Annotated in this window: 84 protein-coding genes, 1 tRNA gene, 1 pseudogene and 1 riboswitch; of the genes and pseudogenes, 43 read left to right on the top strand and 43 right to left on the bottom strand. The window is 59.6% G+C overall.

From position 1 onward, the window contains the following. Nucleotides 1-54: 54 nt before the first annotated feature. From QZ196_RS05575 to QZ196_RS05555, 5 genes and pseudogenes are all read right to left on the bottom strand, one after another. Nucleotides 55-159: pseudogene (locus tag QZ196_RS05575) on the bottom strand (IS5/IS1182 family transposase); the annotation flags it as partial. 94 nt (nt 160-253) lie between these two features. Then, nucleotides 254-832, bottom strand: coding sequence for a hypothetical protein (locus QZ196_RS05570; RefSeq protein ID WP_296424757.1), 579 nt, complete (start codon nt 830-832; stop codon nt 254-256). 71 nt (nt 833-903) lie between these two features. After that, nucleotides 904-1,959 (bottom strand): YeeE/YedE family protein, encoded by a 1,056-nt coding sequence (locus tag QZ196_RS05565; protein WP_296424756.1) that lies wholly within the window; start codon nt 1,957-1,959, stop codon nt 904-906. Nucleotides 1,960-2,014: 55 nt separating this feature from the next. Further along, on the bottom strand, nt 2,015-2,350 hold the full coding sequence (locus tag QZ196_RS05560) for a metalloregulator ArsR/SmtB family transcription factor (RefSeq protein ID WP_296424755.1): 336 nt from the start codon (nt 2,348-2,350) through the stop codon (nt 2,015-2,017). A 121-nt stretch (nt 2,351-2,471) separates the two neighbouring features. Beyond that, a complete protein-coding gene (locus tag QZ196_RS05555) occupies nt 2,472-2,879 on the bottom strand; it encodes a hypothetical protein (protein WP_296424754.1) in 408 nt (135 codons plus the stop codon). 46 nt (nt 2,880-2,925) lie between these two features. Between QZ196_RS05555 and QZ196_RS05550 the strand changes: the two genes are divergently transcribed. From QZ196_RS05550 to hemA (QZ196_RS05495), 12 genes are all read left to right on the top strand, one after another. Then, nucleotides 2,926-3,663 carry a cytochrome c biogenesis protein CcdA gene (locus QZ196_RS05550; RefSeq protein ID WP_296424752.1) on the top strand — a complete coding sequence of 246 codons (738 nt, stop codon included), beginning with the start codon at nt 2,926-2,928 and terminating at the stop codon, nt 3,661-3,663. 21 nt (nt 3,664-3,684) lie between these two features. Continuing rightward, complete coding sequence (locus QZ196_RS05545) at nt 3,685-4,251, top strand: thioredoxin family protein (protein WP_296424750.1); 567 nt, start codon at nt 3,685-3,687, stop codon at nt 4,249-4,251. A 106-nt stretch (nt 4,252-4,357) separates the two neighbouring features. After that, the gene (gene soxX / locus QZ196_RS05540) at nt 4,358-4,828 is read left to right on the top strand and encodes a sulfur oxidation c-type cytochrome SoxX (protein WP_296424747.1); all 471 of its coding nucleotides are present in this window, start codon (nt 4,358-4,360) and stop codon (nt 4,826-4,828) included. Nucleotides 4,829-4,858: 30 nt separating this feature from the next. After that, entirely contained in the window at nt 4,859-5,275 is a 417-nt protein-coding gene (soxY, locus tag QZ196_RS05535) for a thiosulfate oxidation carrier protein SoxY (protein WP_296424746.1), read from the top strand. Between the two features lie 16 nt (nt 5,276-5,291). Continuing rightward, nucleotides 5,292-5,621 carry a thiosulfate oxidation carrier complex protein SoxZ gene (soxZ, locus tag QZ196_RS05530; protein WP_296424744.1) on the top strand — a complete coding sequence of 110 codons (330 nt, stop codon included), beginning with the start codon at nt 5,292-5,294 and terminating at the stop codon, nt 5,619-5,621. A 77-nt stretch (nt 5,622-5,698) separates the two neighbouring features. After that, nucleotides 5,699-6,502 carry a sulfur oxidation c-type cytochrome SoxA gene (soxA, locus tag QZ196_RS05525; protein WP_296424759.1) on the top strand — a complete coding sequence of 268 codons (804 nt, stop codon included), beginning with the start codon at nt 5,699-5,701 and terminating at the stop codon, nt 6,500-6,502. A 100-nt stretch (nt 6,503-6,602) separates the two neighbouring features. Then, a complete protein-coding gene (gene soxB, locus QZ196_RS05520) occupies nt 6,603-8,306 on the top strand; it encodes a thiosulfohydrolase SoxB (protein ID WP_296424742.1) in 1,704 nt (567 codons plus the stop codon). A 22-nt stretch (nt 8,307-8,328) separates the two neighbouring features. Further along, on the top strand, nt 8,329-9,594 hold the full coding sequence (soxC, locus tag QZ196_RS05515) for a sulfite dehydrogenase (protein ID WP_296424739.1): 1,266 nt from the start codon (nt 8,329-8,331) through the stop codon (nt 9,592-9,594). After that, nucleotides 9,578-10,591, top strand: a complete 1,014-nt coding sequence (locus QZ196_RS05510) for a c-type cytochrome (RefSeq protein WP_296424737.1) — start codon at nt 9,578-9,580, stop codon at nt 10,589-10,591. Before soxC ends, QZ196_RS05510 begins: the two co-directional genes overlap by 17 nt. Nucleotides 10,592-10,622: 31 nt before the next feature. Beyond that, entirely contained in the window at nt 10,623-11,072 is a 450-nt protein-coding gene (locus QZ196_RS05505; RefSeq protein ID WP_296424736.1) for a hypothetical protein, read from the top strand. Nucleotides 11,073-11,133: 61 nt separating this feature from the next. Further along, nucleotides 11,134-11,562, top strand: a complete 429-nt coding sequence (locus tag QZ196_RS05500) for a DUF302 domain-containing protein (RefSeq protein ID WP_296424734.1) — start codon at nt 11,134-11,136, stop codon at nt 11,560-11,562. Nucleotides 11,563-11,570: 8 nt separating this feature from the next. Further along, on the top strand, nt 11,571-12,794 hold the full coding sequence (hemA, locus tag QZ196_RS05495; RefSeq protein WP_296424732.1) for a 5-aminolevulinate synthase: 1,224 nt from the start codon (nt 11,571-11,573) through the stop codon (nt 12,792-12,794). 6 nt (nt 12,795-12,800) lie between these two features. Here the strand turns inward: hemA (QZ196_RS05495) and QZ196_RS05490 are convergent, their stop codons facing one another. Then, entirely contained in the window at nt 12,801-13,718 is a 918-nt protein-coding gene (locus tag QZ196_RS05490; RefSeq protein ID WP_296424730.1) for an MBL fold metallo-hydrolase, read from the bottom strand. Between the two features lie 171 nt (nt 13,719-13,889). Here QZ196_RS05490 and QZ196_RS05485 point away from each other — a divergent pair, with 171 nt between their 5' ends. Genes QZ196_RS05485 through QZ196_RS05465 form a run of 5 tightly spaced genes read left to right on the top strand, consistent with a single transcriptional unit; the run spans nt 13,890 to nt 19,813 of the window. Next, the gene (locus tag QZ196_RS05485; RefSeq protein WP_296424728.1) at nt 13,890-14,918 is read left to right on the top strand and encodes a BMP family ABC transporter substrate-binding protein; all 1,029 of its coding nucleotides are present in this window, start codon (nt 13,890-13,892) and stop codon (nt 14,916-14,918) included. Nucleotides 14,919-14,939: 21 nt separating this feature from the next. Further along, nucleotides 14,940-16,445 (top strand): ABC transporter ATP-binding protein, encoded by a 1,506-nt coding sequence (locus QZ196_RS05480; protein WP_296424726.1) that lies wholly within the window; start codon nt 14,940-14,942, stop codon nt 16,443-16,445. Beyond that, entirely contained in the window at nt 16,442-17,563 is a 1,122-nt protein-coding gene (locus QZ196_RS05475; protein WP_296424723.1) for an ABC transporter permease, read from the top strand. Before QZ196_RS05480 ends, QZ196_RS05475 begins: the two co-directional genes overlap by 4 nt. Further along, nucleotides 17,560-18,813 (top strand): ABC transporter permease, encoded by a 1,254-nt coding sequence (locus tag QZ196_RS05470; protein ID WP_296424721.1) that lies wholly within the window; start codon nt 17,560-17,562, stop codon nt 18,811-18,813. Before QZ196_RS05475 ends, QZ196_RS05470 begins: the two co-directional genes overlap by 4 nt. Continuing rightward, a complete protein-coding gene (locus QZ196_RS05465) occupies nt 18,800-19,813 on the top strand; it encodes a hypothetical protein (RefSeq protein WP_296424718.1) in 1,014 nt (337 codons plus the stop codon). Before QZ196_RS05470 ends, QZ196_RS05465 begins: the two co-directional genes overlap by 14 nt. Before the next feature lie 9 nt (nt 19,814-19,822). Here the strand turns inward: QZ196_RS05465 and prs are convergent, their stop codons facing one another. Together prs and QZ196_RS05455 are read right to left on the bottom strand one after the other, a co-directional pair. Next, on the bottom strand, nt 19,823-20,764 hold the full coding sequence (prs, locus tag QZ196_RS05460) for a ribose-phosphate diphosphokinase (protein WP_296424716.1): 942 nt from the start codon (nt 20,762-20,764) through the stop codon (nt 19,823-19,825). After that, nucleotides 20,764-21,441: a phosphoribosyltransferase family protein gene (locus QZ196_RS05455; protein ID WP_296424714.1), complete on the bottom strand. Its 678-nt coding sequence runs from the start codon at nt 21,439-21,441 to the stop codon at nt 20,764-20,766. Before QZ196_RS05455 ends, prs begins: the two co-directional genes overlap by 1 nt. Before the next feature lie 118 nt (nt 21,442-21,559). On the opposite strand from QZ196_RS05455, the gene QZ196_RS05450 reads away from it, so the two are divergent. Continuing rightward, entirely contained in the window at nt 21,560-22,507 is a 948-nt protein-coding gene (locus QZ196_RS05450) for a 1-phosphofructokinase family hexose kinase (RefSeq protein ID WP_296424712.1), read from the top strand. 70 nt (nt 22,508-22,577) lie between these two features. Here the strand turns inward: QZ196_RS05450 and QZ196_RS05445 are convergent, their stop codons facing one another. The 3 genes from QZ196_RS05445 to QZ196_RS05435 all read right to left on the bottom strand — a co-directional run bounded on the left by QZ196_RS05445 (nt 22,578) and on the right by QZ196_RS05435 (nt 26,188). After that, nucleotides 22,578-23,549 (bottom strand): hypothetical protein, encoded by a 972-nt coding sequence (locus QZ196_RS05445; RefSeq protein ID WP_296424710.1) that lies wholly within the window; start codon nt 23,547-23,549, stop codon nt 22,578-22,580. Nucleotides 23,550-23,677: 128 nt separating this feature from the next. Next, nucleotides 23,678-25,213 (bottom strand): phosphate ABC transporter substrate-binding/OmpA family protein, encoded by a 1,536-nt coding sequence (locus QZ196_RS05440; RefSeq protein ID WP_296424708.1) that lies wholly within the window; start codon nt 25,211-25,213, stop codon nt 23,678-23,680. Nucleotides 25,214-26,112: 899 nt separating this feature from the next. Further along, a tRNA-Lys gene (locus QZ196_RS05435) sits at nt 26,113-26,188 on the bottom strand. 95 nt (nt 26,189-26,283) lie between these two features. On the opposite strand from QZ196_RS05435, the gene dapF reads away from it, so the two are divergent. Genes dapF through QZ196_RS05415 form a run of 4 tightly spaced genes read left to right on the top strand, consistent with a single transcriptional unit; the run spans nt 26,284 to nt 29,658 of the window. Next, nucleotides 26,284-27,099: a diaminopimelate epimerase gene (gene dapF, locus QZ196_RS05430; RefSeq protein ID WP_296424706.1), complete on the top strand. Its 816-nt coding sequence runs from the start codon at nt 26,284-26,286 to the stop codon at nt 27,097-27,099. Beyond that, nucleotides 27,099-28,358 carry a tRNA (N(6)-L-threonylcarbamoyladenosine(37)-C(2))-methylthiotransferase MtaB gene (gene mtaB / locus QZ196_RS05425; RefSeq protein WP_296424705.1) on the top strand — a complete coding sequence of 420 codons (1,260 nt, stop codon included), beginning with the start codon at nt 27,099-27,101 and terminating at the stop codon, nt 28,356-28,358. Before dapF ends, mtaB begins: the two co-directional genes overlap by 1 nt. Before the next feature lie 44 nt (nt 28,359-28,402). Next, a complete protein-coding gene (locus QZ196_RS05420; protein WP_296424703.1) occupies nt 28,403-29,047 on the top strand; it encodes a glutathione S-transferase in 645 nt (214 codons plus the stop codon). 11 nt (nt 29,048-29,058) lie between these two features. Further along, nucleotides 29,059-29,658 (top strand): glutathione S-transferase, encoded by a 600-nt coding sequence (locus QZ196_RS05415; RefSeq protein ID WP_296424701.1) that lies wholly within the window; start codon nt 29,059-29,061, stop codon nt 29,656-29,658. Between the two features lie 3 nt (nt 29,659-29,661). On the opposite strand, the gene QZ196_RS05410 is transcribed toward QZ196_RS05415, so the two are convergent. Next, nucleotides 29,662-30,309 carry an outer membrane beta-barrel protein gene (locus QZ196_RS05410; RefSeq protein WP_296424699.1) on the bottom strand — a complete coding sequence of 216 codons (648 nt, stop codon included), beginning with the start codon at nt 30,307-30,309 and terminating at the stop codon, nt 29,662-29,664. Nucleotides 30,310-30,738: 429 nt separating this feature from the next. Here QZ196_RS05410 and petA point away from each other — a divergent pair, with 429 nt between their 5' ends. From petA to QZ196_RS05395, 3 genes are read left to right on the top strand one after another with little or no spacing between them, the layout of a single operon-like run. Further along, complete coding sequence (petA, locus tag QZ196_RS05405) at nt 30,739-31,299, top strand: ubiquinol-cytochrome c reductase iron-sulfur subunit (RefSeq protein WP_296424697.1); 561 nt, start codon at nt 30,739-30,741, stop codon at nt 31,297-31,299. A 12-nt stretch (nt 31,300-31,311) separates the two neighbouring features. Further along, nucleotides 31,312-32,652, top strand: a complete 1,341-nt coding sequence (locus QZ196_RS05400; protein ID WP_296424695.1) for a cytochrome b N-terminal domain-containing protein — start codon at nt 31,312-31,314, stop codon at nt 32,650-32,652. A gap of 14 nt (nt 32,653-32,666) precedes the next feature. Further along, on the top strand, nt 32,667-33,524 hold the full coding sequence (locus QZ196_RS05395) for a cytochrome c1 (protein WP_296424693.1): 858 nt from the start codon (nt 32,667-32,669) through the stop codon (nt 33,522-33,524). Between the two features lie 67 nt (nt 33,525-33,591). Here the strand turns inward: QZ196_RS05395 and QZ196_RS05390 are convergent, their stop codons facing one another. From QZ196_RS05390 to thiB, 3 genes are read right to left on the bottom strand one after another with little or no spacing between them, the layout of a single operon-like run. Continuing rightward, a complete protein-coding gene (locus QZ196_RS05390; protein ID WP_296424691.1) occupies nt 33,592-34,296 on the bottom strand; it encodes an ATP-binding cassette domain-containing protein in 705 nt (234 codons plus the stop codon). Next, nucleotides 34,283-35,812, bottom strand: a complete 1,530-nt coding sequence (locus QZ196_RS05385) for a thiamine/thiamine pyrophosphate ABC transporter permease ThiP (protein WP_296424690.1) — start codon at nt 35,810-35,812, stop codon at nt 34,283-34,285. Before QZ196_RS05385 ends, QZ196_RS05390 begins: the two co-directional genes overlap by 14 nt. Next, complete coding sequence (gene thiB / locus QZ196_RS05380) at nt 35,788-36,777, bottom strand: thiamine ABC transporter substrate binding subunit (protein WP_296424688.1); 990 nt, start codon at nt 36,775-36,777, stop codon at nt 35,788-35,790. The genes QZ196_RS05385 and thiB overlap by 25 nt, the downstream gene beginning before the upstream one ends. A gap of 37 nt (nt 36,778-36,814) precedes the next feature. Continuing rightward, a riboswitch (TPP riboswitch) is annotated at nt 36,815-36,913 on the bottom strand. Nucleotides 36,914-37,002: 89 nt separating this feature from the next. Between thiB and aroC the strand changes: the two genes are divergently transcribed. After that, a complete protein-coding gene (gene aroC / locus QZ196_RS05375) occupies nt 37,003-38,106 on the top strand; it encodes a chorismate synthase (RefSeq protein ID WP_296424686.1) in 1,104 nt (367 codons plus the stop codon). A gap of 18 nt (nt 38,107-38,124) precedes the next feature. Here the strand turns inward: aroC and QZ196_RS05370 are convergent, their stop codons facing one another. The 7 genes from QZ196_RS05370 to QZ196_RS05340 all read right to left on the bottom strand — a co-directional run bounded on the left by QZ196_RS05370 (nt 38,125) and on the right by QZ196_RS05340 (nt 45,877). Then, complete coding sequence (locus tag QZ196_RS05370) at nt 38,125-38,985, bottom strand: DMT family transporter (protein ID WP_296424684.1); 861 nt, start codon at nt 38,983-38,985, stop codon at nt 38,125-38,127. A 76-nt stretch (nt 38,986-39,061) separates the two neighbouring features. Then, nucleotides 39,062-39,352 (bottom strand): HU family DNA-binding protein, encoded by a 291-nt coding sequence (locus tag QZ196_RS05365; protein ID WP_296424682.1) that lies wholly within the window; start codon nt 39,350-39,352, stop codon nt 39,062-39,064. A gap of 133 nt (nt 39,353-39,485) precedes the next feature. Beyond that, nucleotides 39,486-40,967: an AMP nucleosidase gene (locus QZ196_RS05360; RefSeq protein WP_296424680.1), complete on the bottom strand. Its 1,482-nt coding sequence runs from the start codon at nt 40,965-40,967 to the stop codon at nt 39,486-39,488. After that, a complete protein-coding gene (locus QZ196_RS05355; protein ID WP_296424678.1) occupies nt 40,964-42,763 on the bottom strand; it encodes an adenine deaminase in 1,800 nt (599 codons plus the stop codon). The genes QZ196_RS05360 and QZ196_RS05355 overlap by 4 nt, the downstream gene beginning before the upstream one ends. A 39-nt stretch (nt 42,764-42,802) precedes the next feature. Beyond that, the gene (locus tag QZ196_RS05350; RefSeq protein WP_296424676.1) at nt 42,803-43,282 is read right to left on the bottom strand and encodes a TspO/MBR family protein; all 480 of its coding nucleotides are present in this window, start codon (nt 43,280-43,282) and stop codon (nt 42,803-42,805) included. 31 nt (nt 43,283-43,313) lie between these two features. Further along, the gene (gene crtB, locus QZ196_RS05345; RefSeq protein ID WP_296424674.1) at nt 43,314-44,336 is read right to left on the bottom strand and encodes a 15-cis-phytoene synthase; all 1,023 of its coding nucleotides are present in this window, start codon (nt 44,334-44,336) and stop codon (nt 43,314-43,316) included. Next, nucleotides 44,333-45,877: a phytoene desaturase gene (locus tag QZ196_RS05340; RefSeq protein WP_296424672.1), complete on the bottom strand. Its 1,545-nt coding sequence runs from the start codon at nt 45,875-45,877 to the stop codon at nt 44,333-44,335. The genes crtB and QZ196_RS05340 overlap by 4 nt, the downstream gene beginning before the upstream one ends. 129 nt (nt 45,878-46,006) lie before the next feature. Here QZ196_RS05340 and crtA point away from each other — a divergent pair, with 129 nt between their 5' ends. The 4 genes from crtA to bchO are packed head-to-tail and all read left to right on the top strand — an operon-like array spanning nt 46,007 to nt 50,191. After that, nucleotides 46,007-46,708, top strand: a complete 702-nt coding sequence (gene crtA / locus QZ196_RS05335) for a spheroidene monooxygenase (protein WP_296424670.1) — start codon at nt 46,007-46,009, stop codon at nt 46,706-46,708. Next, on the top strand, nt 46,705-47,706 hold the full coding sequence (gene bchI, locus QZ196_RS05330; RefSeq protein WP_296424668.1) for a magnesium chelatase ATPase subunit I: 1,002 nt from the start codon (nt 46,705-46,707) through the stop codon (nt 47,704-47,706). Before crtA ends, bchI begins: the two co-directional genes overlap by 4 nt. Further along, nucleotides 47,699-49,342 carry a magnesium chelatase subunit D gene (locus QZ196_RS05325; RefSeq protein WP_296424666.1) on the top strand — a complete coding sequence of 548 codons (1,644 nt, stop codon included), beginning with the start codon at nt 47,699-47,701 and terminating at the stop codon, nt 49,340-49,342. The genes bchI and QZ196_RS05325 overlap by 8 nt, the downstream gene beginning before the upstream one ends. A gap of 3 nt (nt 49,343-49,345) precedes the next feature. Further along, nucleotides 49,346-50,191, top strand: coding sequence for an alpha/beta fold hydrolase BchO (bchO, locus tag QZ196_RS05320; RefSeq protein ID WP_296424664.1), 846 nt, complete (start codon nt 49,346-49,348; stop codon nt 50,189-50,191). A 53-nt stretch (nt 50,192-50,244) separates the two neighbouring features. On the opposite strand, the gene QZ196_RS05315 is transcribed toward bchO, so the two are convergent. From QZ196_RS05315 to bchF, 15 genes are all read right to left on the bottom strand, one after another. Beyond that, the gene (locus QZ196_RS05315) at nt 50,245-50,691 is read right to left on the bottom strand and encodes a c-type cytochrome (RefSeq protein WP_296424662.1); all 447 of its coding nucleotides are present in this window, start codon (nt 50,689-50,691) and stop codon (nt 50,245-50,247) included. A gap of 114 nt (nt 50,692-50,805) precedes the next feature. After that, nucleotides 50,806-52,020, bottom strand: coding sequence for a 5-aminolevulinate synthase (gene hemA / locus QZ196_RS05310; RefSeq protein WP_296424660.1), 1,215 nt, complete (start codon nt 52,018-52,020; stop codon nt 50,806-50,808). 3 nt (nt 52,021-52,023) lie between these two features. Then, nucleotides 52,024-52,809 carry a putative photosynthetic complex assembly protein PuhE gene (puhE, locus tag QZ196_RS05305; protein WP_296424658.1) on the bottom strand — a complete coding sequence of 262 codons (786 nt, stop codon included), beginning with the start codon at nt 52,807-52,809 and terminating at the stop codon, nt 52,024-52,026. Then, a complete protein-coding gene (gene acsF, locus QZ196_RS05300) occupies nt 52,809-53,927 on the bottom strand; it encodes a magnesium-protoporphyrin IX monomethyl ester (oxidative) cyclase (RefSeq protein WP_296424656.1) in 1,119 nt (372 codons plus the stop codon). Before acsF ends, puhE begins: the two co-directional genes overlap by 1 nt. Next, nucleotides 53,924-54,220 (bottom strand): hypothetical protein, encoded by a 297-nt coding sequence (locus QZ196_RS05295; protein WP_296424655.1) that lies wholly within the window; start codon nt 54,218-54,220, stop codon nt 53,924-53,926. The genes acsF and QZ196_RS05295 overlap by 4 nt, the downstream gene beginning before the upstream one ends. Before the next feature lie 51 nt (nt 54,221-54,271). Continuing rightward, nucleotides 54,272-54,730 carry a photosynthetic complex assembly protein PuhC gene (gene puhC, locus QZ196_RS05290; protein WP_296424652.1) on the bottom strand — a complete coding sequence of 153 codons (459 nt, stop codon included), beginning with the start codon at nt 54,728-54,730 and terminating at the stop codon, nt 54,272-54,274. Between the two features lie 5 nt (nt 54,731-54,735). Further along, the gene (gene puhB / locus QZ196_RS05285) at nt 54,736-55,374 is read right to left on the bottom strand and encodes a photosynthetic complex putative assembly protein PuhB (protein ID WP_296424650.1); all 639 of its coding nucleotides are present in this window, start codon (nt 55,372-55,374) and stop codon (nt 54,736-54,738) included. Nucleotides 55,375-55,428: 54 nt separating this feature from the next. Continuing rightward, nucleotides 55,429-56,196, bottom strand: coding sequence for a photosynthetic reaction center subunit H (gene puhA, locus QZ196_RS05280; protein ID WP_296424648.1), 768 nt, complete (start codon nt 56,194-56,196; stop codon nt 55,429-55,431). Nucleotides 56,197-56,215: 19 nt separating this feature from the next. Further along, nucleotides 56,216-57,646 (bottom strand): PucC family protein, encoded by a 1,431-nt coding sequence (locus tag QZ196_RS05275; RefSeq protein WP_296424646.1) that lies wholly within the window; start codon nt 57,644-57,646, stop codon nt 56,216-56,218. Further along, entirely contained in the window at nt 57,643-58,335 is a 693-nt protein-coding gene (gene bchM, locus QZ196_RS05270) for a magnesium protoporphyrin IX methyltransferase (RefSeq protein ID WP_296424644.1), read from the bottom strand. The genes QZ196_RS05275 and bchM overlap by 4 nt, the downstream gene beginning before the upstream one ends. A gap of 67 nt (nt 58,336-58,402) precedes the next feature. Further along, nucleotides 58,403-59,299, bottom strand: coding sequence for a ferredoxin:protochlorophyllide reductase (ATP-dependent) iron-sulfur ATP-binding protein (bchL, locus tag QZ196_RS05265; protein WP_296424641.1), 897 nt, complete (start codon nt 59,297-59,299; stop codon nt 58,403-58,405). A 37-nt stretch (nt 59,300-59,336) separates the two neighbouring features. Then, nucleotides 59,337-62,882 carry a magnesium chelatase subunit H gene (locus QZ196_RS05260; RefSeq protein ID WP_296424638.1) on the bottom strand — a complete coding sequence of 1,182 codons (3,546 nt, stop codon included), beginning with the start codon at nt 62,880-62,882 and terminating at the stop codon, nt 59,337-59,339. Continuing rightward, a complete protein-coding gene (bchB, locus tag QZ196_RS05255) occupies nt 62,872-64,422 on the bottom strand; it encodes a ferredoxin:protochlorophyllide reductase (ATP-dependent) subunit B (RefSeq protein WP_296424636.1) in 1,551 nt (516 codons plus the stop codon). The genes QZ196_RS05260 and bchB overlap by 11 nt, the downstream gene beginning before the upstream one ends. After that, a complete protein-coding gene (locus tag QZ196_RS05250; protein ID WP_296424634.1) occupies nt 64,419-65,702 on the bottom strand; it encodes a ferredoxin:protochlorophyllide reductase (ATP-dependent) subunit N in 1,284 nt (427 codons plus the stop codon). The genes bchB and QZ196_RS05250 overlap by 4 nt, the downstream gene beginning before the upstream one ends. Then, nucleotides 65,699-66,211, bottom strand: a complete 513-nt coding sequence (gene bchF, locus QZ196_RS05245; RefSeq protein ID WP_296424633.1) for a 2-vinyl bacteriochlorophyllide hydratase — start codon at nt 66,209-66,211, stop codon at nt 65,699-65,701. The genes QZ196_RS05250 and bchF overlap by 4 nt, the downstream gene beginning before the upstream one ends. Before the next feature lie 276 nt (nt 66,212-66,487). On the opposite strand from bchF, the gene QZ196_RS05240 reads away from it, so the two are divergent. The 3 genes from QZ196_RS05240 to QZ196_RS05230 all read left to right on the top strand — a co-directional run bounded on the left by QZ196_RS05240 (nt 66,488) and on the right by QZ196_RS05230 (nt 70,187). Then, nucleotides 66,488-67,285 carry a B12-binding domain-containing protein gene (locus QZ196_RS05240; protein WP_296424631.1) on the top strand — a complete coding sequence of 266 codons (798 nt, stop codon included), beginning with the start codon at nt 66,488-66,490 and terminating at the stop codon, nt 67,283-67,285. Between the two features lie 35 nt (nt 67,286-67,320). Continuing rightward, nucleotides 67,321-68,748 carry a transcriptional regulator PpsR gene (ppsR, locus tag QZ196_RS05235; RefSeq protein WP_296424629.1) on the top strand — a complete coding sequence of 476 codons (1,428 nt, stop codon included), beginning with the start codon at nt 67,321-67,323 and terminating at the stop codon, nt 68,746-68,748. Nucleotides 68,749-68,864: 116 nt separating this feature from the next. Further along, complete coding sequence (locus tag QZ196_RS05230) at nt 68,865-70,187, top strand: UDP-glucose/GDP-mannose dehydrogenase family protein (RefSeq protein WP_296424627.1); 1,323 nt, start codon at nt 68,865-68,867, stop codon at nt 70,185-70,187. A 72-nt stretch (nt 70,188-70,259) separates the two neighbouring features. On the opposite strand, the gene QZ196_RS05225 is transcribed toward QZ196_RS05230, so the two are convergent. Genes QZ196_RS05225 through QZ196_RS05205 form a run of 5 tightly spaced genes read right to left on the bottom strand, consistent with a single transcriptional unit; the run spans nt 70,260 to nt 75,661 of the window. After that, nucleotides 70,260-71,960 (bottom strand): thiamine pyrophosphate-requiring protein, encoded by a 1,701-nt coding sequence (locus QZ196_RS05225; protein WP_296424625.1) that lies wholly within the window; start codon nt 71,958-71,960, stop codon nt 70,260-70,262. Nucleotides 71,961-71,965: 5 nt separating this feature from the next. Then, on the bottom strand, nt 71,966-73,321 hold the full coding sequence (locus QZ196_RS05220; RefSeq protein WP_296424622.1) for a TRAP transporter large permease: 1,356 nt from the start codon (nt 73,319-73,321) through the stop codon (nt 71,966-71,968). Between the two features lies 1 nt (nt 73,322). Further along, entirely contained in the window at nt 73,323-73,835 is a 513-nt protein-coding gene (locus QZ196_RS05215) for a TRAP transporter small permease subunit (protein WP_296424620.1), read from the bottom strand. Next, nucleotides 73,836-74,879 (bottom strand): TRAP transporter substrate-binding protein, encoded by a 1,044-nt coding sequence (locus tag QZ196_RS05210; RefSeq protein ID WP_296424618.1) that lies wholly within the window; start codon nt 74,877-74,879, stop codon nt 73,836-73,838. It lies immediately after the preceding gene. A gap of 17 nt (nt 74,880-74,896) precedes the next feature. Continuing rightward, nucleotides 74,897-75,661, bottom strand: coding sequence for a GntR family transcriptional regulator (locus QZ196_RS05205; RefSeq protein ID WP_296424616.1), 765 nt, complete (start codon nt 75,659-75,661; stop codon nt 74,897-74,899). Nucleotides 75,662-75,858: 197 nt separating this feature from the next. Between QZ196_RS05205 and QZ196_RS05200 the strand changes: the two genes are divergently transcribed. Then, complete coding sequence (locus QZ196_RS05200; protein ID WP_296424614.1) at nt 75,859-77,043, top strand: cytochrome P450; 1,185 nt, start codon at nt 75,859-75,861, stop codon at nt 77,041-77,043. A 1-nt stretch (nt 77,044) separates the two neighbouring features. Here the strand turns inward: QZ196_RS05200 and QZ196_RS05195 are convergent, their stop codons facing one another. After that, nucleotides 77,045-77,941 carry an AraC family transcriptional regulator gene (locus QZ196_RS05195; protein ID WP_296424612.1) on the bottom strand — a complete coding sequence of 299 codons (897 nt, stop codon included), beginning with the start codon at nt 77,939-77,941 and terminating at the stop codon, nt 77,045-77,047. A gap of 142 nt (nt 77,942-78,083) precedes the next feature. On the opposite strand from QZ196_RS05195, the gene QZ196_RS05190 reads away from it, so the two are divergent. From QZ196_RS05190 to QZ196_RS05150, 9 genes are all read left to right on the top strand, one after another. Further along, nucleotides 78,084-79,520: an aldehyde dehydrogenase family protein gene (locus QZ196_RS05190; protein ID WP_296424610.1), complete on the top strand. Its 1,437-nt coding sequence runs from the start codon at nt 78,084-78,086 to the stop codon at nt 79,518-79,520. A gap of 36 nt (nt 79,521-79,556) precedes the next feature. Beyond that, nucleotides 79,557-80,771 (top strand): amino acid ABC transporter substrate-binding protein, encoded by a 1,215-nt coding sequence (locus QZ196_RS05185; RefSeq protein WP_296424607.1) that lies wholly within the window; start codon nt 79,557-79,559, stop codon nt 80,769-80,771. Nucleotides 80,772-80,844: 73 nt separating this feature from the next. After that, complete coding sequence (locus QZ196_RS05180) at nt 80,845-81,711, top strand: branched-chain amino acid ABC transporter permease (protein WP_296424605.1); 867 nt, start codon at nt 80,845-80,847, stop codon at nt 81,709-81,711. Further along, nucleotides 81,708-82,640 (top strand): branched-chain amino acid ABC transporter permease, encoded by a 933-nt coding sequence (locus QZ196_RS05175; RefSeq protein ID WP_296424602.1) that lies wholly within the window; start codon nt 81,708-81,710, stop codon nt 82,638-82,640. Before QZ196_RS05180 ends, QZ196_RS05175 begins: the two co-directional genes overlap by 4 nt. After that, nucleotides 82,640-83,374 (top strand): ABC transporter ATP-binding protein, encoded by a 735-nt coding sequence (locus QZ196_RS05170; protein ID WP_296424600.1) that lies wholly within the window; start codon nt 82,640-82,642, stop codon nt 83,372-83,374. The genes QZ196_RS05175 and QZ196_RS05170 overlap by 1 nt, the downstream gene beginning before the upstream one ends. Further along, nucleotides 83,358-84,362: an ABC transporter ATP-binding protein gene (locus tag QZ196_RS05165; RefSeq protein WP_296424598.1), complete on the top strand. Its 1,005-nt coding sequence runs from the start codon at nt 83,358-83,360 to the stop codon at nt 84,360-84,362. The genes QZ196_RS05170 and QZ196_RS05165 overlap by 17 nt, the downstream gene beginning before the upstream one ends. Nucleotides 84,363-84,379: 17 nt before the next feature. Continuing rightward, entirely contained in the window at nt 84,380-85,855 is a 1,476-nt protein-coding gene (locus tag QZ196_RS05160) for an aldehyde dehydrogenase family protein (protein WP_296424596.1), read from the top strand. 60 nt (nt 85,856-85,915) lie between these two features. Then, nucleotides 85,916-87,421 carry a flotillin domain-containing protein gene (locus tag QZ196_RS05155; protein WP_296424593.1) on the top strand — a complete coding sequence of 502 codons (1,506 nt, stop codon included), beginning with the start codon at nt 85,916-85,918 and terminating at the stop codon, nt 87,419-87,421. Nucleotides 87,422-87,566: 145 nt separating this feature from the next. Further along, complete coding sequence (locus QZ196_RS05150; RefSeq protein ID WP_296424591.1) at nt 87,567-90,992, top strand: PAS domain-containing protein; 3,426 nt, start codon at nt 87,567-87,569, stop codon at nt 90,990-90,992. The last annotated feature ends 188 nt before the right edge of the window (nt 90,993-91,180 follow it).

Here is a 91,180-nt window from a genome sequence, read left to right as displayed (position 1 = left end):
GTTGCGCGGAAAATCCACTTATCCCAGCTGTTCAGATTTGCGCAGCCACCTCTCCATCTCAGGATCAAACCAAATCGACAGCGATCCCCGCTGCTTCAGTGAATGATTGTACTTTGCCCAGTTCCGGGTCTTGTACGTCGTCGGTGTCCAGCTGTTCATAGCAGCCCGATATCAAACTGGATTCACCCAATGAATCCCTTCAGGATGCGATTTGTGCAACAAAGCCACTTTGGAATGGGATCGGTGCGGGTGGTTATTCGCTCCAGCCATGCACGTGGACGTGGCGGCCCGAGTGACCTTGCATGATTTTGACGGCAAGCGCCTCTTTTTCCTTGGTCGATGTGCGGACCCACATCAGGATACCTCCGTGTTTGAGTTGGTTTGTATAATAGTCTTTGTGCTGTTTGCCGACGCGCCGGGCCAGCAGCGCGCCGATGACCGCAGCCGGACCGCCCCCGATGGCGATAGCGGCAATAGAGGCGGCCAATGTGCTGACGGGTGTCAGCATGGCGGCCATCGCGATGTAGGACCCCAGAAAGAAGAAACCGCCCGCGATCGCGCCTTCGAGTTCGCCGATGGCTTCTTCTGAGACGAAGGACGCGCGGGGGGCGTGCGGATCATCTTCGAGCGCGTCGGAGCGCCAATAGGCCTTGCCAAGCTTTTCTTTCAGGACTTCCTCGCGGGCGAGCAAGCTGATGTCATGGCGGCTAAAGCCGACCATGCGCAAATCGTAATAGGCGGCTTGCAGGGCGTCGAACGTGTCGAAAACACCAACGGCTTCGGGGATTTCGATGACAATCGTTTTCTGTGGGGGAGTGTCGGTGTCGGGCATTGCGGTCTCCGTAGTGGCGGGGTTGGGGACACTATGCGACCGATATGGATGTCTGAATTGAGCGTGATCAACTATTCAGCAGGCAGAAAGCCTTCGATCAGTTGCCGCAGCCCCAGTGCCGCCCCGGCAAAGATTGCCGCGAAGGTCAGGGGTGCGCTGAAGGCGAGCAGTGAAAATGCAGAAAGGCCTTGGCCGATGCTGCAGCCAATTGCGACAACGGCGCCGACCCCCATCAGGGCCGCACCAAGGATTTGACGCCGCAGTTCGCGCGGGTCTTCGCAGGCTTCCCAGCGAAAATGGCCCTTGATCAGGCTGCCCAGAAACGCGCCTATCCACACCCCGGCGACAGAGCCAATGCCAAACGACAAATGCTGCCCGGTCGCGGTCATGCCATAAAGAATGGTTTCCCCGACAGGTGCCGCAAAGGTGTGCGATACGACGGCAAGGCCGCCAAAGCCGTTTTGATCGACGTAGTAGGTGCCAGCCCACGAGCTGACCACAGCGAGACCGACGACGATGCCCCACCCGATGGCCCGCCGATCCTGACGCAGGGTGCCGCCTACAAGGGAAAGCGTGATCACGGTCAGGCCGATCACGATGCCGATGGCCGCGACGGAAAGGCCGAAGGTGTCGCCGATAAGGTGGGCCAGACCTGCGGGCGTCGAACCTGCGGATGCGGGCGGAAAGATGACGATGCGTAGCCATGCCAGCGGACCGGAAATGGTTGCGTAGGCCGCCAGCCCCATGACAACGACGATGACGAATGATCGCAGGTCGCCGCCGCCCAGACGGGCCAATGCGCCGTAGCCGCAGTTGCCGGCCATCGCCATGCCGTAGCCAAACATCAGCCCGCCTGCGATGCTGGCGGCCGGTGACCATGCGACAAACAGATAGAAGGAGCGGGCCGGATCGAACAGGCCGACGGCCATCAACCCAAAGCTGCCCAAGATTGCGACGCCGATGGCCAGGGCCCACATGCGCAGCCGCGTATCGCTGCCGCCGTAAAGCCAGTCTTCGATTGCGCCCAATGTGCAAAAACGGCCCAGCCGTGCGGCGAGGCCAAGCAGCAAGCCGCCAAACAGGCCGATTACGGCCATGACGTTTGTTTCACCTAATGTGTCCAGCACGTCATGCTCTCCCCCCGTCAGTTTGCGCGGCGCGCTGCCGTCTTCGTCGGTCTGACTAGTCCTGTTTGCAAAAAAGCTGGTAGACCAATCCGATGATCTGCCGCGACCGATCATCGGCCAGACTGTAATAGATCGTTTTGCCGTCGCGGCGCGGATGCACCAGCCCTTCAAGGCGTAGCCGCCCCAATTGCTGGGACACGGCGGCCTGCCGGGCGGACAGCAGCTCCTCAAGCTCGGTCACGGATTTTTCACCACTAGCGAGATGACATAGAATCATCAGCCGCCCTTCGTGGCTGACGGCCTTGAGGTAGTTGGTCGCCTTTGTCGCGCTGTCCATCATGCGGTCCATCTCGGTATCGCTGAGAGACCTTTCAATTACGGGCAAAGACATGCGGGGACACCTATTTGATACAGATCAGTTTGTGACTGTATGTTTAGTGCTATTGGCGCCGGGGTCAAAGCACTGTCGCGTGTCTGTTTATCAGATCCCGTCGTCATGTTGTATGCAAACGTCACAATTGCGGCTCCGGTGTCGCTATTTTCAGTTCAAATGGGATGTCGTGTTGTTTGAGCATGGTTCCCAGCAGGCCCCAAAAGAAGTCCTGGCCCGGATAACCTTCGATGCGGCTGAGTTCTTGGCCATCTTGGAGCAGGATGAATGTCGGGGTGAAATTGACGGCGCGGACCAATGTGACATCGGCTGGGGTGGGCTGTGTGACATTCATTCGGCGGAGTGGCACCGCAGCCCCTTCGCCGGTTCTACCGTAGATTGGCGCGACTTCGGCGTTCCAGCGTGCGCACCAGATGCATCCGGGTTCTTCGGCCATCAGCAGGGCCGGTTGCGCGGTCACGGTAGCGCCCGCCACCAGCACGAATGCAGCGACGATGGATCGAATTGCTGTAGCCAAACCGAAATACATTCACGTATCATAATATGAATGAGTCGCCGGATCAAGGAAATGGTGTATGCTGGATATCAGTTATCTTGGTGCCGCGCTTGCCGGGTTATTGTCGTTCTTTACACCGTGCGTGCTGCCGATGGTGCCGTTTTACCTTTGCTATATGGCCGGGATTTCGATGAATGAATTGCGCGGTGAGGATTCGATCCCGCCCGGTGTGGTGCGCAAGCTGGTCATATCTGCGGTTTTTTTCGCGCTGGGCGTCACCACGATTTTCGTGATGCTGGGGATGGGTGCCACGGCGGTTGGCCAGACGTTTGGCCATTGGCGTCAAACGCTTAGCTATGTTGCGGCGGGTATCTTGTTTTTGTTCGGGCTGCATTTTCTGGGTATTTTGCGGATCCCGCTATTGTACCGCGAGGCCCGCGTCGAAAGCAAAGCAGAGCCGTCGACAGTGTTTGGCGCCTATCTGATGGGGCTGGCGTTTGGGTTTGGCTGGACGCCTTGCGTGGGTCCGGCGCTTGCGTCCATTCTGATGATCGCCAGCGGAATGGGTGATATCTGGCGCGGCGGTCTGTTGCTGTTCGTTTACGGGATGGCGATGACGTTTCCGTTTATCGTCGCGGCCATTTTCGCCAAGCCGTTTCTTGGCTGGATGCAGCGCAACCGCAAATATCTTGGTTATGTCGAAAAGGTCATGGGGGTGATGCTGATCATCTTCGCCCTGCTGATCGCCACGAATTCCGTCAATTATATCGCCCAGTGGATGATTGAGACGTTCCCCGCGTTCAGTTCATTTGGGTAGTCACGAAAGGAGCCGTTCAAAATGCTACGCCAACTGATTATCGCCGCCGCCCTGACGCTGGCCATGCCGGCCATGGCCGTCACCATGGGCGACGACGGCCTGCACAAAACCGACTGGATGCGCGATACCTTCAAGGATTTGCGCGAAGATCTGGAAGAGGCCAACGCCGAAGGCAAGCGCCTGCTGGTCATCATCGAGCAGCGCGGCTGCATCTATTGCACCAAGATGCACGAAGAGGTGTTCCCGGTTCCCGAAATAGACGCCACCCTGCGCGATGATTATTTCGTCGTACAAATCAACATGTTTGGCGACATCGATGTGACCGATTTTGACGGCACGACGCTGCCCGAAAAAGACATGGTGCGCCGCTGGAATGCGTTGTTCACCCCGACGATGATGTTTTTCCCCCAGGAAGTCCCCGAAGGCGTCACCGCAACGCAGGCCGCCGTGGCCGTGATGCCGGGTGCATTTGGCAAGTGGACGACGCTGAATCTGCTGAACTGGATTCTGGAAAAAGGGTATCTGACCGACGAGACATTTCAGAAATACCATGCGCGTATCCTGCAAGAGCAGGGAATTTTAGAGTAAAATCAACCATTTAATTCAAGTATTCACATAGTTGATTTTGTAGTTGCGAGAATCCGTTTGGGTGCGCTACGGTATACATAAGTGATTTGTGATCCAGGGAGGGACCATGAAACGTATAATGACGTTGGCTTGCATAGCCACAATGGCAAGCGCCGCTTTTGCCGAGACCGCACCCGACGACGTTGCGTTCACGCAGTACGGTGAGCTTGAACAATCTCTGTCAGGGCAACCCGGTGACCCGGAGGCTGGCAAGGCAATCATGGTCGCGCGTGGCAAGGGCAATTGTATCGCCTGCCATCAGGTCACCGCGCTTGAGGAGTTCCCGTTTCACGGCAATGTCGGGCCATCCCTGGATGGGATAGGCAGTCGCCGTAGTGCCGCAGAACTGCGCGGCATCATCGTGAACGCAAAGATGACGTTCGAAGGTACGATCATGCCGGCCTTCTACCGCGTCAGTGACTTTACCCGTCCGGGCGACGCATTTACCGGAAAAGCGGCCGATGGCCCGCTTTCGCCGCTTTTGACCGCCCAGGAAATCGAAGATGTCGTCGCCTACCTGCAGACCCTTCAGGACTGATAGGCGACCGAAACTATGACAGGAGACGTTATGAATTTCACGCGCAGAGATACGCTTTTTATGGCGATCGGATCTGCGGTTGCGGCTGCGCTGCCATTGCGCGCATTCGCCGCCGTCGAAGATGACATTGCCGCTTTCACGGGTGGTGCCGCTGTCGGCACCGAGGGGATCACGCTGATCGCCCCGGAAATCGCCGAAAACGGAAACACCGTACCCATCGAGGTGAGTGCGCCGGGGGCAGTGGCCATTATGGTACTGGCCGCAGGCAACCCGACACCGGCTGTCGCCACGTTTACCTTTGGTCCGCTTGCCGCTGCGCAATCCGCAGCAACGCGCATTCGGCTGGCGGGTACGCAGGATGTGATTGCCATCGCGAAAATGCCCGACGGCAGCTTCGTTCGGGCCTCGCAAGAGGTCAAAGTAACAATCGGCGGCTGCGGCGGCTGATCAGGAGAATACGACTATGGCAGAAAATGTAAAACCACGCGTCCGCGTTCCACGCGACGCAACCGCAGGTGAGGTCATCATCATCAAAACGCTGATCAGCCACCCGATGGAATCTGGCCAGCGCAAAGATGGCGACGGCAACCTGATACCGCGGTCGATCATTAACCGTTTCACATGCGAGTTTAATGGCGAAACCGTGATTGATATCACTCTGGAGCCTGCAATTTCCACCAACCCATATTTTGAATTTCAGGCAACTGTGCCCGAAACGGGTGCGTTTGAATTCACGTGGTACGATGATGATGGTGACGTCTACACCGACACCAAGGAAATCACCGTCAGCTAAGGCGTGTTCATAGCCAGGGAGGGCCAATGATGAAGAAAATGCTACTAACAGGCAGCGCTGTTGGGATCGCTTTGGCGATGATGACAGCGCCGGTGTTCGCAGATGAAGACGCGGATCTTTTGATCAACGGGGAAATCGAGATTACCGTGCGCACAGACGCGCCGCCACATATGGAAAACGTCGATACGATCTATTCGGGTTGGGTTTTCCGGTCCACCGAAACGCAGGCCCTTGAGATGGATGATTTTGAAAATCCGGGCATGATCTTTGTCGATGATGCGATCGAGGCCTGGGAGACCGTCGAGGGCACCGAAGGCAAGTCATGCGCTGATTGCCACGGTGATCCGGACGGCATGGCGGGGGTCCGCGCGACCTATCCCAAGTGGAACGAAGACGCCGAAGAGGTCCGCACGATCGCCATGCAGGTCAACGGATGCCGGACCGAACAGATGGGCGCCGAGGCGTGGAAATACGACGGCGGCGACATGTTGAACATGGAGGCGCTGCTTGCGTCTGTGTCGCGCGGTATTCCTGTGAACGTGGCAATCGACGGTCCTGCGCAGTCGATGTGGGAGAAGGGCAAAGAGATCTATTACACCCGCTTTGGTCAGCTTGACCTAAGCTGCGCGAATTGCCACGAAGACAACTATGGCAACTACATCCGTGCGGATCACCTAAGTCAGGGGCAGATCAACGCCTTTCCAACATACCGTTTGAAGAACGCGCAGCTGAATGGCGTCCAGTCGCGGTTCAAGGGGTGTATCCGTGATACGCGGGGTGAAACCTTTGCTGTCGGCAGCGAAGAGTTCATCGCGCTGGAACTTTACGTTGCATCACGCGGTAACGGTCTTTCCGTCGAAGGCCCGTCCGTCAGAAACTGATCCAACACTGCCCGCGGTCGAATTATCGGGCGCGGGCTTTCTCGCTCATAATACATTCATATTTTCGCATACGTTAGCTGAATATAGACAGGATAAAGCAATGATTTCTCGTCGGGACTTTCTTCAGGCCAGCATGGCTGCTTCTGCGATTGTCGGCGCGTCGGGTTTTGGCAACTGGGGCCGTTTGGCGGCGCAGCAACTGCTGACGCAAGATGATCTGATGCAGTTTGACACGTTCGGGAATGTGTCGCTGATCCATGTCACCGACATTCACGCGCAGCTAAAGCCGATCTGGTTCCGCGAGCCGGAAATCAACATCGGTGTGGGCGGCAACAAGGGTGAGGTGCCCCATGTCACCGGCGCCGATTTTCGCAGGCTTTACGGAATCGAAGACGGCAGCGCGTCGCACTATGCGCTGACCCATGATGATTTTGTCGCCCTTGGGCGGACATACGGCCAGATGGGCGGATTGGACCGGGTCGCGACAGTGATCAACAATATCCGCGCCGCGCGCCCCGATGCGTTGCTGCTGGATGGCGGCGACACGTGGCACGGGTCCTATACCTGTCTGAAAACCCAAGGTCAGGACATGGTGAACGTCATGAACCTGCTGAAACCTGATGCGATGACGTTCCACTGGGAATTTACGCTGGGGTCTGACCGGGTGCGCGAAATTGTGGGCGATCTGCCATTTGCGGCGATGGGCCAGAATATTTATGACGCGGAATGGGATGAGCCGGCGGAAGATTTCCTGCCGTACAAGTTCTATGAAACGGGCGGCGTCAAGGTTGCCGTGATCGGGCAGGCCTTTCCCTATATGCCGATTGCGAACCCCGGCTGGATGTTCCCAGAGTATTCCTTTGGTATCCGCGACCAGCACATGCAGGAAATGGTGGATGAAGTGCGCGGGCTGGGTGCCGAATTGGTGGTTTGCCTGTCGCATAACGGCTTTGACGTGGACAAGAAGATGGCGAGCCGTGTGACCGGGATCGACGTGATCCTGTCGGGCCATACCCATGATGCGCTGCCTGAACCTGTGTTGGTGGGCGATACGATCATTGTCGCATCCGGGTCGAATGGCAAGTTCGTCAGCCGCATTGATCTGAATGTGCGCGACGGTCAGATGATGGGCTTCCGTCATAAGCTGATCCCGATCTTTTCGGATGTGATCACCCCCGATCCAGAGGTGGCCGCCGCCATTGATGCGGAACGTGCGCCGTTCCTTTCCGAATTGACCGAGGTGATCGGCAAGACGGCCGATGACACCCTGCTTTATCGGCGCGGCAATTTTAACGGCTCTTGGGATGATCTGATCTGTGAGGCCCTGATCGAAGAGCGCGAGGCGGATATCGCCATGTCGCCCGGTGTGCGCTGGGGGCCGTCGATCATGCCCGGTCAGGATATCACCCGCGAGGATATCTATAATGTGACATCCATGACCTATGGCAAGGCGTACCGGACCGAAATGACGGGTGAATTCATTCACACCATCATGGAAGACGTGGGCGACAACCTGTTCAACCCCGATCCCTATTATCAGCAGGGCGGCGACATGGTGCGCGTGGGCGGCATGGGATACCGGATTGATATCAATCAACCGATTGGCAGCCGGATATCCGATCTTACGCTTCTCAAGACTGGTGAGGCGATTGACCCGGCCAAGACTTATGTCGTGGCGGGGTGGGCTTCGGTGAACGAAAACACGGAAGGCCCGCAGATTTGGGATGTGGTGGAAAGCCACATCAGGAAAAAGGGCACCGTTGCAGTCGCGCCCAACACATCCGTGCAGGTCATTGGTGCCTGATTCAAGAAAAGAAGGAAGATAGATGAGCAAGATCTTCAAAGGTACAAAGCCTTCGCGCCGCAGCTTTTTGCGCGGTGCATTGGCTGGTGGTGGCGCGTTGGCTGGTGGTGCAGCCTGGGCCGATGCCGATCCCGCAATCGTGGAAAAGCAACCGTGGAACCAGTACCTAGGTGATGGCGTTGATGCCCGCCCTTATGGGGTGCCGTCCAAGTTCGAAGAACATGTGCGCCGTCAGGATGTACCGTGGCTGACCGCCGATCCGATCAGTTCGGTGAACTTTACGCCGCTGCACGAATTGGACGGGATTATCACGCCCAATGGTCTGTGCTTCGAACGGCACCATGCCGGTATCGCCGAGGTGGACCCGGCACAGCATCGGCTGATGATCAACGGTCTGGTCGATCGCCCGTTGGTCTTTACCATGCAGGACCTGATGCGGTTTCCGCGCGAAAACCACGTTTATTTTCTGGAATGTGCCGCCAATTCGGGCATGGAGTGGGCGGGCGCGCAGTTAAATGGCTGCCAGTTTACCCACGGTATGATCCATAACGTCATGTACACCGGCGTGCCGCTGCGCCTGTTGCTGGCCGAGGCCGGGGTCAAGACCGAGGGCAAGTGGATCATGGTCGAAGGTGCGGATGCATCTGGCATGAACCGATCCATTCCGATGGAAAAGGCGCTGGACGACTGCATGATCGCGTTCAAGATGAACGGCGAGGCGCTGCGCCCCGAGCAAGGGTATCCTGTCCGTCTTGTCGTGCCGGGTTGGGAAGGCAACATGTGGGTCAAATGGATCCGCCGGATCGAAGTCGGCGATAAGCCGTGGCATGCCCGCGAAGAGACATCGAAATACACTGACTTGCTGCCCGACGGACAGGCGCGCCGCTTTACCTGGGAGATGGATGCGAAATCTGTGATCACCAATCCCAGCCCGCAAGCGCCGATCACCCATGGCCCCGGCCACACGGTTCTGACCGGGGTGGCGTGGTCGGGGCGCGGCACGATCCCGCGTGTGGATGTGACGTTGGACGGGGGCATCAATTGGCAGCCCGCCCGCATGTCCGGCCCATCGTTTGATAAATCAATGCACCGTTTCTATTTTGACTTCGACTGGGACGGCAAACCGCTGTTGTTGCAAAGCCGGGCGCATGACAGCACCGGATATGTGCAACCGACCAAGGATCAGCTGCGCGCGATCCGTGGCGAAAACAGCATTTACCACAACAATGGCATTCAGACTTGGGCCGTGAACGAACAAGGGGTGGCTGAAAATGTCGAGATTTCTTAGGGTTTCAGTGATCGCCGCGATCGGTTTTGGTCAGGGGGCCGTGGCGCAAGACACGCTTGGGCTTGGCCGCGACGCGCTGCCCGAAGAGGTTGCTGCGTGGGATATTGATGTGCGGCCCGATGGGCTTGGCCTGCCTGTGGGCAGTGGCGATGTTTATACCGGCGAGGAAGTGTTTGTCGCGAAATGCGCATCTTGCCACGGTGATTTCGGCGAGGCCGTGGGCCGCTGGCCGGTTCTGGCGGGCGGGCAAGGCAGCCTGCAAAACCGCGATCCGGTCAAGACCATCGGATCGTATTGGCCGTATCTGTCGACCGTCTATGACTATGTGAACCGCGCGATGCCATTTGGCGAATCGCAGTCGCTGGAGCCAGATGAGATTTACGCGATCACCGCCTATCTTTTGTATCTCAACGACATGGTCGATGAAGATTTCACGTTGGACAACGAAAACTTCACCGAGATCGAAATGCCGAACGCCGGGAATTTCTTTATGGATGACCGGGCCGAGGTCGAAATGCCGATCTTTTCGGCAGAGGCCTGCATGGCCAACTGCAAGGACAGCGTTGAGATCACGATGCATGCCAGCGTTCTGGATGTGACGCCGCAGACCCAAGACGATGACGCCGCCCCCGCCGCAGAACCGACCCCGGTCGAAGAAGCCGTTGCGACCGTTGATCCTGCGTTGATTGCTGCCGGCGAAAGCGTTTTCCGCCAGTGCAAAGCCTGCCATCAGGTCGGCGATGGCGCGACAAACCGCACCGGGCCACAGTTGAACGATCTGGTTGGTCGGACGATTGGCGGCATTGACGGCTTCCGGTATTCGCGCGGATTTGCCGATGCGGCAGAAGCGGGCGACGTTTGGAACGACGAAAATCTGGCCGCTTTTCTGGCCAACCCGCGCGATGCGATGCCGGGCACCAAAATGTCATTCCGTGGCTTGGGGGACGCAGAGGATATCGCGGCCGTGCTTGCCTATATCAGCCAGTTTTCAGAGTAAAACCGCAAGAACCACGTCACAGGAGGCCAATATGCTACGCACGATCCGCACATTTGTACTGGGGGCGCTTGTCCTTCTTGGCTCTGTCGTCGGGGTGGCCGCGCAGGATGATGGCGTGCATCATCTTGCCTTGCAGATCAGCGACAATGATCCGCAAAAGATGAACGCGTTGCTGAATGTGGCGGCGAATGTGGCGACATATTATTCGGGCATCGGCGAAGAGGTAGAGATCCGCATCGTCGCCTTTAATGCCGGGTTGCATATGCTGCGCGGTGATACGTCGCCCGTGCTGGACCGCTTGAACGCGTTTGGTCAGTCGATGCCGAATGTCAGTTTTGCCGCCTGCGGCAACACGATTGACGCGATGGCCAAGCGTGAGGGGATTGAAATTCCCATTGTCGCGAATGCCGCGCGGGTGCCTGCCGGTGTGGTCGAGTTGATGACTCTGGACGAAGCGGGATGGACGATCATCCGGCCTTGATCCGGATCAAGTTGCAGGTCCCGAAACAAGTTAAGGTAGACCGATGAAAAGGGAGATGACCATGAACAAGTTACTGACCTTGGCGGCGTTTATGATTGCCGGAACTGCCGCTGCACAGGACGCTGTCACCGTCCCGTTTGATGGCAGTTTCGATGACGCAACGTTTGCTGTCGAAAACGCGATTATCGGGCGTGGTCTGGTGATTGACTATGTCAGCCATGTCGGTGAGATGCTGAACCGGACTGGCGCCGATGTGGGCAGTGATGTGACCCTGTTTGAGGCGGCGGATGTTTTCTTGTTTTGCTCGGCCCAAGTGTCGCGCGCCGTGATGGAGGCCGATCCGATGAATATCGCGCATTGTCCCTACGGAATTTTCGTCGCTGAACGGGAGGGCGTTGTGCAAATCGGGCATCGCATCTATCCGGACGGCCCCATGCAACAGGTGCAAACACTGCTGGACGATATCGTTCAGGACGCCATCGGCAACTAAGGGCGACCATGAATTATAACGATTTCTTTGAGGCCGCGTTGTCGCAATTGCAAGGCGACGGCAACTATCGTGTGTTTGCTGATCTGGAGCGGCATCGCGGCGCGTTTCCGCAAGCCACCAATCGGATGGACGGTCAGGCGCGTGAAGTGACGATCTGGTGTTCGAATGATTATCTTGGCATGGGTCAGAACGCTGATGTGATCGCTGCGATGCATGCGGCGCTTGATCAGGTTGGTGCCGGTGCTGGCGGGACGCGCAACATTTCCGGCACGACGCATCACCATGTGATGTTAGAGGCGGAATTGGCCGATCTGCATGGCAAGGAGGCGGCGTTGCTGTTCACGTCCGGCTATGTCTCGAATTGGGCTGCGCTGGGCACATTGGCCGCGAAAATCCCCAATTGCCTTGTGCTGTCGGACGCGCTGAACCATGCCAGCATGATCGAAGGCATCCGCCATTCAAAGGCCGAACGCCAGATTTGGCGCCATAATGATCTGGTCCATCTGGAAGCATTGCTTGCCGCGCAACCGCTGGAGCGGCCCAAGCTGATTGCCTTTGAAAGCGTCTATTCGATGGATGGCGATATCGCCCCGATTGCCGAAATTTGCGATCTGGCCGAGCGGTATAATGCGATGACGTATCTGGACGAAGTGCATGGCGTCGGTCTTTATGGTCCCCGTGGTGGTGGCATTGCGGAACGCGAAGGGTTGATGCACCGCCTGACCGTGATCGAGGGGACGTTGGGCAAGGCGTTTGGCGTTGTCGGCGGCTATATCGCGGCCAGTGTCGCGCTGTGCGATTTCGTGCGGTCCTTTGCCAGTGGTTTTATCTTTACGACGGCGCTGCCGCCTGCGGTTGCCGCGGGGGCGACTGCGTCGATCCGGCACCTCAAGGCGAGCCGTGCCGAGCGTGAATTGCAAAAGCAAAAGGTGGCCGAGGTCCGTGCGCGGCTTGACGCGATCGGGATTCCACACATCGACAATGACAGCCACATCATTCCGGTCATGGTAGGCGATCCGGTAAAGTGCAAATACCTGTCGGATATTCTGATGGCGGACTACGGCATCTACATCCAGCCGATCAATTATCCAACGGTCCCGAAAGGAACAGAGCGGCTGCGGATCACGCCGTCGCCCGTTCATTCCGCCGGTGATATTGATCGTCTGATTGGCGCGCTTGAGACCCTGTGGGCGCAATGTCAGTTGGCGCGGCTGCCGATGGCGGCGCAATAGCGCGGCCTAGTCGGGCGCGAATACATAGCCGTCATCGCGCTTTTCAGCGCGGCCAATGCCGGGATACGGCAGGTGGAAGCCGATGATATGCATCTGCGCCGATGCGACCTGATCCAGCAGGCTTGTCCGGGCCGCCGCGCCCATGTCACCATCCTGATCCGATCCTGAATGCCATGCGGGGCGTTCAAACGCGACGTGGTGGTTGGCGATGCAGTCGCCAAGGATCATCATCTCTTGGCTGCCTTGCGCGAGGTGCAGCGCCATGTGCCCCGGTGTGTGGCCAAAGCACGCGCGAGCGGCGATGCCGGGCAGTATTTCCGCGCCATCGCCAAAGAAGGTCATGTTGTCGGCGATGACATCCAAGCGGCGTTTTGCGCCGACCGCAAAGGCGATGCGCCCGGGGTCAATTGTATCGACCGTGTTGGAGTTCGTCCAATAGTCCCATTCGGTTTGGCCCATCATGTAGGTCGCATTGGGAAACGTCAGATCGTCGAAATCGTCCAGCACGCCCCACAGGTGATCAGGGTGGGCATGAGTAAACACCACATGGGTCACGTCTGCGGGGTCAACATCAACGGCGGACAGCGCATCAAGCAGCTTGCCCGCAGTTGGCATGAATTCGGACCCTGCGCCGGCATCCATCAGCATCACGCGATCACCAGCGCGGATCAGCGTGACGTTGCAGTCAGGCATGAACTGATCACCGCCCACATTGTACTTTTCCAGGATTGTCGCCAATTCCGCCGCAGGCAGATCATCGGGCAGGGTCATGCTGCGCGGCAGGACCAGATGACCGTCGCTTAGCGTGTCGATGGTCATGTTGCCCATCGTGACAGAAGTGTTCGCCCAGACCATGCGCGGTGCAAGCGCACCTGCAATCAAGGCGGTGGTGGCATTGGTAATAAGGCGGCGGCGCGTGATCATGATCGTCCTCCCTGACATTCGACATTTTGAATATGAGGCGTTTCGAGCGATCCTGCAAGACCTGTCGGGGCACAAGGCGCTCTGGCCCACGCTGAATTGATCTTGCTCAATCGGCAGATACGGCGAGTGATTAGCCTTGGCAAGACCGCTGGGCGGTAATTGGGGGGAACCATGTCATATTTCACAGCACAGATCAGACACATTGGCGCCATGGCTGCCGTTCTTCTGGCGACAACCAGCATGGCGTCGGCCTTTACCGCCTGTCAGGTGACAGATACCGGCGGCATTGATGACAACAGCTTTAACCAGACCGCCTGGAAGGGTGTCGAGGATGCGATGGCTGACTTTGGCATCGAAGGCCGATATCTGGAATCGCAGGCCGAGACGGATTACGAGGCCAATATAAACGCACTGATCGACGGTGATTGCGGTGTGATCATCACGGTGGGGTTTCTTTTGGGCGACGCGACCAAAACGGCGGCAGAGGCAAACCCGGACCAGAAGTTTTCCATCGTCGATTTCGCCTATGATCCGACGATCCCGAATATCCTGGGGCAGGTCTATGCGACGGACGAGGCGGCATTTCTGGCCGGTTATCTGGCCGCTGGCGTGTCGCAGACCAAAATCCTGGGCGTGTTCGGTGGGATCAACATCCCGCCTGTGACCATCTTTATGGACGGATTTTCACGCGGTGTGGATTATTACAATGCGGCCAAGGGCGCATCGGTCGTTGTATTGGGTTGGGACCCGGACACCCGCGAGGGGCTGTTTACCAACAACTTTGAATCGCTTGATGATGGGCGGGCCTATGCGCAAAATCTGTATGACGAGGGCGCGGATATCGTGCTGCCGGTTGCGGGGCCTGTCGGATTAGGCTCGGCTGCATTGGCGGACGAACTGGGCCCGGACCGACTGAAGATCATCGGCGTTGATGCCGATCTGTATCTTACGGACCCCGAAAAGGGGCATGTCTATCTGACGTCGATCACCAAACGCATGGATGCGACGGTACGCGGCGTGATCGAGATGGCGATGAATGACCAGTTTGAAGGCGGGGTTCTTGTGGGTTCGCTGAAAAATGGCGGCGTCGATCTGGCACCGTTTCATGACATGGAAGATATCGTGCCAGACGACCTGAAAGCAGAGCTGGATGCCCTTCGCGCGGGCATCATTGATGGCTCGATCAGCGTCAGACCCTGAAGCGATCAGGGGACAGAACCGATGGAAATTACGCTGCGCGGCATCACCAAACGCTTTGGCCCGGTCATCGCAAACGAAGATGTGAACCTGACGATCCGCGCGGGCGAGGTGCTGGGCCTGCTGGGTGAAAACGGGGCCGGGAAATCCACGCTGATGAATGTGCTTTGCGGGCTGTATAGTCCGACTGCCGGTGAAATCGCGATTGACGGACGCCCGGTGACATTCAGCGGCCCCGGTGATGCGATCCGCGCGGGGATCGGCATGGTGCATCAGCATTTCATGCTGGTCCCTGTCTTTACGGTGACTGAAAATGTGGTCTTGGGGGTCGAGCCAACGGGCCGATTCGATCATCTTGATCTGCCGACCGCCCGTGCGCAGGTCCGCGACATCAACGATAAATATGGGCTGCGCGTGGACCCCGATGCGTTGATCGAAACGCTGCCCGTGGGGGTGCAGCAACGGGTCGAGATCATCAAGGTCCTGTTCCGCTCTGCCGATGTTCTGATTTTGGACGAGCCGACGGCCGTTCTGACCCCGCAAGAGGTCGATGAGTTCTTCGAGATCGTCAAATCGCTGCGCGACGCGGGCAAGGCGCTGGTTTTCATCACGCATAAGCTGAACGAAATTCTGGAAATCGCCGACCGGATCAGCGTTATTCGCAGTGGCCGCATTGTCGGGGGCGGTCTGCCCAAGGATCTGACCCGGCCTGCGTTGGCCGAAATGATGGTCGGCAGACCGATCAGCTTTGATGTGATCAAACAGCCGTTTGCGCCGGGGCCGGTATTGCTTGAAACCTGCGACCTGACGGTGCTGCGTGACACCGATGAGGTGGCGCTGGATCACCTGAACCTCAAGGTGCGCAGCGGTGAAATTGTGGGGATCGCCGGTGTGCAGGGCAACGGCCAATCCGCGCTGATCGAGGCGCTGATGGGGTTGCGGCACGTCGCCCATGGGCGGGTGATGTTCGCGGGGCGTGATATCACCGGAACCTCGGTCCGGAAGCGGCATCGTTTGGGCATCGCCCACATCCCGGAGGATCGCCAGACCGCGGGTTTGATCAAGAATTTCACCGTCGCGGAAAACATGGTGCTGGACACCTATTATGATGCGCGTTTTTCGCGTGGCGTGCTGGTCGATTGGGCCGCGGTCAACAAAACGGCGGCAAAGCTGGTGCGCGATTTCGATATCCGCACGCCATCCGTGTTTGAAGCAGCCGGTCATCTGTCCGGCGGCAATCAGCAAAAGCTTGTCGTGGCGCGCGAGCTGTCGCGCGAGACGATGCTGGTGATCGCAGGTCAGCCGACCCGTGGTCTTGATGTGGGATCAATCGAGTACATCCACAAACGTCTGATCGCGGCGCGCGACGAAGGCGATGGGGTGCTGATCGTGTCGTCCGAACTGGATGAGATCATGGCCTTGTCCGACCGGATTTTGGTGATGTTCAAAGGTCAGATCGTGGCCGAATACGAAGCTGGCTCCGTTGACAAGGCGGTGATCGGTTTGGCAATGGCGGGGGCTGCGGCATGACCGATACGACCATGACCGATCTGATGAAGGCCAAAGTGATTGGTCGCACCGAGATCGAAGATCTGGTGGTGGTGCCGCTTTTTGCGGTGATCATGGCGTTGCTGCTGGGTGCGCTGACCATGCTGGCGACGAATGTCGATCTGGCGACGATCGGGGCGTCCTATGTGGCGTTGCTGAAGGGGTCAGTCGGGTCGCTGAACGCGGTGTCCGAGACACTGACGGCGGCGGCGCCATTGGTGCTGGCCGGTCTTGGTCTGGCGCTGGGCTTTCGTGCGGGGTTGTTCAACATAGGGGCCGAAGGGCAGGTGCTGATGGGCGGCATGGCTGCGGTTGTCACCGGCTTTAGCTTTGCGTCCCTGCCTGCCGTCATCTTGTTGCCGATGTCGCTGTTGGCGGGGGCATTGGCAGGTGCGCTTTATGCGTCAATCGCCGGGTGGCTGCGGGCGGCGACGGGCGCACACGAAGTGATTTCCACGATCATGCTGAACCTGATTTCCTATCGCCTGCTGGATTACATGCTGCGGTTGCCGTTCATTCAAAAGGAAGGTCGCGCCGATCCGATTTCGAAATCCGTGCCCGATGCGGCAGAACTGCCCCGCTTGCTCGGCTTTCTGGACCCCAACCTGCGGGTGCATGCCGGTATATTTCTGGTGCTGATCGCGGTGGTCGTCGTCTACTGGGTTCTGTTCCGGTCCAAGCTGGGGTTCGAGTTTCGCGCAAGTGGCGAAAACGCCGAGGCGGCACGGTTCGCGGGTATCCATTCCGGTGTCATTATCGTGGCGGCGATGGCGACGGCAGGTGCATTGGCCGGGCTTGCCGGGGCCAATCAGGTGCTGGGCGTGCTGGGGCGCGCGACGCCGGGGTTTTCGGCGGGCATTGGTTTTGATGCGATTGCGGTTGCTTTGCTGGGACGGTCGCACCCGGTGGGCGTGCTGTTTGCCGGGCTTTTGTTCGGCGCGCTAAAGGCGGGCGGGCGTCAGATGCAGGTTGACGCGGGCGTGTCCATTGATCTGATCGGGATTATCCAAGCGCTGATCATTGTGTTTATCGCGGCCCCACTTTTGGTGCGCGCTCTCTTTCCGTGGGGCTTTCGCCATGCCAAGGGCGGACCGTCATGACAGTGATGACAACGCCAAGGATTGACAGCGGCAAGCGGCGTCATGCGCGTGTGACGGGCGCCATTCTTTTGGGGTTGGCGGTCTTGACGGCGGTTGTGTTTGGGCCGGATGCGTCGGGCAATGCGACCTTTCGTTTGTCGCGGCCAACTGACGTCTGGCCGGTGCCGGATCTTGTCGTGTCGGGCGGGCCGTTTATCTATGTCGCCGCGACGGTGCTTGCGTTTCTGGGCGTGCGGCAGTTCTTGCACGGCGGCGCGAAATGGACGTCGCTGTCGCTGGGCGTCGGGCTGGCGATTGCTGTGCTGGCGTTTCTGGTCTGGGCGACGACCGGCAAGGCGTTTTCGCTGACGGGCATGTTGCAGGCCACGATGGTGCGCGCGGTGCCCATTGCGCTGGGCGGTCTGGCGGGCGTGCTGTCGGAACGGGTTGCTGTCGTGAATATCGCGATCGAGGGGATGCTATTAGCAGGCGCGTTTACCGGGGCGCTGGTTGGGTCGCTTGTGGGTGGTGTCGGCGGGCTGGCGGCGGCCGTCGCGGTGGGGGGCGTTTTCGGTTTCATCCTTGCCGCGCTTGTTGTGACCTATCGGATGGATCAAATTATTGCCGGCGTGGTGATCAACCTGTTCGTGCTGGGCCTTACGTCTTATGTCAGTTCGCAGGTGTTTCAGCAGTATCGGTTCCTGAATAATGCCCCCGTTTTCCGCGCGGTCAAAATCCCGATATTGGGGGATATTCCGGTGATTGGCCCGATGGTTTTTCACCAGAATATCTTTGTTTATGGCGCACTGATCATGGTCGGGGCGGCAACGTACTATCTGTTTCACACCCGCCTTGGGCTGCGTGCGCGTGCCGTGGGTGAACACCCGAGGGCGGCGGATACACTGGGGATCAATGTATATCGCACGCGGTATGTCAACGTTACTTTGGCGGGTATGGTCGCGGGTTTTGGCGGCGCGTGGTTTACGCTTGGGTCCGTCGGGCGCTTTGATGAAGGGATGACCGGCGGGCGCGGGTTTATCGGCCTTGCCGCCATGATATTCGGGCGGTGGCACCCTGTGGGTGCGTTGGCCGCCGCATTGGTGTTTGGCTTTGCGGATTCGCTGCAGCAAAAGCTGGCCCTGCTGCAAACCCCGATCCCGTCAGAGTTTCTGGCAATGGCGCCCTATGTCGCGACGATCATCGTGGTGGCCGGGCTGGTGGGGCGCGCCCGCCCTCCTGCCGCCGATGGAAAGCCCTATGTCAAAGAGTGAGGCCGACACGATGCACACACGCATTGCCACCGTGTTGCAGCGGCAATGCGGCGGCGCGCCGATCATGATGATGGAGACCAGCAAATCCTGGATATTTTTGACACCAGATGAGGTGTACAAGCTCAAGAAATCTGTGCGCGATGAGTTGCAGGACCTGACGCCCCTGCGTGCCCGACATGACAATACCCTGACCGAGATTGACCTGAATCGCCGCCTTGCGCCGCAGGTCTATCTGGGCGCGGTCCGTGTTGTTGAAGGGCTGGATGGTGCGTTGGCCATTGGCCAGTCGGGCACGACCGTGGACTGGTTGCTGCATATGCGGCGCCTGCCCGCCAGCCGGATGCTGGACGTCATGATAGATGATCATCTGGCGACGCCAGAGATTTTGCACCCGTTGGTTGATAAGCTGGTGGATTTCCTTGTGCCGTTCTATCGCAATGCCCCGCAAACCAACCTGACCGCACAAGAGTTGCTGACGATCTTTTATGACCAACAAGTGATGAACCGCGGGATTATGCTCAATCCCGCGTTCGCGCAGTATCAGCCGCGCCTAAAAGCGGTTTTGCACGGCTTTGATCAATCGCTGGGGGCGTTCTTTACGCTGTTTTCGCGCCGGGTTGCGGCCGGTTGGATCAGGGAATGTCACGGTGATTTGCGCCCCGAACATATTTGCGCCGTGGACCCGCCAATCGTGTTTGACTGTCTGGAATTCAACCGCAACCTACGGATTGTCGATCCGCTCAGCGAGATCGCGTTTCTGGGCCTTGAGTGCGAGATTCAGGGTGCGACATGGATCAAACAACGGCTGATCCAAGGGGTGACAAAAGGGCTGTTGGATCGCGCGGACCCGGAATTGTTGCGGTATTACACCGTGATCCACGCGTTGTTGCGCATCCGGCTTTGCCTTGCGCATCTGCTGGTCCCGCAGCCGCGCAAGCCTGCAAAGTGGATACCGCTTAGCCTGCGATATCTGGAAATTGCCGAAGGCCTGATGGCCTAAGGCCGGGCGTTACGACATGCTGTCTCTGATCGTGTCGGCAAACAGTGCCGCCGTGCCGATGATTTCAAGGCGATCCGTTGCGCGTCCGTCGGGCAGGCGGAAGGGCGCGATGCTGTCGGTGACAAGCACCCTGTCGATCAGATCGCCGGCAAACAGCCGCTGTGGCTGGCCGGTGAACAACCCATGTGCCGCCAGCGCAAAGACCTTTGCGGCACCCGCGTCGCGGCAGGCCTGTGCGGCACCAAGCATGGTACTGCCAGAGGCAATGATATCGTCCACAATCACGACCGACCGACCGGCAAAATCCCCGGCAAGCGCACCCACGCTCATTACACCGCCGCTGCGCCTTTTTTCCATGAAGCCAAAGCCGATGGCTTGTCCCAGCCGTTCCTCCAGTGTTTCGCGAAAGAGCTGAGCGCGCTTTACGCCGCCGGGGTCGGGCGACAAAACCACCAGCGGGGCACCATCCGCACGCCATGCCACGGCATCCTGAAACGCCGCACCGACCTCAAGATGGGTGGTCTGGCAGCGAAACGCGTTTTGGAAGGCGGCAAGGTTGTGCACTTCGAACGTGATAATGTGGTCACAGCCTGCGGTTTCAAGCAGCTGTGCGACATAGCGCGTGGTGATCGGGTCCTGGGGTTTGGTGCGGCGGTCCTTGCGGGCATAGCAAAGATACGGAACCACCACGGTGATCCATGCAGCGCCGTGATCGCGCAGTGTCGCAATCAGGAACAGAAGGCGGCACAGTTTGTCATGCGCGCTCAGCCGGGGGCCGCTATGCAGGCTTTGGACGATGCACAGGTCATGTCCCTGCACCGGGGCGAGCGGGCGGATCTTGCCTTCGCCGTCTTCAAAGGTGCGCTGTTCCAGTTCCGACAGGGCCAGCCCCAGCTCATCGGCGATGCCGACAGCCAGATCGCGGCTTTCGTCCAGTGCAACGATCTGCATCACGGCTCTCCTGGGTTTGTTGTCCATTTGGCGCAGCGGCCCAAGGCCGCGACCACCTCGGCGTCCGTGGTTTGCGGGAAGTCGCGGTATGCGGCACCGACGGCGGTAAAGTATGGCGGCTGTTCAAGGCACACGGTCTGATCGGCAAGGCATGTCAGCGACGGCAGAACATCAGGGGGGGCGGTCGGCAGGGCCAGAATGACCTTTGCAACCCCACGCGACCGCAGCGCCAGCAGGCTGGCCCGCATTGTGGCCCCCGTCGCCACGCCGTCATCCACGACAACGGCGGTTTTTCCGCGAACGTCGGGTCGTTTGATAGCGCTCAGATATAGCTGCCTGCGTCTGTCGATTTCGGGCAGCAGGGCGCGGCCCATGGCGGACACTTCGGTTTCTGACAGTCCGGTTGCATGCATGATCCGGTGATTGATGGTGACATGTGGTTTGTCGCCATCCACGATCGCGCCCACGGCAAGTTCGGGCTGGCCCGGCACGCCGATCTTGCGCACAAAGACAAGATCAAGCGGCAGATGACGCGCTTTGCAGATCTGTTCCGCGACGGGAACACCCCCGCGCGGCAGGGCCAGCACGACGGTTTCGTGCGGGTCAAGCGGGGGCAAGGCGTGGGCCAAAAGGCGCCCGGCTTCCGCGCGGTCGGTAAATGTATATTGCGTGTTCATGTCTGCACCTCACTTGCCGATCAGGCTATCGGCTGGGTGGCGGGGCAAATTGATCCCCCTCAATCGCGGCGACCTGTGGTACTCTCGGGGGGTTGGTGATTAGGCCAAAGGGAACGTTATGCCTGCGATTTTGACGATCACGCTGAACCCCAGCATTGATTTTGCCACATCGGTGGCGCAGGTGAAGGCAGGGCCGAAACTGCGCTGCGCGGAGCCACGCATTGACCCGGGTGGTGGTGGCGTGAATGTTGCACGCGCAATCGCCCAGCTGGACGGGCAGAGCACCGCGTTGGTCGCGGTGGGTGGGCCGAATGGAACGGCGTTGCTGGCGTTGCTGGCGGCCGAAGGGATACCCACGCACCCTGTCCCGATCAAGGCGGAGACCCGGCAAAGCTTTGCCGTGACGGACACCGGCAATAATAAGCAATACCGCTTTGTCCTGCCTGGTCCGACGCTAAGCCCAGAGGAAACCAGCAGTATTCTTGACCATGCGTTCGCGGCGGTTAACCCCGGCGATTATGTCGTGCTAAGCGGCAGCCAACCGGGCGGTGTGCCCATTGATTTCCCCGCGCAGCTGTGTCGCCGCCTGACGCCCAAGACCGACCGGGTAATTCTGGATACGTCGGGTCCGGTGCTGGCCCATGTTATCGCACATCCGGCATCCGGGCTGCATGTCTTGCGAATAGACCAGAACGAGGCGCGCGACGCGGCGGGTAATCCGCTGTCGACGGCGCACGATTCGGTAGTGTTTGCGCGCGGGTTGGTGGCGCGGGGCGTCGCGCAGATTATCGTCACCGGGCGTGGCGCCGAAGGGTCGATCATGGTCTCGGAAGACCAGCATATATTCTGTCATGCGCCCAAAGTGCCCGTTGTCAGCAAGATTGGCGCGGGCGATGCGTTTGTCGGCGCACTGACGCTGCATATGGCGCGAGGCTGTTCGCCTGAACATGCCCTGCGATGGGCGGTTGCGGCCGCCAGTGCCACGATCACCACGGAAGGTACGGCGCTTTGCACCTTGTCGGACGTCAGGCGGTTGCTGCCCGAATGTGTGACGACGGTGGCGTAATCCGTGCCCATAGGGCGTGTGATTTTCCGTGTCTTTCACATTCGCGCAGACAATGCCGTGGCGCGGCGTCTTAGAACGCGCCAGCGATGATACCCGCCAGGCACGACGACCGGATCAGGTCCGGGTTGGACGGCGCGCGGCCTCTGACCACATCTTGAAGGGCGGTGACAGCCCGGTCCGATGTGATGTAGGTTTCGGTCGAAATAGCGGTTTCGGCCGGTGAGCGGACCGACATCAGCGTTTCGTAGCCACCGATGATTTCGAAGGTCTGGATCATGCACTGATAGTCGACGTCGCTTTCTGGACAGGCGCCGCACATGCGGTCGACAACGGCCATCCGTGGGTCCACTCTGGCGACTTCCGAAAGGTTGGAATTCAACGTGATCAAATCCGACGTGGGGGGCAGTTGTTTGCCTTTCCCAAGCATGACCGTCACGAATTCATTGACATCGACGGAAAAGTTCGCGCTCAGCGAAAGCACACGCTCCAGTCGCTTTAGGGCCAGCAGGCCCGCCACCTTTTGGGGGTGGTCGTCGGCCAGAAACTTGCTGATGCTGATTGCCTTGTTGGGATCCGAAAAATAACCCCTGAGCCACACCAGAAAACCCGCGTCCGACAATCCGTAATCTTCCGAAGGCATCGACTGAACAAGGTCAAAGTGGCCGATGTTGATCGTGTGCCACAGCATGAATTCCGCCATCGCCGTTTCGGACTGCATTTGCAGGTTTAACGCGCTGTCGATCGGGTCCAGGTTCGCTTTGTACCAGAATAATGCCTCGCCCAGTGCCGCCAGATCGGGGTCGGACATGACCAGAAGCCAATTGTCCGTCGTTCCGTCAGGGTTTTTTGCACGCAATAACTCGGCCCGCTCGGCCCGCGTCATGCTAAGAAGATAGTCGGAAAATCCCCCCGGCAACGTGTCGCGGTCAACCTGACCCAGAACCAACTGTGCCGAGGTGTCACCGTTGACAGCGTCTTGTGCCAGTGTTTGGAGACTTGTTTCGTCGTTGCCCGTCAGCCAAAGGTTGATGGCGTCGGACATGGCAGCATCCTGGCTGTTGGCTGGACTTGCAAGCGCAAGGCAAGCAGCTGCCACTGTTGTTTTCATTTTCATTTTAAGAAATATCTCCGCGTTCTTCATTTCAATTTAATCCGAATGTCGGCGTAAGATTATGGTGAAACAGTGACAATATCGCGGAACCAGACTTCGACGCGCCGGTTGATGCGACGGCCATTGGCGGTCTCGTTACAGCTCAAAGGAGAGATTTCTCCGAAGCCCAATGCGCGGATCGGCACGCCATCGAGGCTGCTTGCTGGTGCGGCGGCAACCAACGCCTGACGGACTTCGTCAGCGCGCTGCTGGCTCAACCCGATATTGGAGGCGCCGGCACCGACGGAATCAGTGAAGCCGATCAACAGCATCTCTTTGTTCTTGATGTCGCCCGTCGTCACCAGATTGGCCAGCCGCACGATATCGTCCTGCGCACGGGCATCAAGGGTGGCCGATCCCAATGCAAAGCGGAACGTGATTGATGTGCGATCCGATGCAATCAGCGCTTCGGACATCTGTTGAAGTTGCGCCAAGTCTACTTCGACGTCGGTTGGCATCACGGACGAAATGAACCGCAGCCCCTGTTCGTTATTGTTCTGATACGAAATGCCCAGATCAACGAAGCCAGCGTTCGACACGACGTCTTGTGCTTTGGCCGTGTCAAGAAACTTGATGAAGCGGCCCAATTGCGCAGGCACGTCATTGTTGCCGTTATAGGCATAAATCCGGCGGCTGAGCGGGTATTCTTCGGTCTTGATTGTGAACGGTGTTGCGGGAACCTGAATGCCGCAAACGCCACGGATCGCCAGAACCTTGGCGGCACCCGCGTCTGCCAGCCCGGTGATCCCAATGCCAAGAGGGTCCGCTGCAACAGCAGAGGCGACCGCAGCGTCTGTTTCAACGAACCGCGCGCCGGATGACAATGCAGCCCCGGCAGGCACCATCACAAGATCATTGAAAACGGCGGCGGTGCCGCTGTCCGGTGTGCGGAAATACAGGTTGATTGCCGCCGACGGCCCGCCGATCTCACTCCAGTTTGTGATCTTGCCGGCAAAGATACTAGCCAGGTTTTCTTCGGAAATTGCGCGTATGGGGTTTGTCTGTGATGTAATCGCGACCAGACCGTCCAACGCAAAGATTTTTTCCTGCAAGGCGGATGTTGGATCGCCAAGGCCCGCGCCAGCAAAAAGCGCCACTTCGTCGGCGGTGACAGACCGCGTCGCGACCGCAAGTTTCGCATCGCCCGCAACGACACTGGCAATCCCCAGTTTCGACCCGACGGGATCAAGGGTGATCTGGGCCAGATCGCGCTCGGCCTCATCCTGAATCTGGATTGTGGGGCGGCGTGCATCACCCGCCAAAGTCGCGGCACCGCCGCCAATGTCAGAGCTGAATTCAAATATCAGGTCCGAGAACACCCTGCCGACCAGCTTGGACGAACCGGCGATTGTGAATGCCTCTGATGCGACGTCGATCGTCGGGCAGGCAGCGCCTGAACAGGTCACCTGAAATCCGTCAACCTGGAATTCGCCGACCAATGTGCGGATGGTGTAGGTTGCGCCATCATAAGAAACGAAATCACCCTTGAGGGTGTTTGAGCCATCAAGGCTTCGCAAGGTCACCTCTTCTGCAAAAGATGGGGCTGCCAGCGTCATGCCCAGGGAAAGTGCAAGTAGTCCCGCGCGAAAGCCCAACGTTCTCGTAATCATAATTAGTCGTCCCAATACTGTCAAACTCTCCTTTGGATTGTGATATTGCGATATCATTTCAACAATTTTAAAGGAGGGTTGCTACCTGTTACATTCGGGGTTCACGCAAACTGTCTGCCACCCCGTTTTTTCGTTCTTCGATAACCTTGATTTGATAGACCTTAAATCGCGCATTGCGCTCGGACAAGATTTATTTTACCATTGAAACAACGTTTTCGTGTAATACAACCCCTTATTTTCAAGGTCATCTCGGATCCCGTGACGATTTTTACGGGGCTGATATTGAAAATGGCTCAATTGGTAAGAAAGTCTAACCTGATTGGCTGTTCGCGGCTGATGTATGGGCTCGCTATTATCAGGCTTCCCCGGTTTTTGGCCGGTCAGTTTATTGCCTTGATTTCGACACGGCGTTTGGCGCAATTCGCATTCATAATGACGACCTATTGTTTCAATCCCACCAATTGACTCATTTTGGCTAAACAATAGTGTTGCAGATATGGCCACGCCTTTCGTATGGGGCAGTCACGATCAACGCCGCTGCCATCTCGGCGATTCCCGTGATGCCTGCAATGACGCGCGCCGCCTCAATACACGCGATCCGACTACATCCGCAAAAACTGGGCGTCTGAGCATGGATCAACGGCCTTTGTTTGTATTTCAAGCCCGGCACGCGACCCACGAGAGAGACTCTGGATTTTTCGCATGGGGCATCCCGATGCACCTGAATCGGCTACGCATTGCAAAGCAGCTACCCCGGAAGCGTCCTCACAGAGCTTCACGCAATCCATGCTACGCAATTTTGCACCACCACAAAGCGCTGCATATCTTGATATAAAACGTAAAAGTGGTGAGCCGGTCGGGATCCGAACCCGAGACCTACTGATTAAAAGTCAGTTGCTCTACCAACTGAGCTACCGGCCCACGTGATGGGCTACTTAGAAAGACACGAGCATAGGGTCAACCCCCAAATGCGGTCATCACTGGATAAGTCGCAATGCATTGTCTATATCGCCGCTATGGATGCACAAAAACACAGAATTCTGCCGTTCATGAAGATGCACGGGCTGGGCAATGACTTTGTTGTCGTTGACGAACGAGGTGTGATGCCGCGCGTCGAATCTGCTGTGGCGGTCGCCATCGCGGATCGGCATAGGGGTGTCGGCTTTGACCAGCTTGCCGTGATGTCCGACGCAACTGACGCCGATGTGCATCTGACCTTCTGGAACAGCGATGGCTCTCTCTCGGCGGCGTGCGGCAACGCGACCCGCTGCATTGCACGGTATGTTATGGATGAAACCGGGAAAACGGCGCTGACGATCACCACCGATCGCGGGACCCTATACGCGCAGGATGCGGGCAATCGCCTGACGGCTGTCAACATGGGCCAACCGCAGCTGCGGTGGGACGAAGTACCGCTATCGCACGAAATGGACACGCTGCACCTGCCGATTGCGGGCGCACCGACGGCCACTGGCATGGGCAACCCCCATTGCACATTCTTTGTGGATGACGCCACAACCGTCGATCTGGCCGCACGTGGCGCCGCGATGGAACATCATCCGCTTTACCCACAGCGCACCAACGTACAATTCGCCAGCCTGATCGGGCCGGACCATCTGCGGATGCGGGTCTGGGAGCGGGGGGTCGGCGTCACCCTCGCCTCGGGGTCGTCGTCCTGCGCCACAGCGGTGGCGGCCGCGCGGCGTGGCCTGACGGGCCGCGATGTGACGGTTGAACTGGACGGCGGAACGCTGCAAATCGCGTGGCGCGACGACGGTGTCTGGATGACGGGCCCGACAGCGCATGTATTCGACGGGCAGTGGCGGCTGTAATGGATCGCAAATCGCCGATATTCTCAAATCACGGCTGCCGCCTGAACGCCTATGAAACCGAGGCGATGAAGGAACTTGCCACCGCGTCGGGCGTCGAAAACGCGGTGATAGTGAATACCTGCGCCGTCACCGCCGAAGCAGTGCGCAAGGCCCGCCAAGACATCCGCAAACTGCGCCGCGACAACCCCACTGCAACGCTGATCGTCACCGGTTGTGCCGCCCAGACCGAACCTGATACCTTCGCCAACATGGCCGAGGTTGACGTGGTGCTTGGCAATACCGAAAAGATGAACCGGGCCACATGGGCGGGCATGGCCCCTGACCTGATCGGCAAGACCGAACCTGTGCAGGTCGATGACATCATGTCCGTCACCGAAACCGCCGGGCACCTGATCGACGGGTTTGGCACCCGCAGCCGCGCCTATGTTCAGGTCCAGAACGGTTGCGACCATCGGTGTACCTTCTGCATTATCCCGTTTGGGCGTGGCAATTCCCGCTCGGTCCCCGCAGGCGTTGTCGTCGACCAGATCAAGCGGCTTGTCGATACCGGCTATAACGAGGTGGTGCTGACAGGCGTCGACCTGACCAGTTGGGGCGCTGATCTGCCCGGCGCACCCAAGCTGGGCGATCTGGTGATGCGCATCCTGAAACTGGTGCCCGATCTGCCGCGCCTGCGGATCAGCTCAATTGATAGTATCGAGGTCGACGAAAACCTGCTCGCCGCCATCGCGACCGAGCCCCGCTTGATGCCCCACCTCCACCTGTCGCTGCAACATGGCGACGATATGATCCTGAAGCGGATGAAACGGCGGCACCTGCGCGACGACGCAATCCGCTTTACCCAAGAAGCCAGCAAACTACGGCCCGACATGACTTTCGGGGCCGACATCATCGCCGGGTTCCCAACCGAAACCGACGCGATGTTCGCCAATTCGCTGGCCCTTGTGCGTGATTGCAACCTGACCTGGCTGCACGTCTTTCCGTACTCGCCCCGGCCCGGAACGCCCGCGTCCCGGATGCCGCCGGTGCATGGCAAACTGATCAAATCCCGCGCGGCACAGCTGCGTGCCGCCGGTCAGGCTCAGGTCACCGCGCACCTCAAGGCGCAAATCGGCAAGACGCACGATATCCTGATGGAAAACCCGCGCATGGGCCGAACCGAGCAATTCACCGAAGTCACCTTTGCCAGCGATCAGCCCGAAAGCCAGATTGTCCGGGCTCGGATCACAGGCTTTGCAGATCAGACGCTCACCGCGTAAAGTTCTTCCGAGCTTAAATATCCCCGCCGGAGGCATCCAAACCCATGCCAACTCTTCCGATCTTGTGGTCCTTCAGGCGCTGCCCCTACGCGATGCGCGCGCGGCTGGCCATCCGTGCCAGCGGCCTGGCCGTGGAACTGCGCGAAATCCTGTTGCGCGACAAACCGGACATGTTTCTTGCCACATCACCCAAAGGCACCGTGCCCGTCTTGCACAGCGGCGACCGGATCATCGCCGAAAGCCGGGACATCATGCTTTGGGCCTTGCGCCAATGCGACCCCGAAGGCTGGCTTGATATGGCGCCCGAAGGGCACGCGCTGATTGACAGCTGTGACGGTCCGTTCAAGCGGGCGCTGGATCACACGAAATATGCTGTCCGCTATCCCCATCTGGACGTCGCGGCAGAGCGCGCAAAGGCGATGGAATTCCTGCAACACCTCGATGATCGTCTGACAGGTGCCCCGTTTCTGATGGGACCAACCCGTAGCCTTGCCGATATGGCGATCTTGCCCTTTGTGCGGCAGTTTGCGAATATCGACAGGGCGTGGTTTAATGCCCAACAGATGTCGCCCCTGACCCGCTGGCTCGATGCCTTTTTGGCGTCCGACCCGTTCGCGGCGGTCATGGTGAAATATGCACCTTGGCACGCCGACCAAGATCGGGTCTTGTTTCCGCAAACGACCCCATAAGGACCCCGGCCATGAGACTGCTTATCTCTCCCGCATCACCCTTTGTGCGCAAAGTACGCGTGTTGCTGCGTGAAACCGGCCTTTTGGACCAGGTCGAAGAGGTGAACGTGACCACGACGCCCCTTGCGTCCGATCCAACCGTTCTGGCGGTGAACCCCATCGGCAAGATACCCGCTTTGATGCGCGATGATGGCCCCGCACTTTACGACAGCCGGGTGATCACCCGGTTCCTGAACGAGGTCGCCGGTGCCGCGCTCTACCCGGAAGGTCAAATCTGGGATGTTCTGACGCTGGAAGCCACGGCAGATGGCATCATGGAAGCCGCCGTGCTGATGACCTACGAACTTCGCTTTCGCCCCGAGGCCCAGCAATCCGCCGCATGGACCGAAGCACAATGGGCCAAGGCCAGCCGCGCGGTCGCCGCGATCAATGACCGCTGGATGGGCCATCTGGCCGGACCGGTGAACATAGGGCAAATTTCCGTCGGCTGCGCGCTGTCTTACCTTGATCTGCGGCATGACCTGCGCAACTGGCGCGCAGGCAACGCGGATCTGGCAGCCTGGCACGCTGCATGGGTGCTGCGCGACAGCATGGTCGCGACGGCCACCTAGTTTTCAGAAATTAAAGCTGACGCCCAGATTGACGGCATTGGTGAAAACGTCGGTTTCAAGCGTGCCGCCGGTGTCAAGATCTGCGGTATTGGCAGAGTAAGTGCCTTTATATTCGCCAAAAACGGACCACCGATCATTGATCGGATATGTCGCGCCCGCGATCCACGTCGCCGCTGGCCCGGTCAGTTGATAGCCGAACGTTTCAGATGTGCCATTGGTCACCTCGACATGCGGTATCGCAATGCCCAGCCCGCCACCCACATAGGGTGTCATTTCCCCAAACGCCCCATCCCAGCGGCGGTAGGCGTTGATGGTCAACGTGTTCAGGCCATCGGTGAATTCCAGCACATCGTAACCCACAGGCAGCTCGCCATCCTTGGGGTAAATCTTGTTGTGTGAAAAATCGATCCCGTAGCCAAAGCTTTCGGTGCGCCAATTCGTGGCCCGGATGCCATAATATGGCGGCGCATCGAACGACCGGCCTTCCCAGTCCATCGAAAAATTATCATCGGAGATCTCGCTGTCACCGCGAATCGCCACGTCCGACGACGCCGCCGACTGAATGCCCCCATAAAAGCTAAGCTCTACTTCCGCCGTGGCAAAAGTAGGTACAGCAACAAGCATCGTGCAAACGGCGGCAGCGCGTATCATCAGAAATTGTCCCGAGTTCTGAGTGGTCAGGCCTTTTTGATAAAACACCGACGCTAACATAACAATAAAACACAACGTGAAGTTCAATCAATCGCACCTTTCTGTGTCACCGCTGTCACAAACATCGCTTGTGTGACCGGTCTTTGGGCCGAATTTGGCGGGCCATGACAAAGAATTGATTTTGTCCTTGCCCGTGATTTTGCCAAATCCACCGACGAATCGCCTGCCGCATGGCCCTGTTGCGCCCCTGCGGCGTTCACGATGTCTTCGTTGTTTTCTGCGATCAGCACCGTCAATAACCCCCTGCGCCCGAATGTCCGCTGGACGTCTCAGCATTTGATGGCTAAACACCGCCCGGATAGACGGGTGGCAACATCGGTCTCATTGTTCGTGCGGGCAAAGGCCCACAAAATTTCGGAGATGCACCCCGTGTCACATGCAGACGATCACCAGGGCACACGCCGCGACTTTCTTTATTACGCAACCGCCGGTGCCGGCGCTGTCGTAACGGGCGCGGCTGTCTGGCCCTTGGTTAACCAAATGAACCCATCCGCTGACGTTCTGGCGCTTTCGTCAATTCGCGTCGATATCAGTGCGGTTGAACCCGGAACCCAGCTTACCGTGCTGTGGCAGGGCAAGCCCGTTTTCATCCGCTCGCGTACCGAAGAAGAAATCGCGGCAGCGCGCGCCGTTGATGTCGAAACGCTTCCCGATCCGATGGCGGAAAACGCAAATCTGGTCGGTGAAGCTGCCGCCACCGATGAAAACCGGTCCTTGTCGGAAGACGGCACGTGGTTGGTTCAGATGGGTGTCTGTACGCACCTTGGTTGCGTGCCTCTGGGTGAACAGGGCGATTTCGGCGGCTGGTTCTGCCCCTGCCACGGGTCGCACTACGACACCGCTGGCCGGATCCGCAAAGGGCCCGCGCCGCGCAATCTTCCTATTCCTGTTGCGTCCTTCGTGGACGAAACAACAATTCAACTCGGTTAAGGAGAGAGCGCCATGGCTGGTATCCCCCACGACCATTACGAACCCAAATCAAACGGTGAAAAGTGGCTGAACGCACGTTTGCCCATCGTTGGTTTGCTTTATGACACGCTGATGCTACCCACGCCAAAGAACCTGAACTGGATGTGGATCTGGGGTATCGTTCTGACATTCACGCTGGTGTTGCAGATTGCCACCGGCGTTGTGCTGGTCATGCACTACACACCGCATGTCGACATGGCGTTCAATTCGGTCGAACACATCATGCGCGACGTGAACGGTGGCCATATGATCCGTTATTTCCATACGAATGGTGCGTCACTGTTCTTTGTGGCGGTCTATGCGCACATGTTCCGTTCGCTTTACTATGGGTCCTACAAAGCCCCGCGCGAAGTGACGTGGATCATCGGCATGCTGATGTATCTGATGATGATGGGCACCGCCTTTATGGGTTACGTGCTGCCTTGGGGCCAGATGTCGTTCCACGGCACGGCCGTGATTACCGGCCTGTTCGGCGCCATTCCGTTTATCGGCGAATCGATCCAAACGTGGTTGCTGGGTGCCTCTGCCGTTGGCCAGCCTGCGCTGAACCGCTTCTTCTCGCTGCATTATCTGCTGCCATTTGTCTTGCTTGGCCTGACGATCGTGCACATCTGGGCGTTCCACACGACCGGCAACAACAACCCGACCGGTGTCGAAGTGCGGCGGACATCCAAAGAAGACGCAGCCAAGGACACATTGCCGTTCTGGCCGTACTTCGTGATCAAGGACCTGTTCGCGCTGGCCGTTATTCTGGCCATATTCATGGCGGTTGTCGGCTTTATGCCAAACTACCTGGGCCACCCGGACAACTACATCCCGGCCAACCCTTTGGCGACGCCATCGCACATTGTGCCTGAATGGTACTTCCTGCCATTCTACGCGATCTTGCGGGCCTTTACCGCAGATGTGTGGGTCGTTCAGCTTGTGAACTTCATCAGCTTCGGCATCATCGACGCCAAATTCTTTGGTGTATTGGCGATGTTCGGCGCGATTGCCGTCATGGCGCTGGCGCCTTGGCTGGACACGTCTTCTGTCCGCTCTGCCCGGTATCGTCCGATGCTCAAGTGGTGGTTTGCGCTGCTGGTTGTCGATTTCATCGTGTTGATGTGGGTTGGTGCCATGCCGACGACAGGGATTTACCCGTACATTTCGCTGATCGCGGCAACCTATTGGTTCGGCTACTTCTTGGTGATCCTGCCGCTGTTGGGTGTGATCGAAAAGCCGCTGACACCACCGGCGACCATCGAAGATGATTTCAACGCGCACTACGCGCCGACGGCTGACGGCAAAGCTGCCGCCGCCCCGGCCGAGTGAGAAAGGACAAAGCCATGTTCCGCAAACTCACATTCACCGCCGCCGCAGTGCTTGCCATGACCGCTGTGCAGGTATCGGCGGCCGAAATTGAAACAGAGATCGAGGATTTTGCATTCTCATTCGAAGGGCCGTTCGGCAGCTTCGACCAGATGCAGCTTCAGCGTGGCCTGCAAGTCTACACCGAGATTTGCGCGTCATGTCACGGGCTGGAATTGGTCGCATTCCGCACCCTGCATCAAGAAGGCGGCCCCGCGTTGCCCGAAGATCAGATGCGTGCCTACGCTGAATTTTACGAAGTGTTCGACCAAAGCCTGCTTGGTGGCGAGGGTGACTTCCGCACGGCCACGCCGGCTGATAAATTCCCCGGCTCTGCATTGTCCAACGCGCCTGACCTGTCGCTGATGGCCAAGGCGCGCGCTGGCTTTCACGGGCCTGCCGGTACGGGGATCAGCCAATTCGTGAACGGCATGGGCGGCGCGGAATACATCGCGTCCCTGCTTGCCGGCTACGCCGAAGAACCCGAATGCGCGCTCGAGGGCGAGCCGATGGACGGCTATTATAACGTGGCCTTCGCGCCGGGGGGCTTTCCCGAAAGCTGCATTGATGAACACGGTCACCGCATGGTACCCGGCAGCTGGATCGGCATGCCGCAGCCGCTGTATGGCGACGACGTTGAATATGCCGATGGCCATTCAACAGAGCTGGACCATGTCTCACAGGATGTTTCAGCCTTCCTGATGTGGACTGCAGAACCCAAGATGATGGCCCGCAAGCAGGCTGGCCTGACGGGTGTCATCTTCCTGACGCTCTTGTCCGTGCTGCTGTATCTGACCAACAAACGGATCTGGGCGCCCCATAAGAAAAAGCACTGATCCGCTTTGCAAGATAACACAAAGGCCCGCCCGTTTGGCGGGCCTTTTGCGTGGCGTAAGGTGGGTTTCAACCCACCCTCTTGCCCAGATAATCGGCCAGTGCCTGCGGTGGATGATCAAACAGTGCGGCGGTCGCCACAGGCGCGGCTGCATGCCCATCCGCCACGACCACGACGTCATCCGCGATTCGCTTTGCGTCATCTGGATCATGCGTCACCATCACGACAAGCCGCTCGGGTCCTGCAAGCTTGAGACGCACCAGATCCAGCATCTCGGCCTTCAGGCCCGGCCCCAGCGCAGCAAAGGGTTCATCCAAAAGAACCACGGGCCGATCACCAAGCAGCACACGCGCCAGCGCAGCCCGGCTTTGCTGACCCCCTGACAGGGCACCGGGTTTGCGCCCGCCAAGCCCGGTCAAACCGACGGCATCCAATACCGCAGCAACCTGCGCCTTCTCGGTGTTGGACAGGCGCAATGTGGGCCGCAACGCAAGGCCGACGTTCTGGGCAACCGTCAAATGGGGAAAAAGGTTATTGTCCTGAAACAAGATACTGATCGGGCGCGCACCGGGTGACAGGTCCGTCAAATCTACGCCATCCCATGCGATGTGACCAGCAACGGGGGCCAGAAACCCCGCAAGCGCGGACAAGAGAGTTGATTTGCCAGCACCAGATGGACCAATCAGGGCCGTCACGCGCCCCTTGGGCAACCGAAGATCAGCGCGCAGCGCAAAATCATCCTGCGCCAGTCGCAGCCCATCACATGTCAGCATCGACCCGCCCCCCTCTGTCGCAAATCCAGAACATCAACAGGCTGAGTGCCAGCAAAAGCAACCCCGCCGCCGCCGCGCTTTCCATCCGGTAGGCGCCCATCAGGCGGTACATGGCCAGCGGCAGCGTTTCCTGCGCATCACCGGCAAACAGCGCAATCACGCCCAGATCGCCCATGGATAACGCGGCGGCCAAACCCGCGCCAAATCCCAACGGTCGTGCGATCCGTGGCAAGACCGCAATGCGCAACCATGCCCAGCCGCGCAGGCCCAATGCCGCCCCCAAACGTCCAAAATCCGTCTGTATCCCGGCGACGGCTGGCGCCACGGACCGCAATACAAAAGGCAGCGCCAACGTGGCATTGACCAGCGCCGTCATCGGCAACGCCAACCGGGCCGGGTTCACAAATGGATAAACGATCAAGAACGCACCGGTCCCGACCACCAAACCGGACGCCGCCAACGGCAGTACGCCGATCACCGCAACCGCGCGTCCGCCCCACAGGGCCAACGACAGCGCCATACTGACACACAGCGTGGCCGAAATGGTGGCGACCACAATGGACCGTCCTGCGGCAATCCAGACACTTGCCGGCAAATCCCCAAGCCCCGGTAGCCCGCGCAGCACGATCATCCCCAACGGCACCAGCAAAAATATGGCAGCCAGCCCAATCGCCAGCCCATCCACGATCGCCCGGCCCCGGTCCCAGCGCTGCACGACGCGGTCAAACCCGGCGCCCATCGCGTCTTGTCCGGTTATCCGCCAGACGACAACGGCAGCCCCCGCACACAGCGAAAATTGCACGCAGGCAAGCAGCGCCGCGCGCCCCAGATCAAAATCAAACCGCAGCGCCTGATAGATCGCCAGCTCGACCGTAGTGGCCCTTGGCCCGCCGCCCAAGGTCAGCGCCACAGCAAAGCTGGTCAGGCAAATCAGAAACACGACCAGAAACACACCCGGCCCAACGGCCCGCAGCATCGGCCATTCCAACAAACGGCCAACGGGCGCATTCAGCGTGGCCGCCAGCCTGAACCGTTCGGCGGGGATGGCCAGCCAGCCCTGCAAGATCAGGCGCGTGGCAAGCGGCAGGTTGAAAAACACATGGGCCAGAACAACGCCGTGAAATCCATAGACCGACAGCGGCGCGAACCCCAGCGCGCCAAGGCCCGCATTCAAGATGCCGCCGCGCCCAAAGACCGACAGCAGGCCCAGCACGGCCACAATCACCGGCAGCAGGAACGGCGCGCCGAGAAGCGTGATCAGTACCTGCCGCCCGGCAAAACGCCGCCGCGCCAGTGCGCGGGAGACCGGAATGGCAAGAAGGACGCTCAGACCGGCGGAAACCACGGCCTGCAACACGGTGAATCGGATCGCGGCCCAATCCGCTGTGGAAAGGCCGCCGTCCCACTGCGCGCGCAGTGCCACAGCGGCCAATGTGCCCAGCGTCAGCACAAGCACCAGCGCCCCAGTCAGGGCGCCGGGCCAGCGCGGGGTTACTGCGAAAGCGCCGCGCGCCATTCGTCAACCGCCACATCGCGGACGGCCGCCGCATCCTGTGGTGAAAACAACAATGCTTTTTGCGGGGTCAGCAGCGTGTCAAACCCATCGGGCAGACCTGCGCTTGGCGTGGCCGCCGGATACATCCAGTTGGTCGTGGGGATCACGCCTTGGAACGCGTCCGACACCATGAACGCCATGAACTGATCGGCCAGTGCGGGCTGGTCGGTGCCTGCCAGCTTTCCGGCAACCTCGACCTGCATATAGTGGCCTTCGTCGAAGCCCCACGCGACCTTACTGGCGTCTTCTTCGGCGATCAGATGGTAGGCGGGCGATGTGGTATAAGACAGCACCGCATCGGCTTCGCCATCCAAGAACAGGCCATATGCCTCGGACCAGCCGGGCGTGACGGTGACAATATTGTCGGCCAGATCGGCCCAAACCGATGCCGCAGCATCGCCATACGCGGCTTTGACCCACATCAGCAGGCCCAGACCGGGGGTAGACGACCGGGGGTCCTGAATAACGATTTTCACATCGCTCGCTGCCAGCGCCTGCAATGATGTCGGCGCCGCCGCCCCGACATTCCCGACAAAGGCAAAGTAACCCCAGTCAAACGGCAGAAACGTGGTGTCGGTCCACGCGACGGGCAGATCAAGGGTTGCATCCACATCATGCGGTGCAAACAGGCCGGTCGCGCGGGCAGCGTGCGTCAGATTGGTATCAAGTCCCAGCACGATATCCGCGTCGGTGCTTGGCCCTTCCAGTTGCAGGCGCGCCAACAGCGCGGCACCGTCGCCGGCACCCACAAACTGCAGGTCACAGGCGCAAACCGCTTCAAACGCGGCCTCGACGGCGGGGCCGGGTCCCCATTCGCTGGTAAAGCTATCATAGGTCAGTACTTGCAGCACCGGGGTCTCGGCCAATGCGCCTGTGGCACAAAGGGCAAGTCCCGCGACAGCTGGCAGAAAGAGTGGGTTATGCATCTTATCCTCCAAATGCGACGGGCGGATTGGGGGGATAGCGCGATGGCCATACCTTCCCTCCGCCGGTCTTAACCGGTTCAGGTTCAACGGGTCCGCTTGCGCATCTCAGCCAATAAAGGCCCCCCGAGGTACATCTTAGCTAGGGTGGATTGCGCGCAGTGACAAGGGAAACCTCTTGAGCCTGATTGTCGCGGGGGCTAGACCCTGCATGCAAAGGGGATACTCATGTCGATCAACAGCTTCGGTCACCTGTTCCGGTTCACCACCTGGGGCGAAAGCCACGGACCCGCCCTGGGGGCCACCGTCGATGGCTGCCCGCCGGGTATCCCGCTTGACGTGGCGATGATCCAGCAGTGGCTGAATAAACGTCGCCCCGGCCTGAACAAGAACACGACGCAGCGTCAAGAAGCGGATGAAGTCGAAATTCTGTCGGGCGTGTTTGACGGGCAAACGACCGGCACCCCGATTCAACTGATGATCCGCAATACCGACCAGCGGTCAAAGGATTATGGCGATATCGCCAATACTTTCCGTCCTGGTCACGCCGATATCACCTATCACCAAAAATATGGTATCCGCGATTATCGTGGCGGCGGCCGGTCGTCGGCGCGTGAAACGGCATCTCGGGTGGCCGCCGGTGGTGTCGCGCGCGAGGCGATCAACGCGATTGCCCCCGGTGTGCAGATCAAAGGCTATATGACCCAGATGGGCACGAAGCAGATTGACCGTGACCGGATGGATTGGGACCAGATCGACCAGAACGACTTTTTTTGCCCCGACGCGCAGGCTGCAGGTGAATGGGAAGAATATCTGCAATGGCTGCGCAAGGATGACCACAATTCCGTCGGGGCCATCATCGAGGTGGTCGCGCGTGGCGTGCCCGCCGGGATCGGCGCCCCCGTCTATGCCAAGTTAGACACCGATCTATCCGCCGCGATGATGTCGATCAACGCCGTGAAAGGTGTTGAAATCGGCGAAGGCATGGCGGCGGCCGCCCTGACCGGACGCGATAACGCGGACGAGATTTTCATGGGGCCGAATGGGCCGGAGTATTCATCCAACCACGCGGGTGGAATCCTCGGCGGGATCAGCACCGGTCAGGACATCGTGGTGCGCTTTGCCGTAAAGCCGACATCGTCGATCCTGTCGCCGCGCAAATCCATCCGCATGGACGGCACCCCGATCGAGGTGATTACCAAAGGTCGCCATGACCCCTGCGTCGGCATTCGCGCTGTCCCTGTGGGCGAGGCGATGATGGCCTGCGTGATTTTGGATCATCTGTTGCTGGATCGTGGCCAGACAGGCGGCGTGCGTGGGTCCATCGGGTAGGGTGGATTTCAATCCACCTTACGTTTTTGAAAGCTGCACAGCCAAAATGCCGCCTGCGATGATCGCGACGCCGATCACATCCAGCACGCCGATCGTTTCCCCCAAAACAACAGCCGCAATCGCCACACCAAGGAACGGATTGAGAAAGTGAAAGGTGGATGCCTTTACCGTCCCGATCCGACCCACCAACAAGAACCACACCAGCGTCGCCGCCAACCCCGGCACCAGCGTGGTATAGATGAACGCGACCACCAGCTGCCAGTTCCACGTCACTGCAAATGTTTCAAACGCAAGCGCCGGACCCCACAGCAGCGCACTGCCCACCAGCATTTGCAGCCCGACAATCATCAGCACATTGCCCCCCGATGATGCGCCCAGCACCGCCAGCGTCGCCGCCGTAAGCGAGATAACCCCGATCACAAGCAGCATCAGACCAAACGGATCGACGCCCCCCTGCAACCGCGCCCCCATGATCAGCGTCACACCGATCACGCCTGCGATCAGCCCGGCAATGCCCAGTGGCCGTACTTTGGTGCCAAGCACGACCCAGCCGGCAAGGGCCACCAACAGTGGCATCGTCGACGCGATAATCGCGGCCAGCGACGCCTGAACCGTCTGCATCGCGACAAAGTTCAGACCCAGATACAGCGCGTTCTGACAGACCCCAAAGACCAGCACGCCCAGCCATTGTCGGCGGCTTAACCGCGCCGATTGGCCCAGCGCCCATGCGATCACGACACCCAATATCCCCGATATCAGAAACCGCAGCGCCAATGCCGTCAGCGGTGGCGCGTATTCTACGATGACCCGCGCCGACGTGAACGCCGAAGACCACATTGCGGCAAAGGCCAGCCCCATGAAGATTGCTTTGATATCCATAGTGCCTCACGCAAAAAGGGCCGCCCGTTTGGGGCGACCCTTTCTTAATCCTGCATCCGGCACAAGGCCCGATGGCTTAGCCGTTGACGCTGTCTTTCAGTGCCTTGGCGATTGTCATTTTGACAACCTTGTCGGCGTCTTTCTTGATCTGCTCACCCGTTGCAGGGTTGCGGACCATGCGCTCTGGGCGCTCGCGGCAATAAATTTTGCCAACACCGGGAAGGGTCACGGCACCGCCGCCTGCAACTTCTTTGGTGATGATACCGGTCACGGCATCAAGAGCAGACCCTGCTGCTTTTTTGTCCATGCCTGTTTCTTCGGCAAGTGCAGCAACAAGCTGCGCTTTCGTCATTGGTTTTGTCGCCATTTTTCTGGTCTCCCTCGTTCGCCCGCTCTATGGGGCCTCTACCTGCATATTTAACGGTATGTAGTGGCACACCACAACTGTTAGTGTCGCATTACAAGGGAAAACTGCATGATTTCGGGCGTTCTTCATCGCATTACAGGAAAGCTGTCTCTTCAAAGCTACGCAATTTGCGACTGTGGATGCGTTCCAGTGGCATTTCGCGCAGTCGCTCCATCGCGCGAATACCGATCATCAGGTGTGCGGCGACCTGTGTTTTGTAGAATTCAGACGCCATTCCGGGCAATTTCAACTCTCCGTGCAGCGGTTTGTCACTGACACAAAGCAATGTCCCATAAGGCACCCGGAACCGAAAACCGTTGGCGGCAATCGTGGCGCTTTCCATGTCCAGCGCGATGGCCCGCGACTGTGACAGCCGTTGCACCGGGCCTGCCTGCTCGCGCAGTTCCCAGTTGCGGTTGTCGATCGTGGCCACCGTTCCTGTCCGCATGATCCGCTTCAGCTCGTACCCCTCAAGCTCGGTCACGTCAGCCACGGCTGTTTCCAGCGCGATCTGAATTTCCGCCAGCGCCGGGATTGGCACCCAGATCGGCAGATCATCGTCCAGCACGTGATCTTCGCGCAGATATGCGTGCGCCAGCACAAAATCCCCCAGACGCTGCGAATTGCGCAGGCCCGCGCAATGCCCCACCATCAGCCACGCATGCGGGCGCAGCACCGCGATGTGATCCGTCGCGGTCTTGGCGTTTGACGGGCCGACGCCGATATTTACCAACGTGATCCCCGCACCGCCCGCGCGCTTCAGGTGGTACGTCGGCATCTGCGGCAGCTTGGCGGGCAACGGCAGCGGCGCATCAGCCTGCGTAATTTCGACATTTCCGGTGCTGACAAAACTGGTATATCCGCTGTCGGGATCGGCCAGCATGTGACGGGCATAGGCCTCGAACTCTTCCACATAGAACTGGTAGTTCGTGAACAGGATATGGTTCTGGAAATGCTCGGCCGCGGTGGCGGTATAGTGCGAAAGCCGGGCAAGCGAATAGTCTATCCGCTGCGCCGTGAACGGCGCAAGCGGCCTTGCGCCATCAGGATAGACAAACCCCGCACCATTCACGATGTCATCATGCGTCGTGCTAAGGTCCGGAACGTCGAAATTATCGCGCAGATTGAATTCCATCGACCCATCTTGCGGCACCATGACCGACGGGTCATTCGCCACCGCGAAATGCACGGGCATCACAGTGTCGGACGTTCCAATGATCACCGGGACGCCATGGCTGGCGATCAAAAGAGCGATCTGTTGTTCAAGATACGCGGCAAATAAATCAGGTCGCGTCACCGTTGTTGCATAAACGCCCGGTTCGGCCACATGCCCAAACGACAATCGGCTGTCCGTCTTGGCATGGGTTGTCGTGGTCAGCCGAATTTCGGGGTAATACGCACGCACCCGCGTTTCGGGCTGGCCATGCGCCACGGCGGCGGTGAAATGTTCGCTGAGAAACCCAATCGCGGTGGTGTATAATTCCTGTAGCCGCGCCACGGCCTTGGCCGCATCGCTAAAGGCTTCGGCGGCGGGCACATCGGGTGTCCTGATCATTATCTTCTGCTCGACATTCATGAGCGTTCCTCAAAAAGTTCCGTTATTTCGAATTTCGTGACATCTACCAGCCCCAGATCAGAAATCCGCAACGCCGGGATGACAACAAGCGCCAAAAGCGAATGTTGCATATACGCATTGTTCAGCGTGCAACCACAGGCGGCCATCGCCGCGACCATCTGGTCGGCCTTCGCGGCCACCTCGGCGGCAGGACGATCCGACATCAGCCCGGCAATCGGCAGTTCCACCAGCGCCAGCTCTGCGCCGTCTTTCCACACGGTCACGCCGCCGCCAACCACACCGAGCCGGTTCGCGGCCTGCGCCATCATCGCGCGATCGGTGCCGACGACAATCATATGGTGACTGTCATGCGCGACGGTCGAGGCCATTGCCATCCGCCCGGTATAGCCAAACCCCGAGACAAAGCCGTTTACAACGCCGCCCGTGCCCCGGTGCCGTTCCACCAAGGCAATCTGATAGGTGTCGCCTTGCCCCTCGACCAGCCCATCCACAACAGGCAGCTCGGCTGTCAGGGCCTCGGTCGGGGCCTGATTTTCCACAACGCCAATCACCTTGGCCGTCACGGTGTTCGCCCCTTGGGGTGCCGCGATCCCAAAATCCGCAGCGCCCAGCGTCTTGCCCATCCGTACCGTCTGGCGCGCATCGGCGGGCCAGTCGTAATGCGGGCAAGCCACGGTAATCGTGCCATCCACCGCCACCGTTTGCCCGCGCGCGATCACATGTTCAATCGGCAGGGTCGTCAGATCCGATGTCAGGATCACATCCGCCCGGCGCCCCGGCGCAATTGATCCCAGCTCGCGCTCCAGCCCGAAATGCGTTGCGGTATTGATCGTCGCCATCTGCAACGCGATCAGCGGATCACAGCCACAGTCAATCGCATGGCGCACGACCCGGTTCATATGCCCGTCGTTAACCAGCGTCCCCGAATGGCAATCATCGGTACACAGGATAAAGTTGCGCGGATCAAGGCCGCGTTCCGTCACGGCCGTAATCTGGCTTTTGACATCGTACCATGCGGACCCAAGCCGCATCATCGACTTCATCCCCAAACGGACACGTGCAATCGCATCCGCTTCGGCGGTGCCTTCGTGATCATCCGCAGGGCCACCGGCCACATAGGCGGCAAACGCATTGCCCTTATCGGGGCTGGCGTAATGCCCGCCTACCGTCTTGCCCGCGTTCATCGTCGCCGCCATTTCGGCCAGCATCTGTGGGTCGCCATTGATCACACCGGGGAAATTCATCATCTCGCCCAAGCCGATGATTCCGGGCCAGCCCATCGCCTCGGCGACATCATCGGCTGAAATCTCAAATCCGGTCGTCTCCAGTCCGGGTGCGGACGGCGCGCAGGACGGCATCTGCGTATAGATGTTGACCGGCTGCATCTGCGCCTCGTCATGCATCATCCGCACACCGCGCAGGCCCAGCACGTTGGCAATCTCGTGGGGGTCGGTGAACATCGTCGTCGTGCCGTGCGGGATCACTGCCGCGGCAAATTCAGCCGGTGTCAGCATCCCGCTTTCGATATGCATGTGCCCGTCGCACAGGCCGGGAATCAGATAGCGGCCATCGGCCTCGATCACCTGCGTGTCAGGCCCGATGCAATGGCCGGCATCCGGCCCGACATAGGCAAAGCGGCCATCGGCAATCGCCACCTGCCAGCCGTCCAGCACCTCGCGGGACTGCACGTTGACCAGCGCGCCACCGCGAATAACCATATCCGCCGGTGCGCGCCCCGCAGCAACAGCGACCAGACGGGGGGCCGCTTCGGCCCAAGATTTAATGTGATGTTCCATCCGCAAAATTGTCACCCTTTGCGGTGACGTTCAAGGGGGTCACAGCTTGCCAATCGCCAAGGGCTGCTGATCGGGGTTCAGCCGCGCGACCGACAGGTTCAAAGCTGCCGCAATCGTGACCCACAACAAATAGGGTGCAAACGCCAACCCGGCCCAGAAATCCAACTGCCAGTGCGTGATCGTCGCCCCCAGCACCGCAACCCAAAGCGCGGCCATGATCGGCAATGACCCTCTGAGCTGGCGCAAGCCAAAGAACACCGGCGTCCATAGCGCATTGAACGCGATCTGCATGGCCCAAAACGCCATTGCATAGGCGCTGCCCTCCAACACCGCGACCCGCGCGCCCGCAACGGAAATCAGCACGTAAATCGACGTCCAAACCACCGGGAACACCCAGTTCGGCGGCACCCATGATGGCTTTTTCAGCGACTTGTACCAGTCACCCGTCGGGAATAACGCCCCAGTCGCCCCAGCGCCGAATGTCGCGGCAAGAAAGATGAGAAATAGAAAAATATCCATGAACGGTCCCTTTCACAGTGACCCATGCAATCTAGGCCAGCGGGCGATCGGTTCCAAGGCCCGCTTCACGCGCCTTGAGTTCCGCAAGTATCGCCAGCACGGCCTGCGACCGCCCCGTCTGCGGTTTGGCGCGCCCTGCGGCATCAACCAGAAACGCGACCTCGTCCAGCGGTGGCGCATAAATCACGGCGGATCGTGGCATCACCATCGAAAACGCCGTCCGCGCCCCCGATTGCGCGATCCAACCCAGCTTTTGCCGGGTCGAGGTCCGCGCCCGCATTGAAATACTGTCATAGCCGTTGCGGCGCACCTGCGCCCCGATCCCCCCATAAATCAACCGCGCCGCCCAAATGCCCAGCCGGGCATTGCGTGGCAGGGCATTGATCCCGGCCTCTGACCGCCAGTACAACCGATCGGCCTCGCGCAGCAGTCGCTTGACCATCACGCGCACGGCGTCCGTCGGCAGCGGCTCGCGGACAAAATTCAGCGGATCAATCCCCGTTTCGGCCAGCCACTCCAGCGGCAGATAAATCCGGCCCATCCGTGCATCTTCGCCGACATCGCGCGCGATATTGGTCAGCTGCATCGCAACACCCAGATCACAGGCGCGGGCCAGCGTATCTGGATCACGCACATGCATCAGCACACACATCATCGCACCCACGGCACTGGCGACGCGTGCGGAATAGTCTCTGACGCCGCTTAAGCTGTCATAACGCCGCTCTGCGGCGTCCCATGCCAGCCCTTCAAGCAAGGCTTCGGGCAACGCGCGCGGCATTCCGAAATCTTCGACAATCGCGGCGAACGCGCGGTCCTCCGGGGCGTTGCGGGGCTTGCCGGCATACGCCAGATCAAGCCGCTCCTGCAGCCGCAAAACCGCGCCCGCCTGATGCGTGCCCTCGTCAACCTCATCGTCGGCCAACCGGCAGAACGCATACAGCGCCAGCGCCGGATCGCGCACCTTGGCGGGTAGCAATCTGGACGCGGCATGAAATGACAGCGACCCATGGCGGATCGCCGCGCGGCAGTGTTCCAGATCATCGGGTCCGATCATTCCGCCGCCACCTTCATCTTTGCTGCCATAGGCGCGTCCGGCACCAGTTTTCCCAGCACCTCTGCGCTGGAAATCACGCCCGGCACCCCGGCACCGGGATGCGTGCCCGCGCCCACCAGATACAGCCCCTTGGCCTCTTCACTGACATTATGCGGTCGAAACCAGGCAGATTGTAAAATCCGCGGCTCAATCGAAAATCCCGACCCATTGGGCGATAGATACCGATCCCGAAAGTCCGCGGGCGTCAGAACCATCTCGGTCGTGATGCGCGCCGCAAAGCCCGGTATCGTCTTTGCGACCTCGGCCTGCACCTTGGCCTTGTAGGCGGCACATGCGCTGTCCCAATCGACCGGATTGGCGAACCCCAAATGCGGGACGGGTGACAGCACGTAAAAGGTATCATCGCCCGCAGGTGCTGCACTGGGATCAGTCCGCGAAGGGCGATGGATATAAAGACTCATATCGTCCGACAGCTTGCCCTTGATAAAGATATCCCGCAGCAAACCTTCGTATCTGGGCGCATTGGTGATCGTATGATGGCCCACGTCGGGCCACATATCCGCCGTGCCCTTGGTGCCGAAATACCAAACAAAAAGCCCCATCGACCAGCGCCGCGAAGCCAGTTTCCTGTCGGTCCAGCGCTTGCGCGGCAGATTGCGCAACAGCCGCTGGTACGTGTGCCCCGCATCGGCATTGCTGATCACCAAAGGGGCGTAAATCACCTCTTCATCGACCAGCCGCACACCCCACGCGGCACCATCGCTGACCAAAATCTCATCCACCTCGACACCGTGGCGCACGCGCCCGCCCTGTGCCGCGATCACCTTGACCATCGCATCGGCAATCGCCTGCACCCCGCCCATCGCGTAATGCACGCCAAATTCCTTTTCGAGATACGCGACAAGCGAATACATGGCCGTCACATGCATCGGGTCGCCACCGATAAATAGCGGGTGAAACGACAATGCCATGCGCAGCCGGGCATCCTTGACCCGGGCCTTTGCCAAACCCAGAATCGACCGATCCGCCCGCAGCATCGCAAACGTCGGCAGAACCTTGATCGTCTCCCACAGCTTATGCATTGGCTTGGCCACCATGCCCTCGAACCCGACCTTGTAGCACGTCTCGCTATCTCGCAAGAACCGCCGATACCCCTTTACGTCACCGGGGCTTAGCCGGGCCACCTCTGCCAGCATCGCATCGGTGTCCTGCCGCGCGGTGAAACGCGACCCGTCCTGCCAGCGCACCTCATAGAATGGATCCATCGGGCGCAGATCGACATCGTGATGAAAATCCCGCCCGCACGCGCGCCACAAATCCTCGTAAACCTGCGGCACGGTAATAATCGTCGGCCCCAGATCGAATCGGTGCCCGTCCTGCGTCACCGACGATCCGCGCCCGCCGGGCCGATCCAGCCGGTCCAGAACCGTGACCGCATATCCCTTGGCGCCAAGCCGCATTGCTGCCGCCAAACCACCAAGACCCGCGCCGATGACAATCGCCGCATTCTCTTTGCTCTGATCGTGATGATGTGTCTGCATAAACCAACCCTAGTAGTGTAAGTCTAAGTTGACAATTATTATTGCCAATGCATTTGTAAAGAACAAGGAAGCCTTCACTTACCTAAAGCTGTATGTCAGACTAAGTTGACACTAACCAAGGTTTTGCCCGTGCCGCAGATCGTCAGCCTTTCCTTTTACCGCTTTGCCGGTCCGCTTGCGCGGCTCTGGGCATTGGGCATGATGGGAGCGGCGCGTCTACCGCTGTCGCGTACGCCCGACATCGGCTTCTGGAAACTGTGCGGGTCTGGCGCCGGGGAAGGTTTCACGCCGTTTCCCAACACTGCCGTCTACGCCATCCTTGCCACATGGCCTGACGCGGAAACGGCGCGGGCGCGGACCAGAACAGGCGTCTTCGCCCGCTATATCCGCCGCGCCACCGAAGACTGGACCGTATTTCTGCAACCGACAGCCGCACGCGGCCAATGGGCGGGGCAAACCCCCTTTATCCCCAGCCTCGGCGCCACCGCCGGACCCCTTGCCGCGCTGACCCGTGCCACGATCAAACCCCGTATCCTTGCGCGTTTCTGGGGCCGCGTTCCCCGGATATCGGACATGATCGGCCGCGACCCCAACGTCGCCTTCAAGATCGGCATCGGCGAGGTGCCGATGCTGCATCAGGTCACCTTTTCCATCTGGCCATCCGAAACCGCAATGGCAGGTTTCGCCCGCACCGGCCCCCACGCTGACGCCATCCGTGCCGTCCGCGACCAAGGCTGGTTTCGCGAGGAACTTTATGCCCGCTTTGCCGTCCACTCCGATCATGGCACATGGAACGGCACATCCCCCCTCGCAAAACTGGAGGCCGCATGACCCCATTTCCCTTTTCTGCCATCGTCGGTCAGGACGAAATGAAACAGGCGATGATCCTGACAGCCATCGACGCCAGCATTGGCGGCGTGCTGGTTTTCGGTGATCGGGGCACCGGCAAATCCACTGCCGTGCGTGCCTTGGCCGCGCTTTTGCCGCCGATCAATGCGATCAAGGGCTGCCCTGTGAACAGTGAACGGGCCGAAAATGTGCCTGACTGGGCCATGTTAGACACAAAAGCGCTGCATGAAACGCCCACGCCTGTCGTTGATCTGCCGCTGGGTGCGACCGAAGATCGGGTGACCGGTGCGCTGGATATCGAAAAGGCGCTGACCAAAGGCGAAAAGGCATTTCAGCCGGGCCTGCTTGCGCGCGCGAACCGTGGCTATCTTTATATAGACGAGGTGAATCTGCTCGAAGATCACATCGTCGATCTGCTTCTCGATGTCGCGCAATCGGGTGAAAACGTGGTCGAACGCGAAGGCCTGTCGATCCGGCATCCCGCGCGCTTTGTCCTCGTCGGCTCTGGCAACCCCGAAGAGGGAGAGTTGCGCCCGCAACTGCTTGATCGCTTTGGCCTGTCGGTCGAGGTCGCGTCGCCAAAAGACATCGCAACCCGTGTCGAAGTAATGAAGCGCCGCGATGCGTTTGAAAACGACAACGCGGCCTTCATGTTGCGCTGGCAGGCCGAAGATGCCGCGATCCGCGATCGTATCTTGACGGCGCGCAAGGCTCTGACACGCCTCACAACGCCCGAAAAGGCCCTGCATGATGTGGCCGCGCTTTGCCTTGCTCTTGGCTCCGATGGGTTGCGGGGCGAGCTGACCTTGCTCAAGGCCGCCCGCGCCTTTGCCGCTTGGCGTGATGACACGGCGCTGACCCGCGCCCATATACGTGCAGCCGCGCCGATGGCCCTGCGCCACCGCTTGCGCCGCGATCCGTTGGACGAGGCGGGCAGCGGCACCCGCGTCATCCGCGTCGTGGAAGAAGTCCTTGCCTAGCGCCAACTGGACCCGCGCCACGCTTGCGCTGCAATTGCTGGCGATTGACCCGGCACTTGGCGGGATGCGCGTCCGCGCCCGGTCTGGCCCGGTCCGTGACCAGTTGATGCAATGGGTCGATCCGAACGCCAGAAAATTGCATCCCGCGATTTCGGACGATGCGCTTTTTGGCGGGCTAGACCTGTCTGCAACGCTCGCAACGGGGCATGTTGTGCAGGAACAGGGTCTACTTGCGACGCCCGGCGCGCTGATCTTGACCATGGCGGAACGGGTGTCTACTGCGCTCGCGGCGCGGCTTGCCTTGACGCTGGATCGCAGTAAAATCCACAGCCTGATCGCGCTTGACGAAGGCACCGCGCCGGACGAGATGCTGAACCCAAAGCTGGCGGAACGCCTTGCGTTCGACGCCGATCTTTCCGACATCGGCATCCATGATACCGGGCCAAGCGAATGCCCCGATCTGGCCGCGGCGCAGCATCGCCTGCCAACGGTCACGCACGATCCCGACATCTTGCTGCAAATCGCGACCATCGCTGCGCAATGCGGGATCGACAGCGTGCGTGCGCCCTTGTTTACGCTGCGCGCCGCGCTGGCACATGCAGCGCTTTCGGGCCATGTTAGTGTCACATCGGCTGATCTGGAAATCGCCTGCGCCCTGACGCTGGCCCACCGTGCGACCCAATTCCCCGACACTCCAGCCGAAGAGGTGCCGGAACCAGACGCGCCGCCCGCTGACACCCGATCCGACCGCGATGATCCAAATACGCCGGACCTGCCCGACGACCTGCTGCTTGATGCGGTAAAGGCGCTGTTGCCTGACAATCTGCTGGAACGGCTAGCTGCGCAAAAGGCCCGGAAGGGCCGCGGCAACGGGACCGGTGCGGCCCGCAAAGGTAACCGGCGCGGCAGGCCGCTGTCATCGCGCGCCGGCAAAATCTGCGATGGCGCGCGGATTGATATCATCAGCACCCTGCGCGCCGCCGCCCCATTGCAGACAATCCGTAAACACGCCAGCGGGCGCGACGGGTTGCACATCCGTCCTGCGGACATCCGGCTGAAACGGTTCGAAGAACGCTCTGACCGGCTGCTGATCTTCGCGGTTGACGCGTCCGGCTCGGCCGCACTTAGCCGTCTGGCCGAGGCGAAAGGCGCCGTCGAACTGCTTCTGGCACAGGCCTATGCCCGCCGCGATCATGTGGCGCTGGTCGCCTTTCGCGGCACCAAGGCCGAGCTTTTGCTGCCGCCCACCCGGTCACTCGTCCAGACCAAACGGCGGCTTGCGGCTTTGCCCGGCGGCGGCGGCACGCCGTTGGCCGCTGGCATGGTCACGGCCTTTGATCAGGCAACACAGGCCCGACGGCGCGGCCTGACGCCCACAATCGCGATCCTTACCGACGGGCGGGCCAATATCGCGCTTGATGGGACAGCGAACCGCAAGCTGGCCGCCACCGATGCGCAACACATCGCGCGCGTCCTGCGCAGTCAGGGTATTGATGCGCTGGTCATCGACACCGGGAACCGGCCCGAACCGGCGCTGCGCGCCCTTGCGGCAACGCTGAACGCCCCGTATCTGCCGCTGCCGCGCGCCGACGCGCAGCGCTTGTCGCAATCCGTCGCCGCCGTCCTTGGCGACTGAACGATGCGTTGGCCCCCAGATCAGCAGACTTGGCCGCTTGCCCGGTATTCGCGCCAGATCCTGTGTCGGCCCCACCGCTGGCATGTGCAGGAACACGGCGCTGGTGATACAATCCTGCTGATCCACGGGGCGGGCGGTGCCACCCAAAGCTTTCGCAACCTGTTTCCCCTGCTGGCCCAGAATCACCACGTTATCGCTGTCGATCTGCCGGGGCAGGGGTTCACCCAATGTGGCGCGCAACACCGCTGCGGGCTTGATCACATGGCCCAGGATCTGGTGGCGCTCTGCCGTCATGAAAACTGGGAACCGGCGCTGATCGTTGGCCATTCGGCGGGGGTGCCGATTGCGTTGCGGATGTGGGAACTGGGCGTGCGGCCCCTTCGCGGGATCGTTGGGATCAACGCGGCCTTGGGCACCTTCAAAGGGGTGGCGGGCTGGCTGTTTCCGATGATGGCCAAAGTCTTGGCGGCAACTCCCTTCAGCGCACGGATCTTTGCGGCGACGACAACGCGCAATTCCGTGCGCACCCTGATCCAAGGCACCGGATCAACGCTGGATGAAGCCGGTATCGACCTTTACTATCGGCTCGCGACGGACCGCGCACATGTCGATGCGACCCTGGCGATGATGGCGCAATGGTCGCTGGACGGGTTGCTGGCGCGGCTGGGTCGCATTGACGCGCCCGTGCATCTGATCACCGGGCTTGGCGACAAATCTGTCCCGCCCCAAACCAGCCGGGATGCGGCTGCCCTGCTTGCCAATGCGCGGCTGACAGAGCTGCCCCACCTTGGCCACCTCGCCCACGAAGAGGATGCGGCGACAATTGCCGCATTGATCACGGCGACATGAAAAAAGGCCGCCAGAGCATCCTCTGACGGCCTTTTTGAAACTGTAATGCGGCCTTATTCGGCAGTGAATGTCGATAGAAAGGCATATAGGTCATAGGCCTGTGCCTCTTCACGTACCTGATAGGCCATCTTGCCACGTGCACGACGGTCTTCCAGCGTTTCGCGCAGCCAATCTGTTGGGTTCTGCACGTATTCGACGAATGATTCTTCTGTCCAAACGTCGCCACGTGCACCAACTTCAGCGATCGAATCGCCATAGCGGAACCCTTCGGCTGACGCGACGGGGCGACCGGCAAAGGCGAACAGGTTCGGCCCGGCGGTCTTGGCGTTGCGACCGGCAAGGATCTCGCCGGATGCATCCTGCACAACGTGGCAGGCGACGCATTGACGGTTAAATTGCTCTTCACCGGCGGCTGCATCGCCTTGGCTGGATGCGTGGCCGGCTGCAAATGCAGGCGCCGCAAGTACTGCAAACGCGGCTGCCATTGTAAAATTCTTCATGACCGTATTCCTTTTCGATCCTGGTTCTGTGACCGTATGCCCCGGTCTGCGTGCAATGTAATGCATGGGGCCGCTTGGTCCACCCCTGGGATGCAAAAGTTTGTGTGATCCCTCTCAAGCGACCGCATGTGCCAAGGCGCATTGCTTCCACAATACTCTTAACGCATTGATAAGATGTTCGATATCTTCGTCTGTGTGCAGGGGTGACGGGGTGAATCGCAACCGCTCTGTCCCCTTTGGAACCGTGGGATAGTTGATCGGCTGGACATAAATATCCCATTCGCGCATCAAATAATCGGCCAACATCCGGGTTTTCACCGGGTCTTTGATAAGAACCGGCACGATATGGCTTTCGTTTGCCATATGGGGGATTCCCTCGCGGTCCAGGGCGGCCCGAAGGCGGGCGACCTGACGGCGCTGTCCGGCCCGCTCCATTTCGGAGGTTTTGAGGTAGGCAATGGATGTCCGCGCCGCTGCCGCGACCGCCGGGGGCAGGGCCGTCGTAAAGATGAACCCCGATGCAAAGCTGCGGATGAAATCACACAGCGCGACCGATCCGGTGATATACCCGCCGACAACGCCAAACGCCTTGCCCAAGGTGCCTTCGATCAGGGTGATCCGGTCGGCCAGCCCCTCGCGTTCGCTCACGCCGCCGCCGCGTGGGCCGTACATGCCAACGGCGTGGACCTCATCAAGATAGGTCATCGCGCCATACTTCTCGGCGACTTCGACAATCTCGCGGATCGGGGCGATATCGCCGTCCATCGAATATACGCTTTCGAATGCGACGATCTTGGGAACGTCGCGCGGCAGGGCGCGCAGCTTCATCTCAAGATCATGTACGTCGTTGTGTTTCCAGATCACCTTGTCGGCGCGGCTGTGGCGGATGCCCTCAATCATGCTGGCATGGTTGCCCGCATCCGACAGGATCACGCAGTCTTTCAACCGGCTGCCCAGCGTCGAAAGCGCGGCCCAGTTCGACACATAGCCGCTGGTGAACAGCAACGCGGCTTCTTTCCCGTGCAGATCCGCCAGCTCGCGCTCCAGCAACAAATGGTCATGGTTGGTGCCGCTGATATTGCGTGTCCCGCCCGCGCCGGTGCCTGTCCGCTCAACCGCTTCGCACATTGCCGCGATGACCTGCGGATGCTGCCCCATTCCCAGATAATCATTGGAACACCAGACCGTGACATCGCGCACACCGTCTTCGGCATGATTGGCTGCACGCGGGAATTTGCCGGCCTTACGCTCCAGCTCGGCAAAATAGCGATAGTTGCCCTCGTCTTTCAGTACATCGAGCTGGTCATTGAAAAGTGTATCAAAATCCATGGCTTATCTTTCTTCTTTGGTCATCGTTTTGGGCGCGGGCAACATCCAACGCCATAGTTTCGCATCAGGCAGCGGCACCACCATCAGCCAGTGTTCCAAAAGGGCCAGCGCCGCCAATGCGGTCAACAGGGCAAAGCCCGCAATCGTTTCGTCCGATCCCGCCGACCACAGCCGCTCGGCGCAGACGGCCAGCAGCGCGGTCAACGCGGTAATCGCCGCCGGAAATGCCAGCGTGACCGGCCCCCGACGGAAATATGATTTCAGATGCGCCAGCCGCGCGGGCACAAATTCCGTATTGATGCGCGGCACGCCGTAAAACAGGTTCAGCTTTGCAAAAATACGGGCCAGAAACAGCACCAGATAGGTCGCCATCGCCATGCGGTTCGCCGCCCCATTTGAAACCGAAACCAAGCCCAGCAAGGCCACCGTCAACACCAATTCGTGATAGGCCACAGTGGCAAATGCCCGGAAAAACCTGTCCCGGCCTGACAATCCGGGCAAACATTCGTCGCGCATCGGCCCCGTTACGACGCCTGCCAGAAACGCCAGTTCGATCCAGCCCCAGATGGCCAGCGCGCCGAAAAATCCCAGATAAACCCCAAGCACACTGGCATTCGCCAAAGACGCCAGAACCGCCCCGCCACCCAATATCAGCAATGGCAGGCCCTTGATCACAGTCAGCCGGTGGGTGCCTGCCCGATCTGCCCGGCGCACCGCCAGCAAAATCGCCCCGGTGGAAAACCACCAGACGAAAATTGCCAACAGCGATGCGATCCAAGGCGAAGTCATCAGTATGCGGGCTCCAGCCGGGGGTTTTGCGGGACGGCGTTCTTTTCCGCCGGAATGGTCAGCAGCGACACAAAGGCAAAACCAGCCTTCGCCGACCCCGCCATGCGTTTCAGCCAGCCGCCAACGCCGCCTTGCTTGCGGCCCAGCGCAATCTGCACATTGGCGTCCTGCATCCGGTTCAGCGTCGGAATCCAGCGTGGATGATCAATGTCCAGCGTCATCGGGAACACCTGTTTGGTGATCTGGGATGTCTTGCGGAACACCTCTTGGCCATACCACGCCGGATCGACGCCCAGTGCCTTGTGAAATTCTGGCCGCTGATGGTCGCGCACCCACATCGTGGAAAACACCGCCGTCAGAAAGAACTTGATCCACATCTTGTTCATCCGGCTTTGTGTCAGCTTTGGATCGGTTTTCAGCAGCAGGGCAAAGGCCTCGCCATGGGAAAACTCATCGTTGCACCATTCGCGGAACCATTTGAAAATCGGGTGAAACCGCTTTTCGGGGTGCGCTTCAAGGTGGCGGTAAATCGTGATGTAACGGGCATACCCGATCTTTTCCGACAGGTAAGTCGCGTAATAGATGAATTTAGGCCGGAAATAGGTGTATTTCTTGGCTTGCGTCAAAAAGCCAAGGTTCACCGCAATCCCGGCTTCGCGCAGGGCATCATTGATAAACCCGGCGTGCCGCGCCTCGTCACGGGCCATCAGCTGAAACAGGGTCGTGATATCTTCGTTCGACCCGCGCCGCTTCATCTCTTTATACAGCACGCAGCCCGAAAATTCCGCCGTACAGCTTGAGATCAGAAAGTCGATGAACTCGGCCTTCAGCTTTGGCTCCATCCGGTCCCAATCGACGTGATCCCAGTCTTCGTTCTTCTTAAAGTGGCCCTTGTTGGGGTCGGCCTTCATGGCCGCAATCAGCTTGTCCCATTCGGCACGCACCGGGGTCACATCAATCGCGTCCATTTCTTCAAAATCAGTGGTATAGAACCGTGGCGTCAGCAGGGTGTTCTGCATCGCAACGGCGGTCGCGGCTTCGTTGGTCAGCGGCGGCAGCGCCTCTTGCGCGGCGATCGCTTCTTCTGCGGTCGTGGCTTCGGATGAGTGCATGTTCATGACATCACCTCTTCGCTGAATGAAAATTCGCACAGTTCCATGAATTCGAAATCGCCCGTCGCGCGGGTCCATAGCTGTTCCAGCTTTGATGCGCGCGTGATCGTCGCCATGCGCTTTTCTTCGATCAATTCACCAAAGGCGGCCATAATTTCGGGGCCCTGCACCTGCACCGTATCGCCGGGATAGATCACTGCGCCGTTGTCCAACCGGACATGTGCCGACAGTTCCTCAAACCGATGGGAAATCGTCACCGTGCAAGGTGCGGTTTCCTGCGTTCTTAAAAATAGTCCCATGTGAGTTCCCTTTCACATCTCTGGCATACGGGTGGCTGACCCAATGCGGTTTCAGTCCAGCAGCCGGGCAAAGGCTGCCACGTTATCAACACCATAGCCAATCAGCTCGACTGACATGCCGGTGGTTTCATCGACAATCGCGATATGGCCGTTTTCGCGGCGCAAGACGGTTACGGGTTCGTCTGATGTCACGCCGCGTAGCTGGCGCTCTCGGTCAAAGGTTCGCCCGATAACACCAATAAATCCGGCCTTGTTTTCGCTTGAAAGGGCCAGTTGGTTCCCGGCCAGATCATGGACCTGATAAATCCCTGCGCGGTCCCCCGTCATGACAATCTGCAGCGACGCCGCAATCGGTGCCTCGACCAGAACACCCAAATGCGGGCGGTCGGTGAATGTTGCAAAGGCAACCAGCGCGGTCGTGGCGAACATCAGGCCGAACATGCCCTGAACAAGCGCCCTTGGGACCATATCGCGGTCACGGTGGCGGATCGGTGTCTGCACGTCGGACATATCGGTTACTCCGCAGCTATGGCATTGCTGCCGTGTTCCGTGATGCGTTCTACACGGGGTTCGGATATCCGCGTTTCAGCGGCTTGAGCAAAAATGCGCGCGACCGTCGTGGCGTCGGGAATACAGCGCAGCGCGGGCTGCGTCCGCGACATGTACCAAGGGCGCACATGCGGCCAGGTCATCAGATACGACACCCGCGTGTCCCCGATCAGCTCGAACGCCAGCGTGCCGTTGCCCGATGGCTTCAGGTCCAGCTTGGCGGTGCCAATCCATGTGTACGGCAGGTTCAGCGTCATGGTCAGCGCGGCACCAATACGCATCGCGACCCGCTTGTTGGTCAATGTGTAAACGGTGGACCGCGCCTGCACATAGGCGATGCCATAAAGGATGCCGCACGCGATCAGCCCCGCAACCACGAACGGCAGCCCATGCATCAGCGACACGCCCAGCGAAAAGTCAGCCGACGAAACCTCGACCCGCCACACAGCAAGCAGTCCGAAATACCCAGCCACCCAGCGCAGGTTCAGCGCCTCGCGGGCCAGATGTCGCGGCGCGGGCGACCCCTGCCAAAGAATATGCTCATCGGCGGGTAACTGCTCTGGCAGGCCGCGGATGGGTTCGAATTTGAAATCGTCGTGGCTCATGACAGGTCCCCTTTGGTGTCTGGTGGCCCCGGTGGCGAACCGGGGCCACGGTGCTTAGGCGTTCATCGCATTTGGATCAGCATAAAGCGTGCCGCCGGCGACGTAGGCGCAGATCTTGTCTTCTTCCAGCAGCGTGACCTCATCGGCCTTGCGGATGGTTGGCAGCCCCTCCCAGTTATGGGCGTGCAGGGCGCGGACCGTCACACGGTCACTGTCGATCCTGGCCATCGTCATCGGGATCAGCCGGGTCTTGCCGCTGCCTTCGGGGTTCAGATCGACGGTCAGATACCGGACCATCGATTCCGGCACATCGACCCACATGTCGGTGATCCGCCCCACGACCTCTCCGTCGCCACCGACAACCGGCTTGCCGCGCGGGTCACGCCCGGCTGACACATGAAAGTCGGGCAGCAGCGACAGCGGCTTGATCTTGGCATGGCCATGCGCATCCAGTTCGGCGACATCGCGGCGCGGGGCCCAGCTTGCCGGGCCGACACCGTCCAGCATTGGATCACCCGTAGGCACATAGGGCGATCCGGCAGCAACCGATGACTGCGCCAAGGCCAGATCTTCGCGGTCGCCCCGCTGGCCACTTGGCACCGTCAACGCGCCCCGGCCATCGCGCAGATGAAACGTCTTGTCGGCAGGCACCGGGAACGGCCCTTGGTTCGGGGCGGCGTTGCCCACCTCATCCTCAAGCGGATAGCCCTCGCGCATGTTCTCGGTCTGAAGATAGTAGATCAGGCCCGCGAAAAAGATCCAGAACATCCAGATCGCAGCACTCGCCAAATCAAAGTTTCCAAAGAATGTATTTCCAACCATAGCGGTATCCTTTCGGTGGTCAGGTCGGGAAATCTGCCAATCCCAGCTTGGCAGAGCCCCCGCTTGTCATGGCCCGGACGCGCACCAGCGGCCCAAGCACAATAAGGGTAATGAAAAGAAGGCCAATTTCAGTGTGATAAACGACCGAATAGCCGGTGGCAGGCGTGGCGAGCGCCTCTCCCAAGGTACCGCTCCCGGCGGCATGGTTCACAAGGTCACGGATCGTGCCCCCGATAAAGATCGAAAGACCGGCGCCGGTGGCCTGCGCGGCCCCCCACGCACCAAGCGCGAGACCGCGCCCGGCATTGCCCATCGTCGGCATGGTCATCGCGGCGGTCAGCGTGGACACGCCAAACAGTCCGCCCCCAAATCCGATCAGGATCGCCCCCAGATAGAACAAGGCCGGCGACCCGATTGGTGCCGCGAAAATCACCGCGCAAAACGCGGCAACCCCGGCCAGAATGCCGCGTGCGGCCATCCGGTACGGATCAACATTTTGCCCCAGCCAGCGGGCGGCCATGGCAAACCCCACCAATGCACCGGCGGCCCACATCGCCGTCAAAAGGGTCGTCGTCGACACGGACAGGCCCAGAATTTCGCCGCCATATGGCTCCAGCAACACATCTTGCATATTGAACGCCATCGTTCCGATGAACACGACCGCAAGCAGACGGCCCGCATCTCCACCGCGCGCCAGATCGGTCCAGGCATCGCGGAACGTCGGGGCCGCTTCGGCGCGCTGGGCCTTGGTCATCGGGCTGACCCTTTCCTGCTTCCACAGGGCGGTCAGGTTCAGCAAAAGCGTGATCACAGCGGTGCCCTGCACCACCTGCACCAGCCGCAGCGCAGAATAATCCCGCAGCAGGGCGCCAATGATAATCGCCGAAAACGCCATGCCGACCAGATGCATCACATATAGCAGGGCAACGACCTTTGGCCGGGTTTCCTCGGTCGCGCGATCAGCCGCCAGAGCAAGCCCCGCAGTCTGCGTCATATGCATCCCAATGCCGGTCAGCAGGAACGCCAGACCGGCACCCACATACCCGGCCCAATCCACATCCAGCGCCCGGTCGCCCGACAACACCAGCAGCGCCATCGGCATGATCGCCAAGCCGCCAAACTGCCACATTGTGCCGAACCAAAGATAGGGAATGCGCTTCCAGCCGATCGCGGATTTATAGTTGTCGGATTTAAACCCGACCAGCGCCCGGAACGGCGCGACCAGCACCGGAATGGCGATCATTGTCGCCACCAGCATCGCGGCAATGTTCAATTCCACGATCATCACCCGGTTCAGCGTGCCCAGCAACATCACCGATGCCATGCCCACCGAAACCTGAAACAGCGACAACCGTAACAATTGCCCCAGCGGCAGATCATCGCTGACCGCTTCGCCAAACGGCAGCAGATTGACCGATAGCTTTTTCAGGGCGGACGCTTTGAAAATCATCTGGACGCTCCCTCAAACACCAGTGCGCTTGAAAAATAGAAACCTGACTTGATCCGATCGACCTCGCGCAGGTTGCCTTTGACACCTGCGGTCCGCAGGGCATTGGCGACACCGGCGGTGGATTGCGGGATCATGACGGGGCTGCGGTCGGCCCGTGGAAACAGCTTGCCAATACGCCACATCGCCATCAGCGCGGGTGTCCGTGGCGGCAGGGTAAAGATGAATTTGCCATCGACCCGCATGACGGCACGGCCCAGCAGCGCGGCAATATCCGGCGCGCTGTAATAGATCAACGAATCCATCGCCAGCGCGTGGTCGAACCGACCACTGGTCGCCTCGAGCATGTCACCCGCGATCCATTCAATCGCACCGGGCATGCCGGTCGGCATCCGCTTTTGTGCGATATCGACCAAAGCAGGCGAGATATCGACCGCGACAACATCTGCCCCGCGCCGGGCCAGTTCCACCGCCATCGCCCCGGTGCCGCAACCCGCATCCAAAATCCGCGCGCCGCGCAGATCATCGGGCAGTTGGGCCAGCATCAGCGCCCGCATCCGGTCGCGACCCGCACGCACCGTGGCACGGATACCCGACACCGGCGCGTCTGACGTCAGCCGCTCCCAGACCTTGGTGGCGGAACGGTCAAAGTAGTGTTCGACCCGGTCACGTGTGGCGGCATAGTTGGTCATCCCAAACGGCCCCCACGCAGGGTAGGTGTACGTACGCGGTCCGTACGGGGTCTGTACGCGTTGTGCATCAGTCGAACCCCAGCAATTCAAAGATCTCACGATCAGGCAGCGGCGCCGGGGCCAGCGGCTCTGTCCCATTCCAAAGCGTCTCGGCCAGACGGATATATTCCTTGCGGACCTGCACGATTTCCTCGTCGTCGGGCATCTCGAAAAGTGTCTTCTTTTTCAAACGGCTACGGCGGATCGCGTCCAGATCAGGCATATGCGCGATGCGGTTGAAACCCACGGTTTTGCAGTAGCGGTCAACCTCATCCGTCTCGCGGCTGCGATTTGCCACGCAGCCCGCCAACCTGACCTTATAATTAGCTGATTTAGCTTGAACCGCAGCAATAATCCGGTTCATCGCATAGATACTGTCAAAGTCATTCGCGGTCACAATCAACGCCCGATCCGCGTGCTGTAGCGGGGCGGCAAAACCGCCGCAAACCACGTCGCCCAACACGTCGAAAATCACCACGTCGGTGTCTTCCAGCATGTGATGCTGTTTTAGCAATTTCACAGTCTGACCAACGACATAACCACCGCAACCCGTGCCAGCAGGGGGGCCGCCGGCCTCTACACACTTTACGCCGTTGAAGCCTTCAAAGACAAAGTCCTCGGGGCGCAATTCTTCGGAATGGAAATCCACTTCCTTGAGGATATCAATCACCGTCGGCACCAATGATCCGGTCAGCGTAAATGTGCTGTCATGCTTGGGATCGCAGCCAATCTGCAGCACCCGCTTGCCCAGCATCGAAAACGCCGCCGACAGGTTGGAGGACGTTGTCGATTTCCCGATTCCGCCCTTGCCGTAAACCGCAAAGACCTTGGCCCCCTCGATTTTAGAATCATCATCCTGATGGACCTGCACTGATCCTTCGCCATCCAAACCGCGCAGGTTCGGGATCTCGTCTCTGGGGCTCATGAGAGCCTCCTTCCTGTTGAATTCATTGTGGAAAATGTCATTCTGCTGCGATCCCCTCCATGCGATCCTCTAAGGTATCTGCGGCGTCTTGCAGGGCTGCCAATGTCGCGGTGTCCGGTGCCCAATAGGCGCGATCGGATGCCTCGAGCAGCCGGTTCGCCATCCGCATCGAGGCTTGCGGGTTCAATGCGGCCAGACGCTCGCGCATCTCTTGGTCCAGCACGAATGTCTCGGACAGGCGTTGATAAACCCAAGGCTCCACCTCGCCCGTCGTCGCGGACCAACCCATGGTATTGGTGATATGCGCTTCGATCTGGCGGACACCTTCGTGACCATGCGTCAGCAAACTTTCATAGAACTTGGGGTTCAGGCTGCGGCTGCGGGTTTCCAAGGCCACTTGATCTTGGAGGGTGCGCACCTTGGCGGCACCGCGTGTCTGGTCGCCAATGTAAACCGGCGCGCTGACGCCACCCTTGGCCCGCTTGACCGCCCGCGAAATCCCACCAAGCGTATCAAAATAATGGTCCACGGTTGTGACGCCCAACTCGACGGATTCTAAATTCTGATAGGCCAAATCAACGTCTTTCAGTGCCTTTTGCAGCAATACCGGGTTCTGCGATGCCTGACCGTTGACCCCATACGCAAACGACTTGCGCGCCTCATAGGCGTCGGCCAGTTCGTCTTCATCGCCAAAGGCCGAACTATCGACCAACTGATTGACGTTGGACCCATAAGCACCCTCGGCGTTCGAAAAGACACGCAGCGCCGCAGTTTCCAGATCGCAGCCCATCTCTTGGGCATAGGCCAGCGCGTGGGCGCGCACAAAGTTCCGTTCAAGCGGCTCGTCCGCCTGCGCGCATTTCAACGCGGCCTCGGCCAGCATCCGTGTCTGCAACGGCAGCAGATCGCGGAAGATGCCCGACAGCGTCATCACGACGTCAATCCGCGGGCGGCCCAGCGTGTCCAGTGGCACTAGGTCCGCACCGGACAAACGACCGAAATTATCAAACCGGGGCACAGCACCCATCAACGCCAGTGCCTGCCCGATCGGGCCGCCATCTGATTTTATGTTGTCCGACCCCCACAAGACCAGCGCCACGGTGCGCGGCAAACCCGGATGCGTCTCAAGCAAAAGATCGGCTTGCTTCTTGCCTTCAATAATCGCGAATGCAGTTGGCATGCGGAATGGATCAAAGGCATGAATATTGCGGCCTGTTGGCACAATTTGCGGCGACCGGATCAGGTCACCACCGGGCACGGGCGCGATATAGTTGGCCGATAGTGCACGCATCAACGCGGGCAGTTCGTGGTCCTTTTTAAGCAATTCTGCCGCGCGATCAACGGCTTCACCCTTTGGCATCAGGCGGATCATCTCGTTGCGGGCGGCATCCGACAACGGTTTGCCAACGATATGCAGCCCTTCGGTGATCAGCGACCCTTCGGTTTCCAGCAGAGTCAGCCACAGCTTGTCGATATCGCGGGCGTTCATATCAACTGCATTGGCCTGATCACGGATCAATTGTTCCAGATCGGCCCGCTGATTGTCATCCGTCGCCAGCGCGCGCCAGCGTGTCAGGCTATCCTTCAGGTCAGCCAGCCCTTTGTACAGGCCCGCTGTCGTCAAAGGGGGCGTCAGATGGGTAATGATGATTGCGTTCGAACGGCGCTTGGCCAGGGATGCCTCGGACGGATTATTGGCTGCATACAGATAAATGTTGGGCATTTCCCCAATCAACCGGTCAGGCCAGTCATGCGCCCCCAAGCCGGCCTGCTTGCCCGGCATGAATTCCAACGCGCCATGCATCCCAAAATGCAGGATTGCATCAGCCGAAAACGTGTTGCGCAGCCACAAGTAGAAGGTGACGAACGCATGGGTCGGGGCAAAGCCACGTTCGAACAACAGGCGCATCGGGTCGCCTTCATAGCCGAATGTGGGCTGTACGCCGACAAAGACATTGCCGAAATGATGGCCCAAGACAAAGACGCCACGTCCATCTGACTGCACCTTGCCGGGTGCGGGTCCCCAAACGGCCTCGATCGCCTTGAGCTGCGGCGTTGTCCGCACGATGGTGTCGGCATCGACGTGGGCGGCGACATTCGCCTCTTGCCCGTATTGTGCGGCGTTGCCTTTGAGGATGCAGGCGCGCAAATGATCGACGGATTCTGGAGCCTCAACGCAGTACCCTTCGGACTTCATCCGGGTCAGCGTGTTGAACAGGCTCTCAAAAACGCTCAGATATGCGGCGGTTCCAACGGCACCTGCGTTTGGTGGAAAGCCAAACAGGACCACGCCGACTTTTTTATCGGCATTGGCTTTGCGGCGCAGCGTGGCCAGCCGCAACGTCTTTTCGGTGAGGCTGGTGATCCGCTCAAAACAAGGGGCCATCGCCTTGTATTCGGTCAGGCCGGCGCAGGCATGTGCACAGCCGGTGCAGCCGTTCGCGCCGTGGCGGCCCGCAAAGACGGTCGGGTTGGTGGCGCCGTCAATCTCGGGCAGGGCCACCAGCATCGTCGTTTCAATCGGCCCAAGTCCCTGCGGGCTGTCGGCCCATTGGCCCAGCGTTTGAAACTCCAACGGTTGGGCCGCGATATAGGGGACATTCAACTTGGTCAAAAGCGCCACAGCCGCATCGCTGTCATTATATGCGGGGCCACCAACCAGCGAGAACCCGGTCAGCGATACCATCGCGTCGACCTTGCCCTGAAAGTACTGCGAGATTGCCGGGCTGCCATCCAGACCACCGGCAAAGGCAGGGACAACAGCCATGCCTTTTTGCTCAAACGACCTGATCACGGCGTCATAATGTGCCTTGTCGGACGCAAGGATATAGGACCGCAGCATCAACAGGCCAACGGTCGCGACAGCACCCGCAGGCCGCGGCAGATCGGCAGCATCGGTGCTGATGTGATGACCGGGCAGGTCGGGGTGGTAGACGCCCACCTCCGGGTATTCAATCGGGGGCTTTGCCTTGACGGGCGTCCATGTCTGGCCAACGGCATACCGCGAGACCAGCATCCGGATCATCTGTTCGATGTTTTCATCCGACCCGCCCAGCCAATATTGCATGGACAGGAACCAGTTGCGCAGGTCCTGACTTTTGCCGGGGATCAGGCGCAGAATCTTTGGCAGACGGCGCAGGGTCTTCATCTGGCTCTTGCCGGATTTGCCTTCTTTTGATTGTTGTGGCCGCAGCTTTTTCAGCAATGCCATGGCACCGCTTGCGGGCTTGGACATATCCAGGTCACCCATCTTGGTCAGCTTCACGATACTGCTGTCAGCGATGACGTTGATCATCGCATCGCACGCATCGCGGCGGGCCAGCAGATCAGGCATGATCGCGGCGGTGTGCTCTTCTAGGAACAACAGGTTTGCGACAACGATATTCGCCTGCGCGATCGACTGTTTCGCATCTGCCAATGCGGCAGGGTTTTCGCCCCATTCGGCGGCAGCATGAATCGAAATCTCAAGCCCGGGGAAATCAGCAACCAGCCGGTCACGCACCCGGCAGGCCGGACCTGCGGTGTGACTGTCCAGCGTGACAATCACAAAGCGGAACACATGCATGTCAACGTTATCGCGCATAATGGGCCTTTGCCTCATAAAGCGTATCGAGGCTGATCTGGCTAAGACCTTTCTCTGCCGCATAGGTTTCGGTGTTTCTTCGCGCCTTCCCACGTACGAAGAACGGAATTTTCTTTAATTCTTTTTCGGCATCCGACAGCCACACGACATTGTCCAAAGCGGGCGCAACGTCCCACTTCTTTTGAGTGGAAATATCCCCGCCGGAGGCGCCCAAATTGCTGGAAATTTGGGCATGGCCACCATGATGGCTCGGGCCTGCTGCATCGTGGAATTCGAAATCATCGCGGAACATCGTCAGCAAATGTTCCTCCAAGCCCATCACAAGCGGATGGATCAGCGTGTCGAAAATAACATTCGCGCCTTCAAACCCTACCTGAGGCGAGTACCGCGCGGGATAGTCCTGTACATGCACAGGGGCCGAAATCACGGCACAGGGTATACCCAGCCGCTTGCCAATATGGCGTTCCATCTGCGTGCCAAGGATCATCTCGGGTGCTAGGGTTTCAATCGCCTGCTCAACCTCAAGATAGTCATCCGTGATCAGCGCCTCGACACCATAGTCCTTGGCCAACGCCCGGATCGGGCGCGCCATTTCGCGGTTGTAACAGCCCATGCCGACCACTTCGAAACCCATTTCATCGCGGGCGATGCGGGCGTGTGCGGCGACATGCGTGCCATCGCCAAAGATGAACACGCGCTTGCCGGTCAAATATGTGCTGTCCACCGACCGCGACCACCACGGCATCCGCAGGCGGCTTTCGTCGATCAACACGGGCTTGCCGATGATGCTGCCCACTTCTGCGATGAAATCGCGGGTGGCGCCGACGCCGATTGGCACGATCCTTGTAAAGGGCTGGTCGTGGTTCTTTTCCAGCCAGCGCGCCGCAGCCTCGCCCGTTTCCGGTGACAGCAGCACGTTGAAATGCGCAGCCGGTAGTTGGGCGATATCAGCGGGCGTCGCACCCAACGGGGCGACCACATTCACATTCACACCAAGGTCCGACAACAGGCCGGTGATTTCTTCCACATCGTCACGATGGCGAAAGCCAAGCGCGGTTGGACCCAGAATGTTGCACGTCACACGGCTGGTGCGGTCCTGCGGTTTCGCCAGATGTTTGACGATCTGATAGAACGTCTCATCCGCGCCAAAGTTTTCCTTGCGCTGATAGCTGGGTAATTCCAATGGGATCACAGGGATAGACAGGCCCATGGTTTCAGCCAGACCGGCCGGATCGTCCTGAATCAGCTCGGCTGTGCATGACGCACCGACGATGATGGCCTGCGGGTTAAAGCGGTCTACCGCGTTCTGACACGATGTCTTGAAGAGTGTCGCGGTATCCGACCCCAGATCGCGGGCCTGAAAGGTTGTGTAGGTTACCGGCGGGCGCTTGCTGCGCCGCTCGATCATCGTGAACAGCAGGTCCGCATATGTGTCGCCCTGCGGGGCGTGCAGGACGTAGTGCAGACCCTTCATCGCCGTCGCGACACGCATCGCGCCGACGTGCGGCGGGCCCTCGTATGTCCAGACCGTCAGCTTCATTCGGCTGCCTCCAGCCGCAGCACCGACTTGCGGCGTAGCGGGCGCGAAAACAGACCGGCCAGATCGCCCGCCTGTTCGTAGAAATGCACAGGGGTAAAGACCAGTTCGATCGCCCATTTGGTGGACAGCCCTTCGGCCTCCAATGGATTAGCCAGTCCCAGCCCGCAGACCGTCAGGTCGGGCCGTGCAGCACGGGCGCGGGCCAACTGCTTGTCCACATCCTGGCCTTCGGAAATTTGCGGGCCAGCGGGCAGCAGATCAAGGTCAGGACCATGCAATGCATCGTGAATATACGGGCTGCCAACCTCAATCGCGGTCATCCCACATTCGCGCGTCAGGAACCGGGCAAGCGGGATTTCCAGCTGGCTATCAGGAAAGAAAAACACCGACTTGCCGCGCAGCACTTCGGACGCCTGCGCAATCGCCTTGCGGGCGCGGGCGCGGGGGGCGGCGGTCACCTCGTCAAACTTTGCCTCAGACACGCCGAACGCAGTCGCGACAGCGCGCAGCCACGCGGTTGTGCCTTCTTCACCGAACGGGAAGGGTGCCGCGATATGGCGGGCACCGCGACGCCCCAGCGCGGCATGGGTGTCGCCAAGGAACGGCTGCGTCAGCGCAAAGACGGTATTGGCACCGACGGCGGTCGTGTCATCAATCCGGCGGGCTGGCAGCAGACGGATCGGTCCAATGCCCATCTGCGTCAACAGATCCACCATCTGATCCTCGACCACGTCCGGCAGCGCGCCGACCAGCAGCAATTCGCGGGCAGTGGTGTCTTTCAACACCGGCACCATCGACGCAAGACAGGCGTCTTCGCCTTGGGTAAATGTCGTTTCGATCCCGGAGCCGGAATAGTTCAACACGCGGACATGGGGCGCGTGAATTTGGCTCAGACGTTCGGCGGCGCGAGATAGATCAATCTTGATTACTTCGGACGGGCAGGACCCCACAAGGAACAATTGCCGGATATCCGGGCGGCGCGCCAACAGCCGGGCCACTTCGCGGTCCAGTTCGTGATGTGCGTCGGCCAAGCCCGCCAAATCCGTTTCTTCAAGAATCGCCGTCCCGAATCGTGGCTCTGCAAAGATCATCACGCCGGCGGCAGACTGCAGCAGGTGCGCGCAGGTCCGTGAACCAACAACAAGAAAGAACGCGTCCTGCATTTTGCGATGCAGCCAGATGATTCCGGTGAGGCCGCAAAACACCTCGCGTTGGCCGCGTTCCTTTAGAACCGGGGCCGTGCGGCAACCGCCATTTGCGGGGGGCATCGGGGCGTTCATGCGCGGGCCTCTGCATCAAGGCGCGCCATGCGCAGTTTCCACAGGAATTGCCCCGCGTTAATGACGTAGGCCGCATAGGCGGCAAGCGCCAGATACATCATGCTTTGCGCTGGCAACTGACCAGTGAAAAGCGCGATCATATACCAAGTATGCAAGGCGATAACGACGAAACTGAACACGTCTTCCCAAAAGAAGGCGGGGGCAAAGAGATACTGCCCAAATACAATTTTTTCCCAGATGGCACCGGTGACCATGATCAACATCAGCACGGCGGTTTTGATCACGATTGATATGGTCGCGGCCTCGTACCCGGCCCCCGTCAGAAGGTATCTGACGACGAGGGTCAGGGAGACCAAAAAGACAAGAAACTGAATTGGGGCAAGGATACCCTGAACAAGGGTCCATTTCGTGCCGTCACGACGCGCCCGTTCCGCATCCGTGTAAAGCCGCTTGGCGCGCGCGCGACCGCGTATTTGCGGCATTGCTGTATCAGTGCTTGTGACAGACATGAAAACGCCCTCTGACAGTCGTGTGGGTTAAGACTAGGGGGCAATATAGGCATGTGTCAACTTTAACTTACACATTGGTGTGCGCTAAATCTGCCAGCGGCCAACAGGTCCAAATACGCAAAATTATGCTTATTTTACAGTGTACTAATGTAAAACTGGAGGCCTATGGCGATCAATGTGTCAATTTTCTTTGACATTTATTCTGTCGCAAAGGACAATGTGAGATATTGCTGCAATTGCAGCCCAAATACGCAGATTCAGCCAAAGGGTGCGTGGATGGCCGACCGCCGGAGCATAGAGGTCTGGGCGCAATTGGATGCGCCTATGTGCCAGATCGTCAGATCAGCAGCGCCAGTTGCCGTCGCATTGGCGGACGGTGCCCGGTGTCGTCTTGACCCTGACATCATGAAAAAGCTGCACGACGCAGCGCTCAGCGCGCAATCCGCGGCATGCGCGGTTGCCATTCGCGAGGCGGTGTCGGCCGGAACCTGCCCCGAGGATATTGCCGATTTCTATATTCCGGAACTTGCGCGGCGCATGGGCGACGCATGGTCCCGGGACGCGCTGGGATTTGCCAGCGTCACCATCGGCGTATCGCGCCTTCAGGCCATGCTGCGTGATCTCGGCCCAAGCTGGGCTGGTGACAGCTCTGCTGACGCAGGCGCACCGTCGATCATGTTGGTCGTGCCGCACGATGTGCATCACACGCTGGGCGCAATGGTTCTTGCGGGGCAATTGCGCCGCAAAGGATTTTCGGTGCGGGTCGTGTTGGGAGCCAACCCCGAAGATGTGACCTGCCGGATGCAGCGGACCAAATTTCATGCGGTATTCATATCCGCCGCGCCTTGCGAAACGTGGGAAGCACTGCGGCGGCTGGTTGGTGTTGTGAAGACGGCAACAGATCAATCACCTCCGGTCGTTATTGGCGGGTCGCTGCTCGCCGTCGAAACTGACCAGAGCATTATCGCGTTTACGGGCGCCGACTATGCGACTACACAATCAGCCGAGGCCATACGACTTTGTGGTCTGGGAACACATTCGCGTGATGACGCGACTATGATGCGCAGGGCTTAAATAGTGGGAACGGGACCATCTGGGGCACCCTTGCGATGACGTCGCGCGGGACGAAATATTGGAATAGCGGCGCTATTCCCCTTATCGCACCCGAGATTCTGGGCGATATCATTTCTGAGGTGGCCGACCTTAGCATCGTCATTTCGGATAGCGGGACCGTTTTGTCGGTTCTTGCCAACCCCGCCCACGAGACGTTTCGCAAGCTGGAGCATTGGGAAAACAAGGATATCCGCAGCGCGCTGACAATTGAAAGCGTCCCAAAGTTTGAAAGCAGGCTGGCCGCATTTTTGTCCGGTCAAGCCAGTGTCCGCCCCGTCGAGCTGAACCATTCCGATGAAGTCGGATGCTGGGAATTCCCTGTGCGCTATAGCTTCCACCGCATCGGGCCAGATGGCGCGATCCTGTTGCTGGGGCGCGACCTGCGCCCCATCGCTGAGATGCAGCAGCAATTGGTCAAAGCGCAATTGGCGCTTGAACGCGACTATGAAATGCAGCGTGAATATGACACGCGGTTTCGGGTTCTGATGGAAAGCACATCCGAGGCGGTCATGTTCGTGTCGGTCCAAACCGGTGAAATAACAGAAGCGAATCCAGCGGCGGTATCCTTGCTTGACCAGCCGCGCGAAAGCCTTGTCGGCCACCCATTTGCGAGCTGCTTTGACGGGCGAAGGCGTGGTGATCTGGTTGATGGCCTCGCGGCACAGGCGATTTGCGCCAAAAACAGTGCTACAAAAAGTGAACTCCGCGGCAGCGGTCATGCTGTGAATATCATGCCGACCTTGTTTCGGGCGGCGGGTGAACGGATATTGCTGTGTCGGCTTGCGCGCACGGGCGACAGTGATGCAAAACCCGATGATCTCACACGCACCACGCATGATTTCTACCTCAGCAGCCCTGATGCGATTGTCTTTGCGTCGGACGCCGGCGATCTTTTGTCGGCCAATGATTCGTTCCTTGAATTGATTGATATTGCGCATGACATTAACCTGCGCGGGCGTAATCTTGCGGACTATCTGCAGCGCGGTAGCATCGACCTGAAGGTGATGATCGACAACGCAACCCGCGCCGGGCGGATGCGCATGTACGCCACCAAGATCGCTGGCGAATATGGCAGCCCACGTGCGGTTGAAATATCGGTGACAAAGCTTCATGCGGGTCTTCACGCGGTTTTTGCCTTTGTGATGCGCGATGCCAGCCATGCCGATGCCAGCCGCACGACGGTTAGCCCGACAAGCGACGAAAACATGCGTTCTGTTGTCGAACTTGTCGGCAGTGCAACGCTAAAGGACATTGTCGCCGAAACGACCGATGTGGTCGAAAAAATGTGTATCGAAACGGCGGTCAAGCTGACGATGAACAACCGTGTCGCCGCAGCCGAGATGCTGGGCCTTTCGCGGCAGTCGCTTTATGTCAAATTGCGCAAGTTTGACCTGCTTAGTCGTGATGGTGGTGACAATAGCTAGGCAATGCCGGGCGCGCCCCTGCCGCATCTTGGCCGGATGCAAACGTAATTCTGACCCCCTTTGCCTGACCGGTCCAACATGGCACAAGGCTTGGGTATCATAGCCAAGGAAATATCATGAAAATCGCGGTTATCGGAACTGGATATGTCGGGCTTGTGTCGGGGGTATGTTTTGCTGATTTTGGCCACGATATCGTTTGCGTGGACAAGGATCAGCGCAAGATTGATATGCTCGAACGCGGCGATATCCCGATTTTTGAGCCGGGCCTTGATGAGCTTCTGGCCCGTAACACGGCCGCGGGGCGTCTGACCTTTACCCGTGATCTGCCGACTGCCATCGCTGGGGCCGAGGCTGTTTTTATAGCGGTTGGGACGCCGACCCGCCGTGGTGATGGCCACGCGGACGTGTCTTATGTGCTTGCTGCGGCGCAAGAAATCGCGCGGGCGGCCACTGACTATGTTGTCGTCGTTACGAAATCAACCGTTCCCGTCGGCACCAATCGCAAGGTGGCCGAGGTGATCAAAGCGGCCAATCCAAATTTGGACTTTGACGTGGCATCCAACCCGGAATTCCTGCGCGAAGGTGCTGCCATTGATGATTTCATGCGCCCGGACCGCATTATTGTCGGTGTTCAAACCGACCGCGCGGCGGCTGTGATGGCAGCCATCTACCGCCCGCTTTTCTTGCGTGATTTTCCCATCGTCAGGACCGATCTCGAAAGCGCAGAAATGATCAAATACGCCGCCAACGCATTTCTGGCGACCAAGGTCACCTTTATCAACGAAATCGCCTCCCTGTGCGAACGGACCGGCGCGGATGTCAAAGAGGTGGCAAAGGGTATTGGCTATGACGGTCGGATCGGGAACAAGTTTCTGCACGCAGGCCCGGGTTTTGGCGGGTCCTGTTTTCCCAAAGATACCAAGGCTTTGGCCCGTATCGGGCAAGAGCATGGCGTGCCCATGCGGATCGTGGAAACCGTGATCGAGGTGAATGAGCAAATCAAACGGCGGATGATTGAAAAGCTGCGTGATCTTTGCGACGACAGCTTTGCCGGCAAGACGGTGGCGGTTCTGGGTGCCACATTCAAACCCAATACCGACGACATGCGCGAATCCCCGGCGCTGACGATTGTGCCTGCATTGCTTGGCGGCGGCGCGACTGTGCGGGTAACGGACCCGCATGGCAAAGCCGAGGGCGAGGCGCTATTGCCGGGTGTGACGTGGGTTGCAAATGCATATGACGCGGCGGAGGGGGCGGATTTGTTGGTTCTGCTGACGGCGTGGAATGAATTCCGTGCGCTTGATCTGACGCGTTTGGCAGGCAGTATGCGAACGCCGCTGATGGCTGACTTGCGCAATATTTATTCGCCTGACGACGTGCTGAAAGCCGGGTTCAAGGCCTATGCGTCCATCGGGCGGGCGCAGCGGTCGGCCAGCTGAACCGCCGGGCGGGTCGCGGTAAATTAACTGCAAGACCGCGTACAGACCCTGTACATCCAGCGTACGTACACATCAGTCCGGCAAAATTCGGGCTTCGATCAGGGCCACCCGCCCCGCCGTGGTCTGCGCAAGGGCGTCGGTCAATGCGGTGATCAGGCCGGTTTCGTCGGATACGCAAACCGCCCAGGCGCGGCTTGCCTGCGCTGTCTTGGTAAAGTCCGGGGACGGGGCAAGATCGGTCAGTGGCATGGTATTGGCCCGCGCCGCGCTGCCGTTTGGATACATCCCTTTGACAGATTGCCGGACGGCCCCCCATTCGGCATTGTTCAGCACGATAATCACGATGGCGAGACCCAGGGCCTCGGCGATTTGGTGGCAGGCGGTCGGGTTGGCGAACATATACGACCCGTCGCCCATGGTGGCGATGATGGTGCGGTCGGGGCTGGCAAGTTTGGCCCCCATCGCGGCGGGAAACGACCAGCCCAAGCCGCCGGAATGTGGTTCCTGAAACCATGATTGGTGGTCTTGGCGCGGCAATGGGCCAAGCATCGTCCCCAGTTCCGAAAAGACTGTCGAGGGCGTCCCGGCAAGCGCCGATCCCAGCAGTTGGCTGACCCGCGCCTTGGTCAGGGCACCGTCAGGCCGGGGTGCGGTCAGGTGGTCCATATCGGCGCAATAGCGGTCGTGCAGTGCGCGGACGCTTTGGTGTCGCCGGGCAGCAAGGCCGGGGTCGGTGCCGTGCTGATCGGTGGCCTGCATCAGGCGGCCAAGCGTCACGTCCGTTTCGCCCGCAATCGCCAGATCACACCGAAAGCCGCGCGTCGGCGTCCGGCTGAATAATGGATCGGGGCCGATGTGGATGACCTTGGCGTCGGGGTGCAGTTTGTGTTTATCGGGCCACCATGGGGCCAGACAATCCAGAACGATCACGACATCTGCATCGGCCATTGCGGCACCGGGGTCCTGTCCGATGTGGCAGGGATGGTCGGTGGCAAGCGCCAGATGCGTCGCCCACCAGCTGCTGACCGCAATGCCGTGGCGCGCGACGAAATCACCAAAGGCGGCAAAGGTCCGTGCGTTGCCCGCGCCGCGCTGGGCGATGATCAGCGGGCGCTTGGCGTCGGCCAGCAGGTTCGCCGCAGCCGTGATGGCGTTTTCGTCCGGGGCGATTGCGACCGGCGCAAGCATGGGTGCGGCACCAAGGGTGCCGGCGGGGACTTCTTCGCACAGCACTTCGCGGGGCAGGTTCAGGTAGACCGGACCTTTGGGTGTCGAATTGGCGATGGCAAATCCGCGGTCCAGCATGGGCGCGATCTGTTCGGGGAACCGCAGTTCATAATCCCATTTGCACGCTTCACGGACCAGCGCGGTCTGGTCACGCATTTCCTGACCCCAGCCGATAGGCACGGTGCGGGCGCCAAAGCGGTCCTGTTCCGTCGCCGGTGTGCGCCCGGACATCAGCAGCATCGGCACATGGTCGCAGGCCGCGTTCAATGCGCCGATGGCCCCGTTGGCCAGCCCGACGTTGGTGTGCAGCAAAACCGCCTGCGCACGGCCCGACATCAGGTAGTAACCATGCGCCATCCCCATGGCGGCATGTTCATGGGGGACGACAACCGCCTGCGGCAGGGGATGATCGGTCTGGGCGGCTTGGGCCAGTCCTTCGATGATGGGGGGGAAATCCGTGCCGGAGTTGACGAAAACATAGTCGATACCCAGCGCTTGGAGGCGGGGGAAGATCGCCCCGCCTGCCGTGACTTTTTCAGGTCCCATGGCGGTCATCCTGCCAGCAGCCGGGGCAGCCAAAGCGCCATCATCGGAAAGCTGAGCAGCAAGCCGACCCGCACAAGTTCGGCCATGAAGAACGGCATCACGCCCTTGAAGGTTTCGATCATCGGGGTGTCCTTGGCCAGCGCCGAGATGACAAAGACGTTCATCCCCACAGGGGGCGTGATCAGCCCCAGTTCCACCACGATGAGCGCCAGGATGCCAAACCAGATTTTCAGGTCTTCGGTGCTCATCCCGAAGCCGGCACCTTCGGCGCCTTGGTAGATGCCGCCGTTCAGATCAATCAGCACCGGCCAGAAAAACGGGATCACCAGCAGGATCATTGACAGGCTGTCCATCAGGCAGCCCAAGAGGATCAGGGCGATCAGCAGTAGGACCATGACCGTCATCGGCGCGTAACCGGAGGCAAGGATCCATTCCGCCGTTGCCTGTGGCAGGCTAAGCCGGGACATCAGGATTTTCATCAGTTCGGCACCGAGCAGGATCAGGTAGATCATGCCGGTGGTGCCGGCGGTTTCCTTAATGCTGTCAATCAGTTCGGGCCATTTGATCGTGCGGCGGGCTGCGCCATAGGCCCAGACCATCGCCACGCCGATGGATGCGGCGGGCGTTGGGTTGTAAAACCCCGCGTAGATACCGCCCAGCACCACGCCAAAGATCAGCACGACCGGGATCACGCCAAGCGTGGCAGCGCGGAATTTGGCGCGGTCGGTGGCTTCGCCTCGCGGGCCTGCTTGGGGCCAGATCATCACGTAGATTGCGATTGTCAGCACGAATAGCAGCACCGCCAGCAGGCCGGGCAGCAGGGCGGCGGCAAACATGGTGACGATATTCGCCTCGACGATAATGGCGTAGATGATCAGCACGACGGACGGCGGGATCAGGATGCCCAGCACGCCGCCCGCGGCCAGCGTTCCCGTCGCCAGCGCACCGGAATAGTTGTAGCGTTTCAGCTCTGGCAGGGCGACCCGGCCCATTGTCGATGCGGTCGCCAGTGACGACCCGCAGACAGCGCCGAAACCCGCACAGGCCGCAATCGCGGCCATCGCCGTGCCGCCGCGCATCCAGCCCAGCCATGCGTTCGCGGCGCGGAAAAGCGCCGTACTGAGGCCCGCGCGTGACGAAAGTGCGCCCATCAAGATGAACATCGGTACGACGGACAGGTCGTAGATCGAGAACTGCCCATAGGCCAGGGTCTTCATCTGGTTCAACAAGATGCCGGGACCATTGAGCAGGGCAATGCCGCCGCCGCCGACGAGTATCATCGCATAGCCGATGGGAATCCGCGCGGCGATCAGCGCGATAAGAACGGCAAAGGCGATCAGGCCTAAGGTGACCGGGTCCATATTATGGGATTTCCTTTAGGGCTTGCGCATTGTCTGACAGCGATACAAGTGCGGCCAATGCAAGCAGCGCAAGAGAAACGAGGATAGGGACAAACGCGGTCCAGATCGGGAATTGCAGGATCGTTGTGGTGTAGCCGTAGTCGCGTTGGTTTTGCAGCCCGCCAAACATCCGCCACAGCAGCAAGACCGCAAAGCCCAGCGCGATCATGGCGGTGATCAGTTTCAGCCAAAGCACCGTCCGCGCCGGGGCGCGCTGCGTAAAGATATCAGCCGTCACGTTCGTGTCGTTGATCTGGCAGTAGGGCAGGAACGCAAACACGGCGACGGCAACGCCGACCTGGGTCATTTCGAAATCACCCGGAAACGGTTTCCAGACGATCCCGCCGATGACCGAGGCGACGTTCATCGCCACGACCAGCAGCAAGACAAAGCCACCAAGGATGGCCCATGCCGTGATCAGTTGTGCCGCCGCACTGGACCATCCAGTGCGGCGCATGGTTGTCACATCGGACACTTACATGTCGCCTGCGTTTGCCGCGATCAGCGCGCGGGCCTTTTCGACAAGCGCCGCGCCGTCAATGCCGCTGGCGCTGACTTCAGCGATCCAACGGTCAACCACCGGCGCCATCGCATCGCGGAAGACCTGGGTTTCTTCGTCGGTCAGGATGACGTGGGTGTTGCCGGCTTCAACGGCCATGTTGATCCCGAAATCATCGGTCGCGCGCCAGACTTCGCCGACCTGCCCCCACCAGTCGCGACCAGATGCGTCGCGGAACGCTTTTTGGATGTCTTCAGGCAGCCCGTTCCAGCGGTCGCCGTTCATGGACACCTGGAAAGTCGTGGTGCCGAACCGCTCTTCTTCGAAGCCTTCGATCTGGTACTGGGTCTGGTCCTGAATGGCCAGCGGCGGGATGATTTCGAACGGGATCATGGCCCCATCGACGACACCTTTTTGCAGCGATGGCGGCAGTTCGGGCACGGGCATGGCGACGGGCGATGCGCCCAGCGCCTCGATCACCCATGCGCCGGTGCGCGTCGGGATGCGCAGTTTGGTCCCTGCCAGATCGGCGGGGCTGCGGACTTCGATGTCTTTCATATGCAGGGCCTGACCGGCATGGACGTGCAGGAACATTACCTCAAGCCCCTGATATTCCTGACGCAAGTCGCTTTCGAACATGTCAAAAAGCGCAAGGTTGGCGGCGACCGGATCGTTCTTGAACACGGTCGGCAGTTCCATCACCTCTGTGCGGGGGAACAGACCGGGGGTATAGCCGTTCACGGTCCAGACCAGATCGACCACGCCATCGCGGGCCTGCTGGATCAGTTCGGGCGGACGGCCCCCCAAGGTCATCGCCGGAAAGATTTCGATCTTGACGCGCCCACCGGAATTTTCCTCGACTGCGGCGGCCCAAGGTTCCAGCATCTGTGTCTGTGCCGGTGCTTTTGCGCCCAGCAGATGGTGCAGGCGGAACGTGTAGTCCTGTGCCTGTGCAAATGTCGCCGAAAAGGTCAGCGCGGCGGCGGATAGAAGCGCCAGTTTGCGTTTAGAGATTTTCATGTTTTCCTCCCAAGGGTTTATGAAAGTCTGTTGGTATTCGATCCGACATCGTTCTGGACAAGGGTCAGGCCGGGGATCTGTGCGATCACCCGTTGTTCCGAGCCAAGAAAAAAGTCGAGATTTCGGTGCGCCAGACGCGCGTGTTCGCGGGCCAATGCCTCTGCGCGGGCACCTTCGCGGGCGCAGATCGCGTCAAGGATCGCCTTGTGCTGGTCCTGCGCGATGTAAAGTGACCGCAGCGTTTGGGGGGCCATGGATTGGCCGTGCAAAAACGCGCTGGGGCTGGCCATGGGCCGTTTGTTCACCCGCTTGAGTTCGGCAAGCATCACCGGGCTGTCGCACAGCGTGGCCAGTTTTGCATGCAATTTTTCATTCAGGGTCACGTAGCGGTCAAAGTCGATCGTATCGGCGGTATGACCCAGCACCAGATCAATGTCGGCGATAATCGCCTCGCAGGTGTGCTGTTGATCAAGGCTGATTCCGCGTTCGGCGGCCAGACGGAAAACGCTGCCTTCCAGCAGGCCACGCAATTCAATCCAATCGCGCACATCCCGACGGGTCAGGCTGCAGACACGGCAACCGCCGGTCGGGACGCGCTCTAACAGGCCCTGATCGACCAATTCGCGCATCGCTTCGCGCAGGGGTGTGCGCGAAATGCCAAGTTCGTCGGCAAGCGCGACTTCGGACACGCGATCACCTTTGACAAGGTCACCGACAAGAATCCGCTCTCTGAGACCCATCAGGGCGCGTTGAAAGCTTTTTTTCTTTTCGATCTCGGCCAAGTCGGTTCCCCGTGTTTTGGAAATTTGTATACAGTTATTTTTGCATGTCACCCATTTTCCTGTCCAATGCGGGTTATCAGGCAAAATGCGGTGTGAAATGTTCTTGATCAACGTGGCGTCCGGCGTAATTGTCGACAAAATGATGCCGCTGTGGTTTATCCGATCCCGGTGGCCGACCAACAATGGGGATATTTGCGATGACTGACACTGCACTTGCACCGCTTGATACGGCGATCACGATTGATCAGCTGGTGATGGACCCCTATCCGATCTACCGGCGCCTGCGGGCGCAAAGCCCGGTGTTGCGGGTGCAATCGGTTGGCCGGACTTTGCTGACCAAAGCCGAAGATACGAAGGCTGTCAAAGACAATCCGGTGCTGTTCAGTTCGAATGACCGCAACACGCCGATGAAGCGCGCGTTTCTGGCCCACACTCTGATGCGCAAGGACGGCGAAGAGCACCTTCGCGAACGCAATGCGATGGCCCCTGCATTCAGTGCCAAGACGATCCAGACCGAATGGATTCCGCGCTACCGCGAGATTGCGAGCGCCTATCTGGACCGTCTGCCGAAAGGCGAGGTGGTGGATTTGTTCAGCGCACTGGCGGCCCCCTATGCGTCGCGTGGGCTGGCCGTATTGTTGGGAACCGAAGCCGCGACAGATGCCCAGATGGCGGACTGGTCGCAGGCGTTGATTGATGGGGCCGGGAATTTCGGCTGGCTCCCAGAGCCGTTCGCGCAGTCGGACAGGGCTAACGCCGAAATGGATGCGCTGTTTGACAAATTGCAGGACCGGCACCGGGCGGAACCTAACAGCAGCGCGCTTTCTGTCATGCTGAACGCGGATGACCCGATCCCGATGTCGCAGATATTTGCCAATATCAAGATCGCCATCGGTGGCGGGATTAACGAACCGCGCGATGCGCTGTGTACCGTTTTGTACGGCCTGCTGACCAATCCCGACCAATTGGAACAGGTGAAGGCCCGAGAGGACTGGAGCAAGGCGTTTGAAGAAGGCGTGCGCTGGGTCGCGCCGATTCAGGCGTCATCGCGGCTGGTCACGGAAGACACTGAAATTCGTGGGCATCTGATCCCCAAGGGCGATACGGTGATGACCATTCAAGCCTCGGCCAACCGCGATGAGGACCTGTTCGACAATGGCGAGGATTTTATCGTGTACCGCGACAAGAACCCCCATCAGGCCTTTGGGAATGGCCCGCATTTCTGTCAGGGCACCCATGTTGCCCGGCGTGCGGTGGGCGTTGTGATGCTGCCGATGCTGTTTGAGCGGTTCCCGAATATGCGGTTGGCCAATGCCGAAGATGTAAAATGGCGTGGTTTCGGCTTCCGGGGGCCGATCAACCTGCCGGTCGTCTTGGCGTGACCTAGGGCCAGTCGGCAAAGCTTTGGCTTTGGGTTGGGGCGTTGATTTGCCTTTGCAGTGATTTGCGATAGCGGGCCGGAGGCGCGCCGGTGGCGGTCCGGAAGGCCCGGCTGAAATGGGCGGCGGTCTTGAACCCCAGATCATGCGCAATCTGGTCGATTGATTTGCTGGACCGTTCCAATAACAACTGCGCTTCGTAGATCAGGCGTTGCTGGACAAGGACACTGGGCGCCCGGTCCAGCGCCCTTGTGCAGATGTCATGCAGCCGGTCGGGTGTGATGTGCATGGCGTCTGCATATTGGCTGACGGTCCAGCGGTTGCGGAAATGCGTTTCGATCAACTGGCGAAACGCTGGCAAAATCCAGTGCTGACGCCGTGCGGGTCGGGGCCCTTTGGTGTCACGCAAGCTTTGCCGCCAAAGCCGGATCAGGATCATGCGCACCTGCACTTCGACCACGATTTCCGTGCCGGGGCCGTTTTCGGTGATTTCGTCCACGATGGTTTCAAAGCACTGGATCAGGCGGGCAAAATCGGTGTCGGTTTCGGTCAGGCGCACGATGTGGGGCCGGTGTGACAGATCGCGCAGGTCGGTGGATTCGGGTTTGTGGCCGATGGCGTTTGCCAGCGTGACTTCGGTCAGGAGCAGGTGAAAGCAGTTTGACCCGGCCCGCCCGATCAATCGCATCCCCGCAGACCACGGCAGCCACGCGATGGCGGGCCCGTCGATGACCAGATCGTTCTGGTCCGGGGTCCGCGCGATCACGCGCCCCGACACGACCAGCACCGCCCGCCAACATTGCCGGTCAAAGCGGACCAGCCCGCCCAAAAAGCGGTCACGGATATCGCAGACCACATGTTCGGCATGCAGATCGAAGGTCAGTGATGTTGGCGCTAACACCTGAATCATCCGTCAACGATACCAGATATCGGCAAAAATGAACCAAATAATGGTGTTTTTTTTGCGAAAATTCCGGGGATAGTGGGGGGGCGGAGGAAATACCGGCGGCTTCGCTTGAGTCGCATGTCTTGGGAGGGACACGGTGCAGGAGGCAAGTCTTGTCATCAATGGGGAACGGTATGCGGCGGCCAGCGGGCTGACGTTTGACCGGCGTGATCCGTTCAGCGATGCGGTGGTGTCGCGGGCGCCTGCGGCCTGCGCGGCCGAGGCATTGAAGGCCGTGAACGCCGCCGCCGCTGCATTTGGCGATTGGTCTGCGACCCCCGGCCACGCGCGGGCGGCGCTGCTGCTGAAGGCGGCGGATGCGCTGGGCGACCGCGAGGATGCGTTCTTTGATCATATGGCCGGTGAAGTTGGCGCATCGCGTGACTGGGTGCGGTTTAACCTGAAACTGGCGCAGGGGATTTTGCGGCAAGCTGCGGAATTGCCCGCCTTGATGCAGGACGAGCGTGTGCAGAACGCCGCTGCGGGCACCCAGTCGATTATCCGCCATCAACCGGCGGGCGTGATTGTGGGGTTCGCCCCCTGGAACGCGCCGCTGACGCTGGGCTTTCGGGCGATTGCGGCACCGCTGGCCTGTGGCAATACGGTTGTGCTGAAAGGGTCGGAACTGTGCGCGCGCACGCATCAGCTGGTGGTTGAGCTGCTTAATGATGTGGGGTTGCCTGCGGGTGTCGCGAACTACGTCACCCATGCCCCGGCGCAGGCCACCGAGATCGCAGAGGCGATGATCGGTCATCCCGCTGTGCGCCGGGTGAATTTCACGGGATCAACACGGGTGGGCCGCGAGATTGCGCGGATGGCGGCGCAAAGTCTCAAGCCGTGCCTGTTGGAACTGAGCGGCAAGGCGCCGCTGATCGTGCTGGAGGATGCGGATCTGGATGCGGCGGCCGAGGCGGCGGCGTTTGGGGCGTTTTTCAATCAGGGTCAGATTTGCATGTCCACCGAGCGGGTGATCGTCGTCGACAGCATCGCGGATGCGTTTGTGGCCAAGCTGGGCGCGCGTGCGCGTGCGATGAGCGCGGGAAACCCGCGTGACGACCGCGCGCAACTGGGTCCGTTGATCAGTGCCGAAGCGGCGCTGCGGTTGGGCGGTTTGATCGAAGATGCGGTGACGCGCGGGGCGCAGGTGGTTGCAGGTGGCTCTGCTGATCGGGCGGTGATGCAGCCCACGGTGGTGGACCATGTGACATCGGCGATGCGGCTTTATCATGACGAATGTTTTGGCCCGATTGCCGCCGTGATGCGCGTGGCAGACGAGGACGAGGCGGTTTCGATCGCCAATGAGACCGAATTTGGTTTGTCGGCGGCGGTGTTCAGCCGCGACGTGGACCGCGCGCTTGGGGTGGCGGGGCGGATTGACAGCGGCATGTGCCATATCAATGGCCCCACCGTTTACGACGACCCCAACATGCCGTTCGGGGGCACAAAGGCATCAGGCTATGGCCGTTTCGGCGGACCGGGCGCCATTCGTGAATTCACGGAAACGCGCTGGATCGCGATTCACGATCCCGTGTGACGTGTTGACCGGAAAATCATCAGTGGAGGAGATAAAATGAAACGCAGGACCCTTATGAAACTCACGGCGGCAACCAGCCTTGCCCTGTCGATGATGCATGGCCCGGCATTTGCCGACGCCCATGTGGACCCCATTGTGATTGGGGCCGTGGCGCCCAAGACCGGCCCGCTGGCGGGGGGGTCCACAGTCAGCCATTGGCCGAACATCGCGCTTTGGGCGGGTCAGATCAACGCGCGCGGCGGTCTGAATGTGGGTGGCACGATGCACCCGGTCGAGATTATCGAATATGACGATCAGACCAATCCCGGCGAGACGATCAAAGCCGTGCAGCGTCTGGCGACGCAGGACGAGGCGGACTTTATCCTTGCGCCTTATGGCACCGGTCTGAACATCGCGGCGGCGCCGATTTTTGCGCGCTATGGCTATCCGCAGATCACATCCACCGCGATCACCGATCAGGTGGCCGAACTGTCCGCGCAATTCCCCAACATGTTCTTTACGCTGGGCGGGTCAAAGGGGCTGGCCGAGGGTGCGGTTGAGGTGCTGGTGAACCTGCGCGATGCGGGCGACATCGGCAGCAAAGTGGCGATGGTCAATGTCGCCGACGCTTTTGGCATCGAACTGGCCGCAGCGGCCCGTCCCGCGCTGGAGGCTGCCGGGTTCGATATTGTCTATGACAGCTCTTATCCACTGGGCACCCAAGACCTGTCGCCTGTCGTCAAAGGTGCCGCGAACGCGGGCCCGGATGCGTTTCTGGCGTGGTCATACCCCGGTGACACCTTTGCCCTGACCGAGCTTTCACAGATCGAGGGCATGGACGTCAAAGTGTTCTACACCGCGGTCGGCGCATCATTCCCCGCCTATTACGGTCGCTTTGGCGCGGCGGCTGAAAATATCATCGGTGCCGGTGGTGTGAATGCCGACAGTCAGGCCTTTCAGGACTACCGTGCGGCCCATATGGCCGCGACCGGTGCCGAGCCTGACTACTGGGCGAGCGCAATGATGTATTCGTCGTTGCAGGTGCTTGAGCAGGCGATTGAAGGTGCGGGCACGATAGATCGCGCGGTCGTGTCGCAATACATCAAAGACAATGCGTTCGAAACGGTCGTCGGTACGATTGATTTCGATGCGCAGAACAACAACGCCTCTTTCTGGACCGTTGGCCAGTGGCAGGACGGTGTGTTTCGGGGTGTCGCATCCACCGGGCGCGAAGGCGCTGTGGATGTCAAGATCAAGACCGGCTGGGAATAAGTCCCGCAGCACGACGTGATCCCGGCGTGTCATGCGCCGGGGTCAAACACCGTGAACCTACGGAAAGACCCGGATGGATATTTTGATCACCGGCCTGTTGTTGGGGGGGACGTATGCCCTGATCGCGATTGGCCTGAACCTGCAATACGGCGTCGCCCGTATCATGAACCTTGCCAATGGCGAGATGTTGGTGATCGGTGGCTTCAGCGCGTTCTGGGCGCATACCAATATCGGGTTGAGCCCGCTGTTGACCGTGTTCATTCTGGCCCCCGTCGCCTTTGGGCTGAACTGGCTGATCTATCGAGTGATGATGGTGCCGCTGGTCAAACGCGCCAAGACGCGCGGGCAGTTGGAGGTGGACAGTATCCTTGCGACCTTTGGTCTGTCCTTTGTGCTGGTCGGGCTGATGCTCGCGGTCTTTGGGGGCGATTATTTCAACTATTCCTATCTGGCGGTCCCGATCAGGATCGTCGGGGATACCTATGCGCTGAACCGGGTCATGGCGTTTGTCATGGCGGTGATCATCTGCGGTCTGATCTATTTGTGGCTGAACCGCACACGGGCAGGCATGTCGATCCGCGCGATTGCGACCGCCCCCGATGCGGCGCGGCTGGTGGGTATTGACGTGCGCAGGCTGTCGGCGCTGACGTTTGCGCTGGGCGGTGCGGTGACGGCGGTGGGCGGGGCCTATATTTCGACGTTTCTGACGCTGGATGCCTCCACGGGTGTGGTTTTCACGCTGAAGGCGCTGATCATCGTGATTATGGGTGGCGTCGGTGATGTGCGCGGCACGATTGTGGCTGCGCTGCTGCTGGGGGTGCTGGAAAGCTTTGTCGCCGCGCTGATTGATCCCGGTCTGACGCTGGCTGCCGCCTATGCGATGTTTATCACCATTTTGTTGTTCCGCCCGCAGGGCCTTTTTGGGCGCAAACCGACATGACCCTGCCAGATTGGAAAACGGTGGGCGGCGCGGCTGTTCTGTTCGGACTTGCGGCGCTGCTCCCCTATAGTGGCAGCGGGTATTATCTGGGCCTTGGCATCACCATTGCGATGTTCGCGGTGCTGGCGACCAGTTGGGCGCTGTTTTCGGGCCCAACGCATTATATCTCGCTTGCCACTGCTGCGTTCTTTGGGGTCGGGACCTATGTCACCGGGCTGGGGTTCGAGGCGCTGCCGTATTGGACCTTGCCGTTGATTGCCGGTGTCGCAGGTGCGGTGCTGGCGGGGTTGGTCGGGCTGGCGACGTTGCGCCTGTCGGGTGTCTATTTCGTGATCTTTACGCTGGGTCTGGCCGAACTGGTGCGCCAGATCATCACGTGGAGCCAGAACCGCAGCGGCCAAAAGGGCCTTTATGTGCTGACAGATATGACCGAGGCGGGGATTTACTGGCAGTTGCTGGGGCTGGCGGCGGCCGTATTCCTGGCGGGCTGGCTGATTGCCCGGTCGCGGCTTGGTTTCGCGCTGCGCATCATTGGCGACGATGAAACCGTGGCGGCCCATTCAGGCATCAACACGGCTCTGGCCAAAGTTCTGCTGTTCATGGTGTCGGGTGGTGTTGCGGCCATGGTGGGCGCAATTCTGGCGCCACGCTTTGTTTATATCGAACCCTCGCTCGCATTTGCGCCGATCCTGTCGTTCCAAGTGGTCATCATGGCCTTGCTTGGCGGCACGGGGCGATTGTGGGGCCCGCTGGTGGGCGTGATCCCATTCACCTTCCTTCTGGAAGCGATCGCGTCCAACTTTCCCAACCAGACAACGCTGGCGCTTGGTGTTGCGTTTCTGGTCATTGTCTATCTTCTGCCGCGCGGCTTCGTGGGGCTGATCGAAGACGCCAAGGCCCGGATGCGCCGGACGGAAGGGGCTTTATGATGCAGAATACGGTTCTGTCTTTGCGGGGCGTGACCAAGCGGTTCGGGGGACTTGTGGCCGTCAATGCGATGGATTTCAACGTGACCGAGGGCGAAGTCATGGGTTTGATCGGGCCGAACGGGTCGGGTAAATCCACGACGCTGAACCTGATTTCCGGGGCGTTGCCCGCGACCGCTGGTGCCATTTCCCTGCGCGGCACCGATATCACCACGATGGCCGCCAAGGATATCACCCGCCGGGGGATTTCGCGGACGTTCCAATTGGTGCGGCTGCTGCCGTCAATGGATGTGCTTGAAAACGTCATGGCCGGTGCGGTTTTCGGTCACAAGCGGCATTGGGGAGCCGAGGCGCGCACCTATGCCATGGGGCTGATCGACCGCGTTGGTCTGGGCGGTAAGGCGCACGCACGGGTCGGGCAACTGACCTATATTGATACTAAGCGGGTGGAATTGGCGCGCACGCTTGCGTCCGATCCCAAGCTGTTGTTGCTGGATGAATGGTTGGCGGGGCTGAACCCGACCGAGCTGGAAACCGGGATCGACCTGATCAAATCGCTGCGCGACGAAGGGCGCACGATCATTCTGGTGGAACATGTCATGGATGCGATCCGGTCGCTGTGCGACACCTGTGTGGTCATGTCGTCGGGCACCAAGATTGCCGAAGGGCCGCCTGCGGCCGTGTTGACCGACCCCGAAGTAATCCGCGCGTATCTGGGGGATGACGACGATGCTTGAGGTGCGCAACCTATCTGTCAGCTATGGCCAGCACCGCGCGCTGGACAATGCTGCGATCCGGCTGGACCGCGGCGAGATCGTGGTAATCCTTGGCGCCAACGGGGCGGGAAAATCGACACTGCTCAAGGCGATCAGCGGGATTTGCGAAGGCAAGGTCGTGGGCGACGTGATGCTGGGCGGCACGGACCTGACCCAACTGTCCGCCGACCGGATTGTCGAGGAAGGCATCGCGCTGGTCCCCGAAGGGCGCGGCGTGTTTGGCGAATTGACCGTCCGCGAGAACCTGACGCTGGGCGCGTACAGCCGCCGCGCCCGTGACGAAGAGGCCGCCAATCTGGAACGGGTCTATCGGTTGTTCCCCAAACTGATGGAACGCGGCGGGCAGGTGGTCCGCACGATGTCGGGTGGTGAACAGCAGATGGTGGCGATTGGCCGCGCGATGATGTCCAACCCGCAGGTCTTGACGCTGGATGAACCGTCGTTGGGCCTGTCGCCGCTCTTGTGCAAAGAGCTGTTTGCGAACCTGAAGCTGGTCCGGAATCTGGGCATCGGCATCTTGCTGGTGGAACAAAACGCCAGGCAGAGCCTTGCGATTGCGGACCGGGGGTATTTGCTGGAAAATGCCCATATCATCCACGAGGACAGCGCGGCCAGTCTGCGCAACGATCCGGCGGTCAAGGCCGCCTATCTGGGCGCGGGTACGCAGCCGGTCAAAGTGGCGATTGCGGCCAGTATGGCGCCAAAATTCGAAGTGCGGCCCAGGTCGCAACAGACCCGGTCTGCCGATGCGGTGCTGGGGCGGTCGGTGGCTGATTTGGTGGCACAGGCCGCAAGCCGCGATGCACAGGCGGTCGCACAACGCCGGGGGCATGTCGCCGATGCGACGCTGCCGGACATGGCCGCGCATGGTGATCGGTTGACCGCCGCCCTGCGCGAAATTGAAAACGCTGCCGTGCGTGCGCGGCGCAAAACATCACAGCTGAAATAGCAAGAAGGACAGGACCAATGTTGGACAAAGCGACAGGCATCCAAGCAATCAAAGGCATGTATATCGGCGGTGAGTGGATTCCATCGACACGGACATTCGCCGATATAAACCCGTCAACCGGGGCTGTTTACGCGCAGGTCCCCGATGGTGGCCGCGCCGAGGCCCGCGCCGCGATCGACGCCGCGCATGCCGCGTTTCCCGCCTGGTCGGAGCTGATGTTTCAGGAGCGTGCGCATCTGATGCTGAAATGCGCCGACATCTGGGAAAAGCGCGCGCCCGATTTCGTAGCCGCCGCCCAAGCCGAAGGCGGCGGTTGGTTCGGCAAAGGCATGTTCGAGGCGGGCTATGTCGCCGAGGTGTTTCGCGCGGCGGCGGGCGTGCTTTATGGTGCCATCGGCGAGGTGCTGCCGTCAGAGCACGGCAAGATTTCCACCGCCACACGGTTCCCAATGGGTGTCGTTGCGGTGATTTCGCCTTGGAACATGCCCGGCATTCTGACCAGCCGGGGCTTTGCGTTTCCGATGGCTGCGGGCAATACCATCGTTCTGAAACCATCCGAGGATACGCCCTATGCGGGCGGGCTTTTCTTTGCGGAAATTCTGGAAGAAGCTGGCGTGCCCAAAGGTGTGTTCAACGTCGTGACCTGCGCCCGCGAGAACGTGCAGGACATGGGTGATGAACTGATCGAGAACCCCAAGGTCAAGGGGATTTCGTTCACCGGGTCCACCCCTGTCGGACGCCAGATCGCCGCAAAGGCGGGCGCCCACCTGAAGAAGTGTTGCGTGGAACTGGGCGGCAAGGACAGCCTGATCGTGTTGGAAGACGCCGACATGGAGCGCGCGACATCTTCCGCCAGCTTTGGCGCCTTCATGCATCAGGGCCAGATTTGTATGAGCGTTGAAAAGATCCTTGTCCACGAAAGTATTTACGATGAATTCATGGAGAAATTCGTGGCGCGTGCCGCCAAGCTCAAGACCGGCGATACGGCGGACAAGGGCAATGTGATCGGCCCGCTGATTAACGAACGGCAGGTGGACCGGGTGCGGAGCCAGATCGAGGATGCCTTGGCCAAGGGGGCGACGGCCGTTTTGGGCGGCAAAGTCTGGGATCGTTTCGTGGAGCCCACGATCCTGACCAACGTCACCGCCGATATGGATGTCTGGCGCGATGAAACCTTTGGCCCTGTGGCGGTCGTGGTGCCGTTCAAGACCGATGAAGAGGCGATCGCACTGAACAATGACACCGAATATGGCCTGTCTGCCGGGATCATCACCGCAGACGAGCATCGCGCGCTTGATATGTCCCGCAAGCTGGAAACCGGCATGTGCCACGTCAATTGTTCGTCGATCAACGATGAACCGCATGTGCCCTTCGGCGGATCAAAAGCGTCTGGTCTTGGGCGTCATGGCGGCAAGTGGTCGCTTGAGACATTCACGGAAACCCGCTGGATTACGCTGGACCGGGGGCATCGCCCTTATCCGCCGGTATTTTAAGCCAGTTCGTATGAAAATAGGGGCCACCTGTGCCCCACCCAACCGAAAGGAGCTTGTCAGATGGCGACCGCACTGACCTGGATCATTCTTGTTGTTATCGCCGCTGCGATCCTTATCGGCGTCGCGGCGTGGCTGTTTGAACGCGCCACAAACGAGGTCGCGCTGGTGCGCACAGGCGTCGGTGGGCGCAAGGTGGTCATTGACGGCGGCACCCTTGCCATCCCCTATTTCCACGAGATCAGCCGTGTGAACATGCAGACGATCCGCATGGATGTGCGCCGGTCCGGTGACAGTTCCTTGATCACCAAGGACCGGATGCGCGTGGATGTGGGGGCGGAGTTCTATGCGTCGGTCATACCCGAGGCCGGCGCGATCACCCGCGCCGCACAGACATTGGGCAAACGTGTCTTTCAGGCCGATCAGTTGAAAAGCCTGATTGACGGGATGATGATTGACGCGCTGCGCAGTGTGGCGGCGCAGATGACCATGGACGAATTGCACGAAAACCGCGCGCGGTTCGTGGCAGAGGTCGGCACGGCGTTGCAGGACACGCTGCTGCGCTATGGTTTGCATCTGGATTCCGTGTCGTTGACCGAACTGGACCAGACGCCGTTCAGCGCGCTGGATGAAAACAACGCCTTCAATGCCGTTGGCATGCGGAAATTAGCCGAGGTTATCGCGGCGTCCAAGAAAGAGCGCGCCGAAATCCAGGGCGACAGTGATGTCAGCGTGCGCCGGGCCGCGATGGAGGCAAATCGCCGCAAGATGGAGATTGATCTTGAAGAACGCCGCGCGGAAATTGCGCAGCGTCAGGAGCTGGAAACGCTGATGGCGGCGCAGTTGTCCGAAGTTGCCGCGCGCAAAGCAGACAGTGAGCGCAGCGTCGCGGCATCGCGGATCAAGATGGAGCAGGACATTCAGTCGGCAGAAATCGCCCGCGAAATCGCAGTGGCCGCCCAAAGCGAGAGCCAGAGCGCGGCGACTGCCAAGGCCAATATGGCCAAAGCCGCTGCCGTTGAGGCCGAAGAGGCGATCAGTACGGCCCGCCAAATGGCCGGCGCTGAGCGGGTAAAGGCATTAGCCTTGCTGCTGGCCCGGCAAGAGGCCGAAGCGGCCGCAACGCGCGCCGAGATCACGGCGCGTTCGGCCAAGGCAACCGCCAAGGACAAGGCAGAGGCGGTGGGGATCGAGGCACAAGCCAACAAGCTGGCGAAATTGGCCGAAGCGGATGCGATACGCGCGCGGATCGAGGCGGAGAACACGCGCTCTGACGCGATGATCGCGATGGAGCTGGAAAAGGCCCGCATTCTGGCGCAGCCCGACATCATTGCGCAGATGGTCAAGCCCGCCGAAAAGATCAATGCCATCAATATCCACCAACTCAGCGGCGCAGGCCTGTCGGCGCAACGGACGGATGGGTCGGCCGCGCAGGCGCCGTTGAATCAGGCGCTTGACGCGATCATGGGGATGGCTGTGCAAATGCCCGCCCTGCAAAAGATCGGCGATGCCATCGGGATTGATGTGCAAAAATCGCTGGCGCCGAAACCTGCCGAGCCACAAGAATAGTGCGACATTGAAAGCGCTGACAGGGCGGTACGCTGGCCTGTCAGATTTTATATATTTCGCGATACCAGCTTAAATGATCATCAAGTAAATTGCACGAAAGTCCCTCCAAGTACACAGGCATTTGCTGGACCAAAGGGGGGAAGACATGGCCAATGGCCACCAAATATTGCCCTTTGGCCCATATTTGCGGGACTCAGCCTATCCGACATGGCTTGCGACCGTGGCTGGTGAATTGCTGTGCAGCAACCTTGCCTTTGAAAATTTGATGGGCCTCGAGACGCAGTTGGGCGAGTTTGACGACCTGCAAATTGCCGTGGTGCAGACTGATGGTGCGCTGGACGATCTGCGCCGAAGGTTTTTGGAAAACCCTGCGCCAAACAGAAATATCACACTGTGTTTTCAGGGCAAGGCGGGGCTGGAACACAGGTGCGATTGCATCTGTCGGGCGGTCATGTCCAACGGGCAGTTGGTCGGGATATTCGGTCGCATACGTATTCAGGATAGTCCGCGCGCGCTGGGCGCGCTCGACGAAAATCTGCCGGACGAGCAGATGCGACATCATCGCAACATCCTGCAGATGGTGACCGAAACGGCTGGTGTCGCCGCATGGTATTCAGACCCCGACACCGGGCAAATGTTTGCGACAGACAACTATTTTGAGATGCTGGGTTATCGGCCGGGTGCGATCGCGCTTGATTCCACTTGGGTGCGTGCGCAAATCCATCCCGATGACCTGCCGGAGGCGACGCGCCAGATTGAAGACATGATTGCGGGCAAGCGCGATGTGTACCGCGTTGATTATCGCCTGCGCTGCAAGGATGGAGCGTGGAAGTGGTGCCAAGCGACCGGGTTTCTGAAGCCATTGGATCATTTGACATCTTCGCCAATCATCTATGGCAGCGTGATGGATATTTCTGTCCGCAAAGCGGATGAGGAACGTCTGGAGAACGCGCTGCGCGAGTCCGAGGCGACCAAAGCGCTGATCGCATACAAAGAGGAAACACACCGCGTCGCAACGCAAAGTGGTGGAATCGCCCCTTGGCATATAGATCCGATCACCCGGGACGCCTGGTGGAGCGACGCATTTTATGCGCTTCTGGGCTATGATCATGATGAATTGGCTGGCACCTCTGCCGCTTTTCGCGCGCTTATTCATCCCGATGATGCATCTGTCGCGGTCACATCCATGAATGAACTGATCGCAGGGGACGCAGATGTATATCACACCGATTTCCGCCTGAAGACGAGGGATGGCAGTTGGGTTTGGTGCGAATCGACGGCGCGCCTTGTCTCGCGCGAGGCGATTGGGCTTCATCCGCTGATCTGCGGGAGTATGCGAAACATTACAACGCGCAAGGCGTTCGAACAACAACTTGAAGCTGCATTGCATGAGGCCGAACAGGCGCGCGACGATGCATTGGCCGCACGGGTTTTGGCACAGGGTAACGAAGACATGCTACGTGCGTCAGCCGTGAGCGGTGCAATCGGCCCTTGGAACGTCTGTCCGGCAACGGGTGACTGCTGGATGATGGACGTGACCTATCGCATGTTCGGATACCGACCCGGCGAATTTGTACCAGATGACATCGGCTGGCGCAGCCTGTTTCACCCCGATGATTTGGCTGGGGGTGTCGCGGCCATGGAAGACCTGGTGTGTGACCGCGCAGAGGTTTACGACTATGCACATCGGCTGCGCCACAAGGATGGCACCTATCATTGGTATCGCGGAATCGCCCGCAAGATTGACAGGTCGGCGCAGGATCTGCCTTTTCTGATCGCAGGTGCAACGACGCCGATTGGCCACCTCAAGGAGAATGAGGCGCGGTTGGCCGAGGCCGCAGCGGCCGCAAATCAGATCAGTGATCGCCTTACCTCGATCGCTGACAACGCGCCTGCCGGGCTATATGAATTTCGCTGGCACCCAAACAGCGAACCGGATTTCCCTTATACAAGCGCATGTTTCGGTGATCTTTTGGGCTACACCCGCGATGAGATAGAAACCTTGAAGGTGGGTATTTTTGCACGCGTGCATCCCGATGATCTTGCTGAGCTTATGGCGTCCATGCAAGCATCTACGTCCTCATTGACGCAGTGGAATCACAGGTTTCGCTGGGAACATCCGACACGGGGGCTGATTTGGCTCGCAGGCTCCGCGACCCCAAAACGGCACATCGACGGAACCGTGATTTCGGCAGGCGCGATCTATGACGTGACCAACGATGTCCATCGCGAGGCAGAGTTGCGGCAGGCGCACCATGAAGCCGAGCAAATGCGCGCGGAAAATGAAAAACAGGCGCTGCATGACGTATTGACCAGGCTTCCGAACCGCCGCTACTTTGATCAGCACCTCGAGGATCGGCTGGCGGCCGCAAAATTGGGCGAGGGGCCGAAAGATTGCGTGCTTATTCGCGTTGATGTGGACCGTTTCAAATACGTGAATGACACAATGGGCCATGAGGCCGGCGATCAGGTTCTGATCAGGATTGCCGACATTTTCCGCGAAAGCGTGCGTGGCAGCGATTTCAGCGCGCGTGTCGGTGGCGATGAGTTCTCGATTGTTCTGTCACCCGGCAGCTTGGACAGGCAGGCAAAGTGTCTTGTCGATCGTATTCAGGCGTTGATGGCGATCCCGCTGACATTCAACGGGCGGCAATGCCATTTACACGCAAGTTTTGGGGTGGCCTATGTCGCGGATATTACCGCCCCGGGCATTGAAATTCAGTCATTTGCGGATACGGCTCTTTATCGTGCCAAAGAAAAAGGCCGTAATCGGATGGAGTTTTTCACATCCGATATGCACCGCGATTTCATTGATGGTCAGTCATTGGCAAGCGAATTACATGATGCCCTGAAAAACAAGGAATTCGTGCCATTTTTCCAGCCGCAGATATCAGCCAAAGATGGCAGCGTCATCGGGGTCGAAACTTTGGTGCGCTGGCAGCACCCTAAAAAGGGTCTATTGACGCCGAATAAGTTTCTAAAGACAGCGGAGCAATTGAAAGTTGTTGCGGATATCGACCGTATGATGGTCGAAAAATCGACGGAATCGCTCGCCCGGCTTCGGAAAAAGGGCGTCTTTGTGCCAAAGATCAGCTTCAATGTCAGTTCGGGCAGAATGCAGGATCCTGAAATCATAGCCGAGGCGCAACAGATTTCAAAAGGCGAGACACGGGTGACATTTGAACTGATCGAATCCATTTTGGTCGAAGAGGAAAGCGTCGAATTCAAAAGACACCTGTCGCGTATTCGCGATGCCGGCATCGACATTGAGATTGATGATTTCGGGTCAGGACATGCATCAATTATCGGCCTGATGGAAGTTCTGCCCACCGCGTTGAAAATTGATCAGCGCATTGTCTCGCACGTTGCAGAAAAAGAGGCGTCGGCAAAATTGGTGAAAGCGATCATTCAAATTGCAGGTGCTCTTGGCATTCGCATCGTCGCAGAGGGTGTCGAAATGCAGGCGCAGGCTGATACCTTGCGCAAGCTGGGATGCGATGTGTTTCAGGGTCATCTGTTCGCAAAGCCGCTAAGCGAGGCGGATCTTGAGATTTTTCTGAAATCTGGTTGAGCCTGCAATCGTCGATTCTTTGATCAAAGCGGCGGTCATGCGGTGCTGTCTGACGATAGCAAAATTTGGACCGCTCCGCTTCACTGCAAAATGGCGTGCCGGGAACGCGACGTATGTCGGCGGCATATCAGGAACGCCGGCACGGGCAATTGTGGGGTTTGATGGTTTGTTCGGGGCTGTTCAGAGGG

The organism is Yoonia sp. (genome assembly GCF_017854565.1).
Lineage (GTDB): Bacteria > Pseudomonadota > Alphaproteobacteria > Rhodobacterales > Rhodobacteraceae > Yoonia.
The sequence above is the reverse complement of the archived record's forward strand: the minus strand, read 5'-3'. Positions and strand labels throughout refer to the sequence as shown.

What these genes read in the sequence shown, in the direction of transcription:
- QZ196_RS05570 (WP_296424757.1), bottom strand. Translation starts at nt 832, where the DNA reads ATGCCCGACACCGACACTCCCCCACAGAAAACGATTGTCATCGAAATC.
- QZ196_RS05560 (WP_296424755.1), bottom strand. Translation starts at nt 2,350, where the DNA reads ATGTCTTTGCCCGTAATTGAAAGGTCTCTCAGCGATACCGAGATGGAC.
- QZ196_RS05555 (WP_296424754.1), bottom strand. Translation starts at nt 2,879, where the DNA reads ATGTATTTCGGTTTGGCTACAGCAATTCGATCCATCGTCGCTGCATTC.
- QZ196_RS05550 (WP_296424752.1), top strand. Translation starts at nt 2,926, where the DNA reads ATGCTGGATATCAGTTATCTTGGTGCCGCGCTTGCCGGGTTATTGTCG.
- QZ196_RS05545 (WP_296424750.1), top strand. Translation starts at nt 3,685, where the DNA reads ATGCTACGCCAACTGATTATCGCCGCCGCCCTGACGCTGGCCATGCCG.
- soxX (WP_296424747.1), top strand. Translation starts at nt 4,358, where the DNA reads ATGAAACGTATAATGACGTTGGCTTGCATAGCCACAATGGCAAGCGCC.
- soxY (WP_296424746.1), top strand. Translation starts at nt 4,859, where the DNA reads ATGAATTTCACGCGCAGAGATACGCTTTTTATGGCGATCGGATCTGCG.
- soxZ (WP_296424744.1), top strand. Translation starts at nt 5,292, where the DNA reads ATGGCAGAAAATGTAAAACCACGCGTCCGCGTTCCACGCGACGCAACC.
- soxA (WP_296424759.1), top strand. Translation starts at nt 5,699, where the DNA reads ATGATGACAGCGCCGGTGTTCGCAGATGAAGACGCGGATCTTTTGATC.
- soxB (WP_296424742.1), top strand. Translation starts at nt 6,603, where the DNA reads ATGATTTCTCGTCGGGACTTTCTTCAGGCCAGCATGGCTGCTTCTGCG.
- soxC (WP_296424739.1), top strand. Translation starts at nt 8,329, where the DNA reads ATGAGCAAGATCTTCAAAGGTACAAAGCCTTCGCGCCGCAGCTTTTTG.
- QZ196_RS05510 (WP_296424737.1), top strand. Translation starts at nt 9,578, where the DNA reads ATGTCGAGATTTCTTAGGGTTTCAGTGATCGCCGCGATCGGTTTTGGT.
- QZ196_RS05505 (WP_296424736.1), top strand. Translation starts at nt 10,623, where the DNA reads ATGCTACGCACGATCCGCACATTTGTACTGGGGGCGCTTGTCCTTCTT.
- QZ196_RS05500 (WP_296424734.1), top strand. Translation starts at nt 11,134, where the DNA reads ATGAACAAGTTACTGACCTTGGCGGCGTTTATGATTGCCGGAACTGCC.
- hemA (WP_296424732.1), top strand. Translation starts at nt 11,571, where the DNA reads ATGAATTATAACGATTTCTTTGAGGCCGCGTTGTCGCAATTGCAAGGC.
- QZ196_RS05490 (WP_296424730.1), bottom strand. Translation starts at nt 13,718, where the DNA reads ATGATCACGCGCCGCCGCCTTATTACCAATGCCACCACCGCCTTGATT.
- QZ196_RS05485 (WP_296424728.1), top strand. Translation starts at nt 13,890, where the DNA reads ATGTCATATTTCACAGCACAGATCAGACACATTGGCGCCATGGCTGCC.
- QZ196_RS05480 (WP_296424726.1), top strand. Translation starts at nt 14,940, where the DNA reads ATGGAAATTACGCTGCGCGGCATCACCAAACGCTTTGGCCCGGTCATC.
- QZ196_RS05475 (WP_296424723.1), top strand. Translation starts at nt 16,442, where the DNA reads ATGACCGATACGACCATGACCGATCTGATGAAGGCCAAAGTGATTGGT.
- QZ196_RS05470 (WP_296424721.1), top strand. Translation starts at nt 17,560, where the DNA reads ATGACAGTGATGACAACGCCAAGGATTGACAGCGGCAAGCGGCGTCAT.
- QZ196_RS05465 (WP_296424718.1), top strand. Translation starts at nt 18,800, where the DNA reads ATGTCAAAGAGTGAGGCCGACACGATGCACACACGCATTGCCACCGTG.
- prs (WP_296424716.1), bottom strand. Translation starts at nt 20,764, where the DNA reads ATGCAGATCGTTGCACTGGACGAAAGCCGCGATCTGGCTGTCGGCATC.
- QZ196_RS05455 (WP_296424714.1), bottom strand. Translation starts at nt 21,441, where the DNA reads ATGAACACGCAATATACATTTACCGACCGCGCGGAAGCCGGGCGCCTT.
- QZ196_RS05450 (WP_296424712.1), top strand. Translation starts at nt 21,560, where the DNA reads ATGCCTGCGATTTTGACGATCACGCTGAACCCCAGCATTGATTTTGCC.
- QZ196_RS05445 (WP_296424710.1), bottom strand. Translation starts at nt 23,549, where the DNA reads ATGTCCGACGCCATCAACCTTTGGCTGACGGGCAACGACGAAACAAGT.
- QZ196_RS05440 (WP_296424708.1), bottom strand. Translation starts at nt 25,213, where the DNA reads ATGACGCTGGCAGCCCCATCTTTTGCAGAAGAGGTGACCTTGCGAAGC.
- dapF (WP_296424706.1), top strand. Translation starts at nt 26,284, where the DNA reads ATGGATGCACAAAAACACAGAATTCTGCCGTTCATGAAGATGCACGGG.
- mtaB (WP_296424705.1), top strand. Translation starts at nt 27,099, where the DNA reads ATGGATCGCAAATCGCCGATATTCTCAAATCACGGCTGCCGCCTGAAC.
- QZ196_RS05420 (WP_296424703.1), top strand. Translation starts at nt 28,403, where the DNA reads ATGCCAACTCTTCCGATCTTGTGGTCCTTCAGGCGCTGCCCCTACGCG.
- QZ196_RS05415 (WP_296424701.1), top strand. Translation starts at nt 29,059, where the DNA reads ATGAGACTGCTTATCTCTCCCGCATCACCCTTTGTGCGCAAAGTACGC.
- QZ196_RS05410 (WP_296424699.1), bottom strand. Translation starts at nt 30,309, where the DNA reads ATGATACGCGCTGCCGCCGTTTGCACGATGCTTGTTGCTGTACCTACT.
- QZ196_RS05400 (WP_296424695.1), top strand. Translation starts at nt 31,312, where the DNA reads ATGGCTGGTATCCCCCACGACCATTACGAACCCAAATCAAACGGTGAA.
- QZ196_RS05395 (WP_296424693.1), top strand. Translation starts at nt 32,667, where the DNA reads ATGTTCCGCAAACTCACATTCACCGCCGCCGCAGTGCTTGCCATGACC.
- QZ196_RS05390 (WP_296424691.1), bottom strand. Translation starts at nt 34,296, where the DNA reads ATGCTGACATGTGATGGGCTGCGACTGGCGCAGGATGATTTTGCGCTG.
- QZ196_RS05385 (WP_296424690.1), bottom strand. Translation starts at nt 35,812, where the DNA reads ATGGCGCGCGGCGCTTTCGCAGTAACCCCGCGCTGGCCCGGCGCCCTG.
- thiB (WP_296424688.1), bottom strand. Translation starts at nt 36,777, where the DNA reads ATGCATAACCCACTCTTTCTGCCAGCTGTCGCGGGACTTGCCCTTTGT.
- aroC (WP_296424686.1), top strand. Translation starts at nt 37,003, where the DNA reads ATGTCGATCAACAGCTTCGGTCACCTGTTCCGGTTCACCACCTGGGGC.
- QZ196_RS05370 (WP_296424684.1), bottom strand. Translation starts at nt 38,985, where the DNA reads ATGGATATCAAAGCAATCTTCATGGGGCTGGCCTTTGCCGCAATGTGG.
- QZ196_RS05365 (WP_296424682.1), bottom strand. Translation starts at nt 39,352, where the DNA reads ATGGCGACAAAACCAATGACGAAAGCGCAGCTTGTTGCTGCACTTGCC.
- QZ196_RS05360 (WP_296424680.1), bottom strand. Translation starts at nt 40,967, where the DNA reads ATGAATGTCGAGCAGAAGATAATGATCAGGACACCCGATGTGCCCGCC.
- QZ196_RS05355 (WP_296424678.1), bottom strand. Translation starts at nt 42,763, where the DNA reads ATGGAACATCACATTAAATCTTGGGCCGAAGCGGCCCCCCGTCTGGTC.
- QZ196_RS05350 (WP_296424676.1), bottom strand. Translation starts at nt 43,282, where the DNA reads ATGGATATTTTTCTATTTCTCATCTTTCTTGCCGCGACATTCGGCGCT.
- crtB (WP_296424674.1), bottom strand. Translation starts at nt 44,336, where the DNA reads ATGATCGGACCCGATGATCTGGAACACTGCCGCGCGGCGATCCGCCAT.
- QZ196_RS05340 (WP_296424672.1), bottom strand. Translation starts at nt 45,877, where the DNA reads ATGCAGACACATCATCACGATCAGAGCAAAGAGAATGCGGCGATTGTC.
- bchI (WP_296424668.1), top strand. Translation starts at nt 46,705, where the DNA reads ATGACCCCATTTCCCTTTTCTGCCATCGTCGGTCAGGACGAAATGAAA.
- bchO (WP_296424664.1), top strand. Translation starts at nt 49,346, where the DNA reads ATGCGTTGGCCCCCAGATCAGCAGACTTGGCCGCTTGCCCGGTATTCG.
- QZ196_RS05315 (WP_296424662.1), bottom strand. Translation starts at nt 50,691, where the DNA reads ATGAAGAATTTTACAATGGCAGCCGCGTTTGCAGTACTTGCGGCGCCT.
- hemA (WP_296424660.1), bottom strand. Translation starts at nt 52,020, where the DNA reads ATGGATTTTGATACACTTTTCAATGACCAGCTCGATGTACTGAAAGAC.
- puhE (WP_296424658.1), bottom strand. Translation starts at nt 52,809, where the DNA reads ATGACTTCGCCTTGGATCGCATCGCTGTTGGCAATTTTCGTCTGGTGG.
- acsF (WP_296424656.1), bottom strand. Translation starts at nt 53,927, where the DNA reads ATGAACATGCACTCATCCGAAGCCACGACCGCAGAAGAAGCGATCGCC.
- QZ196_RS05295 (WP_296424655.1), bottom strand. Translation starts at nt 54,220, where the DNA reads ATGGGACTATTTTTAAGAACGCAGGAAACCGCACCTTGCACGGTGACG.
- puhC (WP_296424652.1), bottom strand. Translation starts at nt 54,730, where the DNA reads ATGTCCGACGTGCAGACACCGATCCGCCACCGTGACCGCGATATGGTC.
- puhB (WP_296424650.1), bottom strand. Translation starts at nt 55,374, where the DNA reads ATGAGCCACGACGATTTCAAATTCGAACCCATCCGCGGCCTGCCAGAG.
- puhA (WP_296424648.1), bottom strand. Translation starts at nt 56,196, where the DNA reads ATGGTTGGAAATACATTCTTTGGAAACTTTGATTTGGCGAGTGCTGCG.
- QZ196_RS05275 (WP_296424646.1), bottom strand. Translation starts at nt 57,646, where the DNA reads ATGATTTTCAAAGCGTCCGCCCTGAAAAAGCTATCGGTCAATCTGCTG.
- bchM (WP_296424644.1), bottom strand. Translation starts at nt 58,335, where the DNA reads ATGACCAACTATGCCGCCACACGTGACCGGGTCGAACACTACTTTGAC.
- bchL (WP_296424641.1), bottom strand. Translation starts at nt 59,299, where the DNA reads ATGAGCCCCAGAGACGAGATCCCGAACCTGCGCGGTTTGGATGGCGAA.
- QZ196_RS05260 (WP_296424638.1), bottom strand. Translation starts at nt 62,882, where the DNA reads ATGCGCGATAACGTTGACATGCATGTGTTCCGCTTTGTGATTGTCACG.
- bchB (WP_296424636.1), bottom strand. Translation starts at nt 64,422, where the DNA reads ATGAAGCTGACGGTCTGGACATACGAGGGCCCGCCGCACGTCGGCGCG.
- QZ196_RS05250 (WP_296424634.1), bottom strand. Translation starts at nt 65,702, where the DNA reads ATGAACGCCCCGATGCCCCCCGCAAATGGCGGTTGCCGCACGGCCCCG.
- bchF (WP_296424633.1), bottom strand. Translation starts at nt 66,211, where the DNA reads ATGTCTGTCACAAGCACTGATACAGCAATGCCGCAAATACGCGGTCGC.
- QZ196_RS05240 (WP_296424631.1), top strand. Translation starts at nt 66,488, where the DNA reads ATGGCCGACCGCCGGAGCATAGAGGTCTGGGCGCAATTGGATGCGCCT.
- ppsR (WP_296424629.1), top strand. Translation starts at nt 67,321, where the DNA reads ATGACGTCGCGCGGGACGAAATATTGGAATAGCGGCGCTATTCCCCTT.
- QZ196_RS05230 (WP_296424627.1), top strand. Translation starts at nt 68,865, where the DNA reads ATGAAAATCGCGGTTATCGGAACTGGATATGTCGGGCTTGTGTCGGGG.
- QZ196_RS05225 (WP_296424625.1), bottom strand. Translation starts at nt 71,960, where the DNA reads ATGGGACCTGAAAAAGTCACGGCAGGCGGGGCGATCTTCCCCCGCCTC.
- QZ196_RS05220 (WP_296424622.1), bottom strand. Translation starts at nt 73,321, where the DNA reads ATGGACCCGGTCACCTTAGGCCTGATCGCCTTTGCCGTTCTTATCGCG.
- QZ196_RS05210 (WP_296424618.1), bottom strand. Translation starts at nt 74,879, where the DNA reads ATGAAAATCTCTAAACGCAAACTGGCGCTTCTATCCGCCGCCGCGCTG.
- QZ196_RS05200 (WP_296424614.1), top strand. Translation starts at nt 75,859, where the DNA reads ATGACTGACACTGCACTTGCACCGCTTGATACGGCGATCACGATTGAT.
- QZ196_RS05185 (WP_296424607.1), top strand. Translation starts at nt 79,557, where the DNA reads ATGAAACGCAGGACCCTTATGAAACTCACGGCGGCAACCAGCCTTGCC.
- QZ196_RS05180 (WP_296424605.1), top strand. Translation starts at nt 80,845, where the DNA reads ATGGATATTTTGATCACCGGCCTGTTGTTGGGGGGGACGTATGCCCTG.
- QZ196_RS05175 (WP_296424602.1), top strand. Translation starts at nt 81,708, where the DNA reads ATGACCCTGCCAGATTGGAAAACGGTGGGCGGCGCGGCTGTTCTGTTC.
- QZ196_RS05170 (WP_296424600.1), top strand. Translation starts at nt 82,640, where the DNA reads ATGCAGAATACGGTTCTGTCTTTGCGGGGCGTGACCAAGCGGTTCGGG.
- QZ196_RS05165 (WP_296424598.1), top strand. Translation starts at nt 83,358, where the DNA reads ATGACGACGATGCTTGAGGTGCGCAACCTATCTGTCAGCTATGGCCAG.
- QZ196_RS05160 (WP_296424596.1), top strand. Translation starts at nt 84,380, where the DNA reads ATGTTGGACAAAGCGACAGGCATCCAAGCAATCAAAGGCATGTATATC.
- QZ196_RS05155 (WP_296424593.1), top strand. Translation starts at nt 85,916, where the DNA reads ATGGCGACCGCACTGACCTGGATCATTCTTGTTGTTATCGCCGCTGCG.
- QZ196_RS05150 (WP_296424591.1), top strand. Translation starts at nt 87,567, where the DNA reads ATGGCCAATGGCCACCAAATATTGCCCTTTGGCCCATATTTGCGGGAC.